98 protein-coding genes and 6 tRNA genes (1 of these 104 running past the window's edge) are annotated in these 115,343 nt (G+C 42.1%); 39 read left to right on the forward strand and 65 right to left on the reverse strand.

Annotated elements, in window-relative coordinates; genetic code table 11:
- The 5 genes from KDJ85_RS06650 to KDJ85_RS06670 all read right to left on the reverse strand — a co-directional run.
- A partial coding sequence (locus KDJ85_RS06650) for a helix-turn-helix domain-containing protein (RefSeq protein ID WP_225818984.1) occupies positions 1 to 311 on the reverse strand: 311 nt, incomplete at its 3' end.
- A gap of 1,293 nt (positions 312 to 1,604) precedes the next feature.
- Positions 1,605 to 1,680 (reverse strand) — tRNA-Lys (locus KDJ85_RS06655).
- A 37-nt stretch (positions 1,681 to 1,717) separates the two neighbouring features.
- Positions 1,718 to 1,793: transfer RNA gene (locus tag KDJ85_RS06660), tRNA-Val, on the reverse strand.
- 31 nt (positions 1,794 to 1,824) lie between these two features.
- Positions 1,825 to 1,900, reverse strand: a tRNA-Val gene (locus KDJ85_RS06665).
- A 26-nt stretch (positions 1,901 to 1,926) separates the two neighbouring features.
- Positions 1,927 to 2,002, reverse strand: a tRNA-Val gene (locus KDJ85_RS06670).
- Between the two features lie 438 nt (positions 2,003 to 2,440).
- Between KDJ85_RS06670 and gltX the strand changes: the two genes are divergently transcribed.
- From gltX to KDJ85_RS06685, 3 genes are all read left to right on the forward strand, one after another.
- Positions 2,441 to 3,862 (forward strand): glutamate--tRNA ligase, encoded by a 1,422-nt coding sequence (gltX, locus tag KDJ85_RS06675; protein ID WP_225818985.1) that lies wholly within the window; start codon positions 2,441 to 2,443, stop codon positions 3,860 to 3,862.
- A 172-nt stretch (positions 3,863 to 4,034) separates the two neighbouring features.
- Positions 4,035 to 4,110, forward strand: a tRNA-Ala gene (locus tag KDJ85_RS06680).
- Between the two features lie 51 nt (positions 4,111 to 4,161).
- Positions 4,162 to 4,237 (forward strand) — tRNA-Ala (locus tag KDJ85_RS06685).
- 139 nt (positions 4,238 to 4,376) lie between these two features.
- Here the strand turns inward: KDJ85_RS06685 and KDJ85_RS06690 are convergent.
- Complete coding sequence (locus tag KDJ85_RS06690; RefSeq protein WP_225818986.1) at positions 4,377 to 5,129, reverse strand: SDR family NAD(P)-dependent oxidoreductase; 753 nt, start codon at positions 5,127 to 5,129, stop codon at positions 4,377 to 4,379.
- 122 nt (positions 5,130 to 5,251) lie between these two features.
- Here KDJ85_RS06690 and KDJ85_RS06695 point away from each other — a divergent pair, with 122 nt between their 5' ends.
- A complete protein-coding gene (locus KDJ85_RS06695; protein WP_225818987.1) occupies positions 5,252 to 5,668 on the forward strand; it encodes a MarR family transcriptional regulator in 417 nt (138 codons plus the stop codon).
- Positions 5,669 to 5,673: 5 nt separating this feature from the next.
- Here KDJ85_RS06695 and KDJ85_RS06700 read toward each other — a convergent pair whose 3' ends face one another.
- The 4 genes from KDJ85_RS06700 to zipA form a co-directional block, all read right to left on the reverse strand.
- Entirely contained in the window at positions 5,674 to 5,892 is a 219-nt protein-coding gene (locus KDJ85_RS06700; RefSeq protein ID WP_225818988.1) for a DUF3820 family protein, read from the reverse strand.
- 65 nt (positions 5,893 to 5,957) lie between these two features.
- Entirely contained in the window at positions 5,958 to 7,142 is a 1,185-nt protein-coding gene (locus KDJ85_RS06705; RefSeq protein WP_225818989.1) for a NupC/NupG family nucleoside CNT transporter, read from the reverse strand.
- Positions 7,143 to 7,413: 271 nt separating this feature from the next.
- On the reverse strand, positions 7,414 to 9,432 hold the full coding sequence (gene ligA, locus KDJ85_RS06710; protein ID WP_225818990.1) for an NAD-dependent DNA ligase LigA: 2,019 nt from the start codon (positions 9,430 to 9,432) through the stop codon (positions 7,414 to 7,416).
- A gap of 56 nt (positions 9,433 to 9,488) precedes the next feature.
- Complete coding sequence (gene zipA / locus KDJ85_RS06715; protein ID WP_225818991.1) at positions 9,489 to 10,481, reverse strand: cell division protein ZipA; 993 nt, start codon at positions 10,479 to 10,481, stop codon at positions 9,489 to 9,491.
- Positions 10,482 to 10,699: 218 nt separating this feature from the next.
- Here zipA and cysZ point away from each other — a divergent pair, with 218 nt between their 5' ends.
- From cysZ to crr, 5 genes are all read left to right on the forward strand, one after another.
- Entirely contained in the window at positions 10,700 to 11,464 is a 765-nt protein-coding gene (gene cysZ, locus KDJ85_RS06720) for a sulfate transporter CysZ (RefSeq protein ID WP_225818992.1), read from the forward strand.
- A gap of 229 nt (positions 11,465 to 11,693) precedes the next feature.
- A complete protein-coding gene (gene cysK / locus KDJ85_RS06725; RefSeq protein WP_225818993.1) occupies positions 11,694 to 12,647 on the forward strand; it encodes a cysteine synthase A in 954 nt (317 codons plus the stop codon).
- A gap of 353 nt (positions 12,648 to 13,000) precedes the next feature.
- A complete protein-coding gene (gene ptsH, locus KDJ85_RS06730) occupies positions 13,001 to 13,258 on the forward strand; it encodes a phosphocarrier protein Hpr (RefSeq protein ID WP_047756382.1) in 258 nt (85 codons plus the stop codon).
- A 144-nt stretch (positions 13,259 to 13,402) separates the two neighbouring features.
- The gene (gene ptsI, locus KDJ85_RS06735; protein ID WP_225818994.1) at positions 13,403 to 15,130 is read left to right on the forward strand and encodes a phosphoenolpyruvate-protein phosphotransferase PtsI; all 1,728 of its coding nucleotides are present in this window, start codon (positions 13,403 to 13,405) and stop codon (positions 15,128 to 15,130) included.
- A 48-nt stretch (positions 15,131 to 15,178) separates the two neighbouring features.
- Complete coding sequence (crr, locus tag KDJ85_RS06740; RefSeq protein WP_206082435.1) at positions 15,179 to 15,688, forward strand: PTS glucose transporter subunit IIA; 510 nt, start codon at positions 15,179 to 15,181, stop codon at positions 15,686 to 15,688.
- A gap of 103 nt (positions 15,689 to 15,791) precedes the next feature.
- On the opposite strand, the gene cysM is transcribed toward crr, so the two are convergent.
- The 5 genes from cysM to KDJ85_RS06765 all read right to left on the reverse strand — a co-directional run bounded on the left by cysM (position 15,792) and on the right by KDJ85_RS06765 (position 20,855).
- The gene (gene cysM, locus KDJ85_RS06745) at positions 15,792 to 16,676 is read right to left on the reverse strand and encodes a cysteine synthase CysM (RefSeq protein WP_225818995.1); all 885 of its coding nucleotides are present in this window, start codon (positions 16,674 to 16,676) and stop codon (positions 15,792 to 15,794) included.
- A gap of 375 nt (positions 16,677 to 17,051) precedes the next feature.
- Entirely contained in the window at positions 17,052 to 18,140 is a 1,089-nt protein-coding gene (gene cysA / locus KDJ85_RS06750) for a sulfate/thiosulfate ABC transporter ATP-binding protein CysA (protein ID WP_225818996.1), read from the reverse strand.
- Between the two features lie 2 nt (positions 18,141 to 18,142).
- Positions 18,143 to 19,003: a sulfate/thiosulfate ABC transporter permease CysW gene (gene cysW, locus KDJ85_RS06755; RefSeq protein WP_225818997.1), complete on the reverse strand. Its 861-nt coding sequence runs from the start codon at positions 19,001 to 19,003 to the stop codon at positions 18,143 to 18,145.
- Positions 19,003 to 19,833 (reverse strand): sulfate/thiosulfate ABC transporter permease CysT, encoded by an 831-nt coding sequence (gene cysT / locus KDJ85_RS06760; RefSeq protein WP_225818998.1) that lies wholly within the window; start codon positions 19,831 to 19,833, stop codon positions 19,003 to 19,005. Before cysT ends, cysW begins: the two co-directional genes overlap by 1 nt.
- On the reverse strand, positions 19,833 to 20,855 hold the full coding sequence (locus KDJ85_RS06765) for a sulfate ABC transporter substrate-binding protein (RefSeq protein ID WP_225818999.1): 1,023 nt from the start codon (positions 20,853 to 20,855) through the stop codon (positions 19,833 to 19,835). Before KDJ85_RS06765 ends, cysT begins: the two co-directional genes overlap by 1 nt.
- A gap of 307 nt (positions 20,856 to 21,162) precedes the next feature.
- Between KDJ85_RS06765 and KDJ85_RS06770 the strand changes: the two genes are divergently transcribed.
- Both KDJ85_RS06770 and KDJ85_RS06775 read left to right on the forward strand, forming a co-directional pair.
- A complete protein-coding gene (locus tag KDJ85_RS06770; RefSeq protein WP_225819000.1) occupies positions 21,163 to 21,348 on the forward strand; it encodes a type II toxin-antitoxin system HicA family toxin in 186 nt (61 codons plus the stop codon).
- Between the two features lie 48 nt (positions 21,349 to 21,396).
- Positions 21,397 to 21,825, forward strand: a complete 429-nt coding sequence (locus tag KDJ85_RS06775) for a type II toxin-antitoxin system HicB family antitoxin (RefSeq protein WP_225819001.1) — start codon at positions 21,397 to 21,399, stop codon at positions 21,823 to 21,825.
- A gap of 60 nt (positions 21,826 to 21,885) precedes the next feature.
- Here KDJ85_RS06775 and KDJ85_RS06780 read toward each other — a convergent pair whose 3' ends face one another.
- The 3 genes from KDJ85_RS06780 to KDJ85_RS06790 all read right to left on the reverse strand — a co-directional run bounded on the left by KDJ85_RS06780 (position 21,886) and on the right by KDJ85_RS06790 (position 24,161).
- The gene (locus tag KDJ85_RS06780) at positions 21,886 to 22,785 is read right to left on the reverse strand and encodes a Dyp-type peroxidase (protein ID WP_225819002.1); all 900 of its coding nucleotides are present in this window, start codon (positions 22,783 to 22,785) and stop codon (positions 21,886 to 21,888) included.
- A gap of 248 nt (positions 22,786 to 23,033) precedes the next feature.
- Positions 23,034 to 23,639, reverse strand: coding sequence for an RpoE-regulated lipoprotein (locus KDJ85_RS06785; RefSeq protein ID WP_225819003.1), 606 nt, complete (start codon positions 23,637 to 23,639; stop codon positions 23,034 to 23,036).
- A 90-nt stretch (positions 23,640 to 23,729) separates the two neighbouring features.
- On the reverse strand, positions 23,730 to 24,161 hold the full coding sequence (locus KDJ85_RS06790; protein ID WP_047756418.1) for a GNAT family acetyltransferase: 432 nt from the start codon (positions 24,159 to 24,161) through the stop codon (positions 23,730 to 23,732).
- A 136-nt stretch (positions 24,162 to 24,297) separates the two neighbouring features.
- Here KDJ85_RS06790 and hemF point away from each other — a divergent pair, with 136 nt between their 5' ends.
- Together hemF and KDJ85_RS06800 are read left to right on the forward strand one after the other, a co-directional pair.
- Positions 24,298 to 25,215: an oxygen-dependent coproporphyrinogen oxidase gene (gene hemF / locus KDJ85_RS06795; RefSeq protein WP_225819004.1), complete on the forward strand. Its 918-nt coding sequence runs from the start codon at positions 24,298 to 24,300 to the stop codon at positions 25,213 to 25,215.
- 158 nt (positions 25,216 to 25,373) lie between these two features.
- Positions 25,374 to 26,528 carry a M4 family metallopeptidase gene (locus KDJ85_RS06800; RefSeq protein WP_225819005.1) on the forward strand — a complete coding sequence of 385 codons (1,155 nt, stop codon included), beginning with the start codon at positions 25,374 to 25,376 and terminating at the stop codon, positions 26,526 to 26,528.
- A gap of 126 nt (positions 26,529 to 26,654) precedes the next feature.
- Here the strand turns inward: KDJ85_RS06800 and rluF are convergent, their stop codons facing one another.
- The 22 genes from rluF to trmJ form a co-directional block, all read right to left on the reverse strand.
- Positions 26,655 to 27,530, reverse strand: a complete 876-nt coding sequence (gene rluF, locus KDJ85_RS06805) for a 23S rRNA pseudouridine(2604) synthase RluF (RefSeq protein ID WP_225819006.1) — start codon at positions 27,528 to 27,530, stop codon at positions 26,655 to 26,657.
- A 171-nt stretch (positions 27,531 to 27,701) separates the two neighbouring features.
- Entirely contained in the window at positions 27,702 to 29,180 is a 1,479-nt protein-coding gene (gene der, locus KDJ85_RS06810; RefSeq protein ID WP_047756428.1) for a ribosome biogenesis GTPase Der, read from the reverse strand.
- 129 nt (positions 29,181 to 29,309) lie between these two features.
- On the reverse strand, positions 29,310 to 30,482 hold the full coding sequence (gene bamB, locus KDJ85_RS06815) for an outer membrane protein assembly factor BamB (protein WP_225819007.1): 1,173 nt from the start codon (positions 30,480 to 30,482) through the stop codon (positions 29,310 to 29,312).
- A gap of 20 nt (positions 30,483 to 30,502) precedes the next feature.
- Complete coding sequence (locus KDJ85_RS06820) at positions 30,503 to 31,126, reverse strand: YfgM family protein (RefSeq protein WP_225819008.1); 624 nt, start codon at positions 31,124 to 31,126, stop codon at positions 30,503 to 30,505.
- Between the two features lie 10 nt (positions 31,127 to 31,136).
- Positions 31,137 to 32,414, reverse strand: coding sequence for a histidine--tRNA ligase (gene hisS / locus KDJ85_RS06825; RefSeq protein WP_225819009.1), 1,278 nt, complete (start codon positions 32,412 to 32,414; stop codon positions 31,137 to 31,139).
- Positions 32,415 to 32,637: 223 nt separating this feature from the next.
- Complete coding sequence (gene ispG / locus KDJ85_RS06830) at positions 32,638 to 33,756, reverse strand: flavodoxin-dependent (E)-4-hydroxy-3-methylbut-2-enyl-diphosphate synthase (protein WP_206082450.1); 1,119 nt, start codon at positions 33,754 to 33,756, stop codon at positions 32,638 to 32,640.
- Positions 33,757 to 33,912: 156 nt separating this feature from the next.
- On the reverse strand, positions 33,913 to 34,860 hold the full coding sequence (gene rodZ / locus KDJ85_RS06835; protein WP_225819010.1) for a cytoskeleton protein RodZ: 948 nt from the start codon (positions 34,858 to 34,860) through the stop codon (positions 33,913 to 33,915).
- Between the two features lie 200 nt (positions 34,861 to 35,060).
- Entirely contained in the window at positions 35,061 to 36,242 is a 1,182-nt protein-coding gene (gene rlmN, locus KDJ85_RS06840; RefSeq protein WP_206082452.1) for a dual-specificity RNA methyltransferase RlmN, read from the reverse strand.
- Positions 36,243 to 36,400: 158 nt separating this feature from the next.
- Positions 36,401 to 36,826 carry a nucleoside-diphosphate kinase gene (gene ndk, locus KDJ85_RS06845; RefSeq protein WP_206082453.1) on the reverse strand — a complete coding sequence of 142 codons (426 nt, stop codon included), beginning with the start codon at positions 36,824 to 36,826 and terminating at the stop codon, positions 36,401 to 36,403.
- Between the two features lie 279 nt (positions 36,827 to 37,105).
- The gene (gene pbpC / locus KDJ85_RS06850; RefSeq protein ID WP_225819011.1) at positions 37,106 to 39,427 is read right to left on the reverse strand and encodes a peptidoglycan glycosyltransferase PbpC; all 2,322 of its coding nucleotides are present in this window, start codon (positions 39,425 to 39,427) and stop codon (positions 37,106 to 37,108) included.
- A gap of 239 nt (positions 39,428 to 39,666) precedes the next feature.
- Complete coding sequence (locus KDJ85_RS06855) at positions 39,667 to 44,706, reverse strand: alpha-2-macroglobulin family protein (protein ID WP_225819012.1); 5,040 nt, start codon at positions 44,704 to 44,706, stop codon at positions 39,667 to 39,669.
- A gap of 318 nt (positions 44,707 to 45,024) precedes the next feature.
- Positions 45,025 to 45,477, reverse strand: coding sequence for an enhanced serine sensitivity protein SseB C-terminal domain-containing protein (locus tag KDJ85_RS06860; RefSeq protein WP_225819013.1), 453 nt, complete (start codon positions 45,475 to 45,477; stop codon positions 45,025 to 45,027).
- A 125-nt stretch (positions 45,478 to 45,602) separates the two neighbouring features.
- Positions 45,603 to 46,898 (reverse strand): aminopeptidase PepB, encoded by a 1,296-nt coding sequence (gene pepB, locus KDJ85_RS06865; protein WP_225819014.1) that lies wholly within the window; start codon positions 46,896 to 46,898, stop codon positions 45,603 to 45,605.
- 178 nt (positions 46,899 to 47,076) lie between these two features.
- Positions 47,077 to 47,277, reverse strand: a complete 201-nt coding sequence (gene iscX / locus KDJ85_RS06870) for a Fe-S cluster assembly protein IscX (RefSeq protein WP_004912658.1) — start codon at positions 47,275 to 47,277, stop codon at positions 47,077 to 47,079.
- Between the two features lie 349 nt (positions 47,278 to 47,626).
- Positions 47,627 to 47,962 carry an ISC system 2Fe-2S type ferredoxin gene (gene fdx / locus KDJ85_RS06875; RefSeq protein WP_225819015.1) on the reverse strand — a complete coding sequence of 112 codons (336 nt, stop codon included), beginning with the start codon at positions 47,960 to 47,962 and terminating at the stop codon, positions 47,627 to 47,629.
- A gap of 2 nt (positions 47,963 to 47,964) precedes the next feature.
- Positions 47,965 to 49,815 carry a Fe-S protein assembly chaperone HscA gene (hscA, locus tag KDJ85_RS06880; RefSeq protein WP_225819016.1) on the reverse strand — a complete coding sequence of 617 codons (1,851 nt, stop codon included), beginning with the start codon at positions 49,813 to 49,815 and terminating at the stop codon, positions 47,965 to 47,967.
- 12 nt (positions 49,816 to 49,827) lie between these two features.
- Complete coding sequence (gene hscB, locus KDJ85_RS06885) at positions 49,828 to 50,349, reverse strand: co-chaperone HscB (RefSeq protein WP_225819017.1); 522 nt, start codon at positions 50,347 to 50,349, stop codon at positions 49,828 to 49,830.
- Positions 50,350 to 50,444: 95 nt separating this feature from the next.
- Positions 50,445 to 50,768: an iron-sulfur cluster assembly protein IscA gene (gene iscA, locus KDJ85_RS06890; protein WP_047756461.1), complete on the reverse strand. Its 324-nt coding sequence runs from the start codon at positions 50,766 to 50,768 to the stop codon at positions 50,445 to 50,447.
- Positions 50,769 to 50,978: 210 nt separating this feature from the next.
- A complete protein-coding gene (iscU, locus tag KDJ85_RS06895; protein ID WP_206082463.1) occupies positions 50,979 to 51,365 on the reverse strand; it encodes a Fe-S cluster assembly scaffold IscU in 387 nt (128 codons plus the stop codon).
- 24 nt (positions 51,366 to 51,389) lie between these two features.
- A complete protein-coding gene (locus tag KDJ85_RS06900) occupies positions 51,390 to 52,604 on the reverse strand; it encodes an IscS subfamily cysteine desulfurase (protein WP_225819018.1) in 1,215 nt (404 codons plus the stop codon).
- 124 nt (positions 52,605 to 52,728) lie between these two features.
- On the reverse strand, positions 52,729 to 53,226 hold the full coding sequence (iscR, locus tag KDJ85_RS06905; protein ID WP_206082465.1) for a Fe-S cluster assembly transcriptional regulator IscR: 498 nt from the start codon (positions 53,224 to 53,226) through the stop codon (positions 52,729 to 52,731).
- A 119-nt stretch (positions 53,227 to 53,345) separates the two neighbouring features.
- Positions 53,346 to 54,077 (reverse strand): tRNA (cytosine(32)/uridine(32)-2'-O)-methyltransferase TrmJ, encoded by a 732-nt coding sequence (trmJ, locus tag KDJ85_RS06910; protein ID WP_206082466.1) that lies wholly within the window; start codon positions 54,075 to 54,077, stop codon positions 53,346 to 53,348.
- A gap of 123 nt (positions 54,078 to 54,200) precedes the next feature.
- Between trmJ and suhB the strand changes: the two genes are divergently transcribed.
- From suhB to KDJ85_RS06940, 6 genes are all read left to right on the forward strand, one after another.
- On the forward strand, positions 54,201 to 55,004 hold the full coding sequence (gene suhB, locus KDJ85_RS06915) for an inositol-1-monophosphatase (RefSeq protein WP_225819019.1): 804 nt from the start codon (positions 54,201 to 54,203) through the stop codon (positions 55,002 to 55,004).
- 577 nt (positions 55,005 to 55,581) lie between these two features.
- On the forward strand, positions 55,582 to 56,172 hold the full coding sequence (locus KDJ85_RS06920; protein ID WP_225819020.1) for a fimbrial protein: 591 nt from the start codon (positions 55,582 to 55,584) through the stop codon (positions 56,170 to 56,172).
- A gap of 47 nt (positions 56,173 to 56,219) precedes the next feature.
- A complete protein-coding gene (locus KDJ85_RS06925) occupies positions 56,220 to 56,912 on the forward strand; it encodes a fimbrial biogenesis chaperone (RefSeq protein ID WP_225819021.1) in 693 nt (230 codons plus the stop codon).
- Between the two features lie 14 nt (positions 56,913 to 56,926).
- Positions 56,927 to 59,437, forward strand: a complete 2,511-nt coding sequence (locus tag KDJ85_RS06930) for a fimbria/pilus outer membrane usher protein (RefSeq protein ID WP_225819022.1) — start codon at positions 56,927 to 56,929, stop codon at positions 59,435 to 59,437.
- Positions 59,438 to 59,448: 11 nt separating this feature from the next.
- Entirely contained in the window at positions 59,449 to 60,528 is a 1,080-nt protein-coding gene (locus KDJ85_RS06935; protein ID WP_225819023.1) for a fimbrial protein, read from the forward strand.
- Positions 60,529 to 60,542: 14 nt separating this feature from the next.
- Complete coding sequence (locus KDJ85_RS06940) at positions 60,543 to 61,235, forward strand: fimbrial biogenesis chaperone (RefSeq protein WP_225819024.1); 693 nt, start codon at positions 60,543 to 60,545, stop codon at positions 61,233 to 61,235.
- A 42-nt stretch (positions 61,236 to 61,277) separates the two neighbouring features.
- Here the strand turns inward: KDJ85_RS06940 and KDJ85_RS06945 are convergent, their stop codons facing one another.
- Positions 61,278 to 62,429, reverse strand: a complete 1,152-nt coding sequence (locus KDJ85_RS06945) for a 3-phenylpropionate MFS transporter (RefSeq protein WP_225819025.1) — start codon at positions 62,427 to 62,429, stop codon at positions 61,278 to 61,280.
- 79 nt (positions 62,430 to 62,508) lie between these two features.
- Complete coding sequence (gene glyA / locus KDJ85_RS06950) at positions 62,509 to 63,762, reverse strand: serine hydroxymethyltransferase (protein WP_225819026.1); 1,254 nt, start codon at positions 63,760 to 63,762, stop codon at positions 62,509 to 62,511.
- 461 nt (positions 63,763 to 64,223) lie between these two features.
- Between glyA and hmpA the strand changes: the two genes are divergently transcribed.
- On the forward strand, positions 64,224 to 65,423 hold the full coding sequence (hmpA, locus tag KDJ85_RS06955; protein ID WP_225819027.1) for an NO-inducible flavohemoprotein: 1,200 nt from the start codon (positions 64,224 to 64,226) through the stop codon (positions 65,421 to 65,423).
- 183 nt (positions 65,424 to 65,606) lie between these two features.
- Here the strand turns inward: hmpA and glnB are convergent, their stop codons facing one another.
- From glnB to KDJ85_RS06980, 5 genes are all read right to left on the reverse strand, one after another.
- Complete coding sequence (glnB, locus tag KDJ85_RS06960) at positions 65,607 to 65,945, reverse strand: nitrogen regulatory protein P-II (protein ID WP_004912721.1); 339 nt, start codon at positions 65,943 to 65,945, stop codon at positions 65,607 to 65,609.
- Positions 65,946 to 65,957: 12 nt separating this feature from the next.
- Positions 65,958 to 67,580 (reverse strand): NAD+ synthase, encoded by a 1,623-nt coding sequence (locus KDJ85_RS06965; protein WP_225819028.1) that lies wholly within the window; start codon positions 67,578 to 67,580, stop codon positions 65,958 to 65,960.
- A gap of 74 nt (positions 67,581 to 67,654) precedes the next feature.
- On the reverse strand, positions 67,655 to 68,995 hold the full coding sequence (gene glrR / locus KDJ85_RS06970) for a two-component system response regulator GlrR (RefSeq protein WP_206082483.1): 1,341 nt from the start codon (positions 68,993 to 68,995) through the stop codon (positions 67,655 to 67,657).
- Positions 68,995 to 69,813, reverse strand: a complete 819-nt coding sequence (gene qseG / locus KDJ85_RS06975; RefSeq protein WP_225819029.1) for a two-component system QseEF-associated lipoprotein QseG — start codon at positions 69,811 to 69,813, stop codon at positions 68,995 to 68,997. Before qseG ends, glrR begins: the two co-directional genes overlap by 1 nt.
- Positions 69,813 to 71,252, reverse strand: coding sequence for a sensor histidine kinase (locus tag KDJ85_RS06980; RefSeq protein ID WP_225819030.1), 1,440 nt, complete (start codon positions 71,250 to 71,252; stop codon positions 69,813 to 69,815). Before KDJ85_RS06980 ends, qseG begins: the two co-directional genes overlap by 1 nt.
- A 1,050-nt stretch (positions 71,253 to 72,302) precedes the next feature.
- Between KDJ85_RS06980 and KDJ85_RS06985 the strand changes: the two genes are divergently transcribed.
- The 7 genes from KDJ85_RS06985 (at position 72,303) to fbpC (ending at position 81,638) form a co-directional block, all read left to right on the forward strand.
- Positions 72,303 to 73,334: a methyltransferase gene (locus KDJ85_RS06985; RefSeq protein ID WP_225819031.1), complete on the forward strand. Its 1,032-nt coding sequence runs from the start codon at positions 72,303 to 72,305 to the stop codon at positions 73,332 to 73,334.
- 181 nt (positions 73,335 to 73,515) lie between these two features.
- Complete coding sequence (locus tag KDJ85_RS06990) at positions 73,516 to 74,145, forward strand: response regulator transcription factor (RefSeq protein ID WP_225819032.1); 630 nt, start codon at positions 73,516 to 73,518, stop codon at positions 74,143 to 74,145.
- 4 nt (positions 74,146 to 74,149) lie between these two features.
- The gene (locus tag KDJ85_RS06995) at positions 74,150 to 75,676 is read left to right on the forward strand and encodes an MASE1 domain-containing sensor histidine kinase (RefSeq protein WP_225819033.1); all 1,527 of its coding nucleotides are present in this window, start codon (positions 74,150 to 74,152) and stop codon (positions 75,674 to 75,676) included.
- A gap of 106 nt (positions 75,677 to 75,782) precedes the next feature.
- A complete protein-coding gene (gene uhpC / locus KDJ85_RS07000; RefSeq protein ID WP_225819034.1) occupies positions 75,783 to 77,102 on the forward strand; it encodes an MFS transporter family glucose-6-phosphate receptor UhpC in 1,320 nt (439 codons plus the stop codon).
- Positions 77,103 to 77,122: 20 nt separating this feature from the next.
- The gene (locus KDJ85_RS07005) at positions 77,123 to 78,154 is read left to right on the forward strand and encodes an ABC transporter substrate-binding protein (RefSeq protein WP_206082490.1); all 1,032 of its coding nucleotides are present in this window, start codon (positions 77,123 to 77,125) and stop codon (positions 78,152 to 78,154) included.
- 348 nt (positions 78,155 to 78,502) lie between these two features.
- Positions 78,503 to 80,581 (forward strand): ABC transporter permease, encoded by a 2,079-nt coding sequence (locus KDJ85_RS07010; protein ID WP_225819035.1) that lies wholly within the window; start codon positions 78,503 to 78,505, stop codon positions 80,579 to 80,581.
- Positions 80,582 to 80,597: 16 nt separating this feature from the next.
- Entirely contained in the window at positions 80,598 to 81,638 is a 1,041-nt protein-coding gene (gene fbpC / locus KDJ85_RS07015; protein ID WP_225819036.1) for a ferric ABC transporter ATP-binding protein, read from the forward strand.
- Between the two features lie 280 nt (positions 81,639 to 81,918).
- On the opposite strand, the gene ulaG is transcribed toward fbpC, so the two are convergent.
- Both ulaG and ulaR read right to left on the reverse strand, forming a co-directional pair.
- A complete protein-coding gene (gene ulaG / locus KDJ85_RS07020; RefSeq protein WP_225819037.1) occupies positions 81,919 to 82,986 on the reverse strand; it encodes an L-ascorbate 6-phosphate lactonase in 1,068 nt (355 codons plus the stop codon).
- Positions 82,987 to 83,100: 114 nt separating this feature from the next.
- Positions 83,101 to 83,856: an HTH-type transcriptional regulator UlaR gene (gene ulaR / locus KDJ85_RS07025; protein ID WP_047756519.1), complete on the reverse strand. Its 756-nt coding sequence runs from the start codon at positions 83,854 to 83,856 to the stop codon at positions 83,101 to 83,103.
- A gap of 402 nt (positions 83,857 to 84,258) precedes the next feature.
- Between ulaR and KDJ85_RS07030 the strand changes: the two genes are divergently transcribed.
- The 5 genes from KDJ85_RS07030 to KDJ85_RS07050 all read left to right on the forward strand — a co-directional run bounded on the left by KDJ85_RS07030 (position 84,259) and on the right by KDJ85_RS07050 (position 88,615).
- A complete protein-coding gene (locus KDJ85_RS07030) occupies positions 84,259 to 86,013 on the forward strand; it encodes a PTS ascorbate-specific subunit IIBC (RefSeq protein ID WP_225819038.1) in 1,755 nt (584 codons plus the stop codon).
- Between the two features lie 68 nt (positions 86,014 to 86,081).
- Positions 86,082 to 86,558: a PTS sugar transporter subunit IIA gene (locus KDJ85_RS07035; RefSeq protein ID WP_206082498.1), complete on the forward strand. Its 477-nt coding sequence runs from the start codon at positions 86,082 to 86,084 to the stop codon at positions 86,556 to 86,558.
- Between the two features lie 14 nt (positions 86,559 to 86,572).
- On the forward strand, positions 86,573 to 87,394 hold the full coding sequence (locus tag KDJ85_RS07040; RefSeq protein ID WP_225819039.1) for a Cof-type HAD-IIB family hydrolase: 822 nt from the start codon (positions 86,573 to 86,575) through the stop codon (positions 87,392 to 87,394).
- Between the two features lie 4 nt (positions 87,395 to 87,398).
- Entirely contained in the window at positions 87,399 to 88,046 is a 648-nt protein-coding gene (locus KDJ85_RS07045) for a 3-keto-L-gulonate-6-phosphate decarboxylase UlaD (protein ID WP_225819040.1), read from the forward strand.
- A gap of 152 nt (positions 88,047 to 88,198) precedes the next feature.
- Positions 88,199 to 88,615, forward strand: coding sequence for a hypothetical protein (locus tag KDJ85_RS07050; RefSeq protein WP_225819041.1), 417 nt, complete (start codon positions 88,199 to 88,201; stop codon positions 88,613 to 88,615).
- 81 nt (positions 88,616 to 88,696) lie between these two features.
- Here the strand turns inward: KDJ85_RS07050 and purL are convergent, their stop codons facing one another.
- Positions 88,697 to 92,584: a phosphoribosylformylglycinamidine synthase gene (purL, locus tag KDJ85_RS07055; protein WP_225819042.1), complete on the reverse strand. Its 3,888-nt coding sequence runs from the start codon at positions 92,582 to 92,584 to the stop codon at positions 88,697 to 88,699.
- 329 nt (positions 92,585 to 92,913) lie between these two features.
- Here purL and mltF point away from each other — a divergent pair, with 329 nt between their 5' ends.
- Entirely contained in the window at positions 92,914 to 94,524 is a 1,611-nt protein-coding gene (mltF, locus tag KDJ85_RS07060) for a membrane-bound lytic murein transglycosylase MltF (RefSeq protein ID WP_377210612.1), read from the forward strand.
- A 29-nt stretch (positions 94,525 to 94,553) separates the two neighbouring features.
- Here the strand turns inward: mltF and tadA are convergent, their stop codons facing one another.
- Together tadA and leuE are read right to left on the reverse strand one after the other, a co-directional pair.
- A complete protein-coding gene (tadA, locus tag KDJ85_RS07065) occupies positions 94,554 to 95,045 on the reverse strand; it encodes a tRNA adenosine(34) deaminase TadA (protein ID WP_225819044.1) in 492 nt (163 codons plus the stop codon).
- Between the two features lie 97 nt (positions 95,046 to 95,142).
- Complete coding sequence (leuE, locus tag KDJ85_RS07070; protein ID WP_225819045.1) at positions 95,143 to 95,787, reverse strand: leucine efflux protein LeuE; 645 nt, start codon at positions 95,785 to 95,787, stop codon at positions 95,143 to 95,145.
- A 533-nt stretch (positions 95,788 to 96,320) separates the two neighbouring features.
- Here leuE and KDJ85_RS07075 point away from each other — a divergent pair.
- A complete protein-coding gene (locus KDJ85_RS07075; protein WP_225819046.1) occupies positions 96,321 to 96,581 on the forward strand; it encodes a YfhL family 4Fe-4S dicluster ferredoxin in 261 nt (86 codons plus the stop codon).
- A gap of 83 nt (positions 96,582 to 96,664) precedes the next feature.
- On the opposite strand, the gene acpS is transcribed toward KDJ85_RS07075, so the two are convergent.
- The 11 genes from acpS to rpoE form a co-directional block, all read right to left on the reverse strand.
- Positions 96,665 to 97,054 carry a holo-ACP synthase gene (gene acpS, locus KDJ85_RS07080; RefSeq protein ID WP_225819047.1) on the reverse strand — a complete coding sequence of 130 codons (390 nt, stop codon included), beginning with the start codon at positions 97,052 to 97,054 and terminating at the stop codon, positions 96,665 to 96,667.
- Positions 97,054 to 97,785, reverse strand: a complete 732-nt coding sequence (gene pdxJ, locus KDJ85_RS07085) for a pyridoxine 5'-phosphate synthase (RefSeq protein ID WP_225819048.1) — start codon at positions 97,783 to 97,785, stop codon at positions 97,054 to 97,056. Before pdxJ ends, acpS begins: the two co-directional genes overlap by 1 nt.
- Positions 97,786 to 98,095: 310 nt before the next feature.
- Positions 98,096 to 98,824, reverse strand: coding sequence for a DNA repair protein RecO (gene recO / locus KDJ85_RS07090; RefSeq protein WP_225819049.1), 729 nt, complete (start codon positions 98,822 to 98,824; stop codon positions 98,096 to 98,098).
- An 11-nt stretch (positions 98,825 to 98,835) separates the two neighbouring features.
- Positions 98,836 to 99,744, reverse strand: a complete 909-nt coding sequence (era, locus tag KDJ85_RS07095) for a GTPase Era (RefSeq protein ID WP_225819050.1) — start codon at positions 99,742 to 99,744, stop codon at positions 98,836 to 98,838.
- A complete protein-coding gene (gene rnc / locus KDJ85_RS07100; protein ID WP_206082511.1) occupies positions 99,741 to 100,421 on the reverse strand; it encodes a ribonuclease III in 681 nt (226 codons plus the stop codon). Before rnc ends, era begins: the two co-directional genes overlap by 4 nt.
- 304 nt (positions 100,422 to 100,725) lie before the next feature.
- A complete protein-coding gene (gene lepB / locus KDJ85_RS07105; RefSeq protein WP_206082512.1) occupies positions 100,726 to 101,691 on the reverse strand; it encodes a signal peptidase I in 966 nt (321 codons plus the stop codon).
- Between the two features lie 17 nt (positions 101,692 to 101,708).
- The gene (lepA, locus tag KDJ85_RS07110; protein ID WP_225819241.1) at positions 101,709 to 103,505 is read right to left on the reverse strand and encodes a translation elongation factor 4; all 1,797 of its coding nucleotides are present in this window, start codon (positions 103,503 to 103,505) and stop codon (positions 101,709 to 101,711) included.
- 386 nt (positions 103,506 to 103,891) lie between these two features.
- A complete protein-coding gene (gene rseC / locus KDJ85_RS07115; protein ID WP_225819051.1) occupies positions 103,892 to 104,356 on the reverse strand; it encodes a SoxR-reducing system protein RseC in 465 nt (154 codons plus the stop codon).
- A 3-nt stretch (positions 104,357 to 104,359) separates the two neighbouring features.
- Entirely contained in the window at positions 104,360 to 105,310 is a 951-nt protein-coding gene (gene rseB, locus KDJ85_RS07120; protein WP_225819052.1) for a sigma-E factor regulatory protein RseB, read from the reverse strand.
- On the reverse strand, positions 105,310 to 105,933 hold the full coding sequence (rseA, locus tag KDJ85_RS07125; protein WP_225819053.1) for an anti-sigma-E factor RseA: 624 nt from the start codon (positions 105,931 to 105,933) through the stop codon (positions 105,310 to 105,312). Before rseA ends, rseB begins: the two co-directional genes overlap by 1 nt.
- Before the next feature lie 59 nt (positions 105,934 to 105,992).
- A complete protein-coding gene (rpoE, locus tag KDJ85_RS07130) occupies positions 105,993 to 106,571 on the reverse strand; it encodes an RNA polymerase sigma factor RpoE (protein WP_206082517.1) in 579 nt (192 codons plus the stop codon).
- Between the two features lie 394 nt (positions 106,572 to 106,965).
- Here rpoE and nadB point away from each other — a divergent pair, with 394 nt between their 5' ends.
- Positions 106,966 to 108,561, forward strand: a complete 1,596-nt coding sequence (gene nadB, locus KDJ85_RS07135) for an L-aspartate oxidase (RefSeq protein ID WP_225819054.1) — start codon at positions 106,966 to 106,968, stop codon at positions 108,559 to 108,561.
- 36 nt (positions 108,562 to 108,597) lie between these two features.
- Here the strand turns inward: nadB and trmN are convergent, their stop codons facing one another.
- The gene (gene trmN / locus KDJ85_RS07140; protein WP_225819055.1) at positions 108,598 to 109,332 is read right to left on the reverse strand and encodes a tRNA(1)(Val) (adenine(37)-N(6))-methyltransferase TrmN; all 735 of its coding nucleotides are present in this window, start codon (positions 109,330 to 109,332) and stop codon (positions 108,598 to 108,600) included.
- A 155-nt stretch (positions 109,333 to 109,487) separates the two neighbouring features.
- Here trmN and KDJ85_RS07145 point away from each other — a divergent pair, with 155 nt between their 5' ends.
- The 4 genes from KDJ85_RS07145 (at position 109,488) to srmB (ending at position 114,165) form a co-directional block, all read left to right on the forward strand.
- Positions 109,488 to 110,219, forward strand: coding sequence for an IclR family transcriptional regulator (locus KDJ85_RS07145; protein WP_225819056.1), 732 nt, complete (start codon positions 109,488 to 109,490; stop codon positions 110,217 to 110,219).
- 2 nt (positions 110,220 to 110,221) lie between these two features.
- Positions 110,222 to 111,139: a formimidoylglutamase gene (hutG, locus tag KDJ85_RS07150; protein WP_225819057.1), complete on the forward strand. Its 918-nt coding sequence runs from the start codon at positions 110,222 to 110,224 to the stop codon at positions 111,137 to 111,139.
- 302 nt (positions 111,140 to 111,441) lie between these two features.
- The gene (gene gltS / locus KDJ85_RS07155; protein WP_225819058.1) at positions 111,442 to 112,647 is read left to right on the forward strand and encodes a sodium/glutamate symporter; all 1,206 of its coding nucleotides are present in this window, start codon (positions 111,442 to 111,444) and stop codon (positions 112,645 to 112,647) included.
- A gap of 180 nt (positions 112,648 to 112,827) precedes the next feature.
- A complete protein-coding gene (srmB, locus tag KDJ85_RS07160; RefSeq protein WP_225819059.1) occupies positions 112,828 to 114,165 on the forward strand; it encodes an ATP-dependent RNA helicase SrmB in 1,338 nt (445 codons plus the stop codon).
- A 33-nt stretch (positions 114,166 to 114,198) separates the two neighbouring features.
- Here srmB and KDJ85_RS07165 read toward each other — a convergent pair whose 3' ends face one another.
- Positions 114,199 to 115,343, reverse strand: the 3' portion of a protein-coding gene (locus KDJ85_RS07165) for a Tle-like phospholipase domain-containing protein (protein WP_225819060.1). 301 nt of this gene lie beyond the right edge of the window; only the last 1,145 of its 1,446 coding nucleotides appear in the window; its start codon lies off the right edge, out of view — the gene reads right to left on this strand; it ends in the stop codon at positions 114,199 to 114,201.

Below are 115,343 nucleotides of genomic sequence, written 5' to 3' on the forward strand. Positions count from 1 at the left end.
AGATGTGTATAAGAGACAGATACTAAAGAATAAATAGAATCATCGATCCCTTTAGTATCTCTTCTTTCTTCTGGTTGGGTATCATCTTGCAGCACTTCACTAAAAAACTCACCCATATTAACGCCTAAGACTTTTAATACGCGAACTAAACAATCAATATCAATGCGATTTACACCGCGCTCATAACGAAATAATTGTTGTTCACTAATATCTATCTCTTTAGCTAACTGAAACACAGTATAGCCTTGAGCTTTTCTTAGCGTTTTAATTTTTTGTCCAACTGCACAAGCGACAGGATATTTTGTATTCATAAACATTCTCGCTTCAATTTATATTAATGAAATAAAAATTAGCAGATAAGTAACTGCCATTTTTTTATTTTTTATGTTTTATATAATAAGTAGAACTTTGATAGTACTGCTGACGATTCAGCATATATCGATGGGAATGATATACTAGCAATCTAATTAGTTTCAACCAATCTTAAAATGATGTTACATTTGTGTAACGAGATGTTACGAGGCATTTACCCTATGAAAAAACAATAATTATTCTATAAATATCATATCATTATGATTAATTAGGCAACTCCCACCCTTACCCATATTACTTGTATCACAATGAACGCAATAGAACATTACACTAAAATAGTAGCTTTTATCCGATGCATCACCTAAAAATAAAGGAAATAAATAGAATAATTTAACACTGTAACAATATTAATGATTTTAAGAGTGAATAATCATTTAACGAATAAAAAACAATCAGATATCATTTATATCTGTAAACAATGGTAAAAATAATAAGTTTTACCTCTAAAAATCTTTGTAAACATTAAATATCAATAACATATAGGAACAAATATTCTGTTACAATTAATGAAACGCTAAATTTTTAAAGTAGCATGGTAAATATTTACCAAATAACAGTGCTCAACATAACAAAACCATAACGTTAAGGAAGTTTATTATTCACTTTACTTGATGAACATCACAAAAATATGACAAACTAATACTATTAGATTATCTTATTTTAATATTGATAATTTTATCATTTGAATGAATATAGCGATACTAAACCCTTTAAACTCATGAGTTGTCAAAATTTAACACCAAAAACACTCCCCCTCCCTTTTTAACGTCAAACATCCATATTTATTATAAACACATTTTAATCTAACGTTATATTTCATTAACGTATCATAGCAGCAGTCAGGGAAAGGTATCGCTTATATTGATTTTCGATGAGTAGATGGCCTTTCAGAACATGAAATCTATAGAAACAGCCCTTAAACTTTTAAGCACTATGTTCTGTAGATGCTGAGATGATGGCTTGAGATGGTGGGTCGTGCAGGATTTAAATCCTTCGGATTTAGCCTTCGGCCTGAACCTGCAACCAGCTTGTCGAGGTATGGCTAACCGATTGAATATTAACTTGAATACGTACAGGAATATTGGGACTGAACTTGAGATGGTGGGTCGTGCAGGATTTAAATCCTTAGGATTTAACCTTCGGCCTGAACCTGCAACCAGCTTGTCGAGGTATGGCTAACCGATTGAATATTAACTTGAATATGCACGGGAATATTGGGACTGAGCTTGAGATGGTGGGTCGTGCAGGATTCGAACCTGCGACCAATTGATTAAAAGTCAACTGCTCTACCGACTGAGCTAACGACCCATCTAGATTTGTGTTTTAATGTGAATAGTAAATGAAGTGGTGGGCGATAGCGGGCTCGAACCACTGACCCCCTCCTTGTAAGGGAGGTGCTCTACCAACTGAGCTAATCGCCCACTTCATAACTTGTATCACATTATAAATGATTGGTGGGCGATAGCGGGCTCGAACCACTGACCCCCTCCTTGTAAGGGAGGTGCTCTACCAACTGAGCTAATCGCCCAATCATTTATTTTTCATCGTCAACGGTGGTGGGCGATAGCGGGCTCGAACCACTGACCCCCTCCTTGTAAGGGAGGTGCTCTACCAACTGAGCTAATCGCCCCGTCGTCGATGGAGGTGCATTATAGGGATACAGAGTTCAGAGTCAACGCTTTTTCGATAGATTTTTTTCGTTCGTTGCAAAAATAATCAAGATGTTTCAATATTCGCCAGAAAAGCTGCCTTTTTAATCAATTACCTATATAATTTAGCGTTTTTATTCTTTCATGAAGTGAAAATATATTTGCATCCTCTCCATAATTTCATTTTTTTGCCTTACTTTTCCATTTTCTTTTCTTGTATCTTCATAACTTGATTGAGGAATCACCACAGGATGATAGAATAGAGGCACAGTTTAGCAATGCTGACGGACTTCACGCGTTTAAAGCTTCATACGGCACTATTATCTATTATAATGTGTTGCATACATTAGCCTTCTATTTATTCAACCGTGAACTCTTAAGCGCTTCAAAAACAATGTTTTGCAATTAAGGCAATCTCGATGAGTAAAATCAAAACCCGTTTTGCACCAAGCCCAACTGGCTATTTACATGTTGGTGGTGCGCGTACCGCTCTTTATTCCTGGTTATTTAGTCGCCACAACCAGGGCGAATTTGTCCTGCGCATTGAAGATACCGACTTAGAACGTTCAACTCAGGAAGCTATCGATGCCATTATGGACGGTATGAACTGGTTGAATTTAAATTGGGATGAAGGCCCTTATTATCAGACCAAGCGTTTTGATCGTTATAACGCAGTGATTGACCAAATGTTAGAAGCTGGCACCGCTTATCGTTGTTTCTGCTCGAAAGAACGTTTGGAAGCTCTGCGTGAAGAGCAAATGGCGAACAATGAAAAACCTCGCTATGACGGTTGCTGCCGCGACCATGCGCATAACCACACCGCTGATGAGCCGCATGTTGTTCGTTTCCGTAACCCACAAGACGGTTCTGTGATTTTTGACGATAAAATTCGCGGCCCAATTGAATTTAGTAACCAAGAGTTAGACGATTTAATTATTCGTCGCACTGATGGCTCACCAACTTATAACTTCTGTGTTGTTATTGATGACTGGGATATGGAAATTACTCACGTTATTCGCGGTGAAGACCATATCAACAATACACCTCGTCAAATCAACATTCTAAAAGCATTAGGCGCACCAGTACCCGTGTATGCTCACGTTTCCATGATTTTAGGTGATGACGGTAAAAAGCTGTCTAAACGCCATGGTGCTGTTAGTGTCATGCAATACCGTGATGATGGTTATTTGCCACAAGCGCTACTGAACTATTTAGTCCGTCTAGGTTGGTCTCACGGTGACCAAGAAATTTTCACCGTTGACGAAATGAAAGAATTTTTCAGCCTTGATGCAATCAGCAAATCAGCAAGTGCATTTAACACTGAAAAACTGCAATGGCTAAACCACCATTATATCAATGCGTTGCCTGCTGAAGAAGTGGCTGTGTACCTCGCATGGCATATTGAGCAACAACATATTGATACCCGCAATGGCCCTCAATTAGTTGAGCTAATTAAGCTACTTGGCGAACGTTGTAAAACGCTGAAAGAAATGGCTGAATCTTGTCATTATTTCTATCAAGACTTTGAAGAGTTCGATGCAGACGCAGCGAAAAAACACCTGCGCCCTGTGGCTCGCCAACCATTAGAAGTGGTTAAAGATAAATTAGCGTCGATTACTGACTGGACAGCAGAAAACGTTCATCAAGCCATTGAAGCCACCGCCGCTGAATTAGAAGTGGGGATGGGGAAAGTGGGCATGCCGTTACGTGTTGCTGTAACTGGCGCTGGCCAATCTCCAGGCCTCGATGTGACCGTCCACGCCATTGGTCAAGCACGCTCTATTGCACGCATTGAAAAAGCCTTAGCATTTATTGCTGAACGCGAAGCTTCTGCGCAATAATTTATGCCGTTTCTGCCCTCATTTCTTGGGGGCAGTTTTCCCTCTCTTATTCCTATCCTTGTATTGATTGCAAAATGCTCTATATTTCAGCAATTAAACGGAAAAACCGATTATTTTATTGACACTCCTACCGAGCTTGAATATGATGCCTCCCGTCCAAAAGATTTTGATTGGGGCTATAGCTCAGCTGGGAGAGCGCTTGCATGGCATGCAAGAGGTCAGCGGTTCGATCCCGCTTAGCTCCACCATCTAATTCCCTGTTAGATGGCGTTTTTTTGAATAACAAAGTCTTTCGATTTGGGGCTATAGCTCAGCTGGGAGAGCGCTTGCATGGCATGCAAGAGGTCAGCGGTTCGATCCCGCTTAGCTCCACCATAATTTCCTTCTACTTTATCTTTCATAAAGTTAATATTTCTAGCCCCAAGATATCCCCTATTGTGTTCGGCAATATTCGGCCGTATCCAACCTCAAATACTTCTCAAGGAAAGCCTGTAAGCTCGCGTCTTATCATCTATTACTGTGCTGTATAGCCACCATCAATAGGAATAAACGCCCCCGTTATAAAACTGCTGTCTGTTGATAATAAAAAAGCCACCACATTGGCGATTTCCTCTGTTTTTGCCATCCTCCCCATCGGGTGCGTTGATGCCATCCAATTTTGAATATCCAGCGGTAATATCGCAATATTCGGTGTTTCAACATAGCCTGGCCCTACAGCATTAATCCGTATACCTTTTTGGGCATTCTCTAATGCCGCTGAACGAGTAAGGCCTAACACCGCGTGTTTCGCTGCGGTATAAGGGGCTATTCCTGCTATCCCTGTTACACCATTGCAAGCGGATAAGTTTACTATTGCCCCACCGCCACTGCGATGAATTGCAGGTATAGCATATTTCAAGCCATGAAATGTCCCTGTGATGTCTGTTTCAATCACGTTATGCCAGGCCTCTAATGGATAATCTTCGATATTCACACCATGTGGCCCTGTCACCCCCGCGTTGTTGACTAAAAAATGCAGTGCGCCATATTTTATTTCTACCTGCTCAATCGTTGATTGAAAATCCTTTGCGCTTGCCACATCCATTTTTATTACACTAATACGCTCCCCTGTTGGTGTAATTTCGTGGGCTGCCTGCGCTAATGCCTCTTCATGGCGTCCAGTCATAATTACTGTCGCCCCCAATGAGTGTAGCTTTTGTGCGATCCCAAAACCGACACCTGTGGATGCCCCTGTTACCAATGCGATTTGGTTTGTAAACTGTTGCATAGCCGCCTCAATAATAATTAACTTTAGTTAACTATAATTAATTAACTTTGGTTAATCAATGTCTCGTTTTCTTCCTAGCGCCAAGGTATACTTCAACTGTTGAATATTAAGGAAGAATTTTTATGCCTAGTTCCTTTGAAGACGCATTATCGTTATTACAATGTACACTTGTTGCTCGCCGTGTCAGTTTTACACCAGAGCAAATTACATGGGGACAATACGATGTACTGGAGATATTGAGGCTTAAAGGTGACTTAACACCAAGCCAGCTAAGTCAATCACTGGGAATTTCACGGCAAAATTTATCGAAGTTTTTGCGGGTATTAAAATCTTTTGAGTTTGTCGAACAATATCAGTCTGAAGAAGATAAGCGGGAATTGATCACCCACTTAACAGAAAAAGGAACCCATTTTTTACAGCGTGCAGCAACAGGGCGAGCAGAAAATGCATTAAAAGTTAAAGCCGCATTAACGCAGCAAGAGCAAGATATCTTTATTCAGTTGAGCAAAAAAATTACTGCCGCGTTAGGGCATGAATGATCTGCTCACTTAGCCCGTTTTAATGGCTTTACAAGCCCTTCTAACCCTTCAATTTTTAAACCAAGAGTCATTTCCATTAATTGGCCAAGACGCCCTGGTGGGAACTCTCCTTTCTTATAAAACCAAAGAAGATATTCCTCAGGCAAATCAATCAAGATACAGCCTTTATATTTACCAAATGGCATATAGGTATTTGCCATATCGATAAGATCTTGCTTTTCCATTCTTGCTCCCATAAAAAAACGGCGTCCTAATGAACGCCGCTCTTAATTTAACACTTTTTTGCGAATTACAATACTAATCCGACAACCGCAGCGGATAAGAAGCTGACTAAAGTTGAACCGTACAGTAATTTCAGGCCGAAACGTGCTACTGTGTTACCTTGTTTTTCATCTAACCCTTTGATAGCACCAGCGATGATACCAATTGAAGAGAAGTTAGCAAATGATACTAAGAACACAGATAAGATGCCGACAGAACGCTCAGATAAACCACCTGCAATAGCTTGTAAGCCATCCATCGCAACGAATTCATTCGTTACCATTTTAACTGCCATGATACCACCCACTTGCAGGGCTTCATCCGCTGGGATACCTAAGATCCAAGCAAATGGATAGAATACATAGCCCAACATAGTTTGGAAATCGATACCGAAAATCGCAGAGAAAATACCATTAATCATAGCAATCAGAGCGATAAAACCAATCAGCATGGCTGAAACAATAATCGCAACTTTAAACCCTGCAAGAATATATTCACCTAACATTTCAAAGAAGCTTTGGCCTTCATGCAGGTTGCTCATTTGAATGTCTTCTTCACCTTCTGGTGGGTACGGGTTGATTAAAGACAGCACCACGAAAGTACCAAACATATTCAGAACTAATGCAGCAACCACAAAACGCGGTTCCAGCATCGTCATATATGCCCCCACGATTGACATGGAAACAGTCGACATAGCTGTCGCAGCCATGGTGTACATTCTGCGATCAGACATGCGGTTAAGCTGGTCTTTATAAGCGATAAAGTTTTCAGACTGACCTAGCAGCAATGAGCTTACTGCGTTGAATGATTCCAGTTTACCCATTCCGTTAACTTTAGATAACACCGTACCGATGATACGAATAACGATCGGTAGAATTTTAACGTGCTGTAAAATACCAATTAACGCAGAAATAAAGATGATTGGGCACAGAACTTGTAAGAAGAAGAACGCTAAATTCCCTTCAATCATGCCACCGAAGATAAATTTTGTCCCTTCTGCTGCGTAACCGAGTAAGTGAGTAAACACCCCCGCCACACCGAGAACAAAAGATTCACCGATATTCGATTTTAAGAACAGATATGCTAATGCAATTTGGATAACAAGTAGTTGAACAACATAGCGAGGACGGATCCCCTTACGGTTACTACTTGCTAAAATAGCAAGAGCGGCGATTACTACTAAAGATAAAACGAAATGCAGGATCGAGGTCATATGCGACTCCAACAAATTTAAGAATCAGTCTATGTGCATATTCTATGTAATAGGTAACATTTAAATGAGACACGAGTCACATTAATATGAAAACAGAGTGGGTGTATTTTGTAGAAAGAAGAAGAGGATCACGTTTTAAATGTCAGAAAAGGGACAGATGACCTTTTTTGCATAGAAATTAAATTCAAAATTTAATTTAGGTCTAATAACCTATCAGTGACTTAGTCACCTCACCTAAGTGAAATAACTAAGCCAAATAGAATATAGTTCACTATTTAATATTCAGCAAACGAATCAACTCATCTTCATCAATAACTGGAATACCTAATTCATTCGCTTTTGCTAATTTCGAACCCGCAGCTTCACCCGCAATCACCATATCGGTTTTCTTCGAAACACTACCTGCAACTTTTGCCCCTAGAGCCACCAACTTATCTTTCGCCTCATCACGGGTTAAAATACTCATCGAACCTGTTAAAACCACAGTTTTACCTGCAAATGGGCTATCGATTTCTGCACTATTAATCACTTTGACTTCTGGCCAATGAATATTCGCTTTCGTGATTAAATCGTTAATAACTGCCTGGTTATGCGCTTCGTGGAAGAAATTTACCACATGTTTCGCAACCACATGGCCGATATCTTGCACCGTTTTTAAAGACTCTTCATCCGCAGCCATGACTGCATCTAGCGTTGCATAATGTGCCGCTAAATTAGCCGCAGTTGCTTCGCCAACTTCACGGATCCCTAATGCATAAATAAAGCGCGCTAACGTAGTTTGTTTAGACTTTTCAAGCGCATCAATCAGATTTTGCGCAGATTTTGGCCCCATTCTATCCAACCCCGTCAATTTACCTGCGCTTAATTGATAAAGATCGGCTGGCGTTTGCACATATTCTTTTTCGACAAGTTGATCGATAATTTTATCGCCCATACCATCAACATCCATTGCACGGCGAGACACAAAATGTTTGAGTGCTTCTTTACGTTGCGCACCGCAGATTAACCCGCCAGTACAACGGGCAACGGCTTCACCTTCAATACGTTCAATGTCTGAACCACAAACAGGGCACTGGGTTGGAAAGACAATTTCACGACTATTCGCAGGACGTTTATCCGCCACCACACTGACAATCTGCGGGATGACATCCCCAGCACGACGAATAATCACCGTATCGCCAATATGCACGCCAAGACGCTCAATTTCATCTGCATTATGCAATGTCGCATTACTGACCATAACCCCCGCCACTTGGACAGGCTCAAGACGTGCTACGGGGGTAATCGCCCCTGTTCTCCCAACTTGGAACTCAACGTCTTTCAATAGCGTAATTTGCTCCTGTGCTGGGAATTTGAAGGCTGTAGCCCAACGCGGTGCGCGGGAAACAAAGCCTAATTCCTCTTGAATCGCAATTGAATTCACCTTGATCACCACCCCATCGATATCAAACCCTAATTCTGGACGAATTTGTTCGATTTGGTGATAAAAATCCAGTACAGCTTGGTGGCCTTGGCGCAGTTGTACATAATCACTAACAGGGAGTCCCCACGCTTTAAACTGCTGTAAACGTTCATAATGTGTATCTGGCAATGTACCGTCTTCAACTAGCCCAACGCCATAACAATAGAATGTCAGTGGCCTTTTAGCGGTAATACGCGGGTCAAGCTGTCTCAAAGAGCCCGCAGCAGCGTTACGTGGGTTAGCAAAAACTTTACCATCCGTTCTGCGCGCTTCTTCATTTAGTGCTTCAAACCCTTTTTGTGGCATAAACACTTCGCCACGAATTTCCACACGAGCAGGGATGTTATCCCCCATTAAACGCAATGGAATTGCACGAATAGTACGTACATTTGCGGTGATATTTTCCCCCACGGTTCCATCACCACGAGTAGCCGCTTGCACAAATTCACCATTCTCATACAACAAACTAACCGCTAAACCATCAAGCTTCAATTCACAGCAAAATGTGAGTTCATTATGGTTTTTTAAGCGATCCCTAACCCGCTTATCAAAAGCCAAGTAACTCTCTTCATCAAAAACGTTATCTAAAGACAGCATCGGAATTTCATGGCGCACCGTTTCAAATGCTGACAAAGGTGCAGCACCGACACGCTGAGTGGGGGAATCGCTGGTGATAAGCTCTGGGTTCATTTCTTCCAGTGCCTTCAAGCGTTGCATTAATTTGTCATATTCCGCATCAGGAATTTCAGGGGCATCCAATACATGGTATTGATATTCGTGATGACGCAGCTGTTTTTTTAATTGGTCGATTTCGTTTTTGGTAGTCATGATCCACTCGTAAAGATAAAAAACCCCCAATCAAGGGGGCTTTGTAAAACGCTTGTTTAATTTAGTGTGTTTCTGATCCGCGCATGATACACCTCTATTTTTTGCGGTGTTAGCATCTTACGCTCATCATCTAGCACCACCCCGCCTGCATCGGATGCAATGCGCTGCGCCGCTTGTAACATCAGTTTAAAGTTTTGGCTCGCATCACCGTAGGATGGCACCATCATAAACATGGAAACACCTGGTGTAGAAAAATCAGCCATGGTTTCAGGGTCAAAAGAACCTGGTTTTACCATATTCGCTAGACTAAACAGCACAGGCCCAGTACCTGACGGGTTCACGTGGCGGTGGAATATTTTCATTTCACCAAATTGGAAACCCGCTTGAAGAATACTTTGCAGCAAGACCTCACCTTGTAATTCTTGCCCCTGATGTGCCGCTACATGAAGTACCAGGACTGTCTCCTTGCTAGTTGTTGTAGCAGAATTTTTCTGTGGCTCAGTTTTCGTCTCAGCGTGCGGTGGCGTCTGTTCATGATGTATCGGTTGTGTCTCTTCTTGTAGATTATGGGTGTCAATATGGGGTTCCGATGCATTATGGTGCACGGGTTGAGTATCTATTTCAGGCTCTGCCACAACATCATCATTCATATTGATGGTGAGCTGCTCTGGCACATGCTGCTCTTGAACACGCTGAACAACAGGCTCATCATGAACAGGCTGCTCTGGCGTAGCACTCATTTTAATTTCAGGTTCAACCGACGGTAATGGCTGTATATTAGGTTCAACTTGAGACTCATTTTTTACCGGATATACAGGCTCAGTCGCAGCGGGCTGAACAGGTACCTGCTGAGTTGATTGATTTTCAGTAAATAATGCAGAATCATCATAATTCGATGAATTCTCCTGCGTATCATTTTTTCTACGTTTTACAGGTCTATCGCGAAACAACTTTGAGCGCTCTTTACGGCTGGTCCATAAACCATGCAGTAATAAAGCGACAATCGCTATCGCACCTACGACCACTAATATTAGACGCAAATCCTGCATCGCTGCTATCTCTAGTTGATGAATGAAAGTGCCATCACGGCGGAAACTACCTTAAGATTATTTCTCAATTGCTCTAAGTGCAACCCTCAGAACGATTTTCTTACAAGAAAGAGAATATTCCGCTTTCGTTTGCTGCTTTTTTAAGCGAATAATGGCTAGTCAGCCTAAATTCATATCTATATGATACAAGGTCAACCGAAAAGGAGAGAACAAGAAGTATGACCCAATCGACATTTTCGCCACAAAAAGACCACTCTGGTTTTTATTATTTTACACAAGGGTGGCGACTCGTTACACGTCCTGGCATTAAACGTTTTGTGATTTTGCCCCTATTAGCAAACATTCTTTTCTTAGGAGGCGCATTTTGGTGGTTATACAGTAAGCTTGGTGGCTGGATTGACCAAGTAATGAGCTACATTCCTGATTGGTTACAATGGCTTAATTATCTTATTTGGCCGGTTGCTTTGATTTCTATTTTATTGGTATTCACCTATTTTTTTAGCACCATTGCCAATATCATTGCAGCGCCATTTAATGGCTGGCTATCCGAAAAACTCGAGGCTGAACTTACGGGGAAACCTGCGCCAGACACTGGCATGGCTGAGTTATTAAAAGATGTTCCGCGGATGATTAAACGTGAGTTTGTGCGTATTGGTTACTATTTACCGCGGGCAATTGGCTTATTAATTTTATTTTTAATACCGGGTATTGGCCAAACTGTTGCCCCCGTCTTATGGTTCCTATTTGGTGCATGGATGATGTCAATCCAGTACTGCGACTACCCTTTTGATAACCACCGTGTTGGTTTTAGCGAAATGAAGCAAGCTCTTGCTAAAGATCGCATGAAAAACATTCAATTCGGTGGCGTAGTCAGCTTGTTAATGATGGTACCGTTTGTCAACTTAGTCATCATGCCTGTTGCGGTTTGTGGTGCAACATTAATGTGGGTTGACCGCTATCGTAGCCGCTACGCACGTTATTAGCCCCTCCTTGCGCAGGTTTCATTACCTGCGCATTAACCTATTTTTTTGTCCTATTATTTCGTGTTATCCATTCTTTAGAACAATTGGATCTAAAATAGCCTTTTGTTATAAGCTTAGACCTAAATCATATTTGCATTAATCTGTTCTTCACGTATGTTGAATCCATACCCTATTTTATAGTGAACGCCAAATACTGTTTACTGGCTAACCGATTTTTAAAGGATACCCCATGAGCAAAATTTATGAAGATAATTCGTTGACCATTGGCCACACCCCACTTGTTCGTTTAAAACATTTTGGTAATGGCAATATTTTGGCAAAAGTGGAATCTCGTAACCCAAGTTTCAGCGTTAAGTGCCGTATCGGGGCAAACATGATTTGGGATGCAGAGAAAAAAGGTATCCTGAATAAAGACAAAGAGCTAGTAGAGCCAACCAGTGGTAACACAGGGATTGCCCTCGCTTATGTCGCAGCAGCGAGAGGTTACAAATTAACCTTAACGATGCCTGAAACAATGAGTATCGAGCGCCGTAAGCTATTAAAAGCATTAGGCGCTAACCTCGTGCTGACCGAAGGCGCTAAAGGGATGAAAGGCGCGATTGCTAAAGCAGAAGAAATCGTCAATAGCAATCCCAAAAAATACCTTCTGTTACAACAATTTAATAACCCTGCCAACCCTGAAATCCATGAAAAAACCACGGGTCCAGAAATTTGGGAAGACACGGATGGCAATGTCGATGTCATCATCGCAGGCGTTGGTACAGGCGGAACCATCACAGGTATTGCGCGCTATCTGAAAAAAACCAAGGGTAAAGATGTGACCATCATTGCCGTTGAGCCTGAAACATCTCCAGTGATTACTCAAGCGCTGGCAGGTGAAGAAATCAAACCAGGTCCACACAAAATTCAAGGTATCGGCGCAGGTTTTATCCCTGGTAACTTAGACCTAACATTGCTAGATAAAGTCATTCAAATCAGCGATGATGAAGCAATTAAAACCGCACGTGAGTTAATGGAAAAAGAAGGTATTCTCGCAGGGATTTCTTCAGGCGCAGCAATTGCAGCAGCAACAAAGGTTGCCGCAGACCCTGCTTACACAAACAAAAATATTGTCGTGATTTTACCGTCTTCTGGTGAGCGTTATCTCTCTACTGTCTTGTTCGCGGATATCTCTGCCGAGTAGCATACTTTCGTTACATAATCGTTAAAAAAGCACCTCAAAGGTGCTTTTTTTGTGGCGCGGATCAAAGTTTAGCACGGATAGGGATGATTTCTAATCTGGGGTTTAGTATTAAACATAGTAATTATTTCGCACCTCGAAATTAATCAAATTTTAGTCAAATGAATGTGCCTATTCAGATGTTTCTCGACTAACCTAGTCATCATTATTTTGAGGATGAAAAGTAAAAAGGATTGATACCGCACAAAGTAGGAAACCTTTTTACAAGTTAATAATCTAACTTATACGCAAACCTAGTCTATTTCATCTACAATTGGCTGGGTAATTAAAAAAACTAAAGTTATTGAGGAAATACTATGTTCCAGCAAGAAGTCACTATTACAGCACCAAACGGTTTACATACACGTCCTGCCGCGCAATTTGTGAAAGAAGCAAAAGCATTCACTTCTGATATTTCTTTGATTTCTGGCGGGAAATCTGCGAGTGCAAAAAGCCTGTTCAAATTACAAACCTTAGGTTTAACACAAGGTACTGTTGTGACCATCTCCGCAGAAGGCGAAGATGAAAAAGAAGCGGTTGAATATTTAGTTAAACTGATGGGCGAACTGGAATAACTTCGCACGCAAGAGAACGCGTTTCATCGATCTCATTCGCTGTCCCTGAATGATTTCATTCGGGGATATTTGCATAATCAATAAAACGCACCGTAGTCTCTACAACATCAGAACTCCCAGCACTAACAGCAGTAAGGTAATATTATGATTTCAGGAATTTTAGTATCCCCAGGTTTTGCTTTTGGTCAGGCTTTGATCCTCAAAGAAGACCCTATCGTTGTTAGCACAAAAAAAATTGCAGACGATCAGGTCGAAAAAGAAATTCAACGCTTCATTGAGGGGCGTAATAAATCCGCCGAACAACTGAGTCTCATTAAAGAAAAAGCCGAAAAAAATCTAGGAGCCGAAAAAGCTGAGATTTTTGAAGGTCATATCATGCTGCTGGAAGATGAAGAACTCGAGCAAGAAATTGTCTCTTTAATCAAAGGCGATAAAAAAACAGCGGATGCCGCTGCTTATTCAGTGATTGAAGATCAAGCTCAAGCGCTTGAATCCCTTGATGATGAATACCTTAAAGAGCGTGCAGCTGACGTACGTGACATCGGCAAACGCTTATTAAAGAATATTTTAAATATTCCTATTGTTGATTTAAGCGCTATCAACCAAGAAGTTATTTTAGTTGCCGCTGACTTAACCCCATCAGAAACCGCACAATTAAACTTAGATAAAGTCTTAGGCTTTATTACCGATTTAGGTGGCCGTACCTCCCATACGTCCATCATGGCTCGCTCATTAGAGTTACCTGCGATTGTCGGAACTAGCGATGCCACCAGCAAAATTAAAAATGGCGATTTCATCGTCTTAGATGGCGTGAATAATACCATTCACCTGAACCCATCTGATGCAGAAATTGATAAACTCAAAGCATTCCGTGATGACTATCTGCAAGAAAAAGAAGAACTGGCTAAATTAAAAGATTTACCCGCAGTGACTCTTGATGGCCATCAAGTTGAAGTGTGTGCCAATATCGGAACGGTACGTGATGTCGCTGGTGCCGAACGTAATGGCGCAGAGGGTGTGGGTCTCTATCGTACCGAGTTTTTATTTATGGATAGAGACGCCTTCCCTACCGAAGAAGAACAATTCCAAGCTTACAAAGCGGTTGCCGAAGCAATGGGCAGCCAAGCCGTTATCGTCCGTACTATGGATATCGGTGGCGATAAAGACCTGCCTTATATGAATTTACCGAAAGAAGAGAACCCATTCCTCGGTTGGCGTGCCATTCGTATTTGTCTTGATCGCAAAGAAATCTTACACTCACAGTTAAGGGCTATTTTAAGAGCGTCAAATTTTGGTAAACTGCGTATTATGTTCCCGATGGTTATTTCCGTTGAAGAAGTTCGTGAACTAAAAGCAGAGCTAGAAATGCTAAAAGCTCAGTTATGTGAAGAAGGTAAAGCCTTTGACGAAACAATCGAAGTCGGTGTGATGGTAGAAACCCCAGCTGCCGCTGTGATTGCGCGCCATTTGGCAAAAGAAGTTGATTTCTTTAGTATTGGGACGAACGATCTCACTCAATACACTTTAGCGGTTGACCGTGGTAATGAACTGATTTCTCACCTTTATAACCCAATGTCACCAGCTGTTCTAAACCTTATCAAACAAGTGATCGATGCATCACATGCGGAAGGGAAATGGACAGGTATGTGTGGCGAGTTAGCGGGTGATGAACGTGCAACCTTATTGCTACTAGGCATGGGGCTGGATGAATTTAGTATGAGCGCAATCTCAATTCCGCGTATCAAAAAATTAATTCGCAATGCGAACTTTGCTGATACCCAAGCTTTGGCTGAACAAGCACTTGCTCAACCAACCGCAGATGAATTGATGAAACTTGTAGATACCTTTATCCAAGAAAAAACGTTATGCTAAGAACAGCACATTAGTTCGGTCCCATATAAAACGATTAGGAGAAGGTCCATGGGTCTGTTTGACAAACTGAAATCACTAGTTTCGGAAGACAAAAGTAGCAGTGGCAGTATTGAAATTATCGCTCCATTATCAGGCGAAATCGTCAATATTGAAGATGTTCCAGACGTTGTGTTTGCAGAGAAAATTGTCGGTGACGGTATCGCCATCAAACCTGCTGGCAATAAAATTGTTGCTCCAGTAGACGGTACAATCGGTAAAATATTTGAAACCAACCATGCGTTTTCTATTGAGTCAGACGATGGTATTGAACTGTTTGTTCACTTCGGTATTGATACCGTTGAGCTCAAAGGTGAAGGTTTCAAACGTATCGCTGAAGAAGGCCAAGCTGTCAAAAAAGGCGATTTAGTCATTGAATTTGATTTAGCTTTGTTAGAAGAAAAAGCGAAATCCGTTCTGACCCCCGTTGTGATTTCGAACATGGACGAAATCAAAGAGTTAAATAAACTCACAGGGTCAGTGACAGTGGGTGAAACTGTCATTATGCGTATCAAGAAATAATTACTACGCATAATAACTAAAAAACCATCAGGTTGATAACCTGATGGTTTAATTCATTCTATTATTTCCTTGTGATAGCCTGACTGTCACCTAAAACAATGTGTTAAGAATCAAAAACCCCTGTTGATAAATAACGGTCACCTCTGTCACAAATAATGGCCACGATCACCGCACCTGGGTTTTCTTTCGCCACGCGTAAAGCCCCTGATACCGCACCTCCTGAGCTCACGCCACAGAAAATACCTTCAAGCCTTGCTAGCGCTTTCATAGTCTCTTCTGCATCTTGCTGATTAACATCCAGTACGCTATCCACTAATTCACCATCAAAAATTCCAGGAAGATAACCAGGTGACCAGCGGCGAATGCCTGGTATTTGGCTTTTTTCGGCAGGCTGTAAGCCGACAATATGTACGTCTTTTGATTGTGATTTCAAATAGCGGCTCACACCTGTAATCGTACCCGTTGTCCCCATACTTGACACAAAATGGGTAATTTTACCGTGTGTTTGCTGCCAAATTTCAGGGCCCGTTGTTTTAAAATGAGCAAGTGGGTTATCTGGGTTATTAAATTGGTCTAATACCTTCCCTTCCCCGTTTTTTTCCATCTCTTTCGCAAGATCTCGCGCCCCTTCCATTCCAATGGTGGTGCTGACCAAAATTAGTTCCGCGCCGTAAGCTTGCATTGATGCTTGGCGCTCTTTACTCATATTTTCAGGCATTAACAGCTTTAATTTATACCCCTTTACCGCAGCAATCATTGCCAATGCAATACCTGTATTGCCACTTGTGGCTTCAATTAATGTATCACCTGGCTTAATTTCACCACGTTTTTCAGCTTCGCTAATCATAGAAAAAGCCGCTCTGTCTTTTACAGAGCCAGCAGGGTTGTTGCCTTCGAGTTTTACCCAAATTTCAGCATCAATCCCTTGCGTCAAACGCTGAAGTTTTACTAATGGGGTGTGGCCAATAAATTGTTCCAGAGTTGACACTTTCGTATCCTTATAATTTTTATTTATCATTTAGAATTAATAGAAATAAGATATTACCCCAATAAGCCTATGAGTGGACATGAATTCTCTTCATATTATTATTAGAAAAATAGATTATCTTTATTACCCATAATGATATGGCTAATTGATATATTATATTACAATAAGTTTATAGAATTACCAGCTATATCTCTTGTTTTAATGATAAATAAAACACTTATATATCAGTTAATTAAAAGAAAAATGCAACAACTGAAACCCATTACTAATAATCAAAGAATGGGCTAGTGGAGGGCGATATACATGGCAAGAATAATAGAAAATAACACCAATAATGTTTAACTTATTGGCGTTATAAATAATGGAAAGTTATATTCACGCGCTTTTCGCTAATTGTGGAAAAACTAATTCAGTATCACCTTGATATATTTTCGCTTCTTGGCTGCCAAGAAAATAGTGTTCACCACGCTTAGGAATTGTCGAATTGGATTGCCAAATCACAGATAATGGGCCATTCCCCCACCCTATCGGTTGCACCGTCAATTGCCAAAAGTGCCCTCTTGGACCTGATTCGGTCACCCTAACTGGCAAACGATGCTGTACATCCACTTCAGGTCTCAATGAAACATCCCATGGACGCAAAAAGACATCCACCTCACCTTGATGGGCGCTAGTATGATTTAGCGAAAATTCGTAACCATCAATCGCTAAAACCGAGCCTTTTATCTGTGCAGAAATCTGATTAACTTCCCCCATAAACTCCAGTACAAAGCGGGTTTCTGGGCGCTGCCAAATATCATTTGGTGTGCCGACCTGCTCAATGTGCCCTTGACTCATGACCACAATTCTATCCGCAACTTCCATTGCTTCTTCTTGGTCATGCGTCACAAACACACTGGTAAATTTAAGCTCATCATGTAATTGACGTAACCAGCGTCGCAGTTCAATACGCACCTGTGCATCTAACGCGCCAAAAGGCTCGTCTAATAGTAAAATTTGCGGGTCAACCGCTAATGCACGCGCTAACGCAACACGCTGTTTTTGCCCCCCAGAAAGTTGCGCAGGATAACGCGAAGCTAGATGGGCTAATTGCACCATCTCCAGTAATTGCATCACTTTTTGCTTAATCGCTTGGGATGAGGGTCTTTGCTTGCGTGGCAACACCGTTAAACCGAATGCCACATTGTCGAATACGGTCATATGGCGAAATAACGCGTAGTGTTGAAAAACAAAGCCAACATGCCTGTCTTTCGCATGAATTTGACTCACATCTTGCCCGTGAAAACGTAGTACGCCCCCACTTTGCTGTTCAAGCCCAGCAATAATTCGCAGTAAGGTGGTTTTTCCTGAACCTGAAGGGCCTAATAAGGCCACCATTTCACCCGATGCAATATCCAGTGAAATATCGTTGAGTACTTGGGTTTTCCCAAAGAACTTGCCGATTTTTTCAATTTCAATACTCATGTTTAATGGACTCCTGATTCAGACTGCTGACGACTTAAATGCCACTGTAATGCGCTTTTAAGAATTAGCGTGATAATGGCCATAAGCGCAAGAATAGCCGCAGCGGTAAATGCACCGACCGTGTTATAGTCCTGATGCAATAATTCAACTTGTAACGGTAATGTGTAAGTTTCACCGCGAATAGCACCTGAAACAACGGATACCGCACCAAACTCACCAATCGCCCTCGCGTTGGTTAACACAACACCGTATAACAGCGCCCAGCGAATATTTGGTAAGGTGACGCGCCAAAACATTTTCCAACCTGATGCACCAAGCAATACCGCAGCTTCATCTTCTTGGCTGCCTTGGCTTAGCATCAATGGGACCAACTCTCTCACCACAAATGGACAAGTCACAAATATGGTGACTAATGCCATACCTGGCCATGAAAACATCACTTGAATATCAAAACCTTCAAGCCATCCACCAAGCCAACTGTTTGAACCATAAAACAGTAGATATAATAGCCCCGCCACTACGGGTGAAACCGCAAAAGGGATATCCACCAGTGTGAGTAATAATTGCCGCCCTGGAAATTGAAAGCGTGTCACTAACCACGCCATCATAGTGCCAAAAATCAAATTAACAGGAACCGTGATCAACGCAATTAATACAGTTAATCCAATCGCATGAAGCATATCTGGGTTAGATAAATTAAGCAGAACTTCACTAACCCCTTTTTGAAATGCTGTAATAAAAATCCAAATAATGGGGATCACCAGCAATAAGATGGCAAAGAAAACACCAGCAGCGATGAGAAACCATTTACCCCAATTAACGGGTGACCGTTGGGCGGTTTGTAGCGGAGTGATTTGCGCCATTATTTCCCCCCCAGTCGCTTACCAAAACGACTTTGTACTAAATTAACACTGAATAACAAGAGTAGCGAAACTGCTAAAATAACCGACGCAACCGCACTTGCCGCAGGGTAATCAAATTGCTGTAATTGGCTGAAAATCATTAAAGAAACCACTTCTGTTTGCCAAGCAATATTTCCTGCGATAAAGATAATTGCACCAAATTCACCAAGGCTACGTGTGAATGACAAAACGGTTCCTGCAAGCAATGCAGGGGAAAGTTCTGGCATGATCACACGACGGAAGGTTTGCCAGCGACTAGCTCCCAGTGTTTGTGCTGCCTCTTCATATTCTGGCCCTAGTTCTTCCAATACAGGCTGAACGGTACGCACAACAAAAGGGATACTGGTAAATGCCATAGCAACAGCAATCCCCAGCCAAGTATTCACGACTTTGATATCAAACTGGTGGAGGTATTGCCCATACCAACCTGATGTCGCAAACAAGGTAGCCAATGTTAACCCTGCTACTGCAGTTGGCAATGCAAAGGGTAAGTCGACTAAACCGTCTAATAATGTTCTGCCTGGAAAGCGATAGCGCGTTAAAATCCATGCCAATAACAGGCCAAATACCGCATTAAATATGCTTGCCACTAAAGCAGACAATAATGTCACTTTATAAGCTGCAACCACTTGTGGGTAGCTAATCACCGACCAATATTGTTGCCATGTCATCTCCGACAGTTGGATCACTAACGCACTCATGGGTAGCAGCAAAATCAAACAGGTATAAAATAAGCTGCTACCTAGCGTCAGGCCAAAGCCTGGCAAAAATCGCTTTCCAGATTGATTCATTAACGGCGCCCTTGTGCCATTAGTTCGTCAAACTCTCCTCCCGTTGAGAAATGTATATCCATGACTTTTGGCCAGCTCTCAAATTGGGATTCAACGGTAAATAATTTTGTTTCTGGGAATTTGCTTTTGTTCGCTTCCATCACCGCTTTGTCATTCACACGGTAATTAAAGTTAGTAATAATTTCCTGCGCTTGCGGGCTGTATAAATAATTCAAATAGGCTTTAGCGACATCTTCAGTGCCATTTTTTTGCACATTTTTATCCACCCAAGCCACTGGGAACTCCGCCAGAATATCCACTGGTGGCACAATAACTTCATAATCGGATTCACCGTATTGTGAACGGATATTGTTAACTTCGGATTCAAAACTTATCAGCACATCCCCAAGACCACGCTCAATAAATGAGGTTGTCGCCCCACGACCGCCTGTATCAAATACTTCCACATTTTTGAGGAACTGTTTCATCTGTTCGCGTGTTTTTGCTGTATCCCCTTTATTTTCTTGGTTAAATGCGCCCCATGCTGCAAGGTAGGTGTAACGGCCATTTCCCGATGTTTTAGGATTTGGAAAAATTAATTTCACATCACTGCGGACCAGGTCATCCCACGTTTTAATCCCTTTCGGGTTATCCTTACGCACTAAAAAAGCCATTGTGGAATAGTAGGGTGAGCTGTTATTTGGTAAGCGAGACTGCCAATCTGCAGGGATCAAATTCCCTTTATCATGCAAAATTTGTACATCAGTCACTTGGTTATAGGTCACCACATCTGCTCTTAACCCTTGCAAAATCGCCAGGGCTTGTTTTGATGAACCAGCATGTGACTGCTTGATAGTTAATTTGTCATCGGGGTGAGCCTCATTCCATTGTTTTTCAAACGTTGGATTCAACGCTACAAACAATTCACGAGCAATATCATATGAACTGTTAAGAAGTTCAGCAGCGAATAGGTGCGGACTTCCTAACAAAGATACGGTCGCTAAGCTGGCTAAAGCCGTTTTCTTAAAAAAAGTTGTTTTCATGTCATTCCCATTCGTCACTAAACCAAAATATCTGTATGACTCCACTGTAGCGGTTTTGGTTATAACTGGGTAGCTATCAATCAAGTTTTTATATATCAAATTGGAATAACAAAGAAACAGAGGAAATAAGCACTAAAATATTATTAAGTATTAGTAAGTTAAGTACGTGAATACTGTTCAGTTATAGAATTAAGCTTGATGATACGTTGATAAATTGTCCCAAAAAACACATGACATACACCTTATACTTGAGCAGTCACAACGAAGTGTGTATTGTGTGTATATCAGTTGACGAGATGGAGGGACCGTGAAAAGTTCGGAACTGATAAATTTATTACAGAAAAATGGTTGGAAACTTGAGCGTATAAAAGGAAGCCATCATCAATTTTCCCATCCACATTTTTCAATTATCATTACAGTTCCGCATCCACAAAAAGATTTGAAAATAGGCACATTAAATCAAATTATTAAGTCCGCGAAACTGAAACACTAATTGAAAGAAGCGTTCGACACTGGGCGCTATCTTTATGGAGATGAACTCATGCTTTATCCCGCCTTTATAGAGATTGATCAGGATGGCAGTGCAAGTGGCTGGTTCCCTGATATTGCAGGATGCACATTTGCTGGTGATAATATCGAGCAGGCTTACACAGAAGCAAAATCAGCAATTGATGCGCATTTTGAATTATTATGTGAAAAAGGATTCGGTATTCCATTACCTCAATCACAGCAATACCATGTTACAACAAACGCAGGTGACTACCAGCAGGGTGTCTGGGTATTTGTAGATATTGAGATGGATAAATATGACGGGCGAGCAGAGCGAATTAATATCACTTTGCCACACCGATTATTATATCGTATTGATAGCTTAGTAAAAATGACCCCTGAGTACGATAGTCGAAGTGCTTTTCTCGCCGAGGCAGCGCGTAAAGAGTTACAAAAAGCCATGAAAGATCACGAAAAATAGCAACTTAGCAAGGCATTTTAACGAAAAGGAAATCGCCGCATCCGTGCGGCAAGGAGTCATCTATAACGCAAGCAATGTTTCAATTGAAGGCGCGTAGTAATAGCTGCCAGAAACCGCTTTAGTCATACGTAAAAGATCATCGTATTTACCGTCTTTTTCACCGAACATACTTAACAGTTGCTGTTCAATATTGTGTAATTTTGCACAATAGGCGATAAAAAATAGCCCGTGCTTACCACTTGCTGTACCATATGGCAAGCTATGGCGCATCACTTCAAGCTCTTCACCGTCTTCTTCAATCACTACACGAGAAACGTGGGAAGTGATGTTTCGTGCGTCTTCATCCAGTTCGACGCTATCTTTCTTCGTGCGGCCAATCATTTTTTCTTGTTCATGTTCAGAAAAACGATCCCACTTTCTTAAATCGTGCTCATAACGTTGAACTAAAACGTAGCTTCCGCCTTTATCATTACCTTCATCAATAAGAGTAACTTCGGCAATCTCTTCACCTTGTGGATTTTCAGTACCATCAATAAAGCCACTTAAATCACGATCGTCAACCCAACGGAAACCATGAATTTCTTCAACTACGTTGATGGACTTACCAAATGCTTTCAATGCCGCTTGCGCTAAAGAAAAGTTAATGTCATGACGCAGGGATTGAATATGAATGAACATATCTCGCTGAGTTGCAGGTGCTAAACCTTTACCTAAAGGCCGAAATGGCTTTAATTCAGGTGCACTATCTGCACGCCCCATTTGCTTCCACGTATCAGAGCCGAATGCAATCACTGCACCAAGGCGATCATCTGGGTATTGTGCTTGTAATTTTGTTAAAGCATCGATAAAGTTTTTGCAACCCGTTTTAACTTCATCCAGCGAACCTTCTTGCACCAATGCTTCAATAAAAATACCGAAACGACTATGTTCTTTCAAAATACCACTTTGAGAATGAGACATACGGTAAACCTCGTAAAATGAATATGTTATCTAACCTATCTGTTATCTAGGACGATATCTCTATCCTACCTTATCGTCATGTTCTTCACCTTGTTTTAACGCAAGGCTTTATAGGTTTAGTTCTCTATTATAAGAAAGATAATTTAACAAAGGGGAAATTTCTTTAAGAAACTTAGTAGAAAAAATACCTGAGAGATAAAAAAATACCGTAAATGATTTAGCCACTTACGGTATTTTTAGAAAAAAGATTATTTATGCCAAAGGATTTGAGAGATTTCCCACTCTTTTAGGTCGTTATCTGATGGCATTAAATCTTCAGGGCCCTGCCATTTACCAGTGAAACGATACACCACTTGGCTAGATTGTGGCGAGTTACATTCCACGGTAGGGACGTTGTCTATGCGCTCACCTAACCCACAGACACCAAAGGCTTTTTCATAAATATCGCTAAATGGTGTACCAATTTTTGGCCCCCATTCCGTCACCACATTCGGATCACTCACCACAATCCGTGAAACATAACCATGCTCAGGGCCAATAATTTCAACTTTGACTTTATCGTCATCAATACCTTGAAAAACCGTGACGACCTCACCATTTTCCATTTGCATCCCATTACGGATGGAATAACGGTCATTCAGTTGTTTTTTAATAGTATCAGCCTGCATAGGGCTAAAATTAGTCACTTGGCCAAGACCAGAACTGGACACCATTAGTGGACTACTAAACCATGTTGAGGGCGAAAAAACTTTGAACCCCGCACAGCCAGATAACACTAATACCGTACCTAAAAGGGAAGCTTTTAATACTGGGGCAAGCCATGTCTGGCTATTTAGATTTGCATGTTGGGACATATCATCCTCTTTAATTCGTCGCATAATGCATATTGTGACAATCTATTTGCCGAAACATTCAAGTCAATGAACCAACAAATAGCAATTAACTTAGAAATCCGTTTCGTGGGTTAATTTTTTCGAGTAAATCAGGCGCTCGGGTTGTTCTTCTTCATACTGCATTTTTTCAAACATATAGATAGCAGCATCAGATTCTTCACTCACTAATAATTCTATTCTACCGCATCCACGGGCAATCAGTTTCTTTTCGAGACGACTCACTAACGCATTTGCAATGCCTCGACCACGGTAATCAGGGTGTACCGCAAGATAAACGGCCGTGCCACGAATACCATCATAACCGCCCATAATCGTGCCGACCACTTCCCCAGTTACTTCCGCAACTAAAAACAAGTCTGCACCACATTGTAATTTACGTTCGATGTCGAGTTCAGGATCACCTGAAAATTCATTAAGAGAACAACGCTCCCATAATGTCAGCACCTCTTCATAATCACCTTGGCGGAAGATCCGTATTTCCATAACATTTGCCCGTTTAAACTAATCTTCCTGCCATTATCACTGGTTTTACAACACAATCAATATTCAATATGCCTTTTTTAGCTTAAAGGGGTATACTTTAGGCATTATTTTTTCCCTTTGGTTTTATTAAAAAACAATGAATTACCCTGATATTGATCGTGTAAAAGCCTATTTGCAAAACTTACAAGAGACTATTTGCAAAAAAATCACTGAGCTAGATGGTAAGGAAACCTTTCTAGAACAAACATGGGAGCGCGCTGAAGGCGGTGGTGGTCGTAGCCGTGTTTTAACAAATGGCGCCCTCTTCGAACAAGCTGGTGTAAACTTTTCGCACATAAAAGGTGCGCAACTTCCAACCTCAGCATCAGCACACCGTCCTGAACTTGCTGGTCGTAGCTACCAAGCCATGGGCGTTTCGCTGGTTATTCACCCATTAAACCCGTATATACCAACTACTCACGCCAATGTGCGCTTTTTTATAGCGGAAAAAGAGGGAGAAGCCCCTGTTTGGTGGTTTGGTGGCGGGTTTGATTTAACGCCGTATTATGGTTTTACTGAGGATGTTGTTCATTGGCATACTGTTGCACGCGACTTATGTCTCCCCTTTGGTGACGATGTTTATCCAAAATACAAGCATTGGTGCGATGAATATTTCTTTTTAAAGCATAGAAATGAGCCTAGAGGTGTTGGCGGTTTATTCTATGACGATCTCAATCAAGGTGGTTTTGAGCACTGTTTCAACTTTACCCAAGCTGTTGGCGATGGTTTTTTACACGCTTATGTGCCAATTGTTGAAAAACGAAGAAATTATTCATGGGGTGAACGAGAAAGGCAGTTTCAGTTATATCGTCGTGGCCGCTATGTAGAATTTAACCTTGTTTGGGATAGAGGTACATTATTTGGTTTACAAAGTGGTGGTCGAACTGAATCAATTTTAATGTCAATGCCTCCTCTTGTTCGCTGGGAGTATGACTATCATCCTGAACCAAATAGTCCTGAAGAAAAACTCTATACTGACTTTTTAATTTCAGGTAAAGAGTGGTTATCACCATAATTAATAGTATTCGCTTATAGAGAAAGGTAGAAAAATTATATTTTACCTTTCTAACAAAATGCAGCAGTTATTAACTTAGTTCCTTAGATATCATATAGTTACAATCAAAACATAACCGATTATGATTCCATCTCACCCAATTGAAATGGAGTTATATCATGAGTCATATCCTTGCCCGTTCATTATTATCCCCATGCTTAGTTTCTAATCTCATCACTGAAAATGATTCGGCTGAGCTGAAATCTACACTGACACATATCAATGATATGATGACCCGTGTCTATACCGATGAAGAAGTCCAGCGCCAACGTAACTTGCTAGCCCATTGTGAAACGAGCGCTGATAGTCACTATAAGCGTGTTATTCGCGATGCCCAGCAACTTGTCGCACACAGCAGCCACACACACTCTGATCTCCCAATTTGCCAACTAGATGAACTGTCCGATGATGAGCACATGCTCTATGACGACTATAAAGTTGTCATGAGCGAAGGGGATGCAAAAGCGCCATCAAAACCTGCTGGACATGTTTTTGATTCAATCGGGACTATTCGTACATTTTTTAAGGAGAAATTAAATATTGGTCAAATGTTTGGCTGTGCTGCTAATATCAATGCGATTATTCATTTTGGAACAAACTACGCCAATGCTTTCTGGGATTCTCAAGCTATTTTCTTTGGGGATGGAGATGGAAAAACTTTTGGCCCATTCTACAATGACATTGACATAATCGCACACGAACTGGCTCATGGCTACATTAGCTCAGAAGCTAACTTTAACTATATTTTTCAATCAGGTGCACTTAATGAATCTGTCGCTGACGTTATTGGTATCATGGTCAAACAATACGTCAACAATGAAAGTGCCACCACATCCAACTGGCGACTCGGAGAAAATCTTTTCATTGATAAAGTGAAAGCGCCTGCCCTTCGTTCTATGTCTGAACCTGGCACTGCCTATTATTTTTCAAAATACAATAGAGACCCACAAGTTGCTCATATGCAAGATTATAAGGACTTACCTTATACTGTTGATAACGGAGGAGTACATATCAATTCAGGTATTCCAAATCGTGCATTCTATTTATTAGCTACTGAGTTAGGTGGGAATACTTGGGATGTTGCAGGGAAAATATGGATAGCTGCCGTTTCTGATCCTGTGATTACAGCAAAGTCTAACTTCAAACAGTTTGCAACAGCCACAGTGAATAATGCACGTAAGCTATTTGGCGAAAAAGTTGCCTTACAAACACAAAAGAGCTGGGAAGATGTTGGTTTGATACTCGATAATAATGAATCGCTCACAGCACAGTAACGCATGAAAATACTGTTAGTTACCCATTTGTTTTAGGTTATTTACATAAAAAGGCCGATGTTTAAGCGAATTCAATGCCCAATCTTCAGCCTTATTTTGCAATGTATTTTTAACTAAGCCCACACGTTAACGTTTTTTCTTTTTACGACCTGGTTGTGTAAATTTTTTACGTGTAGGGTTTTCTGGTTTTGCCTTGGGTTTACTCCCTACGTTTTGCTTTGCCCCATTATTACTCTTACTACTTGCTTGTGCTTTTTGTGTTTTTTTGGGCTTAATATCTGATTCGGATTTCTCCATCATATCAAATAGTTCAATAAGCTCATCATCGGTTAAATCCCGCCATTCACCTACAGGTATTCCTGCTAGTCCCACATTCATAATACGAATGCGTTCAAGCTTAGTCACTTCAAAACCAAAGTGCTCACACATACGGCGAATTTGACGGTTAAGCCCTTGCACAAGGGTAATACGAAAAACAAATGGTGCTTCTTTTTTGACCTTACACTTTTTGGTCATTGTCCCTAAGATAGGAACACCTGCCCCCATACCACGGATAAACTCATCGGTAACAGGTTTGTTGACCGTCACAAGGTACTCTTTCTCATGGGAGTTACCCGCACGCAAAATTTTATTAACCAAGTCCCCATGGTTGGTCAAAAAAATCAACCCTTGAGAATCTTTATCTAATCGCCCAATCGGGAAAATACGCGTACTGTGATTCACATAATCAACAATATTATCTTTCTCACCACTTTCTGTGGTACTGACGATCCCCACGGGTTTATTGAGAGCAATAAGAATTAAGTCATCTTCATTACGCGGCTCAATCAATTGACCATTCACCTTGACCACATCACCTGCAAAAACTTGGTCACCAATACCTGCGCGTTTTCCATTAATAAATACATTACCTTGCTCAATATAACGGTCAGCTTCACGCCTTGAGCAAATACCACTTTCGCTAATATATTTGTTTAGACGCGTAGAAGAACGAGTATCCATAAATTCCCTCAATCATTTATGCCCCGCCGACGCCATGATTATGCGTTATTGGCCACACGGGTTTGCGCTTTAATCGCTAAATTTGTCAAAAAGTCATATAACAAAAAGCCGTAACAGGTTGATGTGTTACGGCTTTAACGTCCATTAAGGCTAAAATACCTTAATGACAGACTAACGTTTTTTCAAATGCTGCATCAAACGCTTACGCTTACGTAATTGTGTTGCTGTCAGCTTGTTTTTCTTATCCGCATAAGGGTTTTCACCCTCTTTAAACAGAATACGGATTGGTGTTCCCATTACCTGTAATGAACGGCGGAAATAGTTCATCAAATAACGTTTATAGCTGTCTGGCAAATCAGATACTTGGTTTCCGTGGATCACGACAATTGGTGGGTTATGCCCCCCTGCATGAGCATATTTCATTTTCACACGGCGGCCACGGATCAACGGCGGTTGATGCTCATCTTCTGCCATTTTCATGATACGGGTCAGTAGCGCGGTACCAACACGACGAGTTGCGGATTCATACGCTTCTTGAACAGACTCAAATAGATTACCCACACCACTGCCATGTAGCGCAGAAATAAAGTGAATGCGCGCAAAATCAACAAAACCAAGACGCAGTTCAAGCATATCTTTTACATGTTCACGATCTTCAGGCTTCATGCCATCCCATTTGTTGACCGCAATCACCAATGAACGCCCTGCATTCAAGATAAAGCCTAGTAAAGACAAATCTTGGTCAGAAATACCTTCACGTGCATCGATGACTAATAAAACAACGTTAGCATCTTCAATGGCCTGCAAGGTTTTGATGACAGAGAATTTTTCAACTGTTTCCGTCACTTTTCCGCGCTTACGTACACCAGCCGTATCAATGAGAATATATTCACGCTCATCACGTTCCATTGGGATATAGATACTATCACGCGTAGTGCCTGGCATATCAAATACAACCACACGTTCTTCACCTAAAATACGGTTTGTTAACGTGGATTTACCAACATTTGGGCGCCCAACAATTGCTAATTTAATGGGTAACGTTGTTGGGTCAAAATCATCTTCTTCGTCTTCAGCGAGCTCACCTTCTGCTTCTAATGCCGCCCAATAAGCCGCATTTTCCTCTTCTTCCGTTAACTCAACATCTTCTTCATCTTCACCAATAAACGGTTTCAATGATTGTTCGATTAATTGAGTGACACCACGTCCATGGGATGCCGCAATGGGATGGATTTCACCTAAGCCAAGAGAATAAAAATCACCAATTGCCGTGGTAACATCAATACCATCCGTTTTATTGGCAACTAAATAGGTTTTTTTCTTACGGCTACGTAAGTGTTTAGCGATGCCTTCATCCGCAGGCATTAAGCCTGAGCGAGCATCTACCATAAAGAGTACGATGTCTGCTTCTTCAATGGCTTGCAAGGACTGCGCTGCCATGTGTGTTTCCACACCTTCTTCAGTCCCATCGATACCACCCGTGTCGATAATAATGAATTCGTGCCCTTCAACTTCAGCACGCCCATATTTACGGTCACGAGTCAGACCAGGAAAGTCCGCTACTAATGCGTCACGGGTACGGGTTAAACGGTTAAATAACGTGGATTTTCCTACGTTTGGACGCCCTACCAGCGCTACGACGGGTATCATTCTTAGATGCCTCACAACTTTAATTAACTAAGGAATTCTGAGGCTTAAACTCAGAAAACAAAAAAACGAAACGGCTCCTGTTATCAGGAACCGTTTATTTTATCGGTAAAATGGCGGTTTGTCAGGAAATTAACGCGTTAACAGATAAACTGTTCCGTTTTTCGCCTGAACCATCAGCTTATCGCTTGCCACAACAGGGCGAGCATGAATACCAGAGCTATTCAATTTGTTTTGTGCAACAAAGCCGCCAGTGTTCATATCTAACCAGTGTAAATAACCTTCTTTATCACCAACAACGAGGTAGCCATTATACATTTCTGGTGCAGATAACCCACGGTTTAGCAGCTCTTCTTGCGTCCACAGAGTCACGCCATCACTTTTACGCACAGATAATACGCGATCATTTTGGTCTACCAGGTATAAGTTTTCACCCGATAAAACCATGTTGTTCACAGAACCTAATTCGCGTTTCCACAGAATTTGGCCAGAGCGCATATCTAACGCAGCTAATGTGCCGTTATAAGCAATTGCATACACTTTACCATCATCAATGATTGGTGACATATCCACATCATTCAAACGGCCAATTTCGGTTGAGCTGGTCACTTGTGAAATACGTTGCTGCCAAATCAGCTGGCCTTGAGATAATAACACCGCGCTGACACGACCATTATCCCCCCCCACAATTGCGGCGCCAAAGGCCACCGCTGGCGCTGACTCACCACGTAAAGACAGTGATGGCGTATCCATATTCACTGTCCATTTAATTTCACCGCTGTTTACATCTAACGCCTGCAACTGGCCATTACTGGTGTGAATCATCACTAAGTCGTTGCTAACCGTTGGTTTAGATAGCGCTTCACCAGCAACTTCTACATCCCAAACAACTTGGCCATCTTCTTTGTTCAACGCAATCACAGTACCACGTTCAGTACCAATAAAGATTTTGTCACCATCGATAGTTAAACCACCAGACAGCAGCGCAGACAAATTAGCAGAAAGGAAGCCTGTACGCTTTGAGAGATCAACAGACCAAATTTCTTTGCCGCTATCGAGCTCAAATGCTTTTACTAAACCTTTACGATCAGCCGCGTAGACGGCTGATCCATCCCAAGCTGGCGCTAATTCAGAGTAAAATTGTTCAACACCATTACCAACAGATTTATCCCAAACAATTGATGGAGTGAATTGATTCTCAACCTGTGGAAGTGGCGCCATAATGATAGAATCAGTTTCGCTGGAACAACCGGCAAGTAAAGCTGAAGCGACTAGGCCTATCAAAAGAGTTTTGCGCAACTGCATGTTTGTCGTTTCCTTTCTTCTTATGAATTAGATACGTTGTTCAATTTTAGAGTCAAAATACCTCTAAGAGATTGAGAACCTTCACTTTCTAACCCCTGTGCGTAAGCAGCTTTCGCGCCTGCTTTATCGCCCTTATGGAGTAGAGCATCACCACGGACATCCTGTGCCGTTGCTTGCCATGACTTACCTTTAATATTTGCGACAGAAGCGATAGCGGCATCAGCATTACCTTGTGCAAGCTGTACACGCGCTAAGCGCAAGTTGATAAGATCTTGCATTTCAACCGTTTTCGCTTTAGCCAGTGCATTGCTTAGTGCCGTTTGCGCATTCGCTAAATCACCTTTATCGACAGCGATTTGTGCGAGTTCCAGCCCCATCATGGCACTGTAAACGTCATCCGTTTCAGCTGCAAATTTTTGTGCAGCAATCACACCTTGCTCTGAACCTGAACGTAATTGGGTGTTGATGGTTTCATATTTCTGCGCGCTTTCTTGCAGGACATTGACTTTATGAGACTGCCAATAGTTCCAACCGAAGACCCCACCCACACCAATGACGAGACCAATGACTAATGGCGCGCCATAATTCGCGAAAAAGCGTTTAATCGCGTCAACTTGATCATTTTCGTTTGTATAGACTTCCACTTGTCTCTCCTTAACCTAATAGCTCAGTGATACGTGATGCCATTAGTTGCTGTGAAATAGTTTCTTGCGCGCCAGTCCGTAAATCTTTTAGGGTAACTTGGCTATGATTAATTTCATCTTCCCCCAAGATCAGAGCAATTTTTGCGCCTTGTTTGTCGGCTCTTGCTAACTGTTTCTTGAAGTTTCCACCACCATGGTTAGTCATTAACCGCAATGTAGGTAATTCGTCACGTACTTTTTCTGCAACCAGCAGCGCAGCTTGTTGGCTGTTATCGCCAAAAGAGGCCAAATAGACATCAGCAACTGAAGTGTCTGCCGTAAATTCAGGGTTCACTTCCTGAACTAATAACACCATGCGCTCCATGCCCATCGCAAAGCCAACCGCAGGTGTTCCACGACCACCCAGTTGTTCAACTAAGCCATCATAACGACCACCCGCACACACAGTACCTTGTGAGCCTAACGCTGTCGTTACCCACTCGAAAACGGTGCGATTATAGTAGTCAAGACCACGGACTAAACGCTGGTTAACGCGATATTTAACCCCCGCATTATCCAATAATTTGCATAAGCCATCAAAGTGCTCACGTGATTCGACATCAAGGTAGTCAAACAGTTCCGGTGCATCATTCAATAAAGCTTGAATATCTTGATTTTTGGAATCTAAAACGCGTAATGGATTGGTATACATACGGCGTTTACAATCTTCATCCAATTTCTCTTTATGCTGTTCTAAGAATGCGACTAGTGCTTCGCGGTAATTGGCACGGGCCTCTAAAGAACCAATAGAGTTCAGTTCTAGGGTGACGTGCTCGTTAATCCCGAGAGCTTTCCACCAGCGCGCGGTCATTAAAATGACTTCAGCATCGATATCTGGCCCTGCTAAGCCAAACACTTCTGCACCTAATTGGTGAAATTGGCGGTAACGACCTTTTTGTGGGCGCTCATAGCGAAACATTGGCCCTAAATACCATAAACGCTGTTCCTGATTGTACAGCAGGCCATGCTCAATACCTGCACGGACGCAGCCAGCGGTATTTTCAGGGCGTAATGTCAGACTTTCTTCGTTACGGTCATTGAAGGTATACATTTCTTTTTCAACAACATCCGTCACTTCACCAATCGCTCTACGAAATAGCGGGGTCTGCTCTACAATCGGGGTACGTATTTCACTAAAACCATAACCCTGTAAAATATTTTTTAATGTTGCTTCGATTTTCTGCCATACACGTGTATCAGCTGGCAAGTAATCATTCATGCCTCGAATGGCTTGGATATTTTTTCCCACTTTCTTTCTCTATTTTTAGAATGACATTAGTTTGATTATAAGAGCGAAATATCATCAGGTTCAATCAACAAACAGCAAATCCTGATACGAATCGAGATTTATCCGTGGATTTGCACAGTACTTGACCAATTTCAACCGCAAACACAGATAATAATTTGAATTGTGCACTAAAAATTTCAAGCTACAACAGATAACTGTGCAGCTTGAAATGACATGAGCAAATTTAGCTTTTTAAATTAATCTCAATTCGGTTACTTTCGTCCATCATGGCAGCTTTAGCTCGAATCTTCGCTTCTAACTGGTCGATAATTTTATCATTATCAAAGCGTTCTTTTTGGCGCTTGCCATCTTCATAAAAACCGCTTTTGGTTTTTGCGCCTGCTACGCCTAACGTTGACACTTCAGCCTCACCTGGACCATTAACTACACAGCCAATAATCGAGACATCCATCGGTGTAATCAGGTCTTCTAAACGCTGCTCAAGTTCATTCACCGTACCAATCACGTCAAATTCTTGGCGTGAACAGGTTGGACAAGCAATAAAGTTTATGCCCCGGGAACGAATACGCAGTGATTTTAGGATATCAAACCCAACTTTGATTTCTTCGACAGGGTCAGCCGCTAACGAGATACGCAGGGTATCACCAATACCTTCAGACAGTAACATGCCAAGGCCAATCGCTGATTTAACTGATCCTGCACGCGCGCCGCCCGCTTCGGTGATCCCTAAATGCAGCGGCTGGTCGATTTTATTTGCCAGCAAGCGGTATGAGCCAACGGCCAAAAATACGTCAGAGGCTTTAACGCTGACTTTAAACTGATCGAAATTCAGTCTATCCAAGATATCAACATGACGCATCGCGGATTCGACTAATGCTTCAGGCGTTGGCTCACGATATTTTTCTTGAATATCTTTTTCCAATGAGCCGCCATTCACACCAATACGAATAGGAATGCCATAATGACGTGCACAATCAACAACTTGGCGAATACGTTCTTCACTACCGATGTTGCCAGGGTTAATCCGTAAGCAATCCACGCCATATTCAGCGACTTTCAACGCGATGCGATAATCAAAGTGAATATCTGCCACTAATGGCAAGTTAACTTGCTGTTTAATCAGTTTAAAGGCTTCCGCAGCATCCATCGTCGGAACAGAAACACGCACAATATCAGCGCCTACACGTTCGAGGGCTTTAATTTGGCGGACAGTGGCTTCGACATCAGTAGTGCGGGTGTTCGTCATAGACTGAACAGCGATAGGGGCACCGTCGCCTATTGGCACGCTACCTACATTGATACGGGTGGATTTGCGTCTTTTTATCGGTGATTCGTTATGCATTTTTCTTTAATTCTCCGAACGTCCATGTGCTCTTTGTTACCGTGGTATAGTGTTAACTATTGCTTCTATACGTTCCACTATACACAAGAAAGCAAACTATAACCTATCAAAAAAGATGTTTTCGGATATAGTTTGCTTCTTCTTTACAATATTTTTTTAAGCTTCTGGCAGCTTGAATTTCGCAGGACGCTTCGCTTTGATAAAACGGCTTAAATCAACGGTATTACCTTGGAATTGAACGGTGACATTAGCAGGCGCACCGATATTCAAGCGGTAAGGCGCTGTGCCATCCAGTTCCAGTTTATCACCATTATTCTTAGCGCCACTGAATAAAATTTTATTATTCGCATCACGAACTTCTAACCAGCACTGCCCTGTAAAATTCAGGACTAATGCACTGCCACTAACAGGTGCAGGATCTTCCGTTTGCGTATTTTGTGTTCTGTCTTGTGAAACAGTTGATTGAGGTGCATTCGGTAATGGAATGGTTCTAACGTTTGCTTGTTCAGAAGCACTATTTGATACAGCGCCTTCTGGAGTCAATGTTTCTGACGTATTTTCCAACACCGCTGTTCCCACTGTAATGGAGGAATCATCGATTGGATTCGGTAATTCAACGGGGGTGGTGTTGTTGTCTTGTTGAGACAAAACCAAATCACTTTGATTTGCCATCGAAACTAATTCATCTTTTTGCGCGTTATGGTCTTGCCACCACCAAATGCCTACCATGGCTATCAAGATAATCACAATCAACCACGTCAGTTTCATTAACCAACCTTCGCGTTTTTTGTGTTTTTTACCCAACGAGTAGCTTTGCATTGGCGATACTTTCGCCAGAGGAACAGGCTCTTCCACTTTCATGAACGCCTTAATGTCACTTTCTGGTACACCAACCATCCGCGCATATAAACGAATATAACCACGTAAAAAGGTGGGTTCAACACCAGCAGGAGCAATGTCTTCTTCTATCTCTTTTACCGTACTGGTTTTAAGGCATAATCGTTCTGCAACAACATCTTGCGTTAGCCCCATGCGCTGACGTGCCTGCGCTAATAATTGTCCTACAGTGACTGCAGTTTGTTCGGTATTATTTTCGATAGTCATTTGCTGGCAACACTATTTCCAAGTTAAAAAAATATAAAGCAAATATTTATAAGCTCTATTCGTCAGAATTTATCATAGTTCTGAAACAACAATTAAATTTATCTTATTGCTTCACTATTGTAGGTGAACAAAGGCGTTTTGCCTAACTTAAAAACGCCTTGAAACATTACCTAACTCACTTATTGGATAATATCTATAAATCAGACTGATTTTACTTGGATAGGTTCCCCTGCTAAACGTTTTTTCAACGTTCGCTTGGTTCTATCGATCACATCGCCAGCTAATTGACCGCAAGCTGCGTCGATATCATCACCACGAGTCTTACGAACTATAGTCGTAAACCCGTATTCCATCAATACTTTAGAAAAACGATCGATACGACTGTTTGAACTTCGACCATATGGTGCTCCAGGGAATGGGTTCCATGGGATCAAGTTAATTTTGCTTGGTGTATTTTTTAAACATTCAGCTAACTGGTGCGCCTGTTCTACGCTATCATTCACGTGGTCAAGCATCACATACTCAACAGTGACACGGCCTGCATTCGCATTCGATTTTGTCAGATAGCGATTCACACTATTGAGGAAGGTTTCGATATTGTATTTTTTATTAATTGGAACAATGTCATCACGAATATCATCAGTTGGTGCATGCAGTGAAATCGCCAATGCCACATCAATCATATCACCGAGTTTATCCAGCGCAGGAACGACACCTGACGTTGAAATCGTGACTCGGCGCTTTGATAAACCAAAGCCAAAATCGTCCAACATGATTTCCATCGCAGGAACAACATTGTTTAAATTAAGTAATGGTTCACCCATTCCCATCATCACAACGTTAGTAATTGGGCGGCGTCCACTGGATTTTAGTGAACCAATAATTTTTGCGGCACGCCAAACTTGACCAATAATTTCGGAAACACGCAGATTACGGTTGAAACCTTGTTGCGCTGTGGAACAAAATTTACACTCCAGCGCACAACCCACTTGGGATGAGACACACAATGTTGCGCGGTCAGCCTCTGGAATGTATACCGTTTCAACCAGTTGATCGCCAACTTTAATCGCCCATTTAATGGTACCATCCGATGAACGTTGTTCATCTGCCACTTCAGGAGCGCGAATTTCAGCCACTTCTTGTAACTTAGCACGAAGGACTTTGTTGATATCCGTCATTTGCTCGAAATCATCGTAGCAGTAGTGGTAAATCCATTTCATCACCTGATCGGCACGGAACGGTTTCTCGCCCATTTGTGCGAAAAACTCACGCATTTGCTTGCGATTTAAATCGAGTAAGTTAACTTTTTGATTCGTTTTTTCTGGTGTGACAGAAATAGCGGAAGATGTTGCACATTGTGCATCAGTCGTCATATCGGACATGTGTATTGCCTCGTTGTTACACTTTCGGCAGTGCTGGTTTCAGCACGACGTAGATTTTGAGTAGTCTTAAAAATATAAGCGCCCTGCTAATTATAGCAGGGCGTGGCATTGTACAAACTTTACAACAATAATGCTAATGCACTTTGCTGTTTAGTTTATTAGCGTGGGCAGATTTCGTCAGCAGTGAAGAAATACGCGATTTCGCGTGCAGCAGACTCTTCAGAATCTGAACCGTGAGTTGCGTTCTCTGTGAAGCTGTCTGCGTAGTCAGCGCGTAAAGTACCCGCTAATGCGTTGTCTGGGTTAGTTGCGCCCATCAGGTCACGGTGACGTTGAATTGCATTTTCACCTTCTAACACTTGCAGCATGATTGGGCCAGATGTCATGAATTCAACCAAACCATCAAAGAAAGGACGGCCTTTGTGTTCAGCGTAGAAGCCTTCAGCTTGTTCACGCGTTAAATGCATCATTTTAGCAGCAATGATTTTGAAACCCGCGCTTTCGAAACGGTTGTAGATAGCACCAATCACGTTTTTCTTCACAGCGTTTGGTTTGATAATAGAAAATGTACGTTGAACAGTCATAAATAACCTCTTAGCGATTTATTAGGCCTTTATTCTTTGCTCTTCCCTGTAAGTTAGGATGCAAGAACGTAAAATAGGGGCATGTTGTAGTTTTTTATATTATTTCTAATTCGGATATTAGGGTTTTTGCCTCTAAAAATCAGCACACCTAGGAAAAAGAAAAATAAGGCGTTGATTATAGGGGCTCTGATTACAATTTCCTACAGTCACAACAACATTTTGTTAAAGTTTTTATAGCAAAAAACACTATTTTTTCGGGTAAGTCACGTTTTTCCTCTGTTACTTAACTCTAAAGTTTAGCGCAGTGACTTGCCCGCTTAAATCTAAAACAGATATTTGGTAGTTTCCGCTTTTTTCAAGCGTAAGCAAAATAGAGCCATTTTGCTCAGTGGAGTTCACTTGTTCACCATTTAAGAACCACCATTTCTGCCCTTGCCCACCTTGTGTGACTAAGCGTAAATCCAAGCTAGTTTTCCCTGGTAAGCGCTGTAAAACTTCCCCATCACGCACACCCGAAATCAATAACGGTGGCATTTCTAATTTCAATGGCGGGCAGCTTAAATCGGCTTTTGGTAGACGATTTTCACGTTTTTCACTTGAAGGCAACCAAGACTCAACCGTAATTGGCCACAAATGCACCTCTTTTTCTTGGGCCTTTGGGCAATCAGCCGCTACCTGTAAACCTTGGTCATTGACCCAAATTTTTTGCCTTAGCCCTAATAATGACTCTTGATCGCGCGCCATTAATGTTGGCGGGATGGTGTTATCCAAAACCCAACTTAAACGCCGCTGACGGCAGTTGTTATCGTCTTTTAGTAACGCCGTCCCCCCTGGCCAACAAATCACCGCTTGGCTAACACTTGCGGGCTTAGTATCTTTTGGTAGCGTCTCATGAGAGAGGTAAATTCGGCTCAATAACATGCCATTGACTTGGTTCATAATTGGGATGGCTGTTGCAACGCCTAATTGCCCAGCGACAGGTGTGGCATCAGGTCTTCCAACCCAAACCCCGATGGTATATCGCGGATTGACACCAATCGCCCATGCATCTCGGTAACCGTAACTTGTCCCCGTTTTCCAAGCCAAGTTCAGTTGCCCTGATAAATTAGCCTCTGGAACTGGACGTGCTTCTCCGCCCATAATACGACGGACAATCCATGCTGCACCCGGTGACATCAATGCCCTATCGCGAATTTCATCCGTCGGTTTAAAACGCAGCGGCGACACGTTGCCTTTGCGTGCAAACGCACTATAAGCTGACACCAAGTCTTCCATCCGCGTTGCTGTACCGCCTAAGATCAACGACAAATTTGGCTCACTGCCCACAGGGAAACGTAATTCAGTCCCCACGTTACGCAGTTGTGCGGTAAATCGCTTACTGCCATACACATCTAATAGTTGCACTACGGGCAAGTTTAATGAGCGCACCAGCGCATCACTCACGCTCACAGGGCCGTTAAAACCACTATCAAAGTTACCTGGTCGATAATCATTAAAACGCCTAGGCACGTCCTGTAGCAATGATTCAGCGTGGATCAAGCCATCATCCATCGCTAATGCATATAAAAACGGTTTTAATGTCGAGCCTGGAGAACGCCAAGCGCTGACCATATCTACATGGCCAAAACGGCTATTATCCTGGAAGTCTATCGAACCAATATAGGCTTTCACCGCCATATCCGTGTGATCGACCACTAAAATCCCCAAGGAAGTTTGCTTGGGAAGTTGGTTTTTCCAGTTCATAGCCATGTCTTCCAGTTGACTTTGCAAACTGGCATCAATGGTTGTTTCAATGATCGACTCTTGAGTGTCTTTGGTCACTCGTCGAGCCAACAGAGGGGCAGAATGTGGATTTTTACGTGGTGCGAGCCAAATTTGCTCTTGCTTAATATCTGCCACTTTTTCGTGGCTCCAGACTTGGTATTCTTCAAGTCTATCCAGCACTTTATCTCGCGCCGCTTGTGCCCTTTCTGGATAACGGTCTGGTCGTAAGCGGCTTGGTGCTTGTGGTAACACTGCAAATAACGCTGCTTCACTGGCAGTAAGCTTGGCAGGGGATTTATTCAAATACACCCAGCTTGCCGCTCCAATACCTTCTATCGTGCCCCCGTAAGGCGCACGGTTTAAATACATTTCGAGAATATCATCTTTTGAATAATGATATTCCAGTTGAGCTGTTCGCCACAATTGCTTTAATTTTCCACCCAGAGTACGTTCATGGGGGTCGATAAGCCGTGCCACTTGCATGGAAATGGTACTGCCACCAGATACAATTCGCCCTGAGCTAACAAACTGCCCTGCCGCGCGCACTAATGAAAAAGGGTTCACGCCAGGGTGACGATAAAAATGACGGTCTTCGTAGGTTAATAGCGCTTCGATAAAATCAGGAGAAACCTCATCAATTTTGACAGGAAAACGCCAAATTCCATCTTTATCCGCAAAACGCCACAGTGGCGTGCCATCGGCAGCCACAACAGTTCGTGCCATTTCAACCTGTTTGATTGGCAAAGGCCAAATTTTATCTGCGGCTAAAAATAATAACGGCAGCAAAATGACCAAAGACACGAACGTAATGCCTGTGCGACGTAACCATTTTTTCATTGATGGGTGTACCGAAAAAGAAGTAAAGAAAAGCCCTTATATTCCACAACATGAGGGCTCAGATAGCTGAAAAACCGATTAGGTTTGTCAGCCGTCTGAATTGGTTTTGTAAACAAACTAGGAAAATCAATTCATTGATTTTCGACTGATAACACAAAGCGGGAAAAACCACGCTTTTATCCCGCTTTGTCAACAAACTTAGCCCTTATATTACACAATATAAGGGCTTAAAGTGATAATTAGCGAACGATTTCGACTTGGCCTTCTGAATAGCCAGTTGCACGCCAATCAGGGACATACATTGACTCAACTTGTGGGACAGGGATGCTATACACACCCGGTGTCACGGCACGCGCTAAGTAAACCAAGGTTGTTGGGCGATACTGCTGAACCTCAACGGCAGCCACAAAGCGATCGTCACGGTATTCCATATGACGAATTTGCGATTGTTGCATGTCATCAATCAGTTCTTGCAAGTTCGGTGCTGATTCACTTAAGTTCGCGCTGCTATTAGCTAAGTTTTGGTTTTCCAACTCTAAGCCCGCAGGCAGCAAATCTACAACTAAAGCATCTGGCACGCTTTGCGATGCTTGAACTTCCAGTTTCACCACCACCATTTCACCACTTCTTAATCTATCCAGTGAAATACGGTTACCTTTCATATCAAAGTAACTGCGTTGAATCCCCAGTACGTTCGACATTGGTTTCGGTGAACGTTGTGGATAACCCACCACATTCAGACGCGTATACAATGTGTTTGTGCCGCTGTTTTCAATGCTATAGCCGTTTTGAATTTGGCCTTTACTTAAGAACTCACTGACAGGTTTGTCCGAAATCATCGGCGGTTCTTGGCCGTTAATTAACGCTTTCCACGGTGCTTCAGACTCATTCAAGTAGAAACGACCCGCCAAGAACAATGCATTGCTTTCTTGAGTTGAGAAATAACGCTTTGAGGTCAGGTTATTTGACAACGTTTGCAGTTTTTGGTCACGGGATTTCGGCATTAAATTGTATTCATTTAATAACGCAATAATCATTGCATCATCACGAATTACTGAGCCGTAGTCACCAACATAGTTATAACCAGTACGTTGTTTTTTCAAGCCCTCAATAATCGCACTTTCACCACGGGATTTATCCCCCATCAGATTTAATGCTACCCCTAACTGAACCAATGGTAATCCGCTGATTGCATTGTTACTTTGGCTGTATAGCTGGCGTAATGCCCCTAATGGCGCTTTTTGCTGTGATGCTAACACTAAACCTGCATACGCCTGTGTCGCAAAGCGCGCTGCTGGCAGGTTGTCAGTGTATGGGTAATTGATTTGATTACCATCTTGCAAGTAACTTAACAGACGCGTATTGGCGTTGCTCAGTGCATCTTGCGGAACAGTGAAGCCACGTTGGTTCGCTTTGTTTAAGAAATCTGCGGCATAAGCCGTTAACCAGTATTCTTCACGGCCGTTTCTATCCCATAAAGAGAAGCCACCGTCGCCGCGTTGCATGCTTAACAAGTGTGGAATACCAATTTCAATCGCTTTATGGCGATCCGCATCTGTTTGCGTTTTAATGCCTAATTTGTTTAGCTCCGCTTGTGTGGAGAACAACGACGGATACAAACCACTGATGGTTTGCTCAAGACAACCGTACGGATACGCAAATAGCTCGCGAATATAACGCGAAATATCTAACGGTGGACGGCTAGTTAACAGCACTTGCCCTTCTAGAGTTTCAGGGTTCAATGCCGCGATTTGATTCGTTGGTAATGACCACACTGTACCTGGTTCAATTGCGGTTGCAAACGCGACAGTTTCCGCAGGTTGAGCAGGACGCACGCCCACTTTCCAGCTGTTGCTGTAATCTTTGTTCGCTTCCCCGTCAATCTTCATACCATTAATGGTCATCGACACTTCACCTTGACCAAAGCCATAGTCAGCTGTGACAGGTAAATTGATTGTCGTGCGTTTACCTTTTGGCAGCGCTAATTCACGGCTCGTCACACCATCCAACTTCACCATGCCTGACGCTTTGAAATTCACGGTCAGGTTTTGCGTGTTGTCTGTCATATTAGTCAGGTCGAGGGCGAAATAGGACTTATCACCACCCGCCATAAAACGTGGCATCGACATTTGCGTCACTAACGGTGCGGCAACAATCACTTTGCTATCTGCATGGCCGAAATCTTTTTCATTCCACGCCTGTGCCATCACACGCAGTTCACCATTAAAATCAGGGATTGCGAGGGAAACTTCCCCTTCCCCATTTTTATCCAATGTGACAGGCTTAGCTTGTTCAGCAATAATTTGCACTTCCGTCAGTGGTTTCATGCCGCCCCGTTCCAGCGCAGCCTCTTCACTATCACCACCAAAACGCAGGTTCGCAACTTTACCTTGCCCTTCAATCAGATGACCATAAACGTCATATTGGTCAACACTGTAACGCTTACGACCAAAGAATGCGTCGTATGGGTCTGGCGTTTTGAAATCGGTGATATTCAGTACACCCGTATCCACCGCAGATAACAGCACATTCACTTTTTCAGGAAGTGGCTTGCCATCTTGCGCTGTCGCTTTAATCTTCACGGTTAAGTCTTGGTTCGGGCGCATTTTATCTGGCGACGTTAACGCTAAAGCAATTTTACGGTTTTCATCCGCAATCGGCAGATGCAGCACACCTACCGCACGTTTAACGGTGGCTTCTTTCGAGTCATCACCCGGACGAACGACAACTGCTGAGATATATAAATCATGACGTGCCCACTCTTTATTCACAGGCACTTCAATGTCTAAACCTTTTTCAGGCACATCTATCTCTTCCCACCACAGTGGGCCATTGCTCGATTCAAGTAGAACATAGCCTTTACCTGCTTTTGGTGATTCAATGCGAACTTTCGCCTTTTCACCGGGTAAATAAGCAGGTTTGTTCAGGCTCAATTTCACTTGGTCAGGGCGCACAGAACCGCTTCCGCCAGTGTTATCTTGCCATGAATAGCCCGCCCAGAATTGCAGACTAGAGACTAACTGGTTTTCTGGGTTCAGCACTTCAATGCGGAACGCGCCCCAATCCACAGGGAACGAGACTTTGGCAGTACCGTCTTTTGCAATCGCGATATTTTCATTCGCCATCACTAAATCTTTTTGGTCATAATTGGATGACCAGCCACCACTTTCAGACCAGCTCCAGTAATAATCACGGCGCTCATACACTAAACGCACAGTTAAGTTGTCAGCAGCGAGTTTATTACCCGCCGCATCCGCCATGACTAATTCGAACTCCGCCAGTGAATTTTCGTCCACATTATGGCGTTTTACATAACGGTCAGTGCGATAATCATAGATTTCTTTTTTCGCAAATAATGGGCGAATACCCACCAGTTTTTCCGCTGGCCAAATCGCTTGTTCCGCGCGGCGCGTCACAGGGCGACCACCCGCTTCTAATAAGCTGGCCTGTAAAACCGCAGAAATTGGTGAACGAGTCGAACTCCAATTGCTATTTGGGATAGAAATAACCGTTTCACCATTGCTATCGAGTGTCAGGTCAAATTCATCCAACTTACGTGGTAAGCCTTCTTCATTAACGGCACCAAATTCAAAGCCTGGCAATTTTGCGACAGCTTCACGGTTCGCTTTTAGGAGTATTTGCCCTTGCAGCTCATTGCTCGCCGCTGGTGCACCATACAAATAACGACCTTGAATATCAAAATCAACGGATTGACTGGTTAAACGCGGCACATCACTGCCAACGATTTCTAATGCCATGCGCTCTGGCATAAAATCTTCAACATTGAACTTATAGTAACGCTGAGGTGAGCCATCCCCTAAATCAAAGCGTAATGACCAGCCTCCAGTTTCGGCATTTTTTGGAATTTCAAATTGGTATTGATATAACCCATTTTGGTTTTCCTCAGGTTGCCAAACAAAGCTGCGCACCACTTGCCCATCGGTTTTTAAGATGTCAACTTTAACAGGCTGAGATTTAACGGGGTTACCATCACCATCACGCAGTAAACCATTGACCAGCAATAATTCACCAGGACGATACAAATCACGCGGGCCAAAGGTAAAGAATTGTTTTGCAAAGCCTTCTGGCCCTGAAATATCGAATTCAGAAAGGTCTAACGCAGGTTGTGTCAAATCGATCATACTGGTCTGCCCATCATGGGTTGCCAGTAATAACTTGCCGCCAGCCAATTTATCTAATTGTGCATGCCCGTCACCATCAGTGGTGCCTTTGGTCACTAATTGGCCTTTTTCATCCAAAATACGCAGTTCCACGCCTTTAATTGCAGAACCTTTGGCTAATGACTGAGTGAAAATATCCACACGGTCTTGGTAGCTGTGCAGCGATACGCCAATATCACTTAAAGTGAATACTGTCGCAGGGAATTGATAGCTGTATGAACCCGCTTTTTGCATGATTGCAAGGTATACGCCATCTTGCTGAAGTTCTTTGATGTCTTTCAACGGCAATAAAATGGTCTGGCGGGTATTTTTATCTGGGTTTAAATCAAAACGCCCTGTATAGGCCAGTTCAACCTTATCAAGAAATTCTTCGGAGTACCAATACTCGTAATTACTGCGGTATTGCCACTGAGCTAAAAATTGCGGTAACTGTTTTTCATCCACACGGAAGAAATTCACATCCACTTTATCGACATTCAACGCAATAACAGGCAAGCCTTGTGCCACTTTACTTGGTAATAAAGAACCTTTACTAGCAAAGCCAACGGTAGGAATGATTTGCGCCGTGGTGAACTTTTTATCGAACGTTTCAGAAATAGTGCGCTCATTAACCGCTTTAATACCTGGATTAATAGTAAGGTTTAATTCTTTTGACGGCGGTAAATGGCGAAAACGCAGTTCCATTTGATTATCAGACAGTTCCCAAGCCCCATCTAATTTCCCTGACTTCACATCAATCAGGTTCACAAACTGCCCGAAATCTTGATTTGCTTGTAGCGGAACAGAGAAGGTAATGACCATCGCACTTGCACCATCAAGCTGCAATTCAGACGCATCCAGTACTGTTAAATCTTTCCCTGCATATTTTTTAACTAACTCTTCAGTGGAGAGTTTTGGTGCTGCTTTTTTTTGCTCCGCAACGGGGGCCGTTTTGGTTTGATTTTCTGTCGACGATGCAACATTGTTTTCTTTTGTGGTTGGCTCTTTCGCGGTGTCATCACAACCAGATAATGCCACGACTGATGCTAATGCGATTGCAATATAGTGTTTTTTCGTTTTTAGACCCGCCAATGAAGCCCAACTAGATTGTTGTTTCATTACCGCCCGCCCTTTAATTAGTGAGAAATATTCTGTTTTTTTAAGGTTTTAACAGGAGGTTAAAACCCATTATGCATTTAGAATGGCTTTAAATTATGCATAAATGAAAACGATAGATATTTGTTTCATTCATCAACATAATTTAACAGAATGTGATAAAAAGACCTATCAGACAAAACGGAAAAAACTATCAGAGGCTAAAACAGTGGGAATGCGGGATATTTTATAAATAGGCAGTGAAATATACGTAATAATTAATTATCAACAATCTGTTTATGAGTGAGAAAATACAGTTTCCCCACTCAATACGTGATTTTATCAGGTGTTTTTTACAGGGATAGTGTCACGTAAAAAACTGCCTAAACGGCGCTGATAAAACGGCTGAACATGTTGAGTAATAAAATGACTAATGCCTTTTTCATGTTCATTGACCACACAAAAATCAATCGATTCGTCATCATTTAAATACTCACAAGCTAATGTGCCCGCTTCATGAATAATCGTATCGATATTCTCTGCACCCGTGGTAAATTCCAATGCGATCATTAAGATAGGGTTTTCGTCACCCTCTTCATCTTCAAGCGCTGACACCATAAAAGCCCGTCTGACGACCTTATGTTGCTTAAAGAACTCAGTCAGCGCATCGACAATCGCTTGTGGCTCTTCATCTAACACACTTAATTTCAACGAGGAACCTTTCGGCACCGTTAACTCTGTAAATTGGATCTCAGTTTCTTGGTTCGCATTATGGTTGTTCGATTGCTGCGACATGCTTATCCCCTACCATGAAAAATAATCGCTTATTATACGCGTACTTTTGTTGAGGTAAAAAATTGTTGAGATAAAAAATAGGCACGAAAAGTTTCCCCTTCGTGCCTGATATCAATAACCGCGATTTATTTTGCTTTACTGATTAATAAATTCGCTAATGTTCTCACACCTATACCTGTTGCGCCCTCAGCCCATAGGCTGACTGGCGATTTACGGTACGTTGCAGAACAGTCAATATGTACCCAATTTTGACGGTAGTTTTCGACAAAGTGGGATAAAAATGCCGCTGCGGTGCTCGCACCTGCGGTGTGTGAAGGTGCTGCAATATTATTTAAATCGGCAAAGCCTGATGGCAACTGCTGGCGGTGGAATTCCGCTAATGGCAAGCGCCAAAATAGTTCAAACTCTGCATCAGAAGCACTCATTAAATCGGCAACTAATTTATCATCAAAGCTTAAAACGCTGTGGTAATCGCCACCTACAGCTGTTTTTGCTGCGCCCGTTAAGGTTGCTGCATCAATGATAAATGCTGGTTTTTCTTTGCTTGCATCAATCAAACCGTCCGCAAGGACTAAACGACCTTCCGCATCCGTGTTCATGATTTCAACAGACTTACCATTACGGTAGCGAATAATATCGCCTAATTTAAATGCATTGCCGCTGACCATGTTGTCTGCTAAGCACAAGAACATTTTGACACGTTTTTTCAAGCCGCGTGAAATGGCTAATGCTAATGCGCCAGCCAGTGTTGCTGCCCCGCCCATATCCGCTTTCATAGAGTTCATAGAAGAGGATGGCTTGATGCTATAACCGCCTGAATCGAATGTAATTCCTTTGCCCACTAATGCCGCAAATACGGGCGCATCAGGGTTAGCACCTGGGTTATAATCGAGTGCTAAGAATACAGGTGGGCGGCTAGAGCCACGACCGACGGTATGAATACCTGCATAACCTTGCTCTAATAAATCGTCACCTTTTACAATACGGTAGCTAATATCTTGCGCACCAACGGTACAGAGTAAATCGATAGCACGTTGAGCCAATTGTTCTGGGCCAAGTTCTTCTGCAGGCGCATTAATCACATCGCGCACCCAATCCACTGTGCGAATGCGGTTTTCTAATTCTTTACGGTCATCCTCTGGCAATACCGGCCATTCAATGGTTCTTGCCCCTTTTGGTGCACGAAAACCTTGCCAAAAGGCCCAACTTTTTTCTAAATCCCAACCTTCGCCAGTCAGTGCAACATTACGGATACCCTGGCCGTCTAATTTGCGCCCCGCACTTTGCACCGCACAAAGTTTACCCGCATGTTTCAGGTGGATTGTCATCCCTTTATCGCCAGAGCTTAACAATGCGCCTTCACCCCAACACGGTGCAGCTGGCTCACAAGAAATCAATACTGGCATAATTTGTTTTGTCATCGTTTCTCTCACTCTCACTTTGTCTATTTTTGCAGACAGCAAAAGCCCTATACTCTGTCGGCAGATGTTATTACCTTAACTGATTAATAGCGCTAGGGATATCATTATAGTGCTGATATAAAATAAAAAACCGAGCACTATTTCTAATAGCCACTCGGTTTTTAGTGTTTATTGCTAATTATTCGAACTCATCCAGCCAAACCAATAAGATAGCTTCTAGAATTTTTTCATTCGATTTTTGCGGGTCATCATCAAATTCTTCTAAATCACAAATCCACTGGTGCATATCTGTAAAACGCACCGTTTTTGGATCCACATCAGGAAATGCATCGTACAACGCTTCACCGATTTCACGGCTATTTGACCATTTTAAGCTCATGTTTTCTCACCAATTTAATTATCAAGCTTTCATCAGCACTTCAATGCGCGAATTATGATAAACCATACAATGCGCTAAATATAACAAACCATACAATGCTCTAAATAGTTCGCGTTGTCGCTAGGCGGCAATTGAAAGTATTTCGGGGAGCATACATAAAGTATGTGACCCGAATACTTGAAAGAAGCCAACACCTCAACAGCGCGAAATATAACAAACCATACAATGCTCTAAATAGTTCGCGTTGTCGCTAGGCGGCAATTGAAAGTATTTCGGGGAGCATACATAAGTATGTGACCCGAATACTTGAAAGAAGCCAACACCGCGACAGCGCGAAATATGACGAGCATTAGTGTTCGCGGGCGTGGTTGATCGTATATTTCGGTAATTCGACGACTAAGTCCTCATCTGTCACCAACGCTTGGCAACTCAGTCGGCTTTCAGGTTCTAGTCCCCATGCTTTATCCAGCATGTCGTCTTCTAATTCGCTGCTTTCCTCTAGAGAATCAAAGCCTTCGCGAACTATGCAGTGGCAGGTTGTGCAGGCACAGGATTTCTCGCAGGCATGTTCCAGTTCGATACCGCTACGCAGTGCCACGTTTAAAATCGACTCGCCCTCTTGTGCTTCGACAACGGCACCGTCTGGACATAAATCACTGTGAGGTAAAAAAACTATTTTAGGCATAATTATATCTCATCCACAGAATGGCCTGACAACGCTTGGCGAATAGATGCATCCATTCGACGCGCAGCAAAATCCTGCGATTGCTTATCCAGTTGTTTAATGGCATTTTCAATTGCGACTGGGTCAGTACCCTCAACCGCTTTAATTAACTCATTGACCGCATTATCAATTTCTGACTCTTCGTTTGGCGTCAGTAAATTTGCATCTTGGGCTAATGCGCTCGTTAAACTTTCAAGCACTCTTGCCGCTTCAACTTTTTGCTCCGCTAGGCGGCGCGCAGTTAAATCATCCTGCGCGTTAGTCATTGAATCTTTAATCATGTTTGAAATTTCATTGTCCGTTAAACCATAGGATGGCTTAACTTGAATTGAGGCTTCCACTCCCGTGGATTTTTCCATGGCGCTCACGCTGAGCAGGCCATCGGCGTCCACTTGGAATGTGACACGAATATGCGCACCACCTGCCGCCATAGCGGGGATATCACGCAGCGTAAAACGCGCTAAAGAACGGCAATCTGCCACCAGTTCACGCTCACCTTGTACCACATGAACACTCATTGCGGTTTGACCATCTTTGAATGTTGTGAACTCTTGTGCGCGGGCAACTGGAATAGTGGTATTGCGTGGTATCACTTTTTCCACTAACCCTCCCATGGTTTCTAAACCAAGGGAAAGCGGGATCACATCCAGAAGCAGCATGTCACTGTCGGGCTTATTACCCACTAAAATATCTGCTTGGATAGCCGCGCCAATGGCGACAACTTTATCAGGGTCGATGGAGGTCAGTGGTGTTTTACCAAAAAATGCCCCCACTTTTTGACGCACAAGTGGCACACGCGTCGAACCACCGACCATCACGACATTTAGCACTTCATCCGCTTCTACGCCCGCGTCTTTTAATGCACGGCGGCATGCCATTAACGTGCGCTTAATATGCGTTTCAATCAATGCTTCAAATTGTTCGCGATGAATTTCCCCCTGCCAACTAGCCAGCTCAATAGCAGCAGTGTCTGCATCACTCAATGCAATTTTTACGTCAGTGGCAATGTTCAATAACTGGCGATTTAAATGGTGGTCACCTTGCAAAGAGACACCCGCCTGATCCGCAATCCACTGAGCAAGAGCGTGGTCAAAATCATCACCACCAAGCGCCGTATCGCCTCCCGTGGCTAATACTTCAAACACACCACGACTTAAACGTAAGATAGACACGTCAAACGTGCCACCACCGAGATCATAAACTGCGATGACCCCTTCTTGCCCTGAATCTAAACCATAGGCAATTGCAGCGGCGGTCGGCTCATTAAGCAAACGCAGCACATGCAGCCCCGCAAGGCGAGCCGCATCTTTGGTACCTTGACGCTGTGCATCATCAAAATAGGCAGGCACCGTAATCACCACGCCATCCATTTCTCCGCCAAGGGTGTTTTCTGCGCGTTTTGCCAGTGTTTTTAAGATATCGGACGACACTTGAATAGGGTCAACTTGCCCTGTCGCTGTATGGATGAACGGTAATCCGTTTTCACTAGCGGTCAGTTGATAAGGCAAATCAGGGTAACGTTTTTGAATATCAGTCAATGAACGTCCCATCATTCTTTTTACGGAAATAATGGTATTCACGGGGTCTTGTTCTGCAAGTTGCTTAGCATCCCAACCTACACGCTTATCCGTAGTTTGGTAATTGACGATAGAGGGCAGCAAAACACGCCCTTGGCTATCTGGTAGCGCGGCTGCTTCACCACTACGAACCGTAGCGATCAACGAGTGAGTCGTACCTAAATCGATACCCGCCGCCAATTTGCGTTGGTGCGGTGCAGCGGTCATACCTGGTTCACTGATTTGTAATAAGGCCATAATCGTTTTCTCTTAAAATTCGTCCAGTAACCGTTCTTCGAGCTGCTCAGCTTGTTGCTGCAACTTATCGAGAAAACGCAGCTTGCGTACAGTATCAGCGGCTTTTTCCCACTGCATCGCATCCAATTCATTGACCATTAGCAGGTTTCTATCTTGCTGCATTTTTTTGACGTTTTTCATAAACACTGCCAATAAGTCAAGCGCATTTGCACTGTTTTCGATATTGTCGAGCTCTTCACGTAGCTCAAGTTGTTCCATCAAAAAGACAGTATCATGCATAGTATGTTGTTCATTATTAATATCGAAACCATGCAATGAAAGCAGGTATTCCGCGCGTTTTAGCGGATGACGTAAAAACTGGTAAGCCGTGTTGATCGTGGCGGCTTTTTGAAGGGCTTGCATTTTTTCCTGCTCAGAGGAGGCAGCAAAACGATCAGGGTGGTATTGACGCTGTAAATCTTGAAAGCGTAGTGTAAGCTGTTCGCTATCAATTGCGTAATTTTGGGTTAACCCAAAGAGAGTAAAATAATCCATAAGTGCTTAGTGTCTCGAACCGGTTACCAATGCAGCAAATAGGCTGTTTAGCTCTATTATCTACATTGGTCGAAAATCATGCGTTTATGAAGGCATTATACGTGAAAACTTTCACCGCATCCGCATTCGCTATTGACGTTAGGGTTATTGAATTTAAACCCTTCGTTTAAGCCTTCTTTGACGAAATCCAGCTCGGTACCATCCAGATAAACGATGCTTTTGCCATCGACAATGACTTTTACACCTTTATCTTCGAAAACTGTGTCTTCTTCATTGATTATATCAGCGAACTCAAGAACATATGCCATTCCTGAACAACCTGAAGTTCTTACACCTAAACGCAAACCTTCACCTTTACCGCGATTTTGCAGGAAAGATTGAATACGCAGCGCTGCACTTTCTGTAAGAGAAATAGACATTGCAAACCTCACTTTAGAAACAAACAAGGCAGATGCTACACAATCGTCGCATCCGCCTTCAAATTATTTTTTATCTCTTTCACCCCGTTGATAAGTAATCAATTACTTAGCGATATTCAACATGTTGGATGAGCGATATTTTGACCAGATATAGGGCGATAACTTTTTGTTATTTATTAATATACGTTGCCCTATAAACTGATTTAAACCTTATTTGCTTTGGCGTTTGCTTTTATAATCTGCAATAGCAGCTTTAATTGCATCTTCAGCCAAAATTGAACAGTGAATTTTCACTGGCGGCAATTCTAACTCTTCTGCAATCGCTGTATTTTTGATTGACTCCGCTTCGTCTAAGCTTTTACCTTTCATCCACTCAGTCACTAGTGAACTTGATGCAATTGCTGAGCCGCAACCGTAAGTTTTAAAGCGTGCATCTTCAATAATGCCGTCATCGCTAACTTTGATTTGCAGCTTCATGACGTCACCACAAGCAGGTGCACCTACCATCCCACTGCCGACGCTTGGGTCGCTGTTGTCGAATGAACCAACGTTGCGTGGGTTTTCATAATGATCGATAACTTTTTCACTGTAAGCCATTTTTAAACTCCTGAAACCGTCTGATTAATGGTGAGACCATTCGATGCTGTTAAGATCTACGCCGTCTTTGAACATTTCCCATAAAGGAGACAGCTCGCGTAAGTGGCCAATTGCGCCATGAATCATTTTGATTGCATAGTCAATTTCTTCTTCTGTCGTGAAACGACCTAAAGAGAAACGGATTGAGCTATGTGCTAACTCATCATTCATCCCTAAAGCGCGCAGTACATAAGAAGGTTCTAGGCTTGCAGAAGTACATGCAGAGCCTGAAGATACAGCCAAATCTTTTAATGACATCATCAGTGATTCACCTTCAACATAGTTGAAGCTGACGTTCAGAATGTGCGGCGCACCGTGTTCCAAATCACCATTGAGGTAAACTTCTTCGATATCTTTAATGCCATTCCACAAACGTAAACGCAGGCCACGCAGACGTTCAGATTCCGCTGCCATTTCTTCTTTAGCGATACGGTAAGCTTCACCCATGCCCACGATTTGATGCACTGGTAATGTCCCTGAACGCATACCGCGCTCATGACCGCCACCATGTTGTTGTGCTTCAAGGCGAATACGCGGTTTACGGCGAACATACAGCGCACCGATACCCATAGGGCCATACAATTTGTGTGCAGAGAATGACATTAAATCCACTTTTAATGCACTTAAGTCGATAGGTAATTTACCCACGCTTTGTGTTGCATCTACGTGGAAAACAATGCCTTTGCTACGGCATAATTCACCGATAGCTTCGATATCCTGAACCACACCGATTTCGTTGTTCACATGCATGATAGAAATCAGAATGGTTTCTTCGCGAATAGCGTCAATTAGGTCTTGCATCGCAATTAAGCCATTGCTTTGTGGTGACAAATAGGTCACTTCAAAGCCTTCGCGTTCTAATTGGCGGCAAGTGTCTAAAACGGCTTTATGCTCCGTTTTACAGGTAATAATGTGGTTGCCTTTCTTTTTATAGAAATTCGCTGCGCCTTTAATGGCTAAGTTATCAGACTCCGTTGCGCCTGACGTAAAAACGATTTCACGCGGGTCAGCACCCACTAATTCAGCGATTTGGTTGCGTGCAATATCAACCGCTTCTTCGGCTTGCCAGCCAAAGCGGTGAGAACGGGATGCAGGGTTACCGAAGTTCCCATCCATTGTTAAGCATTGCATCATTTTTTCAGCCACACGCGGGTCAACCGGTGTTGTTGCTGAATAATCAAGATAGATTGGTAATTTCATTGCTCACATACTCCAAAGGACAAGCTAACTTGCCTTTAATTTTTTAAAGACACCGATAGCGGAACTTAGCTCTTCGTCTAGGCACTCACTACTCGGTATCGACTGCAATTTTTAATATAATATTTTAAGCACGTACATTGATAATGGATTCAGGCGTGATGCCGTTTGGCATGCTTTTACGCTGTTCATTATCTTGTCTATCAGCCACAACCATCACTTCTTGATTTTTCACGAGCTCATCAAGACTGATGCTGCTGAGGAAACTGGTGATTCTGTCACTTAAGTCGCGCCATAATGCATGCGTTAAACAGCGGTCGCCATTTTGACAACCTTCTTTATTACCTTGGCAACGGGTTGCATCAACCGATTCATCAACCGCAGCGATTACCTCAGCAACAAAAATTTGATCCGCGTCTCTACCAAGCAAATAACCACCGCCCGGACCGCGGACGCTAGAAACTAGCTCGTTTTTACGTAAACGAGAGAAAAGTTGCTCAAGATAAGAGAGGGAAATTCCCTGACGTTCAGAAATATCAGCTAAAGGTACTGGACCTGACTGAGAGTGTAACGCGACATCTAACATCGCAGTTACTGCGTAACGTCCTTTGGAAGTGAGTCTCATAACATATTACTCCGTGGTAAAATATGGCTGAATTGTGACATTCCTGAGTAATTTAGTCAACTATTTACCTGACTATTTTACTCAAGTATTATTCACTGACTTTCACCACGGATTTCGCCTCACTTTTTCGCCCATTTTTCCATCGACGTTAAGATACCGCGCAGAATGTGTAGCTCTTGGGTTTCAATGTGCGCACGAGTAAATAAACGACGTAACTTATTCATAATTAAGCCTGGATGTGCTTTGCGAATGAAGCCCGATTCATTTAATACGCTTTCAAGGTGCACATAAAAACGTTCAACATCTTCAGAGGGGGGATATTCTACCTCATCATCATTTGAGGTCACGGGATTTTTTTCATCCATGGCTAAATACGCCATACGGATCTCATAACTTACCAATTGTACCGCCATCGCAAGGTTTAAAGAACCATACTCAGGGTTAGTTGGGATATACAAATGATACTGGCATTTTTGCAATTCTTCGTTGGTCAAACCAACACGTTCACGACCAAAAACAATCGCGACTGGCGATTCTTTTGATTGCTCAACAGATTTTACACCACATTCCCGTGGCTCAACCATCGGCCAAGACAATGTCCGCGAACGTGCGCTGGTACCAATCACCAACTTACATCCTTCAAGGGCTTCATCTAACGTTTTGACGATGGTCGCGTTACCAATAACATCGCTCGCCCCTGCAGAAAGTGCGATTGAATGTGAGTCAGGTTCAACAAGAGGATTGACGAGATACAGATTTGAAAGCCCCATGGTTTTCATTGCACGGGCGGTGGAACCCATATTGCCTGTGTGTGAGGTCTCAACAAGAACGATACGAATATTTTCTAGCATGGTTTATACATTTAATGAAAAAATTATCGGCATAGCTTAACACAAAATTGCTTATTGTGACGAACATCTATATACTTCTGCTCTCAAGTTTTTTGTTCTTTAACATTCCAGTGGAAAAAGCCCATGCATCCGATGCTTAACATCGCCATACGTGCCGCACGTAAGGCCGGTAATCACATAGCTAAAAACTATGAAATGCCTAGCAATATTAAAGTCACTCAGAAAGGAACGAACGATTTCGTCACTAACGTTGACCAAGAATCTGAGCAATTAATTATTGAAATCATCCGTAAGTCTTATCCAGACCACACAATTATCACTGAAGAAAGTGGTGAATTATTAGGTAAAGATGATGATGTTCAATGGGTAATCGATCCACTGGATGGCACTACTAACTTCACAAAACGTCTCCCTCACTTCTCTGTTTCTATCGCTGTACGCGTTAAAGGCCGTACTGAAGTTGCTGTGGTTTACGATCCAATGCGCAATGAATTATTCAGTGCAGTTCGTGGACAAGGCGCACAATTGAACGGTTACCGCGTCCGTATTGATGAGAAACGTGACCTTGATGGTGCTATCGTTGCAACGGGCTTCCCATTCAAACAAAAACAACACGCACCTGTATTTATGAACATCATGACAGCGATGTTTGATAAATGTGCAGATTTCCGTCGTACAGGTTCTGCAGCATTAGACTTATGCTATGTGGCTGCTGGCCGTGTCGATGCTTATTTTGAAATCGGTTTAAAACCATGGGATTTTTTAGGCGGCGAGCTCATCATGCGTGAAGCTGGCGGGATCATGACTGACTTTATCGGTGGCCATAACTATTTAGCGTCTGGCAACTTAGTTGCAGGTAGCCCGCGCGTTGTTCGCGATATGCTGTCCACTATGAAAGATGAATTATCTGAAGCGTTAAAACGTTAATTTCTTTTTTCGTTAAAGCCCACTTCATATGTGGGCTTTTTTATCTCTATTAACCCGCTCTAAATAAAATCACATCTATTATTAATTCTCGGTTATTAATAATATTATCTTACTAATGTTCGCCAAGCTTATAACTAGACGTTCTAATTCAAATTGCTTACCCTAAAAAATTATCTTTTTCCTCTTTAACCACTTTTAAACTCAACCGATATCTACCAATCCAGTTTATTCCAATCAATAACTATTTCACTTTGAAAAAGAAACTTATGTTTATCAACATGAGATTTTTTAACCGTTAATAATAATCACTCTAATGACAAAAACATCAGAAATATTCACATTAATATCTTAATATTCAAAATACACTTATTGAGTGTATTTTTTATTTAAAATGAAAAATACATTTTCATTACTTTCATTAATATACAAAAGACGACAATCTCATTTTTTATTTTTTTAATTTTATATTTGAAAAATATAAAAACCATATCTAGCATGAAATAAGGCAGCTAATTATTAACAGGCGGCCATTCAAAGTTATATAACTTTATTCTACTTGACCTTAATGGGGTTAACTATGTCTAGATATATACTACCTCTGTCTTTACTTTCTTTATCTATTATATCGAGCTCGGCACTAGCAGTAACAAATAGTGCCGGAGGAATTCTGTCTATATCAGGTGCGATTAGTGATACGACTTGCACCATTAATGGTGGAAATAGCGCAGATATGACTGTGGTGCTTGACCCAATTACAATCACAGATGCTGGTACTGCTGCAAATACTGTTATTCAAAAAAACCAAAAACAATTTTCATTAACCTTTTCTGACTGTGCTCCCGCAGGCGTACCTGTCAGTAACTTAAAACTGCATTTCTATTCATCAAGCAATATTTCAGCTAATGGTTTGTATTTAACCAATACATCCGTTAATGAAAATGATGCTACTGTTGCAAAAAACGTCGGTTTTAGTTTATCGAAAACAACGACACCAACCGTTGCCATTCCACTAAATACAACCTTTGATACAGGACTTCTTGGTGCAGATACGGGAAGCGCTACAGGTGCAACTCTTAACTTAATAGCCAGTTACTATAAAACAAACGCAACTGCCGCAAAAGTCGGTCTTTTACAATCAAACGTAATCTATACTGTTTCCTACTTATAAATAGCGTCTAAGCCAGGCTTTTATTAGCCTGGCTTTACAGGGATATTATGATGAAAAAAGCACTCCTATTATTCGTTATTTTATTTTCCAATACTTTATTTGCCAATGTCATTATTACGGGAACTCGAATTATCTATCCGTCAGATGCTGAGAGTATGTCAGTACAATTATCAAACAATAGTAAAACAGCTTCTCTTGTTCAGTCATGGATTGATAGTGGAGATGAGAATTCGACCCCCGAGAATTCAGATGCACCCTTTTATCTCTCTCCACCTATTGTGAAAATAGAAGGCTCACAAGGACAGCAACTTAAAATAAAAAAAATAGATAAAACTCTACCTAACCATATTGAAAGTGTATTTTATTTAAATGTACTGGATATTCCTAAAACACCTGATACCGCTAAAGGTAAAAATACGATTCAGTTAGCCACGCGATCTCGAATAAAAATTTTTTATCGTCCTGTGGAATTAACCGAATCACCTGACGATGTTATTAATAAAATTAATTACCAATTAAACAATAACACCCTATTAATAAAAAATAATTCGCAATATCACTTTACAGTTGCTGCATTGACAACAAAAAATGATAAAAAAAACTCACTAATTGATTCGGGAATGATATCCCCAATGTCTTCTCTTGAGTTTCCGTTAAAACATGCATTAAAAAATCGTGACCTTGTTTTAGTTTATGTCGATGATTATGGCGTTTTCAAATCTCACAATATTAAACTTTAAAAGAAGATATCATCGTGAAAAAAGAAAACTATCTCTATTTCCTAATTTTATTAGGACTGCAAAGCTGTCTCAAAAACGCAATAGCAGATGAATTTGAGACATCCCTATTAGTCGGTAAATCCGCACAGGGCGATATTTCACGATTTTATACAGACAGTAAAATTCCTTCAGGCAAACAACTAGCAGATCTTTATGTAAATAATAACTGGAAAGGCCAATTTGAAATTGAGATTGATCATGACGGTAAAGTCATCAGCCTTTCCTCTAACGATGTTGGAAAATTAAATTTAAACTTATCACCGAGTGTGATTGAAAAAATTCAACAGCAAGATGTTATCCCTATTGATTCTTTAGTGCCAAATGTTCATTACAAATTCAATATCAATGAATTACGGCTCGACATGACAGTGCCCCAAGTGGCATTAAAACAATCCGAAGCTAACTATGTCGACCCAAGCTTATGGAACTACGGTGAACCTGCTATTATTTTTTCTTATAATACAAATTATTACAGCTATAAAGAAAAGAAAAATGCCAAAACCAGTAGCGATAATTTTTATGCAACACTCAATTCGGGTGTTAATTTAGGGGCGTGGCAATTTAGGGATGAATCAAGTTATCGCAACAGTTCCCATGGTTCATCAAAATGGAAAAATAATACGCGTTATGCCTATCGCCCTATTAGCCAAATAAAATCGGGGATTAAAATCGGTGATTTTTACACCCCTGCGGCACTCTTTAACAGTGTTCGTATTCGCGGGATTGCGCTGGCGACCGAAATGGGGATGTACCCCAATTCGAGCCAAAATTTTGTTCCTATAATTCGCGGCGTAGCTCAGACCAACGCATTGGTCAGCGTCTATCAAAATAATAACTTGGTTTATCAAGAAAACGTCCCACCAGGTGAGTTCTCCTTTAGCGATCTTCAACCCAGTGCAGGCGGAGGGGACTTATTTGTTGTTGTGCAAGAGGCGGATGGTCGCAAAGAAACCTTCACCGTCCCCTATTCTGCGGTTCCTGATATGCTTAAAGAAGGCATTTATACCTACAGCCTTCTTGCAGGGAAAACAAAAATTGAAAGCACGCACTACCAACCTAATTTTACACAAGGTGAAATACACTACGGTCTGAATAACCTCGTCACACTCTATGCGGGTATGTTGTTCAGTGAGAAATATTACTCTGGCGTTGTGGGGAGTGGTTGGAATTTTAGTTTTGGTGCAATTTCCGCTGATGTGACACACGCGAATGCAAAACTAGACGCTGGCTCTCAGAGTGGGCAAAGTTACCGACTGACTTACAGCAAATACATTAATTCAACCTCAACCAATTTAACGTTGGCGTCTTACCGTTACTCAACGAGCGGTTATTATAGCTTTATGGATACTATCTACGCCCAAGATAACTATCGCGCGTGGAAATCCTATCAAGATAACCTTTCCCAACAACTGGGAAATGATGCACCTTCCGACTTATCATTAACTAATTTTGATGCCCTGCGCGGGTCTCGTGCAAAAAATACCTTTACATTGAATTTGAATCAACAACTCGCCGATGGTTACGGTTCGCTCTTTGTTTCTGGCACCCATCGCGATTATTGGAATACCCATGGCAGCAGCCGTGAATACCAAGCGGGCTATGCCAATAACTACAATGATGTGTCCTACAGCGTATCGGTTTCTCGTATTCGTAATTATGATAATAAAGAAGAAACACGGGTGTATGCGAATGTCAGCGTGCCATTCTCTTTGTTTGAAAAACGCGCCAATATTAATCTCGGCAGTTACTTTACCGATTCGCATTACCAACAAACGGCGTTGAGTGTTAGTGGCATTGCGGGTAAAAATGATCAAGTCAATTACACAGTGACAGCGACCAACCAAAGTGGCGGGAATAATTTAGTGGGGGCAAATGCCAGCTATCAACTGCCATCGACGACCCTGTCAGGTTCATATACCGAAGCCAATAACTACCGCCAAGCGGGTTTAGGAGCCAGAGGAACGGTGGTCGCCATCCCTGAACATATCGTTTTTTCAGGGGAAACAGGCCAAACCTATACCATTATTGAAGCGCCAATGGCGAATAATATGATGGTCAATTCAGATAAAACTACCCTTACCAATCAGCAAGGTGTCGTATTGGTTGCGAATTCAACACCTTATCGAACAAATAGCTATACCCTTTCTGATACTGACAAAACGTCAGGCGCGGAAGTCCTCGGCAATATGGCCAATGTGAGCCCATATCAAGGTGCCGTGAATTATATCAAACTCGAAACAGACACGCGTCAAACTTACATATTTAGAGCCTCACTGGCCAATGGGGAAAGTCTGCCATTTGGTACTGAGGTGAATAATGAACAAAAACAAAACATTGGTTATGTGGGGCAATCTGGAGTGATCTACATCAAGAGCGATCAATGGCCTTCTATCTTGTATATCAAGCTCAATTCTAAGGAAAAACCAGAGTGCGTGATTAAAGACCCCGTTAATACCATGGATAAAAACCATAATTTTTGTCGATAAAGGACGTTATGATGAAAAAGACGCTATTGGCACTCCTCTTACCCACATTATTCTTCGCAAGCGATGATGTTGCTGCCAGTTGCAGCAATGCGGGAGAAAAAAATGCACCGCCACTTAATTTTGATATATCCACGGAACTGACGAGTACATCAACCACAGTGAACAAATCAACCCGAACAAAATTTACAGGTCAATATACCTGCACAGCGCCCATTATACTTCAACCAAATAAGGTGGGTATTGATAGCCCATTTCGCCAATCGACAATCGCTATAGGGTTTAATGGCGGGAAACAAGTTGTTTCCATCTCAGTCAGCAATATTAGTCAATCCAGTGTTGATAATATTGCTCAAGGTACCTATCCCGCATCTAATCTAGATACAGACTTTACCATTCAATTTAAATTACTCAGCAGCCCACCCGCAAATAACTATAAAGAAGTTGCAGGCAATAGCGTGTTAATCAGTCCAGTGATGATGGCCTCGGATGTGACTGCATTAGGTCTTGTTCCTTGGTTAGTGCGCCTTCTCTCAGACTTAGTCACGTTTCTGTTAACCCTGCAATGGCCAACCCATGCTGAGGATATGTTTTATCAACCAATGCAGTTAACCTATAACCCTATATTGACGACGTGCAATTTTACTAACCAAGGCCTTGTCGTTTCGCTTCCACCTGTCAGTATTAACACCGTCAAAAATGTGACTCGGGCTGGCTACACCCCCTTTACGCTGAATTTCACCTGCCAAGATTTTCTCGCAGGTAGTACTGCTTCTCGCGATGTGTCTATCTTTTTATCCAGTAGTAGTTTACTGGCAAATGATAAAACCACCATCAACAATACTCACTCTCAAGGTGCTAAAGGTGTCGGTTTTCGACTCGTCAAAACGGATAACCTCACCACACCTTTAACCCTTTCAGACAGTGTCACGGCACAAAATACCGCCACAAGTATTTTTTCTGTCCTAAAGGGCAGCCCCATTTCACCGTCCTTTTCCGTCAATTTAGGGGCTTATTATTATCCCCATAACCCCAGTATTGTCACTCAAGGGGCGGTATCTGGTACGGCAACCGTGGTGATGTCTTACAACTAAAAAAGGGAGCAATGATGAAATACTTAGGAGGAATTGCCTTATTACTGATAAGTTTGCAAACACAAGCAAGCCTTGTTTTACAAGGAACTCGGGTTATTTTTCCCAGTGATAAAAAAATGGTTAGCATTCAGATGACTAATTACAGTGAACAGCCGACGTTAATCCAAAGTTGGATAGATGAAGGAAATATTAATTCGACACCCGAAACAACCAATGCGCCATTTATTGTCACGCCGCCTATCAACAAAATAGCCGCAAATGAGGGCGTTCAGCTCCGTATTCGTTTTCTTGGCAATAATTTGCCCATGGATAGAGAGTCTGTTTATTATTTAAATGTTTTGGATATCGCACCCAAGCCTAAAAACGCTAATGGTATGAATACACTCCAGTTTGCCATCCAAACTCGGATCAAAGTGTTTTACCGTCCTATTTCGCTGTTGCCCCTTCCAGATACATTATTGGATAGCGCTAAGTTTTATGTCGATAACGGGCTATTAACCGTGAATAACCCAACCCCTTATTTTCTCAGCATTGCCAGTATCTACACTGCAAATAACGCCAATGAACTTATTGCTAAAAGTTTAATGGTCGCACCATTTTCGACACAGACAATCACCTCTGGGAAAAAAGCAATTAGCGGTGAGAATATTACGGTAGTTTATATTGATGATACTGGGCAGCAAATTGAGCATCAAACCAAGCTATAAATGAAGGTATTTCACTGCATTTATAGCGTCTTGATAGGAAGATTATGACTGTGCGGTCACTTTAGGACGAATAAATAACGCAGGTACAGCAAGTAGCGCCATCAAATAAAAGACCACGCCATGATGAGCAGGAACACGCTCATAAACATAACCGACAATAATCGTTAATACCGCTAACCCCCCCCCCGTAGCCAGTGCTGAATAAACGCCCTGCAATGGGATAATTTCACTTTCTTTACGCGCACTGATAAAACGCATCGCGGCAAGATGGCAGATCGTAAACGTACCACTGTGTAAGATTTGTACAATAATAAGCACAGGTAATGCAGTAAATGCCCCCATCATTCCCCAGCGGATAATCCCACAAACAGCAGACAGTAATAGTAAGTTACGTGCACTCCAACGCCTAAACAAGCGGTGACTCAACATAAAGACGATAACTTCTGCGACAACACCCAATGACCATAAGTTACCAATCACTAAGTCTGAATATCCCGCTTCCTTCCAGAACAGCGAGGCAAAACCATAGTAAGCTGCGTGAGCACCTTGCAATAAAGTCACACAAATCAGAAATCTGACCACATTTTTATCAGCAATCAGTTGTTTAAAGGTAACTTTATTGCCATTGTCCGCTTTTGCCGCCCCCGCAGGCATGATTGTAGGCCTCAACATCGCCCCCAACAATAAAGCTAAGCAGCTGATAATTAAAGCAACCATAATTGATTTATGGCCCCAAACCCCAGCTAGGTAACCCATTAATGAAGAACCAATAATAAAGGCTATCGAACCCCAAACACGGATTTTGCCGTAATCGAACGTGAATTGCTTCTGCCATGTTCCTGCTAATGAATCCCCTAATGGAACCATTGGAGCGAAAAATAAGTTAAAACCAATCATCACAAAAAGCAGCCATGCCCAATGGGAACCAAAAGCAAAGCCAATAGAAAAAATTAAGGATGATGCAGCCAACAACCGCAATGCAGTAATTAATTTTGACGGCTCTTTGACTAATGGTGTGATAAACATCGCCCCAAGAAAACGAGCAGCAAGGCCTACCCCAAGCAAAACACCGATCATTTCGGCATCAATGCCCTCTCCCTGTAGCCAAACAGACCAAAACGGTAAGAAAATACTGTATGCAAAAAAGTAGGTAAAATAATCAATTGCTAGCCAACGCGTTGATGGAATGACCATCATCCCTCCATTTTTCAATGCAAAAAACCCGCTCATACTTAACAGTAGAAGCGGGTTTAGGTAACTAAAAGTCGTTATATTATGCGTAAACTGGGTATTTTTTGCAGATAGCTAATACTTTTTGTTTCACGCTCTCAATGGTCGCTTCGTCATTGAGGTTGTCTAGAATATCACACATCCAGCCCGCTAGCTCGCGCGCTTCAGCTTCTTTAAAGCCACGACGCGTAATTGCTGGAGAACCAATACGCACACCAGAAGTGACAAATGGGCTCTTCGGATCGTTTGGCACACTGTTTTTGTTCACGGTGATATTCGCACGGCCTAATGCAGCATCAGCATCTTTACCTGTGATATCTTTGTCAACTAAATCAACTAAGAACAGGTGGTTTTCAGTTCCACCAGAAACAACTTTATAGCCGCGTTGTTGGAAAACCTCGACCATTGCTTTCGCATTTTTCGCAACTTGTTGTTGGTAGACTTTGAACTCAGGTTCCATGGCTTCTTTAAGCGCTACTGCTTTACCTGCAATAACATGCATTAAAGGACCGCCTTGCGAACCAGGGAATACGGCTGAGTTGATTTTTTTGTACAGCTCTTCATCACCGCCTTTCGCGAGGATCAAACCACCACGAGGACCCGCTAATGTTTTGTGAGTTGTGGTTGTTACAACGTGAGCATGTGGAACTGGGTTTGGGTAAACACCTGCCGCAATCAGACCCGCAACGTGTGCCATATCAACGAATAAGTAAGCATTGATAGCATCTGCGATTTCACGCATTTTAGCCCAATCAACCACGCCTGAATACGCAGAGAAACCACCGATAATCATTTTTGGTTTATGTTTTTCAGCTTGCGCTTTGATATCGTCGTAGTCAATTTTACCGCTTTCATCAATACCGTAAGGAACGATATTGTATAATTTACCAGAGAAGTTAACTGGAGAACCGTGAGTTAAGTGACCACCGTGCGCCAAATTCATACCCAGCACAGTATCACCCGGTTGAAGCAATGCCATGTAAACTGCCGCATTCGCTTGTGAACCAGAGTGTGGCTGCACGTTTGCGTAGTCTGCACCAAATAATTCTTTTGCGCGGTCAATCGCTAATTGCTCAACAACATCAACATACTCACAACCGCCGTAATAGCGTTTGCCTGGATACCCTTCTGCATATTTATTGGTTAGCTGAGAACCTTGAGCCTGCATGACTCGTGGACTGGTATAGTTTTCAGAAGCAATTAATTCAATGTGTTCTTCTTGACGTTGTACTTCTTGCTCCATTGCTTCCCATAATTTTGGATCATAGTCTGCAATATTCATTTCACGCTTTAACATTCGCTTCTCCTGCCTCAGCAATTCAATAGGTTGACAATCAATTCATCGCAATAGCACACAGTGTAAACTCTTTTTCGTTCTTGAGATAGCCCTAAAGAAAAAATATACGCAAACGATTGCATTAATTTTTTTCACGTCATTTACCACTCTCAGCCTCATTATAAAATAGCTCAAATTTTAAATTTTGACGGAGGAATATCTGGTATTGCGAGTCCCTTCTCATTATGTGCCTATTTTTGCCCTATTTTGTCTATTTGCATCTTTACAGATACCCTTAAATATTATAAGTTGTATTTAAAATGCATGTTTATAAATAAACTTTATGTCTCTCATAAAAGTGAAGATTATCGGTACGCAATTCAGCTATCCCACTGAAAATTAAGTGTTCTATTTTTGGATAGTTCAGAAAAATGCCAAACTCTTCCTAACAGAGAACATGAAAAAAATTCAGGAGCACCTGTATGTTAGACAGCCAAACTATCGCTATCGTTAAATCAACCATTCCTGCTATCGCAGCCACTGGGCCAAAACTTACCGCACATTTCTATGACAGAATGTTCAATCAACATCCTGAATTAAAAGATATTTTCAATATGACTCACCAAGCTAATGGTGCCCAACGCGAAGCATTATTTAATGCAATCTGCGCTTATGCTGTTCATATTGAAACCCCTGAAGCATTAATTTCTGCCGTTGAAAAGATTGCGCAAAAACACGTTAGTTTAAATATTAAACCTGAACATTACCCTATCGTCGGCGAAAACCTACTGGCTGCCATTGATGAGCTCCTCAATCCTGGTCAAGAAGTGCTTGATGCATGGGGCAAAGCCTACGGGGTATTAGCCGATATTTTTATTGGTCGTGAAGCCTCAATTTACCAAGAAAATGCTGATAAAAATGGGGGTTGGGAAGGTTTACGTGAATTTAAACTGAAACAAAAACAGCCACAAAGCGATGTAATCACCAGCTTTGAGTTCGTCCCTGTTGATGGAAAACCCGTCGCAGACTATCGCCCAGGTCAATACATCACAATTTATATTAATCATGATGGATTCGAGAACCAAGAGATCCGCCAATACTCTTTAACGACAGCACCTAATGGCCAAAGTTACCGTATCGCAGTAAAACGTGAAGACCAAGGCGCCGTGTCTAATTTCTTGCATCAACAGATCAATGAAGGGGATAGTGTTTATTTAGCACCTCCATGTGGTGATTTCTTTATCGATGTTGATAACCAAACGCCCGTCACACTCATCTCCGCAGGTGTTGGCCTGACGCCAATGTTAAGCATGCTAAACCACCTGACGCAACAAGGCCATGAAGCAACGATCAACTGGCTACATGCGGCTGAAAATGGTGCTGTTCATGCATTTAACCACGAAATTCAGCAATTGATGGCCAAACAAAAAACGGGGCATTCTGCCATTTGGTTTAACCAACCGCGAGTCCATGACCGCCTCGGCTTTGATTACCAATATGAAGGATTAATGGATTTACAAAAAGTACGCGAATGGATTGATCAACCGAATATGCAATTCTATTTCTGTGGCCCAGTAGGCTTTATGCAGTATATTGGACAGCAATTAATTGCCATGGGCGTTAATGCTGAAGCTATCCACTACGAGTGCTTTGGCCCTCATAAGGTACTGTCCCTGAATTAATAAATAAAAAATGCTCTTCCGCTTAGAAGAGCATTTCCTGAAACGTATCAGCCAAAAGAAACTGTTCTAATGGCTTGGTGTTTGAAGTTTTTTCACAGCTTAGCGGTAACGGGCTCGCATAAAAAATACACTGTTTTAATCCCATTCCTGTGTATTTACCGTTACCGCCTTTTAACCCTAAAGTTAAATTGCTTCCTCATCTTGCTCACCCGTACGGATACGGATCACACGTGCAACATCATAAACGAAGATTTTGCCGTCACCAATTTTACCTGTTTGCGCTGTTTGCATAATAGTTTCAACGCAGTTTTCTACGATATCGTCAGGCACGACAATTTCAATTTTAACTTTTGGTAAAAAGTCCACCATATATTCCGCACCGCGGTACAGTTCGGTGTGCCCTTTTTGACGACCAAACCCTTTCACTTCAGTAACCGTCATCCCTGTGATCCCGACTTCCGCCAGCGCCTCACGAACATCATCAAGTTTAAACGGCTTTATAATTGCATCAATTTTTTTCATAAATAGTTCCTGTTATGACCAGTTTTTACGGCCAAAACCTGAGGTGATCGGATAACGGCGGTCTTTACCAAAATTCCGCATGGTAATACGCGGCCCAACAGGTGCTTGTCGGCGTTTATATTCATTCAGATCAACCAAGCGCACCACTTTACGGACAACGTCTTTATCAAAACCTAGCTTGATAAGGTCATTCACGGATAAGTCTTTTTCAACATAACCTTCTAAGATAGCATCTAATATCTCATAAGGCGGCAAACTATCTTGGTCTAACTGCCCCGGGGCCAGTTCTGCTGATGGCGGCCTATCAATCACACGCTGTGGAATAGCCGGTGAAAGCGTATTGCGGTATTTAGCCAGTTCAAAAACCAATGTTTTTGGCACATCTTTTAACACATCAAAGCCGCCAGCCATATCACCATACAGTGTTGAGTAACCCACTGCAGACTCACTCTTATTACTGGTCGTCAAGACTAAACGGCGGCGTTTATTGGACATCGCCATTAAAATAACAGCACGGCAGCGAGCTTGTAAGTTTTCTTCGGTGGTATCAACCGCAGTTCCTTCAAACATTGGACTTAATTGTGCCATGAATGAATCAAACATCGGTTCGATAGAGACAATATCAAATTCCACACCTAATAACTCAGCTTGTTCTTTGGCATCATGAATACTCATTTCTGAGGTATAACGGAACGGCATCATCACCGCTTGCACGCGTTCTTTACCGATAGCATCAACCGCAATAGCCACTGTTAAACCAGAGTCGATCCCGCCTGATAACCCAAGGATTGCACCATTGAAACCGTTTTTATTGATATAATCGCGAGTCGACATCACTAAGGCTTGATATACCTGCGCGACGGGGTCATTTTCAATAAACACACTACCTTCACTTACCAATTCCAGCTCATCAAATTTTACCGTAACAACTTGTTCTTTGAATTCGGGCAGTTTAAAGGTTTGTTTGCCTTTATTTGCAATGACTTTCGAACCACCATCAAACACCAACTCGTCTTGTCCACCCACTTGGTTGAGGTAAACGATAGGCATGTGAGTACGTTGGCAATGATCAACCAGTAAGTCGCTACGGATATGTTCCTTATGAATATCATACGGTGATGCATTGATAGTTAGTAATAACTCGGCTCCAGCACCTTTCACCGCATCAACAGGCTCGTCATACCAAATGTCTTCACAAATCAATAAGCCTAATTGATAGCCTTTGAATTCTACCACGCAGGTTTTTTCAGCTGCGCTGAAATAGCGCGGTTCATCAAAAACACCGTAGTTTGGTAGCTCTTGCTTAAAATAGCGAGCATGCAATTTCCCTTGATAGAAGAAAGAAAGTGCATTGAAGATTTCGTCCCCTTCATAGCAAGGGTGGCCAACAATAATTGCCGTTTCTGTACTCGCCTTTTGCAAACGTTCAAGTTGAGCCTCACATCTGTCTTCAAAATCTGCACGGAAAATTAAATCCTCAGGCGGGTAGCCCGTCAGAGACAGTTCTGAAAACATCACAATATCGGTTTGTGAGGCTTGTTCACTCACGACTTGTAACATGCGATCGCAGTTACCTTCGATGTCACCGACTAACCAGTTGAGTTGTGCGAGTGAAATATTAAGCTTACGGCTCATAACGTGTTTCTTCTCCCGAAGCGTGAATACAGTTTATCTTGTCCACGTGGATTATATAGGTGAATAATAGTTAATTATTCTTTAAAGTCATTAGCTTCCAAATCGTGGCGGCCAAGTAATTTATAAAATTCTGTGCGATTTCGCCCAGCCATGCGTGCCGCTTGAGTAACATTACCTTTCGTCATCTGTAATAACTTGCGTAAATAATTTAATTCAAATTGATTACGTGCTTCCACAAAGGTTGGCAAGGCAGTATTTTCACCTTGTAACGCTTGGCTGACAAGGGCTTCACTAATAACAGGAGATGTTGTTAACGCTACACATTGTTCAATCACGTTAACCAATTGGCGTACATTGCCTGGCCAAGTTGCTGTCATCAGGCATTTCATCGCATCACTTGAAAAACTGCGAACAAAGGGCTTATGCCGAGACGCAGATTCTCTCAATAAATGATTTGCTAATAATGGAATATCTTCTGCACGTTCATTTAGCGCAGGAATACGTAAATTAACCACATTCAGGCGATAATAAAGATCTTCACGAAACTCGTTTTTTTCCATCGCTTTAGGTAAATTACGGTGTGTTGCAGATAAAATACGCACATCGATGTCTAAGTCGCGATTGCTTCCTAATGGGCGAACTTTGCGTTCTTGTAACACCCGCAATAATTTTACCTGTAAGGGCATTGGCATATCGCCAATTTCATCAAGAAACAGAGTGCCACCACTTGCGGCAAAAAACAGCCCCTCGCGGTTACTCACCGCCCCCGTAAAGGCACCTTTTGCATGACCAAATAGTTCAGATTCTAAAAGTTGTTCTGGCAATGCGCCGCAATTGATAGCAATAAAGGGTTTACGGGCGCGCGGACTTGCTTTGTGAATGGCCTGCGCTAACACTTCTTTACCCGTTCCACTTTGGCCGTTGATCAGTACGCTAACGTCTGATTGTGCCACCATATGGGCTTGTTCAAGAAGACGTATCATTAAAGGGCTGCGGGTGACTATCCCCGAGCTCCACTCTTCATCACTCATCGGTGAAGAAGATAAAGCGAGTGCTTCATCAATAGCTTTATATAAAGCGTCTTTATCAACAGGTTTCGTTAAAAAGCTGAACACGCCACGTTGTGTCGCAGCAACGGCATCAGGGATTGAACCATGTGCCGTTAAGATGATAACTGGCATATTAGGATGCGCTTTTTGAATTTCATCAAACAGCGCCATTCCATCCATCTCATCCATGCGTAAGTCACTTATCACCAAATCTAACTTTTCTTTCTGTAAGATTTTAAGTGCTTCAGGGCCACTTTCCGCGGTGGTTACTTTAAACCCTTCGCTACTTAACCGCATCCCAAGTAATTTAAGTAAACTAGGGTCGTCATCAACGAGCAGTAAACTTGCCGACTTACGGTTTGTCATTATTTCGCGTTCTCCGATGAAGGTTGTTCTACAGGAGGCTCAGCGGGTTTTGCTGCGTCAGATGAGGTTTCTTTCTCGCCTTCAACAACGCTTTCGACTTCTTTTTCCGTTTCATTAGTGCTTTTTTTCCGTGAGGAAAGTTGGCGCTCAATGTCCGTTAAGTTTTCGAGTTTACGCGATGTTGTGTTCAGTTCAAAAGCCAACTTAGCGTTGTCTTCTTTTAAGCGATCAAGCTTAGTATCCATTTCTTGCTGTAGGCGTTTATAACGTGCCCCTGCATCCGAAAGGTTAATAATTTGCACTTGTTGCTCACGCCATAACTGTAATAAAGGGCGTACCGCAGTGGGAAAACTGAGACTATATGTATTAATGCTGTCGAGCATTTTTCGCCGCTCGGCAATCGTTGGGTCAGCTGAATTTAACAGTATATTTTGTTGAAATGCATTTGACCAATCTGTAACCTCTATTTTGCTTGCATTTTCACGCGCTTGTGAAGTTTCTGTGCGATCTGCACAGTCCATCATACGCAACCAAAATAGCGCATTTTCACGAGCAGCAGGCTGATCATTTTCCCAAATCGTGTCGCATGATGCATAACGATAATCAGTCACTTTCACTTCAGGCACAACCACTTGTGCCAGCGTTTCCAGTGGTGATTGACCATTTTTTACTACACACCCGTTTAGGATAAGGGTAAAGAATACCGCCCCAAAGCTAACCCCTGTTCGTCTCATCACGAATGGGTTTATCTGATTAAGTTTATTTGGCAGAGCTTTACGATAAAGCACCGCTAAAAAATCTGTAGACCGATTGACCATTATTCATTCTCTGCTGTTAGAGGCAGTTCAATTCTAAAACAGACATCTGCTGATTTATATGGGACTAGTGAGAGTTCTCCGCCCATTTGTTTTATACAATCTTGTGCAATACTTAACCCCAACCCACTCCCTTTAACCGCACCTTTTCTTTGCAAGGACCCTTGGAAAAAAGGCTCAAAAATCATGCTTTGCTCAGATTCGGGAATTGGCGTACCTGTATTTGCAACTTCAATCAGCAGTTTGTTGCCTGTTTGACGACTCGTGATCCAAATATTACCTGATTCGCCACCATAGTGCACCGCATTGGAGTAGATATTATCAATAACTCGCCCAAGCAAAGTGGGTTCCGCTAAACAGCTTTCGACTTTTAAACGGACTTCCGTTTTTATATTTTTGGCTCTAGCCGGTAAATTATGTGCATTAACAATATCTTCAATCAATTTATTTAGGTCAACTAATTGCGCTTCTGGTGGGTCATCAACCAATTTACGATTATAATCGAGTAACTGCTCAATAAGTTGCTGAAGATGCTTACTGCTATGATCAAGAATTTCAACAACCTCCCTTTGAGAGTCGGTTAATGGCCCTGCGACTTCATCAGCAAGTAATTCCGTGCCTTCTCGCATACTGGCGAGTGGTGTTTTTAACTCATGGGAAATATGGCGTAAAAACTCATGGCGCTGAGACTCAAGCCAAGCCAAGCGCTCACTTAGCCAAATAATACGCTGAGCGATTGTACGAAGTTCTCTTGGCCCTTTAAAACGTTCAATGTTACTGGCTAGAGTTCGACCTGTACCAAGGCGATTGATCATTCGCTCGATAACTTTCACTGGACCAATAATCATTCGAGTAAATAAAGTCACTAATAATGCGCTGAGCAAGAACAAGATCAAACTTTGCCAACCGAATAGTTGCCCTTTATTTGCAATTGCTTTTTGCAACTGTTCTCCGCGGCTAAAAATCACATCGCGAGTTTCCTGTACAAGAGCGGCATTCTCTGCTGAAAATTGCTCTAAGGCTTGAGTGACTTTCGCGGTGGGTTCATTATTTTCACATGTCACTATTTTAAGTTGTGCTAATGTTGCCGTGAGCTTTGAGGTGTCAGATGTTTGAGGCAAAATGGTTTTTTGCCGTTCAAACATTTGTTCATAATCGGCAAATTGTTTTTGGTATTGGGTTTGCAAAGCTGCGTCTTGTAATACGCAATATTGCCGATAGCTACGCTCCATTTCCAATGCGAGGCTACTCATCACCTCACTGCGCCTTGCATCTAATAAGGTGGTTTTATTGATATTTGCGGCTTGGTTACTCAGTTGTTCTAAACTTTGATACGCCTGATATGCTAAGACCAATAAAGGCAGCAAGACGAGCCAAAATGCCATCACAACTAGTTGCCGCAAGGAACGCGGGAAAAAACGCCATTTGCTCAATACATTCATCTCATACCCATTAAACGTATTTCAATGGTAACAGAACTCTCTCTCTCACGAAAAGGTGAATTAGGGTTCTGAGTGTCATAGCATAAAAATCAGACTAACTATGACCGAATGACTGCAATCTGCGTGCCAGTTTATTAAATAAAAATGAGTATTTTCAGTGGGGTATGCCCTAACAGTGAATATTTTATTTTAGAGTATTTATTAATATTCCCTAAATAATTCGGATTGCAGTTAGGCACAGGTAACAACGCTGTGGTTCAAAGTATGACAGGCGTAGGAAGGCGGAGATAAGGATCGACCTTAACTCCGCCAGCGATGATTTACTGCTTTTATAGGATTATGTCTTTACATTAAAGATAATCATATAGGTGGTGCCTCACTCCACGTGTCGCCCTGTGTTTGATAAGGCCCGAAGGCGAGTATCTGTGCTGTTGGACGGTAGGCACCTTACTTTGGCGTCATTCTGGCTTTATGTGGTATGTTCCCAACTATTTATGGACCGACATAATAAATTGAATGAGCAACTGCATATTATTATGCACAACTCATGCCAACTTTTCAAGTTAATACCTAACCCATTAAAAAATAAGCAAATTAAATTTATTACTTCTTTTGACTCTTTCTTAATACGCTGAAACGGTTTATCCGAACCTTAAGTTTGTCGCTAATTTAAGACACTCAAAAGCTCAACTTATAAAAACCTTATTTATCATATAGATAAATGTCTCCTTTTGGCGACAGTGCATATAGGGTGTTGTCGCTAATTTTAGACAACGAGGAAAAAACACTAACTCTACGCTGCTTATCTTATCTTTCCACCATGAAATAATTAACAATGTTTATATTTCCAAAAAAAAACAGTTCCCACCCCAATCTTGATAATTACACCAAAAAAAACATAAAAACTCAAATAATACATTGCGTTAATTAATTAAATTCAAATAAAAAAATTCACTAACTATTTACCTGTACACTTTAACCAATTTAAACAATACTTAATATTGATAATCGATGCATGTTCTCACTTTGAAATTAATAATTGGAGATTGTATGAATCCTACTTCAGAAACTTCAAACAAAGCAGAAAATATTGACATTGCCGTCCGAGTCATTGAAAAAGTGACGGGTTACATGTTTCAAGCAGCATTACGGGCAGCAGTCAAATTAAACATTGCAGAATATTTAAAAGATGGGCCTAAAACGTCACAAGAGTTAGCAGAAATTATTAATGGCAAGCCAAAGGTTATCCATAAAACACTACGTATATTAACAACTCAAGGTATTTTTAAAATACAGGATGATTTGCACTTTGCCTTAACCCCCGAAGCTGAGTTTTTACTTCCTGACCATCCTTATTCATTACGTCAAGCGATACTCATGCTAACAGATAAGACTTTCTGGATGCCTATACATAATCTTGATGAAATTATCCTTGGCAAACCTGTATTTAAAAATATGTTTGGGGGGACATTCTTTGAATACTGGCAGCAAAATGTTCACTTACCTGACAACTTTGATGTTGGCATGTCATCTATGTCACGCATTGAAAATGAATACGTTATTAGTGCATATCAATTCCCAGAAAATATTGTGATTGCAGATATTGCAGGAGGCTTAGGAGCATTACTTCTTGAGGTATTAAAAAGAAACCCCACCACTAAAGGCATTCTATTTGATCAGCCTCATGTATTAAAACAAACAATATTACCTCTACTCGGTGACGATTCGCGCTGGACCACCTACCCTGGTTCATTCTTCGAAAAATGCCCTGAAGCTGATATTTATTTACTCAAATACATTACTCATGACTGGCCAGAAGACAGTGTAATTAATATTTTAAAAACCATTCGTCGTGCGATGAAAGCAACATCAAAACTCTTGCTCATTGATTGCATCGTCGCTGATGATAACAAAGTAAATATTGGTAACGATATAGACTTAATTTGTTTAAGCCTTTCACCCGAAGGTGGCGAACATACTATCAGTGAGTTTGAGACATTATTAAGCAATGCGGATCTTAAACTTAACAGAATAATCGATACCCATTCTCATATTCATATTCTTGAAGCTCTACCTGTATAATTTGATTAAACCAATGAATGCCGACCTTAGGGCACTAGTGATAGGTAGGCATTCTATCCATTGAATAAAAACCACCGACATTTCTGATACACATCAGAATTTTCAACCTTCTTCCTAGCTTATCCTTTCTCATCTTGATATAAGATTTCTCAATACCCTACTCATCACAGAATATAACAACATGATAAAAATCGCCTTAGTTGATGACCACGTCGTTGTGCGCTCTGGTTTCGCACAATTGCTGACCCTAGAACCCGATATTTCCGTTGTCGGGCAATATGCTAGCGCCCAAGAAGCATTGCCAAATCTTCTTAATTTAGAGATTGATGTCGCGATTATGGATATCTCCATGCCAGATGAAAATGGTTTGCAATTATTATCACGACTTCGTCAAAAAAAACCAGACTTCAAAACCATTATTCTCAGTATTTACGATACCCCTGCTTTTGTACAAAGTGCCTTAGACGCAGGGGCCAGTGCTTATTTAACCAAACGCTGCGGGCCTGAAGAGCTGGTACAAGCAGTGCGCTCAGTCCACCAAGGGGGCTGCTATTTATGCGCAGACGCCATGCGAGCCCTACGCCATTCACCGCAACAACATCAAGGGATGCAAGAATTAACGCCTCGGGAGCGGGAGATTTTTGATTTACTCATAGCAGGCCTCAGCGTTAAAGTAATTGCAGAACAACTCGAGCTTAGCCATAAAACAGTGCATGTCCATCGCGCTAATGTACTCGGTAAATTGCAATGCGAAAACACCATTGACCTCGTACACTACGCACTAGAGCATAATCTTATTTCAAGGTCTTAATGGCATGAGTAAAAGCCTGCGTCTAACACTTCAATCTATTTTTCTACTCTTTACCTACTCATTGCTGTGGATTGGGTTGTGGATCATTGGTTTTTATTTAAGCGAGAATAGCTTTCAGGCAACCTTATTTTTACCGCAAGGGCTGCGCCTTGCCTTAATGATCATTCTCTGGCGGCGTTATTGGCCTACTTTGCTACTTAGCGAAAGTGTTTTGAATTTTTGGCTATCTGGGGAGCAACTGCTTTTCCAACCGATTTTGCTGCTATCCCCACTATTAAGTCTCGGTGTGGCTTTTGTTATTCAAGATATTTGGTGGCGCTACACTTTATATTGGCAGCGCTTATTATTATTGCTGGCTGGCGTCGCTGCAAACAGTGTACTGCACGCATTACTATTTGGCTGGCTATCTTCCTATTCCATTAGCCAGCTCTTTTTAACGACATTCACTGGGGGAATATTACTCTCCCCATTTGTTTACCTTATCTATGAATACCTGCATGAGCAGCACTACCAAATGTTGCTTGATTATGGAACTCCCGACAAACAACTACGTACCTCTTTGATTGTTTGGTGTTTTTTATTTTGTGTAGTGGGATTAAGTGCCCAAGTCTTTTTCGCACCTGAAATCGAACGTTTGATTGTTTTACTGGTGTTTATTCCGAATGTGTTTATGGCTTACCGCTATGGCTGGCAAGGGGGAGTACTTTCCGCATTATTAGGCAGTTTAATTATTACTTTTGCGCGGCAATTTCACGGTGCTTTTGCAGACTTAGAAGAACTGGAAATGTTTCTCAGCACTCAAGCCTTAATTGGTATTGGGCTGGGGATCGCCATTAGCCGCCAAAAACAGCTCGCCAATAACCTACAACGTTATCGACAACGCTTAGAGCAAGAACTAAAAGCACGACGTGATCTGATGCGCCAATTAGTTCATACTGAAGAAGATATCAAAAAAGCCATCGCCCGCGAATTGCATGATGAAATTGGGCAAAATATTACCGCCATTCAGATTCAATCCATGTTAGTCAAAAAAACAGCGCCAGACTCCTTAAGCCACCAAGCAGCAAGCCAAATTAATGAGCTTGCTCAGCAAATTCACCAATCGACTCGGCAACTGTTGCGCCAATTGCGTCCGCCTGTATTGGATGAGATGTCCCTTGAGAATGCGCTCACCCATTTAATCGCAGAATTTTCCTTTCCTGAAAATAATATTCAATGCCATTTTCGCTATGCGCTAAAAGAAACCCCTGTCAATGAAACCGTTCTATTTACGTTGTACCGCCTTGTTCAGGAATTACTTAACAATATCAGCAAACACGCAAAAGCCACACAAATCCACATTTCACTAGTACAAATAGGTGACTCGATCCAGCTTGTTGTTAATGATAATGGCGTGGGCATTCCTTTTAGCAAACGCACGAGTGGCTTTGGTTTACGCGGTATTGAAGAGCGCGTTAGGGCTTTAGGGGGAGATTGGACACTCACCACACAAAACGGTACGCAAATAATTGTTAACTTGCCCACATTTTAAGATAAAACATCACAAAACTAGGAATTATTCCTAGTCCTCTAATACCTTCTCTCATCCCTTTTGTTAAAAACTTGATTACATTTTGCCAAACACGAGAAATACCATCATGACAGGTCAACATACATTGGATTTGGATAGCACTTATCGCTTTTGGCGCCGCCGACTGATGTTATTCATGATAGTGGGTTATGCCACCTTTTATCTGACGCGAAAAAGCTTCAATTTTGTCATGCCTGTCATGCAAAGCGAATTGCTGCTCGACAAAAGTGATATTGGCTGGATTGCCACGGCGTTTTACCTGACTTACGGCATTTCCAAGTTTTTATCGGGTATTTTCCACGATATCACAGGCTACCGCTGGTTTATGGGGGCAGGTCTTGTGATGACGGGGCTACTGAATATCATTTTTGCCTATTGTTTATCGTTCCCTGCCCTTTTGTTGGTTTGGACGTTAAACGGATTTTTCCAAGGTTGGGGATGGCCACCTTGTGCACGAATTCTCACTCACTGGTACTCACGTAATGAACGAGGGTTCTGGTGGGGGTTGTGGAATATCTCCATCAATCTCGGCGGCATGCTGCTGCCTTTGCTCACTGCGCTGTTAGCAACGCAATACAGTTGGCAGATGGCATTGATAGTGCCTGGGTTGATAGGTGTGGTCGTTGGGCTTTGGTTATGTCGCCAGCTACGGGGAACACCACAAGAAGAGCAACTACCCAGTGTTGGGCAATGGCGCCAAGATGTGCTGGAGCTACGCCAAGAGCGTTTATCACCCCCGATGCCCATGTGGGTGATTTTAAAAGACGCGATTGTTTTCAACCGCATGATTTGGTTATTAGGTTTCTCCTATATTTTAGTTTATCTCATTCGTATGGCGATAAACGACTGGGGAAATCTCTGGTTAACAGAAAAACACGGCACCAATTTACTTAGTGCCAACGCAACATTGTCGTTATTTGAATTAGGTGGACTACTTGGCGCACTGTGCTCAGGATGGGGCTCTGATATTTTGTTTCGCGGGCAGCGGGCACCAATGATTTTGCTGTTCTCATTGGGGTTATGTATCTCAGTCAGTGCTTTGTGGCTTACCCCTATTCATCATTACGCTTTACTCGCCGTGTGTTTTTTTGCTATCGGCTTTTTTGTTTTTGGACCACAAATGTTAATCGGTCTCGCTGCAACAGAATATTGTCATAAAAAAGCAGCGGGCGCGGTAACGGGTTACCTTGGGTTGTATGCCTATCTAGGGGCTGCAATTGCAGGGTGGCCGCTCTCTCAAGTCATCGCACATTACGGTTGGTCAGGGATGTTTACCTTACTAGCCAGTGCCGCTGCCTTGATGGGGCTACTGCTTATGCCGCTTTTGATTGCGAACGTCAGCAAACGAGAGCACATGGCAGGATCTGTTTCACCCTCTGATAATTAAAATCTGATAAAGGATTGAAAATGAAACTGAAAACTCTCTCTACTCTAATCGCAGCAGGCTTATCCCTCGCCGCAATTTCGACCACTGCAAGTGCGGCGGGTCGCCTTGTGGTTTACTGTAGTGCAACCAACGCGATGTGCGAAACAGAAACCCAAGCATTCGCTAAAAAATATGATGTGAAAACCACTTTTGTACGTAACGGTTCAGGCAGTACTTTAGCTAAAATCGAAGCTGAAAAACGTAACCCACAAGCAGACGTGTGGTATGGCGGTACATTAGACCCACATTCACAAGCAGGAGAAATGGATTTACTTGAGCCATACAAATCACCAAAACTCGCTGAAATTATGCCTCAATTCCAAGACCCAGCAAAACGCAAAGGTAATTATTCCTCTGCGGTTTACATCGGAATCTTAGGCTTTGGTGTGAATAAAGATCGCTTAAAAGAAAAAGGCTTACCGATCCCAACCTGCTGGAAAGATTTAACCAAGCCTGAGTATAAAGGTGAAATTCAAATCGCTGACCCACAAAGCTCAGGAACTGCGTATACTGCATTAGCAACATTTGACCAACTGTGGGGTAACGAGCAAGCCTTTGATTACCTGAAAAAATTAAACTCTAACATCTCTCAATACACGAAATCAGGTATTGCCCCAGCACGTAATGCCGCACGTGGTGAGTCTGCCATTGGTATCGGCTTCTTACATGATTATTCATTAGAAGTGGAAAATGGTGCGCCATTAGAGTTAATCGCACCATGTGAAGGTACTGGCTATGAAATCGGCGGGATCAGTATTCTGAAAAACGCCCGTAACATGGATAACGCTAAACTGTTCGTTGATTTCGTGCTATCTAAAGAAGCCCAAGAACTGAGCTGGAAAGAAGGTAAATCTTACCAAATCCTCACCAATACTACGGCAGAATCTTCCCCAATTTCGTTAAAATTGAACGACCTGAACCTGATTAATTACGATATGGACAAATACGGTGATGCCGATGTCCGTAAGAATTTAATCAACAAGTGGGTTACTGAAGTCAAAATGAGTAAATAACCACCCTGTGCGGCGTGAACGCGCCGCACTGAGCACTTACTTAACTAAAATAAAAATTAATTTAATTAAGCTCTAAATAGTTTGGGTTGTCACAAGACGGCAAGTGACGTTATTCCTAGGAACATACACAAGTATGTGATTAGGATAACAGAGCGCAGCCAACACAGTGACAGCACAAAATATAACTAGATAAAAATTCTAACTATTATCATTAAGCTCTAAATAGTTTGGGTTGTCACAAGGCGGCAAGTGACGTTATTCCTAGGAGCATACGCAAGTATGTGACTAGGATAACAGAGCGCAGCCAACACCGTGACAGCGCAAAATATGACGAGCTTAGGGGGATCTATGTCTCAAACCCTAGCTCTGACACCACCTAAAAAGCGAGATAGCACCTTTTTTTGGCTGCTATTGGCGTGGGTTGGTTTCGCCTTGTTACCGTCTTGGAGCCTTGATTATGGCTTACTTGACTCAACACAAGATGAAATCCTCGCCGCTTATGGTTGGAGCAGCCTAAACATTAGTTGGCTTTGGTATCTCTTGCCATCTGTACTGTTTATTCGCCCGTTAACACCAGCGGATCGTTACCATAAAACACGCCATTACTTTGATATTGCTGTCGCGGCTATCACTGCCGTTGTCGTGATCGTCACGGCTTACTTTGATGGTAAGGGCCTTGGTTATTCCGCCATTGTGCTGTTTATTGCCTTAGGTATGGTGATGACGCACGCGTTAACCCGCCTTGAGTGGCTGGGTGGCGACCAATTCGTCATTGGGTCGCTTATCACCGTTGTCGCACTGATTACGTTGTTTATCGTCTTCCCAAGTGTAGCGATTTTTATCCCCATGTTTACCGATGGTAATGGGGATTTCGCGCCACTCGCTTTTGTGGCAATTTTAACGCAATCCCATATTGTTCAGGTTATCATTAACTCGGTATTTCTCTCTTTAGCTGTAGGAGCTGGCTGTACCTTCTTTGGGTTAATTTTAGCTATCTACACCACACGTATTGCGAAACGTTCTGCCATTATTGGCCGCGTATTTTCTATCTTACCGATTGTGACACCGCCATTTGTTGTCGGTCTTGGCGTAACCTTAATGATGGGCCGCTCAGGTTATATTACTGAATTTTTGGCGACTTACATGGGGTTAGAAAATACCAACTGGCTGTATGGCTTTACGGGGATTTGGCTCGCACAGGTTCTGGCCTTTACCCCAATGTCATTTATGATTTTGGATGGTGCGATTAAAACCATTCACCCTTCATTGGAAGAAGCCTCTTATACCCTGCGCGCTAATCGTTACCAAACCTTCTTTAATGTGTTTATGCCATTATTGAAACCTGCATTAGCTAACGCATTTTTAATTGTTATTGTTCAGTCACTGGCCGACTTTAGTAACCCATTAGTGTTAGGCGGTAACTTTGACGTATTAGCCACACAAATTTACTTCTATATCACAGGTTCACAGTTAGATTACCAAGCAGCCAGTACCTTGGGCGCTTCCTTGTTGGTCTTCTCGCTGTTGGTATTCTGTGTGCAATATATGTGGATTGGTAAACGTTCGTACGTCACGGTTTCGGGTAAATCTTACCGTGGTGACGTCCAACCATTGCCATCGTCTTTAATTGCCACAGTAACGACTTTCTTAGCAATTTGGGTCGCCTTTAACGTTCTGTTATACGGCAGCATTTTCTACGGTAGCTTTACGGTGAACTGGGGTGTGGATTACACCTTAACGTTAGATAACTTTATTAAGCTATTCGGTCAAGGTATGAGTGACGGCGCATGGCCTTCATTACTCGATACCCTTCTGTATGCAGGAATTGCCGCACCGATCACCGCAATTCTGGGTCTATTAATTGCCTATATTGTCGTGCGCCAAGATTTCCGTGGTAAGAAAACTATCGAATTTACCACTATGTTATGTTTCGCCGTACCAGGCACCGTTGCGGGTGTGTCATACATTTTAGCCTTTAACGACACACCGTTCTATTTAACAGGTACAGCGGCCATCGTAATTATTTCGATGACTATGCGTAACGTTCCTGTGGGGATCCGTGCTGGTATCGCAGGCTTGGGGCAAATTGATAAATCGCTAGATGAGGCATCATTAAGCTTACGAGCAGGCTCCATGCGCACCATTTTCTTTATCTTGCTGCCGCTCTTGCGCCCTGCGATTTTATCCGCGCTGATTTACAGTTTTGTACGAGCGATTACCACTGTTAGTGCAATTGTGTTCTTGGTTACCCCTGATACACGCGTTGCCACCGCTTACATTCTTAACCGTGTTGAGGATGGTGAGTATGGCGTTGCGATTGCTTATGGCTCCATTTTGATTGTGGTCATGCTCGCAATTATCTTCTTATTTGACTATTTGATTGGCGAAGCCCGTGTTTCACGTTCCAAAGCCAAAAATGCACAGTGATCAGGGAGTAACTGACATGACACAACATAATTTTGTTGAATTAAAAAATGTGACTAAACGCTTTGGTAGCAACACGGTTATCGATGATTTAAGTCTTTCCATCCCCCAAGGCAGCATGGTGACCTTATTAGGGCCATCGGGTTGTGGAAAAACCACTGTTTTACGTTTAGTCGCAGGGCTCGAAAAACCGACCGAAGGCCGTATGTTTATTGATGGGGAAGATGTAACCGACCGCTCAATACAACAGCGTGATATTTGTATGGTGTTCCAGTCCTACGCTTTGTTCCCACATATGTCTTTAGGGGATAACGTGGGCTACGGCTTGAAAATGTTAGGCTTACCGAAAGCTGAGATCAAAAAACGCGTTGATGAGGCATTAGAGCTGGTCGATTTAGCAGGCTTTGCCGACCGCTTTGTTGACCAAATTTCGGGAGGACAACAGCAGCGTGTCGCCTTAGCTCGAGCGTTGATCCTCAAGCCAAAAGTGCTGTTATTTGATGAGCCGTTAAGTAACTTGGATGCCAACTTACGCCGTAGCATGCGTGAGAAAATTCGTGAGCTACAACAGCAATTTAACATCACCTCCTTGTACGTTACCCATGACCAAAGTGAGGCCTTCGCGGTATCGGACATGGTACTGGTCATGAACAAAGGGAAAATCATGCAATTGGGCTCACCACAAGAGCTCTACCGCCAGCCCGCATCGAAATTTATGGCGAGCTTTATGGGGGATGCCAATATTTTCCCTGCAACATTGACTGCGGATTCTGTGGATATCTTTAATTATCGCTTGCCTCGTCCTGCGCAAATTACCTCAACACAAACGCAAGTCACTGTGGGTGTTCGCCCTGAAGCCATTACCCTAAATACACAAGGTGATGATAGCCAACGTTGTACGATCACCCACGTTGCTTATATGGGGCCTCAATATGAAGTAACAGTTGATTGGCATGGCCAGTCCATGTTACTGCAAATTAATGCGACCCAATTACAACCCAGTGTCGGGGAAAATCTGTACCTACAAATTCACCCTTATGGCATGTTTGTGCTTGAATAACCAAACATTGCATTGAAGACCAAACCGCCACATTCTATTGGCGGTTGAGGTTGTTGACAAAGCAGGATAAAAGCGTGGTTTTTCCTGCTTTGTGTTATCAGCCGAAAATCAATAAATTGATTTTCCTTGTTTATTTTCAAAACCAATCCAACCTGCCGTCAAACCTAGTCGGTTTGTCAGCAGTCTGAACCGCCACATTCTATTGGCGGTTTTTTTTCGCCTTAAAATAAAAAAGCAGAAGCGTTTTCGCCTCTGCTATGAATGAATTTATCAATGATAACTATAAAAATGCTTTATATGGTAGCTCTGGCTCATTTTTAAAGATGTCGTTAAAGCCACGGAAATGCTGATAATGCATACGGTCTTTATCCGTTGGGTAAGTATATTTACCCCCCACTTGCCAGAAGAACGGGGCAAAGGTGTATTGTAAGCGCTCTTTTTTCATGTTCCACAGCACTTCAATTTCCCGCGGGTCATTTTGGAAGTTAGCCCAAATATCGTGGTGGAATGGAATAACGCGTTCGCAATCTAATGACTCTGCAGCACGTAAAATATCCGAAGAGGTCATTTTATCTGTCACCCCGCGTGGGTTTTCGCCGTAAGAAAGCAATGCAACGTCGATATTGTAACGGTTGCCGTGCGCCGCATAATAGTTTGAATAGTGGGAATCACCTGAGTGATAAATAGAACCACCCGTGGTTTCAATTAAGTAATTCACCGCGCGGGAGTCCATACCATCCAAAATAGCTTTATCATAGGAAGAGACACCTTGTGGTAGCGTTACTAACGCTGTGCGGTCGAAGGAGTCTAGCACACGAATTTTCATATCCCCGACGTCAAGCACATCCCCCACTTTCGCCACCACACAACGCTCAGCAGGTACGCCCCATTTAGTCCATAAATCCACACACGCTTGTGGGCCAATAAACTTAACATGGTCACCGCAGTTTTGCAGTACGGCCGCCGCCACGTTCACATCGATATGATCAGCATGGTCATGGGACGCTAAAATGGCATCGACTTCTTTAATCGCAAATGGGTCAAGAGGGAAAATTGCTGTACGTAAGTTGGGTTGTAATGCTTCTACGCCTCCCATACGCATCATTTGATGCTGCTTGTTCATGAGTGGATTTTTTTGCGTTTTTTTCCCTGTTCCACACCAAAAATCAATGGAAATATTCGTATTACCTGCGCTTTTCAACCAAATACCTGTGCAACCTAACCACCACATTGAAAATGTATTCGGCTCAACAACCGTTTTTTCAATTTCTTCATTTAACCAAGTTCCCCACTCAGGAAATGTGCTTAAAATCCAAGATTCACGTGTAATTTCATTGACTTTGCTCATAGTGATAATACCTTTTTCCAGAATTTTAGATGTCGGGAGCCCGATGCCTTAATGAGATAATTAAGGCATGAAGGCAAATTAGTTTAAATTCAATAAATCAGGTAGTGGATGGGATTAAACGAGTATCACTCGCGTCCCTTGCGCTTGAATTCCTTTAATCACCTCAGGATTAGCATTTCTTCCCGTGATAAGAACATCAATCTTATTAGCTGGGCAAAATAACATTCCCGTTCGATGCCCCACTTTGGAACTGTCAACAACCACCACTAACTTGTCGATTTGATCTAGCATCTGTTGCTCTGCCACAGCGGTTAACATATCAGCTTTATATAAACCCGCTTCTGTTAGCCCCTTCCCTGACGTGAACATCCAGTTACCTGCGTAGCCCATCAGCGTATTGAGGGCCGGATTTAAAAAGATGTTTTGTGCCTTATTATACTGCCCACCAATTAAAATGACGTCTTCATGGTCTTCATCAATCAAATAACTGGCCAGTGGAAAATAATTGGTCACAATCTGTACGTTTTTACCGCAAAGCTGCTGCCCTAACATAAAGGCGGTCGAACCACAGTTAATCACTGCACTTTCCCCTGGTCGGCAAAGTTCAGCCGCTTTAATCGCGATTTCTGATTTTTCCTCGTAATGATCAGCACTATTAATATTGAGCGGTGTCCACTTACGCTTTTTCGTTTCAATTCGTTCTGCACCATTACGGACTTTCCGTAACTTACCCTGCTCGTCAAGTTTTGAAATATCACGACGTGCAGTAGCAGGAGACACATTAAACTGTTCGGTAATATGAGAAACGTTAATCACCCGCTGCGTTTCTAATAACGACAAGATTTCATTGTGTCTTTGCACTTCATTCATAACTATCGCCTTATTAAGAAATAATCACATCAATGACAACTTATGATTGAAAATGATTATTGGTGATTAGTTTTGATTCTATTTATCTCATCCAATATTGTCAACCTTTGCCTGAGCAAAAAATTGATATTTGATATAAATAAAATTATCATATTGATTTAAAACATTATTTTAAATTTTACGTGATCAAGTCGCCATTTATTTATTTTTTTACTGGTAAAAAAACAGACAAATGCAAACAATCATAAAAGAGCAATTCGTGATTACATTTGATCATAATTGATTTTTGCGCGACCGTTTATCCATTTTAAATGATTATATCGCAATAACACCAGATACGATCAATATGATTAATCTCTGACCCCTATAAATTACAAATACAATTTGATTAGAGGTAAAAATATGGATTTTTTATACGACGCTTTCTATATTTTTTACAGCCAAGTAATGACTAAAGCGCCTCTGTTACTCGGCTTAGTCACTTTCATTGGTTACTGGTTGCTAAAGCGCGATGGAACGACAATTCTCAAGGGAACAATCAAAACGATTGTTGGCTTTATGTTAGTGGGTGTCGGAGCCAGCACCTTGGTATCTAGCTTTAAACCTGTTATTGAAAAAATGTCTGAATATCATGGCCTCACAGGTTCAGTTATCGACCCATACACCTCAATGATGGCAACCATGGAAACCATGGGTGATAACTATTCGTGGGTCGGCTATACCGTGTTGTTAGCCCTCGCGATTAATATTCTTTTAGTGCTTTTTCGCCGCATCACAGGTATTCGTACCATCATGTTGACAGGCCATATCATGTTCCAGCAAGCTGGCTTGATTGCTGTTTTCTATTTTGTGCTGGGTTCAAGCATGTGGGAAACTATTTTGTATTCCGCAGTCTTGATGGCGCTGTACTGGGGGATCTCCTCCAATATTATGTTTAAACCAACGCAAGAAGTGACTGGCGGTGCTGGTTTTTCTATCGGCCACCAGCAGCAGTTTGCCTCCTGGATAGCCACCAAGGTTGCCCCAAAACTTGGCGATAAAAAAGACAGTGTTGATAACTTAAAATTGCCAAAATGGCTGCATATTTTCCACGATAGCATCTCCGCGACGGCCATTGTGATGACGCTCTTTTTTGGCGTTATTTTGATTTCTTTTGGTCTAACTAACCTGCAAACCATGGCAGGTACCACGCATTGGACTATCTACATTATTGAAACAGGACTGAAATTTGCCGTTGCCATTCAAATTATCGTGACGGGTGTGCGGATGTTTGTTGCAGAGCTTTCTGAAGCATTTAAAGGCATTTCCGAACGCGTTATTCCTAATGCCGTGCTCGCCATCGACTGTGCCGCTATCTATGCGTTCTCGCCAAATGCGATGGTCTTCGGCTTTATGTGGGGTGCAATCGGTCAATTTGCTGCTGTATTAGGCATGTTGGCCTTCAACTCACCCATTATGATCATCCCTGGCTTTATTCCGATGTTCTTCTCCAATGCGACCATCGGTATTTTCGCTAATCACTTTGGTGGCTGGAAAGCCGTGATGAAAGTCTGTTTTGTAATGGGCGTCATCGAAATTTTAGGATCTGCATGGGCGATTGACTTAATCAACCGCCAAGGCACGGATTTTAGTGGCTGGATGGGTATGGCTGACTGGGCATTAGCGTTCCCAGTGATTATGCAAGGCTTGTCATTCTCAAAAATGTTCTTCTTTGTGATCGTCGCTCTTGCCCTTGTCTACATGTACTTTGCCGCGAAAAAACTGCGAGCAGAAGAGGATGCCGAAGGTGCCCTTGAAGCGGCCATTGAAACAGTAGAAGAAGACGTTGAATCTACCCCACTTGAACACAGTGGTGCCAAACCTGTGCGCATCCTAGCGGTATGTGGTAATGGGCAAGGTTCCTCCATGATGATGAAAATGAAAATTGGCCAATACCTTGAGAAAAAAGGCATCCCACACGTTATGGATTCCTGTGCGGTATCCGACTATAAATCGAAATTAACAGCAACAGACATTATCGTCTCGTCAAAACATTTAAGTTCAGAAATGGACCCAGGTGAAGGTAAGTTCGTCCTTGGCGTACAAAACATGCTCAATCCTAATTCATTCGGTGATGAGTTGCTAAATATCATTCACACCAATTTTATTCGTAATTAATCATGTTGATGCCTCGATAAACGTCCCCTATAGCTATCGAGGCAATTATCACCCAAGAGGAAGTCATAATGGGATTCAAACAATCATTAATCGACAATAATTCTATTCAACTCCATGCCAATGCAGCCCATTGGCGCGATGCTGTTAAAATTGGCACAGATATGCTGGTTGCCTCTGGTGCAATCAAACCGACTTACCATGACGCCATTATCAGCAGTGTTGAAAAACTGGGTCCGTATATCTGCATCGCCCCGCATTTAGCCCTGCCCCACGCGCGGCCTGAAGATGGCGTTATTCGCACTGCTTTTGCCTTAGTCACCTTAGAAAAACCCGTTATTTTTGATGGGGAAGATGAGCCTGTCGACGTTTTAATTACACTTGCGGGTAGCTCTTCGGACGAACATATGGAAGGATTGATGGAGGTCACCCAAGTTCTTGACGATGAAGACAGTGAAACGGGTGTCGATCTTAACAAACTACGCCAATGCCACACAGCCGACGATGTATATCGCGTGATTGATGAGGCACTCGCGAAAAACGCTTAAAAGGAGTCTTTGATATGTATAAAGTGCTCGCATTAGATTTAGATGGGACGGTTCTGACAGCTCAACACACTATCCACCCAGAAGTGAGGTCTGCTATTCAACATGCGGCGAAACACTGCCACGTGATAATTGTCACGGGACGTCACCACACCGCTGCGCGCCCTTATTACGATGAACTGGGGTTAACCACGCCAGTTATTTGCTGTAATGGTACCTATATCTATGATTATCAGAACGAAAAGGTGCTCACACAAACATCAATTGCCAAAAAAGATGCCTTAGCCTTTATTGAATTGGCGCAAAAAAACCAATTTAAACTCGTGCTGTATACCACCAATGAAATGACCTATTCAAAATCACAACCGATTGACTATATGAAAGATATGGAACAGTGGGCAGCGGATCCAAGCCTTGCTCATCCCCCTAAAATCTACCGTATTGATTCATTTGAAGAGCAGGTTCGTGATACCGATTATGTTTGGAAATTTGTTGTTGAGGGTGACCCTAATGCCATTGAACAATTAATGAATGTCTCGTGGGTGAATGACAAATTCACTGCCGAACGTTCATGGGTCAACCGCATTGATATCGCCTGTAAAGGCAATAACAAAGGCATGCGCTTAGCGCAATACGTTAACCAACTCGGCCTCAAGCCTGAGCAAGTGATTGCCGTCGGCGATAACCATAATGATATTTCCATGATCCAATACGCAGGGTTGGGTGTTGCGATGCCTCACGCTGATGACGCAGTCAAAGCACAAGCTAATGCTATCTGCGCTACTGATAACAATCATGACGGACTTGCCCGTTTGATACGAGAAAAAATTCAAGGATAAAACCATGACTAAACCGTTGATCCAAATTGCGTTAGACCAAACAAACTTACCTGCAGCACTGGACGTTGCTGAAAATGTACACACTTTTGTTGACATCATTGAAGTGGGTACAATTTTAGCGTTTGCCGATGGCATGAATGCAGTGTCGACGCTACGCCAAAAATACCCAAACCACATTCTGGTTTGCGATATGAAAACCACTGACGGTGGCGCTATTTTGTCAAAAATGGCATTTGAGGCAGGTGCAGATTGGATCACGGTGTCAGCAGCGGCGCATATTGCCACCATTGCAGCCTGTAAGAAAGTGGCTGACGAATTTAAGCGTGAAATTCAAATTGAAATTTACGGCAATTGGACATTTGAAGATGCAAAAAATTGGGTGGATTTAGGTATTACTCAAGCTATCTACCATCGTTCTCGTGATGCTGAACTTGCTGGTATTGGCTGGACCAATGAAGATATCGAAAAAATGCGCAAATTGTCTGATTTAGGCTTAGCACTATCAATTACTGGCGGCATCGTACCTGAAGATATTCACTTATTTAATGGTATTAAAGCCAAAGCCTTTATTGCAGGACGTGCCTTAGTGGGTGAAAAAGGCAAGCAAACCGCAGAAGCATTGCGCGAACAAATTAATCGTTTCTGGAAATAATACCCAGCTATACGCCCTATCCGCTTTGCAGATAGGGCGTCATTCATTTAACCCCCCAATATCCCGCTCTTTACCCTGCTATTTTTTGCCTTTATCTTTTATCCTCAATGGTAAAATTAAAGCCATACCTCCTTTTAATAAGACATAACCTGATGAAAAAATTATTAATTACAGCTCTCGCCGTTTCTGCCTTAACTTGGCAAATGTCCGCTGCCGCGCGTACCGACCAAGTTAAAATTCATGATGGTGGTGAAGTATCCTGTGAGCAATGTGGCAAAGGCGCTGCTGTTAGCTGGATTAGTGTGGGTGATGCGTACTTTGGTATTGGGTCACAAGTCCATGAAACTGACCGTTGGGCGCTTTTGCGTGAAGATGCGGGTATTTCTTGCCCCGCAGGTAAATGGTATTTTATTGATAAGAAAAATAAGCGCTTAGAGTTAGAGGAAGCCACTGCCGTCGGTGCTGATTGCAATGAAATTGAAGCAGTTAAACTCACTGAAGTAGATGATGGGCTAAAAGTCAGCGTGAAAACTTACAATGGATTAAACCAAGAATTTATCTTGAACTAATCATTATATTCTTAAGAGATAAAAAACAGGCCAGTGAACAAATCAACTGGCCTGATATTTATTCAATTAGCTTACTGATTATTAGCCTAATTGCTTACGTGCATTACGGAAAATACGCATCCATGGACTATCCTCGCCCCATGTTTCTGGGTGCCAAGAGTTGCTCACTGTACGGAAAACACGCTCTGGGTGCGGCATCATAATCGTTGCACGGCCATCTTTTGATGTCACTGACGTAATACCGTTAACTGAACCGTTCGGGTTCGCTGGGTATTGTTCCGTCACTTGACCATAGTTGTTCACAAAACGCATAGCCACCAAGCCATTATCTTCTAATTGCTGAAGATGTGCTGCAGCACGAGTTTCCACTTGTCCCTCACCATGAGAAACCGCGATCGCCATACGAGAACCCGCCATGTCCTGCAGTAACAATGATGGGCTATTGGCGATTTCTACTAGGCTAAAGCGAGCTTCAAAACGCTCTGAACGGTTACGAACGAAACGCGGCCAGAACTCTGCACCAGGGATCAGCTCATGTAGGTTGGACATCATTTGACAACCATTACATACACCCAAAGATAAGGTGTCTGGGCGATTAAAGAACGCGGCAAACTCGTCACGCACTTGGTTGTTGAACAAGATAGATTTCGCCCAACCTTCCCCTGCACCCAATACGTCACCATAAGAGAAACCACCACACGCCACCAGCGTTTGGAATTGCTCAAGAGATACGTTACCCGCCAGTAAATCGCTCATATGCACATCAACTGCATCAAAACCTGCACGGTCAAAGGCTGCTGCCATCTCAACGTGGGAGTTAACCCCTTGCTCACGCAGCACGGCAACTTTCGGGCGCACACCCGATAAGATAAACGGTGCCGCGATATCGTCTTCGATATCGTAAGTTAGTTTGGCATTTAAGCCGGGGTCTTGGTTATCTTGCTTCAGCGCATGCTCTTCATCTGCACACACTTCGTTATCGCGCAGGCGCTGCATCTGCCATGTGGTTTCTGCCCACCATTGACGCAGTAAACTGCGTGACTCGCGGTAAACTACGGTATCACGGCTATTGATGATCACGATATCGTCATGAATTGCAGAGCCTAAATAATGCACACAATTCGCTAAACCCGCCTCTGCAAAGCACGCTTCAACGTAATCTTTATCAGCGCCATTGATTTGAATGACTGCACCTAATTCTTCGTTGAACAATGCAGCTAAGGTGTCTTCATCAAATGAGCTGATATCGACATTAATTCCACAATGACCTGCAAATGCCATCTCCGCTAAGGTAACGAATAAACCACCGTCTGAGCGGTCGTGGTAAGCCAGCAATTTTTGCTCTGATAACAGTTTTTGAATGGTATTGAAGAAACCGAGTAAATGCTCAGGGTTATGGACATCTGGCGCTTTATTACCGAGTTGACGATAAACCTGTGCAAGCGCTGAACCGCCTAACGCGTTTTGGCCTTCGCCCAAGTCAATTAATAACAATGCGTTATCTTCTACCGTTTTTAATTCAGGCGTTACGGTTAAACGAACATCTTCAACGCGACCAAACGCTGTTATCACCAATGACAATGGTGATGTCATTTCACGATCTTCACCATTTTGCTGCCAGCGGGTTTTCATCGACATGGAGTCTTTGCCCACTGGGATAGTTAAGCCCAGTGCAGGACAAAGTTCTTCACCGACAGCTTTTACTGCTTCATATAGCCCAGCATCTTCCCCTGGGTGACCTGCTGCTGCCATCCAGTTTGCAGATAATTTCACACGTTTAAGGTCTTGCACATAAGAACAAGCAAGGTTAGTGAGTGCTTCCCCTACCGCCATACGCGCAGAAGCAGCGAAATCCACTAATGCCACTGGCGTTCTTTCACCAATTGACATGGACTCACCGTAGTAACTGTCTAAGCTCGCCGTTGTGACCGCGCAATCAGCCACTGGGATTTGCCAAGGCCCCACCATTTGATCACGAGCAACCATTCCCGTTACCGTACGGTCACCTATCGTAATCAAGAAGGTTTTTTCTGCAACCGCAGGTAAGTGTAAAACACGTTTGACGGCTTCATTTAAATTAATCGCGGTTCTATCTAATGCATCAGGCACTGCTTTGAGCGTTTTTACATCACGCAGCATTTTTGGCGTTTTGCCCAGTAAAACATCCAGTGGCATATCAATCGGTTGATTATCAAAATGCGCATCATTTAAGGTTAAATGGCGTTCTTCTGTCGCTTCACCAATCACCGCAAATGGCGCACGTTCACGCTCACAAATCGCTGTAAACTCAGCCAGCTTCTCAGGTGCCACTGCCATCACATAGCGTTCTTGAGATTCGTTACACCACACCTCTAATGGGCTCATACCTGGTTCGTCGTTCAAAATCTTACGTAATTCAAAACGGCCACCACGACCGCCATCACTGACGAGTTCTGGCATGGCATTGGATAATCCCCCCGCGCCTACATCGTGAATAAATAAAATTGGGTTATCATCACCAAGCTGCCAACATCTGTCGATCACTTCTTGGCAACGTCGCTCCATTTCGGCGTTATCCCGCTGAACTGACGCAAAATCTAAGTCGGCATCTGATTGACCTGATGCCATCGATGACGCCGCACCACCGCCTAAACCGATATTCATTGATGGGCCACCTAGCACGATCAGTTTCGCGCCGACGGTGATCTCACCTTTTTGCACGTGATCCGCGCGAATATTACCAATACCACCCGCTAACATAATTGGCTTGTGGTAGCCACGCAATTCTTCACCATTGTGGCTGTTTACTTTCTCTTCATATGTGCGAAAGTAGCCTAATAATGCAGGGCGACCAAATTCGTTATTGAACGCAGCCCCTCCAAGCGGGCCTTCCATCATGATATCCAGTGCGTTCACAATGCGTTCTGGCTTACCAAAATCCTCTTCCCAAGGCTGTTCAAACCCAGGGATACGTAAATTAGACACTGAAAAGCCCACTAAGCCCGCTTTGGGCTTTGCCCCGCGACCTGTCGCGCCTTCATCACGAATTTCCCCACCAGAACCTGTTGCTGCACCGGGCCATGGTGAAATAGCCGTTGGGTGGTTATGGGTTTCCACTTTCATTAAAATGTGGGTGTCTTCTTGGTGATAACGATACGTGCGGCCTTCTGGTTCTGGGAAGAAACGCCCAACGACAGAGCCTTCCATTACCGCAGCATTGTCTTTATAAGCAGATAGCACGTGATCAGGCGTTTTTTCGAACGTATTTTTGATCATCTTAAACAGCGATTTAGGCTGTTCTTGGCCATCAATGACCCAATCCGCATTAAAAATCTTATGGCGGCAATGTTCTGAGTTCGCTTGCGCAAACATATATAACTCAACGTCTGTTGGGTTGCGTTTTAACCCAGTGAAAGCCGCTTGCAGATAATCAATCTCGTCATCCGCCAATGCTAAACCCATTTCTATATTTGCTGTTGCCAGTGCTTGGCGTCCACCTTTGATAATATCGATGGTTTTCATTGGCGCAGGCTGTTGGTGTGCAAACAAAGCACCTGCTTGTTCAAAAGAAGAAAAAATTGTTTCCATCATACGGTCATGTAACAGTGCAATCACTTCATGCCACTGTGCTTGCGTTAATGCATTTCCCTGAACGTAGTAGGCAATACCGCGTTCAATGCGTTTAACTTGGGTAAGACCACAGTTGTGAGCAATATCCGTTGCTTTAGATGACCAAGGAGAAATTGTACCTGGGCGTGGAGTAACTAAAATCAATTTACCGAATGGGTCGTGCTCAGTTAGGGAAGGACCATATTTTAACAAACTGCTCAGTTTGCCTTGCTCACTATCACTTAACGGCGCTGATAAATCAGCAAAGTGCATATATTCAGCATAGATATCTGTTACAGGCAATTGTTTTTCTGCAAACAACGCCAAAAGGCGGGTAATACGAAATGCTGATAGAGCAGGTGAACCACGCAAAATTTCCATAGTCTTAATTTCTCTCTTTTAAACGCCGGCCCTGAACATGAATGCAGGGAAATTGGAACCCATTATAGAGCAATGTTCATCAATACGAAACCGTTTGCGTGATTAAAAATAAAGCGATTAGTTAAATATTATTATGTGCTAAATACGATAATATAGGTTGCACCGATCATAATTGTTGAGCAAAATACCCAACCACTGGAATTATAACCATTACTTAACCATACTCTTTTTAGACACCACACAACACCAGTGACTGCACGAGAAATTATTATTTGAATAACATAAAAGTTAACTACTTAATCATCGTGGTTATCGCGCTACTGGCTTCAATGGTCATCGGCTTTAATATCCGCTGGCCCAATACGCAAGATTCACAAATTAATAAAATACTGTCACAAGGTGAATTACGTATTAGTGCCGTCAGCTCGCCACTTATCTATATAGATGAGCAAAAACAGCTTCGTGGTTTTGACTACGAGCTTGCTCAAGGCTTTGCTTCGTACCTAGGAGTCAAACTTAAAATTACTATCCGCCCGACATTCGAGCAAATTTTTGTCGACCTCGAAAATGGTGATGCTGATATCGCCGTTGCTGGGCTACTCTATAATAAAGACCGATTAACTAAGACCAAAACTGGCCCAAGCTATCTAACTGTGACTCAGCAATTGGTCTATCGTAAAGGTTCAACACGCCCTAAATCGTTTAATGACATCAACGGTAAGCTGCTTGTCACTTCTGGCACTGCCCATGCAAGCACCTTAAAAGAGCTTGCCAAAGAATACCCAAACTTAAAATGGGAAGAGACCTCTAAATACAATACAAATCAGATCCTTGAAATGCTTGCTGATGGTGAAATCGACTATACCCTAGAGGACTCTATCGCCGTTGCATTACAACAGCGCATTCACCCACAGATAGCCGTCGCCTTTGATTTACTCGATGATCATGCTGTTACTTGGTATATGCGCCGTGGTGAAGAAAATAGTTTAGATGCTGCCCTACTTGATTTTTTCAACCAAGGCAATGAAACGGAGCTTTTGGCTCGCTTGAATGAGAAATATTTTAGCCATGTGGAATCGTTCGATTATTTCGACACAATGGCATTTATTAAAGCAATCGATAATAAACTACCTGAATATCAGCCATTATTTGAAAAATATGCTGAAGTGATTGATTGGAAACTCCTCGCCGCAATTGCGTGGCAAGAGTCTCATTGGAACCCCCTTGCGACTTCACCAACAGGTGTACGCGGTTTAATGATGTTAACTAAACCTACAGCTGCGACGATGGGTATCTCAGACAGGTTAGATGCAGAAGAAAGCATTAAAGGTGGCGCAGCCTATATTGCTTATATAATGGAAAGGTTGCCAGAAACTATTGCGGAAGATGACCGTATTTGGTTTGCACTTTCTGCCTATAATATGGGTTATGGGCATATGTTAGATGTACGAAAATTAACTCAGATGCTTGGTGGTGACCCAGATAGATGGCTCGATGTTAAAGCGCGGCTTCCACTGTTAACCCAGAAGAAATATTACTCACAGCTTACTTATGGTTATGCACGTGGGCATGAAGCTTATCGTTATGTGGAAAATATCCGCCGATACCATCAAAGCTTAGTGGGATACCTTCAAACACAAGAGCGTAAACAGCATGCTTTGGATATTGCCCAACAGTCTTTAACCTATTTAATTTTGCCTGAAAACTTAAAAACGAAAGAGACTAAAGCTATTGAAAACCAATCACCCATCCCTGAAAATGGTCATCTTCCCTATTTAGGGGGATTGAACTCATCAAAGTTGTCTCAAGATAGCAATGAAAACGCGAAAACATCACTCGGCCAATACCTCATTTCATTGCATCCTGAACCCAAAGAAGCTGAATCTGAACAAAGTCCTGCGTTCATTTCCCCTCTTAAAACACCTAATTCAACACCTTAATCGGCTTTTTTGCATCAATTCACAAAGCGTTAATTCTGTTGGCGCTTTTGTTCTTTTTTCTGTGTTCTACGCATTTTAAAAAAAGCACTCAGCATTGAGGAGCATTCTTCTGCTAAAACTCCCCCTGTGACTTCCACATAATGGTTTAGCCCTGCTTGTTCCATGATGTTGATATAAGAACCACAGGCGCCTGTTTTAAAATCTTTCGCACCATAAACAACGCGCCTAATACGGCTATGGATCATCGCACCTGCACACATTATGCAAGGTTCTAAAGTAACGTATAACGTGGTATCAAGCAGACGATAATTACTCAGTGTTTGCCCTGCTTGTTGCAAAGCCATAATTTCAGCATGGGCGGTCGGGTTATGGTCGAGAATCGAACGATTCCAACCAGAGGCGATTAACTGATTATCTTTAACTAATAATGCACCTACTGGGATTTCACCCACATCTTGTGCTTTTAAAGCAAGTTCAAGGGCTTGCTTCATCCAATATTCATCAATTTCTATTTGTGTCACTCTTACCTCTGGGCACTTAACTTGAAAGCTAATTATTACCAAATGTCAGAGTGACTGCAATTTTAAATCTTAATCTTGAGATTCTTCAGCCAACAAACTAATTACTCAATGCCAGCTTTGCTGCAAAGCCCATAAAGAAGGCCCCAACGGTACAATTACCCAATTTTGCGAGAATTTTTTTCTCACGTAAAAATTTAGCAATCAAATAGCCACTAAAAATCAGTATGCTTAAATATAAAAAACTGACTAACTCTAAGATTGTCGCCAAAACAAGGTATGGTACCCACGCATTCGCGTAGTTAAAATCAACAAATTGAATAAAAAACGAAATATAAAATAAAATCGCTTTTGGATTCGTAAGACTTAACGCTAAAGCGCGAACAAAATGGTTTTCTGACCTGACTGTCACTGCAACCTCTTCGCCCTCAACCTGTGGCTTGCGCTTTAAAGTACCGTATAAAATTTTACAACCGAGATATAAAAGGTAAGCCGCGCCAAGATAGCGAACAATCATAAAAAGGGTTGGAGATGCTTTAATCACAGATGCTACGCCGATAAAAGATAAAAAAACCAATATGGCATCACCTGTAAAAACGCCTAGTGCAGCTCGATAGCCATACCGAGCACCACTGGAAGTACTCGTTTTGAGTACATAAATCGAATTAGGCCCTGGTACAATAATAATGAAGACTAATCCAGCAAGATAAGTCCAGAAGTTAAGAACCCCGAGAGTTTCAAACATGTTTGCATTCCTTTATATTTTTTATTATTACTACCATATATTTCGTTATTTGTGAATACTACCATCAATTTGGTTTAACCTTTAAAAACAACAGGTTAGACCATCCCCAAAAGGATAAGACTTGAATTCCCTTAATCACAGAGTTTATAAAATGAAATTTCTCTCAAAATAGATAATTATACAAAAAATTTTTTAATCGTTTTATTAACCTCAGAAACAAGATTAGTGCAATGCTTTATAGCATCACTCTATCTGTAGTCTCTTGTTATCATGATATTAATCATGGATAAAAAAGAGTACTGGTGTAATTTATTCGACTCCACAGCTCAGGGCGTTTAAAATAGTTTTATGGCGACAGAATCTAGATACACTCACTGATACATGTATTATATGTAAAATGCAGTGCTTCTATATTACAACCTTTTGTTTTTCAATACGAAATATAGCTTAAGTAAAACCCAAACTGGAAGTAACGAATAGGTGCAAGATATAAGTTACTGATTTTTAACTTAATTGAATGCAAGTTATTATAAATGGCACTGTTAATTACCAAAAAATGTATCAATTGCGATATGTGTGAACCCGAATGCCCTAATGATGCAATTTTTATGGGCGCTGAAATTTATGAAATTGACTCAAGCTTATGCACAGAGTGCGTTGGCCACTATGACAAACCGACTTGCCAGTCCGTTTGCCCTATTACTAACACCATTATTACTGACCCTCAGCACATAGAAACTGAAGAACAGTTGTGGGACAAATTTGTCGCTATCCATCACGCAGATAAAATCTAACGTTAATCCCACTCACTATAACTTTATTTGTAAAGCCGCCAGATGCCTCTGGCAGCTTTACATTCAGCCTATCAGAAGAAAATTCAATCACTAATGCGTTCAATAATCACAGTAGCTGACGCATAATGCCGTTCATCCGTTATTGATACGTGGAAATGGGTTGCGCTTAAGCTTTCCGCCAACTTTAATGCTTCACCCTTTAAATTCAGCAATGGTTTACCCAACTCATCATTCGTCACTTCAAACTGATTAAATGCTAGACCATTACGGATGCCCGTTCCCAACGCTTTAGCTGCTGCTTCTTTCACTGCGAATCGTTTCGCCAAAAAACGAGCAGGCTTTGCTTGCTGCTGGTATTGCAAAAATTCTTTCTCAGTCAGAATTCGCTTGGCTAAGCTGTCGCCTGTACGTTCAATAACAGATTCAATACGCGTTATTTCAACGATATCTGTTCCTAGCCCAACAATTGCCATTATTTACGCGCTTCTAATAAGATTTTTTTCATATCAGCAACCGCTTGTGCGAGCCCGCTAAACAATGCTCGACCAATAATTGCATGACCAATGTTTAACTCATAAATTTCAGGTAATTGTGCGATACGTTGAACATTATGATAAGTCAAACCATGCCCTGCATTCACCTTGATAACTTTGCCTGCCGCGTAAGTGACGCCATCACGAATACGGCGGAACTCTAACTCTTGCTCTTGTTCCGTTTTTGCATCTGCATATGCACCAGTGTGAATCTCAATAAATGGTGCTCCGCATTCCTGAGCGGCATCAATTTGTGCATGGTCAGCATCAATAAATAGAGACACTAAAATACCTGCGTCAGTTAAGCGCTTCACTGCATCTGCCACTTTTTGCTTTTGACCTGCAACATCCAAACCACCTTCAGTGGTCACTTCTTCACGCTTTTCAGGAACAAGACAACAAAAGGCAGGTTTAATACGGCAAGCAATATCAACCATTTCATCCGTTACTGCCATTTCAAGGTTCATACGCGTTTGTATTGTTTTGTTGAGTAGCGCAACATCCCTATCCGTAATATGACGGCGGTCTTCACGTAAATGTACTGTGATACCGTCTGCACCTGCTTGTTCAGCAACAAATGCGGCCTGCACAGGGTCAGGGTATTGCGTCCCTCGTGCATTTCTGACTGTCGCAATGTGGTCAATATTAACGCCTAATAAAAGCTCTGCCATTTTATACTCCCTTCAATAAACGGTAACGGATACTTCAATGCCACTATCCTACTGTAATTTTCAAAGTTCGGGGAATAAATCTTGTATCATTCGAGGCAAATTCCAAAACAACAACGCGATTACATGTGAAGGGTAAAATTTTTGCGAAGCGCTTCGTAAACTTTAAGATGAAGCCCCAAACTTAGTGGTTTAACACCATAAAATGAGATACAACAAATACAGAGCTGAACACGATAAGTTAGAAAGAGATAAAAAGAGAAATAAAACAAAGCATAGCAGTTAATACATAAATAAAATCAATAATGAACTATTAACTTGATTTGTTCGCAGGGGTAGGTGAAACGACAAATTGCCTAAACAACTCTCTACTTTTTAATGGTTTGCCACCTAAATAAGGTTTTAACGCCATGCGAGTGAAACGTTTTGCGGCCTTTAGGGTGTCAGCATCAGGGAAATCACGGCTTGCAAGTGCTTTTAATTGTTTACCCGTAAAACTAAGTTGGTCAACAATCAAACTGCCTATAAAACCTTTTTCCTCACGGTAGCGATAAGTCATTGTGTCAGAAACAGGCTCCCCACTGCCTGCGCAATGTAAAAAATCCACGCCATAGCCAAGGTAGGATAATAGTGCTAATTCAAACTGGCGCAAGGCAAATTCAGGGGTACGCTCACTTGCGGCAAGGACTTGTAAACAAGAAAGATAATCAAAAAATAACGCGGAATAAGGCGTTCCAAACTCAAGCACTCGTGCGGTTAATTCATTAAGATAAAGACCGCTATAAAGGACAGTTCCACTCAGGGGAAGCGCCAACGAAACAGGGTCTGCATTAATTAAGGTTTTGATTTCACCTTTGCCACTCCAACGGATTAACAAAGGTGTGAAAGGCTGTAAACAGCCTCTTAAAGGGGAGCGATTTCGGCGAGCGCCTTTAGCCAGTAAGCGAATTTTCCCTTCACCTTCAGTAAAGAAGTCAAGTAACAAACTTGTTTCACTGTAAGGCCTTGAATGGAGCACAAATGCGCGTTGCCAACCACTCACTCCGCCACCTACTATTTTAGATCGTCAACATAACCCAGACTGCGTAATGCTCTTTCATCATCCGCCCAGCCTGATTTAACTTTGACCCAAAGCTCAAGGTGAACTTTGTTATCAAACATGCGTTCCATGTCGATACGCGCTTCCGTACCAATAGTTTTCAGTTTGCTACCTTTGTTACCAATGACCATTTTTTTCTGGCCTTCACGTTCCACAAGAATTAAACCATTAATATGGTAAATACCTGTTTCGGTGACTTTAAATTGTTCAATTTCAACGGTAACGGAATAAGGTAATTCATCACCCAGAAAGCGCATCAGCTTTTCACGGATCATTTCTGACGCCATAAAACGTTGAGAACGATCTGTAATATAATCTTCTGGGAAATGATGTGTTGCTTCAGGGATATGTTGCTTCACAATTTTAGCGATTGTATCCACGCCTGTGCCTTTTTCAGCACTGATTGGTACAACATCTAAAAAATTCATTTTTTGGCTGATCATGCCAATATGTGGCAATAAAACCGTCTTATCAATCACGTTATCAATCTTGTTGATTGCTAAAATGACAGGGCAACGTAAGCTTGATAGCTTGGTCAGAACCATTTCATCATCAGCGGTCCAGTTGGTACCTTCAACGACAAAAATGACCAGCTCAACATCACCAATAGAACTTGATGCTGCACGGTTCATTAAACGGTTAATCGCACGTTTTTCTTCAATATGTAACCCTGGGGTATCAACATAGATAATTTGATAATTATCTTCTGTGTGGATCCCCATAATACGATGGCGAGTCGTCTGTGGCTTTCTCGAGGTGATCGAGACTTTTTGCCCCAGTAATTGATTTAATAATGTCGATTTACCGACATTCGGCCGTCCAACTATGGCAACGAAACCACAGTGGGATTGTAATTCACTCATTCAAGCTCCAAAATTTTCAATGCTTGCTCTGCTGCGGCTTGCTCTGCTTTACGACGACTTGAACCAACACCATGGATGGGTTGTTCGATACCACTTACTTGGCAGTGGATCGTAAACTCCTGATCATGAGCCTCACCTTTTACTTGAACTACTAAATAGTTCGGTAATGGTAAATGACGCCCTTGCAGATATTCTTGTAACCGTGTTTTCGGGTCTTTTTGTTTATCACCCGGACTAATTTCAATTAATCGGCTTTGATACCAATCTAAAATAATTCTTTCAATCGTTTGGATATCGCTGTCTAAGAAAATACCACCTATCAGTGCTTCCACTGTATCTGCAAGAATTGACTCTCGACGAAATCCACCGCTTTTTAACTCACCTGGACCTAAGCGTAAGCACTCACCCAGTTCAAACTCACGGGCAATTTCTGCCAATGTGTTTCCACGAACAAGTGTTGCCCGCATCCGGCTCATATCTCCCTCATCCACTTTAGGAAAACGGTGATACAGGTCATTTGCAATCACAAAACTTAAGATTGAATCCCCTAAAAACTCTAGGCGTTCATTATGTTTACTGCTTGCACTTCTGTGAGTTAAAGCTTGAATCAACAAATCATGTTGTTTGAATTGATAACCAAGCTTACGTTGTAATCTTTCTACTAAAGAGGGGTTCATGTGCGCCCAACCATTTTTATTTGATAAAAAAAGCACACGCAACAGACCTGTAAAATAATGTATTTTACAAAACTGTTGCGTTTGCACTGACTCCTTACCTACCCACATTTTTTGTAGCTCAGTAGAACTAATGAGATAAATTTTATTAGTTACAATGAGTTACAAAAGAAAGGAGTTATAATTGGGGAGCCAATAATATTAATTAAATTATATTGTACACTGGGTAAAATAATAATGCTTCGGTTAATGCGGATTTTCAAATGAAAACCCGCACCTTCACTGTTGGCATATCCAATCAATGAAATTATAGTGGACCAATTCGACTAAAGCGAATGCCTGTTGGCCATTCGTTTTCTTGCTTATCGAGACTTAACCAAATAAACACGGCGCGGCCCACTAAGTTTTGCTCAGGAACAAAACCCCACATACGGCTGTCAGAGCTGTTGTCCCGATTATCACCCATCATAAAATATTGTTTTTCAGGAACAATCCACTCGTTTAATGGCATTCCTGGTTGTAAATATTTTGCTTCAGTGACGGCTTGGCGAATAATTAGAATTTGATGTTCAACTGTATCGAGTTTTTCGCTACGCTCATATTGACGCAGTGCATTACGTGGCAGCTCTTGATCTAGTGGAACTTCATAATTCCCTTTTTGACTATCAACAACAGAGGCTACATCAAAAAACATTGTCCATTCACTTGGGGCTAATGGCCCATAAGTAATCGGCAAATTTTCTGTGCATTTATTATCCGCACAATTTGGATAAATCGTCAGTTCCTTGGCATCTGGATTATAAACAATTTTATCACCTGGCAAACCGATTACACGTTTAACAAAATCGACATTTGTATCACGAGGGTATTTAAATACTGCAATATCTCCGCGTTTTGGTTTACCTGTTTCGATCAGTGTCGTTTGTGTAATAGGGTCTTTTAAGCCGTATGCAAATTTCTCAACCAACATGAAGTCACCAACTAATAACGTTGGCATCATTGACCCTGATGGAATTTGAAACGGCTCATAAATAAATGACCGTACAATCAGTACAATAGCTAACACAGGGAAAATTGATGTCCCTGTTTCTAGCCATGAAGGGCGGCGGACAGCATTCGCCACATCCGCTTCGCTCACTGCACCATTTGTTGCATCCTGTAACTGCTTCAGTTTTGCTTTACGCGCAGGCGCAAATTTAAACTTATCTAAACACCATATAATCCCAGTGATTAAGGTTGCCAGTGTTAGGATCAAGGCAAAGGTGTTAGCCATTGAGACTCCTTGTAAACTTAGTTGTCTTTACCAACATGCAATATAGCAAGGAACGCTTCTTGTGGTAGCTCAACGTTACCCACTTGTTTCATACGTTTCTTACCATCCTTTTGCTTCTGCAACAGTTTCTTCTTACGGCTAACGTCACCGCCATAACATTTGGCAAGTACGTTTTTACGCAACTGTTTAACTGTAGAACGAGCAATAATATGGTTACCAATCGCGGCCTGGATAGCAATATCAAACTGCTGGCGAGGGATCAGTTCTTTCATTTTCTCGACCAATTCACGACCACGATATTGTGAGTTTGCGCGGTGTGTAATCAATGCTAATGCATCAACACGTTCGTTGTTGATAAGCACATCAACCCTAACCATATCTGATGGCTGAAAACGCTTAAATGCATAATCCAATGACGCATAACCACGAGATGTTGATTTCAAACGGTCGAAGAAATCCAGTACGACTTCAGACATAGGAATGTCATATGTCAAGGAAACTTGATTACCATGATAGACCATATTGGTTTGAACGCCACGTTTCTCAATACAAAGTGTAATCACGTTACCTAAGTATTCTTTAGGCATTAACATGTGACATTCTGCAATTGGCTCACGCAGTTCTTCAATATTGTTTAATGCTGGTAGCTTTGATGGGCTATCCACATAAACAATCTCACCGTTGGTTTGTTGAACTTCATATACAACCGTTGGTGCCGTAGTGATCAGGTCAAGATCGTATTCACGTTCTAAACGTTCTTGAATGATTTCCATATGCAATAAGCCAAGGAAACCACAACGGAAACCGAAACCTAAAGCAGTCGATGTTTCAGGCTCATAGAATAAAGAGGCATCATTTAAGCTAAGCTTACCTAGCGCATCACGGAAACCTTCATAATCATCAGAACTAACAGGGAATAGACCTGCATAAACCTGTGGTTTTACTTTTTTAAAGCCTGGTAGTGCTTTTTCCGCAGGATTACGAGCGCCCGTTAAGGTATCCCCTACTGGCGCACCAGTGATGTCTTTAATTGCGCAGACTAACCAGCCTACTTCGCCACAACTAAGTACATCACGGTCGATTTGTTTAGGTGTGAAAATACCAAGGCGATCAGCGTTATAGACCTGTCCTGTACTCATGACTTTAATTTTATCGCCTTTTTTCAGTGACCCGTTTTTAATACGAATCAACGAAACAACGCCTAAATAGTTATCAAACCAAGAGTCAATAATCAGTGCTTGTAGTGGGGCATCCGCATCGCCAACTGGGGGTGGGATCTCCTTAACAAGGCGTTCAATCACATCTTGAACACCAATACCCGTTTTTGCAGAACAGCGAACGGCATCGTGGGCATCAAGGCCTACAATGTCTTCAATTTCATCAGCAACGCGCTCTGGGTCTGCCGCTGGCAAGTCAATCTTGTTTAAAACAGGAACGACTTCTAAATCCATTTCAATCGCTGTATAGCAGTTAGCTAATGTTTGCGCTTCAACACCTTGCCCTGCATCGACAACTAACAATGCCCCTTCACACGCCGCAAGAGAACGCGAAACTTCATAAGAGAAGTCAACGTGGCCTGGTGTGTCGATAAAGTTTAATTGGTAGGTTTCACCGTCAGAGGCTTTATAATCGAGCGTAACGCTCTGTGCTTTGATGGTAATTCCACGCTCACGTTCCAGATCCATTGAATCTAAAACCTGCGCTGCCATTTCGCGATCCGTTAAACCACCACAAATCTGAATAATACGATCAGATAACGTGGATTTGCCATGGTCGATATGAGCAATGATAGAAAAGTTTCTTATATTATTGATTTTCAAGGTAATATCTTCTTTTAAATTGCCTTACAAAATCAGTTTTGTGCAAATATCGCGACAAAACTAAAATGCTATGATTATCACAAGATTGTTAATTAGCAGCATTTTACATATAAGACCCCGCTAACACAAAGATTCAATGTAAAACAACTGTAAACTTGCCAAAGGTTAATGAGTTAGAGCACTAATTTAGCGCTAATTTAACCCTCTAAATACTCATTTATTACGAATAATAACAAGCCTATTTTGATTTTTATCTCAAAAGAGGCTGAAAAATCAATTAATTGATTATTTAAACCAATAAACTACAAAAGGAAAACATCACGTTTTCCCCCTTTTTTATCATGGTATCAAATAATGAATTGAATACAATCTATTGATATTTAGCAGTTAACCTGTACTGAAAGCTCGGAAGGTGGTAAACCTATTTGCAAGACGACAGGCTGAAATGCGTCATCATCACGCCAATGAGAAGCTAATTTCCGTGCAGTATAAAAACCAACCACACCACCTACTACACCAGAAGTCGCTACCAAAAATTGGCTAAAATCAAACGATTGAGCTAACCCAGCAAAAATAAACAATCCTAAAATTGGCGTTAAGTACACCAGCATCGCCGAACGAATTAAACTCCCTTCGGGAATACCAACCTCGATTTTTTGTCCTACGACTAAAGGCTGCTCAATAGCAATTTCTAATTCATGTTCCGTGTTCGGCCCTATTTTGCTGAGCGCATAAGAGCCACACGTTTTACGAGCACCGCAACTTCCACATCCTGATGAAGAGCCATAACGCAGCAGTGCCCTTCCGTTTTGCCAACGAATGACAGTTGCCCACTCTTTTACCATAACCTACTCCCGAAACTGAACACTACCTGCGATAACTTGTGCCGTTGGTAAAGGTAATTCGCCAATTACTGTAATGACATTTTGCTTTTGTGTCATAGTATAAATTGAACGACGCCCATTTTGCATTGGTTGATCTAACAACGGGCCTTTCACCGATTTTGTCACATTCACAGAGAAGGTAAATAACCCATCGCTGAACATTGCACTTTCCACAACGTCATCTTCACTTAATTTACGTACAGAACGCGATGTTTCTTCAAAGCCTGGAGGAAGCATCCCCACTTGCCATTTGAAGGATGGTGCCGTATTTTTCGGATATACCAATAACGGCGGCATGTTCACCTTACTCAATGCAAGTAGTGAATCATTCACTGTTTTACTATCTAGCACTGTAGAGATAACCCGAAATTGCTCTAACGTTTGGCTGTTATTATCTAACAAATCAATACGTAGCGGCAGTTTCGTTTCCTCATCGATTAATAGTACATAATTAAATCGGGAATTGTCTTTCGATATTATGCGGATCACCAAAGCAGGTCGATCACCAATATGTGTGCGCCCCGCATCAATAAAATTGTAGTAAGGCTTTATCTGTTCATAATTTGTAAATAAAACAGACGGTAAATTATCAACGATATTTTGACCATTCAAACTAAACGCATCGAAGCCTGGCTCAAAGTAACTAATCCTATTACCTTTTTGAACAATCTCTCGGCGTGATGAATCCATCTGGATCATTTGTGAAACAGGAATACCGTCAATAATTGCATGGCGATATCTTACAGGTGTAATTGTTTGCGGGCTGAATGTCATAAATGACATTTCATAAGAAAGGTTTTGGGCAGCATTCCCCATTTCTTTAAAAAGAACATCGGCACCCTGTTCAGATGCCGAAGCTTGATTAGAAATAATCAGGCTGCCCGTCAGGCAGATGACGGATAACCATTTTTTCATTATTTCAGCTTAACTCCTGCCGCAGATGCAGGTTGTTCAGACTGTTGATATTGCTGATTCAGCATCGAGCGTCTTTCAATTTCATATTGTTGCAGCATCGAATTAATACGTTGATTTTGTTGTTCAACCTGTTGCAGTTGTTGTTCATTACCAAATAATTGGTTATCTGAAATATTCAGGCTTACAGGCGCACCACTTCCAACAGGAATGGTATTGAACATTGGCTCATCAACGGTGGAATCAACAGCATTACTTTGGTTGTACTGTTGTACCCCCACAATAACAGCTAATGAAACACATGCTGCAACACCAATTTGAGTTATTTGGCTCGCCCAAGGACGGATTTTACCCCAGAACGGGAAAGCCCCCCAAGTCGCAGGTTCAGGCTGCGATTCGACAACTACCTGAGGATTAATACGCACAGCTTCATTCTCTAATGCCGCCGCAACGTTACTTGCAATATCAAAATGTATGACATCGCCAGTATCATTACGTAGAGTATCACGAATAAGATGATAGCTCTCCCAACGTTGTTTTAACGTTGAATCACATGAAATGGCGTTTACAAGCTCTAAATCTAGAGCTTCGCCATCCATCATTGCGGAAAGTTTCTCTCTTTGCATGCCCAATTACCTTCAGTTAATTGCATCACAATTATAATTAATCTACTGATTTAATAGCGTTAGTGCTGTTGAATCAGAGGTTGTACTTTATTATCAATCGCTTCCCTTGCCCTAAAAATACGGGAACGTACAGTACCTACTGGGCAATCCATAATTTCAGCGATTTCTTCATAGCTCAAACCATCAAGTTCACGAAGTGTGATTGCCATTCGTAAGTCTTCAGGCAAGGATTCAATGGTTTTGAAAACAACTTTCTTTAATTCTTCAGACAACATTAAGTTCTCTGGGTTCGAAATTTCTTTTAAAGCACCGGCGGTTTCAAAGTTTTCAGCATCACTCGCTTCAAGATCTGACGCGGGAGGGCGTCTGTCTTGTGCGACTAAATAATTTTTAGCCGTATTGACCGCAATACGATAAAGCCAAGTATAAAATGCGCTGTCACCACGAAACGATCCAATAGCACGATACGCTTTTATAAATGATTCTTGTGCTACATCAGGCACATCCGCTTGCGGTACATAACGGGATACTAAACTTGCAACTTTGTGCTGGTATTTAATTACCAGTAAGTTGAAAGCTTGTTGATCGCCTTTTTGTACCTTTTCAACCAATAATTGGTCTGTTAATTGCTCGCTCATTTCGGGAAGCATCTCCCGAACTCAGGCTGATAATATGTTGACTTGTTCATGTTCTCCCATCCTAAAGCAAGCACTACTTTGAGTTATAGAAACCATTGAAGTTCAATTTAATCTAAAAAAATAGTCAAAAATTTACAAAAGTGCTGGATTTCCATTTTCGAAGATCCCAAAGATCCTTATTAAAACAGTTGTATACAAATACCTTGTAGGTCAAGAACACAGCATACGGATTTTGCAAATGAATGCTATAGCTATCACATTTATTCGATATGAATAAGTAAATAGACCTAGCTCAAGATAGTGACTGTAAACATCTATCCAGCAATAGTAATCGACAATCTGATAGGCTAACATAAAAAAACACACTACATACTATTATATACAGCAAACACTCATGAACGGATCCACACAGCATTACACTGATATTTTAATCATTGGCAGTGGTGTCGCAGGGCTATCCGCCGCCTTACGTCTTGCACCTTTCCACCAAGTGACTATTTTGAGTAAAAGCAGCTTGAGTGAAGGCGCTTCTTATTATGCCCAAGGTGGTATTGCCGCCGTATTTGATGATACCGACAGCATCGAATCCCATGTTGAAGATACCCTCATTGCAGGAGCAGGCATTTGTCATAGAGGTGCAGTTGAATTTATCGCCTCCAATGCAAAAGAATGCGTGCAGTGGCTTATTGACCAAGGTGTTTTATTCGATACTGAAATCACAGAAAGTGGCGAGACTCAGTACCACTTAACGCGAGAAGGTGGTCACAGCCATCGTCGCATACTTCACCATGCTGATGCGACAGGAAAAGAAGTTGAAACTACGCTTGTTGACCTCGCTTTTGCTCACCCGAATATCCATATAAAAGAACGCTATAATGCTGTTGATTTAATTCTATCCGAAGACAAGGCACCCTCACGTATTTTGGGGGCTTACGTTTGGAATCGGAAACAAGAGCAAGTTGAAACGATCCGCGCCAAAACCGTTATTTTAGCCACAGGTGGCGCGGCAAAAGTCTATCAATACACCACTAACCCCGATATTTCGTCAGGGGATGGCATTGCAATGGCATGGCGGGCAGGTTGCCGTGTTGCTAACTTAGAGTTCAACCAATTTCATCCCACTTGCCTATTCCACCCACAAGCACGAAACTTTTTACTTACCGAAGCATTACGGGGTGAAGGCGCGTATTTAAAACGCCCTGATGGCAGCCGCTTTATGCCTGATTATGACGAACGAGAAGAACTTGCACCTCGTGATATTGTTGCACGAGCCATTGACCACGAAATGAAACGTCTTGGCGCAGACTGTATGTATCTTGATATCAGCCATAAGCCAACCGATTTTGTGCAACATCATTTCCCAACTATTTATGCCAAATTAATGACGCTAGGGTTAGATATCACCAAAGAACCTATTCCTATCGTGCCCGCGGCACATTATACCTGTGGCGGAGTGATAGTCGATCACACGGGTATGACTGATATTGCCCACTTATATGCTATTGGTGAGGTTAGTTATACTGGCCTACACGGAGCGAACCGCATGGCATCTAATTCATTGTTAGAATGCCTTGTATATGGCTGGTCAGCCGCAGAAAACATCAAATCGACACTGCAAAATATTGCTGAAGTCCCACATTTACCTGAATGGGATGAAAGCCGAGTACATAACTCCGATGAACAAGTTGTAATCCAACATAACTGGCATGAATTACGTTTATTTATGTGGGACTACATGGGGATTGTGAGAACCACTAAGCGCCTCGAACGGGCGCTCAGACGTATTCATTTATTACAGCAAGAAATTCATGACTATTATGCTAACTTCCGTATTTCCAATAACTTACTAGAGTTACGAAACCTTGTACAAGTCGCGGAGCTAATGGTGCGATGCGCTTTAGCGCGCAAAGAAAGTCGTGGGCTACACTACACATTAGACTATCCAGATATGTTAGAAAATTCAGGTCCAACTGTCCTGAAACCTGAATAAAGCCACGAAACCAACGGAATAACTGTTCCGTTGGTTTTAATATTTAAGGTAAAACGGCTGAATCAATGCGCGAAAATCCTCAGTATACTCACCGCTCTGTGCTTTTAGTGCTAAATTGCTTACCTGAGTGTGTGAATTAACTAACCGCAAACCCAATAACATACGGTGAAATGGTGTTGTTGGTTTGTCACTAACATTGACTCTCAACGCCGTAAACCACCCCCTACTTTCAGCCATTGCTTGCACTTTCTCACCAACTTCATACGGTAGCACTAAACAAAATAACCCATTTTCCGTTAAACAACGCTGTGCACATTCTAATAGTACGTCATGGGTTAGTGCGCCTGTATAGCGCGCTTGGTCACGTTGTTCATCTCGACACGCCACCGCGGGCTCAAAATAAGGCGGATTGCTTACAATCAAATCATATTGAGTGAGTGAATGCTGACTATAGTGAATAATATCCTGATTGATGATCTGTAACTGTTTCGCCCAAGGTGACGCCACAAAATTACATTGAGCTTGCTGCGCAGCTTGAACATCCAATTCAACAGCATCAATTTGTGCACTTTGTTGTCGCTGTGCCAACATTAGCGCGACTAACCCACTCCCACTACCGATATCCAATGCAAATTGAACATGACCAATAGGTGCCCATGCCCCTAATAATACGCCGTCAGTGCCCACTTTCATTGCACATTGGTCATGGGCCACAAAAAACTGTTTAAATGTAAACCCACCTTTTCGGTAGTTTTTTTTCTGATTGCTCATCCACACACTCTACTTACCTGGAACTGACCATTTTCTCATATTGAGCAAATAAAAGTCATCATTTAACCTATTCGTTACAATATAATTCTTATAATATGAGAATTATATTTGAGGCACAAAAAGTTTACTGCTAAGTTCGAAAAAAAGGAGATGCGATGAACAGCATTAATAGAACCCTAGATGTCTTGTCCTACATCACGAGTTGCGCATCCCCAGTGACGCCACAGGTTATTTCAACTGCGCTGGACATTCCATTATCAACAGTTTATCGCTTACTGACAATTCTCATAGATTGGGAATTTGTGTCTCATGCAAAGCAATATGGTACTTATTGTGTCGGCTCGCAGAGTATCAAAAATCACGAAAAATACTATCACCACAGCTTATTGATGGAAGCCACAAAATCAGAACTTCAATCATTAGCGAAAAAAACACGAGAAACCGCAGCGATTATCACCTCAAATCTGCGAGAAACGATTTGTGTAGACATGATAGAAAGCGAACAAGCCTTACGTTGCTCATTTATCATTGGTCGCGGTAATACCCTAATCAAAGGGGCCAGTGCCAAAACATTGTTAGCTTTTCATCAAACACAGTACCAAGAATACGTGTTTGAGATACATGCAAAACAGCTTGTTTCTGACGTCGATAAGCTGAAATTACAACAAGACTTACAGCAGATCCGCAAACAAGGCTACGGCACATCAACCAGTGAGATCGATGAGGGGGTCTTTGGCGTTTCCGCCCCGATTTTTAAAGGAAATGATGTACTGGCCGTCGTCTCTGTTATGGCTCCTGAATTTCGCTCAACTCACCGTGTTGACGAGTTAATTATGCATACACGTCAAGCGGCAGATAACATCACTAAATTGATTAATTTGGAGTAACTATGACACAACCTTTCCAATGGCAAGGGCGCACGGATGGTGAAACACAAGAACATTTGCGTATTCATCAAGTGATTAACAAAGTATCACCCGCACAATTTACGTTGATAGGCTTTGCCTCTGATGAGGGCGTAAGACGCAATAAAGGCCGACAAGGGGCTAAAGCAGGGCCTGATGCTATTCGTCGCCAACTTGCTGGGTTACCTATCCACCAGCCGCTAGCCATGAAAGATCTGGGAACCGTGAGTTGTGATGATGGCGATCTTGAATCTGCACAACGCCGCTTATCTGACAAAATTATTGAAAGTTTAACTGCAAATGAGCACCCTATTATATTAGGTGGTGGCCATGAAGTGGCCTTTGCTAGCTTCCAAGGGTTATTTGATTATGTCGAACAAAATCAATCAGGCAAAACGATTGGGATCATCAATTTTGATGCCCATTTTGATTTACGTGAAGCCCCTGAAGCAACTTCTGGCACGCCTTTTTTACAATCTGCGCAATTATGTCAGAAACACCAGCGCCCTTTCCACTACCTGTGTTTAGGCATCGCTGATCATGGCAACACCAAGGTATTATTCGATACTGCAGACCGTTTAGGCTGCCAATACCTTCGTGATAAACAGCTAAGCTTTTCGCAACTTCCACAAGCTGTTAAACAACTTCAAGCATTCATCGATGGCGTTGATTATTTGTATATCACTGTGGATTTAGATGTATTCTCTGCCGCTATTGCCCCAGGTGTCAGCGCCCCTGCACCTAAAGGTATCTCTACCGAAACGTTTGATGAACTTTTTGCCGTTATTAAAGGCAGCAAAAAAATCGCCCTCTTCGATATTGCGGAGTGCAACCCTGAATTTGATATTGACAACCATACCGCCAAGCTTGCGGCTTATTTGATTTACCAATATTTATTCTAATAAAACAACACAACAATTCGACTGATAAATACAAATGCCTTTATAGCAACTCAGTAACAATGCCATAAAAATAATACATTGATGAGTTGTAGGTGACATGAAATTTATATGTCACCACTAGTTTATACAGTAATGCTGAACTTTGATTTCAAAGTCTTTTTTATGCCTTTAGATTTCAAGTTACAGCTAGGCGGCAAACTGGGTTATCCCTAGGAGCATACTGGAGTATGTGACTAGGGTGAGCCAGTGAAGCCAACAACGCTGTAGCTAGCAAGATAAAGGTATAACACAAAGGGAAACTTATGATTCTACACCTAGACACACTATCCACCTTATTCCTTACCGTCATCTGCCTCCTCATGGGCATCCACTTAAAAAAACGCATTGAGTGGTTACAACGATTTTGTATTCCATCTCCTGTCATTGGCGGATTTTTAGTGAGTTTAATCATTTGGGGACTGAAATCGTTCAACCTCGCTGAAATAAATTTTGATACCAGTTTACAAACCTTCTTGATGGTCGCATTTTTCACCACAATCGGTATTGATGGCAGTTTCCGAATTCTCAAAACAGGTGGTCGCTTATTATTTATGTACCTGTTTATTTGCTGGTTTGTGGTCATTTTCCAAGATACCTTTGGGGCAGGGTTAGCGCATCTATTAGGTATCGAACCTGTCATTGGTATTATGGCTGGCGGTGTTTCACTCACGGGTGGCCATGGTGGCGCTGCTGCCTTTGGCGGCATGGCCGAAGGACTTGGCGTACAATCAGCAACAGTTGCCGCGATAGCTGCCGCGACCTTTGGGTTAATTACGGGAAGCTTATTGGGGGGGCCAATCGCTACCTATTTGATTAAAAAATTCAATGTCCGTATTCAAGCAGACGAAAAAGTCGAAAAAATTCAAGTTCCTGAAACTATTGCAGGGAAAATTGAGTCTATCGATGCACATGCTTTCTTAAAAATGCTTGCCTTGATCTTAGGGATCATGGTCATTGGTCAATTTGCCTCTGCGCAATTCACTAAAGCCACTGGTTTTTCACTACCGAGCTACGTTGGCGCGATGATCATTGCAATTGTCATCCGTAATATTAATGATCAGGTTGAATTATTCCGTATCAACCAAAAATCTATCGATCTTATTTCTGAAGTGTCCCTCGGTCTTTTCTTAACTATGGCCATGATGTCACTGAAGATTTGGGAATTAAAAGCTGTGGCTCTCCCACTCTTTACCATTCTATTCGCACAAGTTGTCGTTTTAATTTTGCTCGTCATATTTGTTATTTTTAGGTTGTTAGGGAAAAACTACGATGCCGCAGTAATGTGTGCAGGTCTGATGGGGCATGGCTTAGGTGCAACACCAAATGCGATGGCGAACATGTCATCCGTTTGTGAACGTTACAAACAAGTTTCCATGAAAGCGTTTATGATTGTGCCATTAAGCGGTGCAGTACTCATCGACTTAGTGGGTATTCCATACCATACTTGGCTGATTAATATGCTTAGCTAACAAATATCTAGTTCAGGAGAGCTTCGGCTCTCCTGATTTCTTTTGTCATTTCGCTAATTTTTCCTCGAGTTATCGCTCCCTGTCTAACCTGAAAACAGTTACACTTGTGAAAAGCGGATTTTTTCAGGTGAACAATTTTGCTAACCTGTTTATAATCAGCGCCCCAAATAGAGGTATATCATGACTGCATCCACTTTTTCTGAACTTGATCTTGATGAAAGCCTAATTGACGCGCTGTCAGATAAAGGCTATCAACGTCCCACTGCTATCCAAGCTGCGGCTATTCCAGCTGCAATGGATGGTCGTGATGTGTTAGGTTCAGCACCAACAGGGACAGGTAAAACAGCGGCATTCCTGCTGCCAGCAATTCAACATTTACTTGATTTCCCAAGAAAAAAATCAGGGCCACCACGCGTTCTGATTGTCACGCCTACCCGTGAATTAGCTATGCAGGTTGCTGACCAAGCAAAAGAATTATGCGCACATAATCACCTAGACATTGCAACAATCACAGGTGGTGTTGCTTATATGAACCACGCTGAAATTTTCAGCGAAAACCAAGATATCGTTGTTGCCACAACAGGTCGCTTATTACAGTACATTAAAGAAGAAAACTTTGACTGCCGCGCGGTTGAGATTTTGATCCTAGATGAAGCTGACCGTATGTTAGATATGGGGTTTGCAAACGATATTGAAACTATTGCAGGCGAAACGCGCTGGCGCAAACAAACCATGCTATTTTCAGCGACGCTTGAAGGTGAAGCCATCCGTGACTTTGCAGAGCGCTTGCTAGAAGATCCCGTTGAAATTGATGCGGACCCATCTCGACGTGAACGTAAAAAAATCCAGCAATTTCATTACCGTGCGGATACCGTTGAACACAAAACTGCATTACTATGCCACTTACTGAAACAAGAAGAAGTGACAAAAGCGATTGTGTTCGTACGCAAACGTGAACGCTTACGCGAGCTTGTTCAGTGGCTACGTGAAGCAGGTATTGAGCCTTGTTATCTGGAAGGTGAAATGCCTCAAGCGAAACGTAACGAAGCGGTACGTCGCCTTGTTGATGGGCAAGTTAAAGTCCTCGTTGCGACGGATGTGGCATCACGGGGTTTAGACATCGATAACGTCAGTCATGTTTTTAATTTCGACTTACCAAGAACTGCTGACGTTTACTTACATCGCATAGGCCGTACTGGCCGTGCCGGTCGCAAAGGTACAGCAATTTCCTTAGTTGAAGCCCATGACTTCCCATTACTGGGTAAAATTACACGCTACATTGAAGACCCGATCAAAGTGCGTGTTATAGATGCCTTGCGCCCAACAACAAAAGCGCCATCTGAAGCGATGTTAAATAAGCCAAAACCATCAAAGAAAGTGCTGGCAAAGCGCAAAGAGAAAAAGAAAGAAGAACAAGCGAAGAAAAAAGAAAAAGTACGCCATCGCGATAAGAAGAATATTGGGAAACGTCGTACTCCAGTCAGTCCAGCTGCATCAGCAGTTAGCGATAAAGACTAATAACCAATCAAACGGGTTTCGGCCCGTTTTTATTTAATTCATCATATGAATAATTTTTTCTCGCATTTTTTTCCCTTCTTGCGTTAATGCATCATATTTAATGATGTGATTATTAATAATATCTTTGCAATCAAAACCTTGATTGTTTTTTACCCGCCAATCTGCCCCATTGACTAACAACAATTCAGCAACATCTAAAGCATGACTATTTAAAGCATCATGGAGTGGTGTATTTCCTAAATTATCTTTTATATCAACCAGTAAACCATTATCTAACAATATTTTAGACTGCATCACTCGGCCACTTTGAGCCGCTACATGTAAAATACTTTTTTGCTGGATTAATTGTGTATTTTTAATGGCTTGCCCATACTGTGAATCGAGCAGGATTTGCATAAACTGCCCATTCATAGCCCTTGCTGATTGATTCGCTAAAAAATCAAGGTCACATGCTTTATTATGACATTCTAAAAGATTTGAAAACTCAACAACATTGCCTTTTCTAATGGCACTTTTACAACTTTCTTGCCAATTAATTTTTTGTTGCTCTTCGATGATTGGGAACACTTTTAGCGGGAGCTCGACAGCTTTATCATACTCCCCAGTAATCGCATTCCAATTATTCCACGGTTTATGTTTACACATCACCTTAATAATTTTAACCATCGTATGTGCAATAAAACTTCTTGTTAAGAATCGGTGTGGTAACCAATTTTTCCAAGAACTCTGTTCGCTATAAGCCATTTTAATACGCGTTCCCAGCGCTGAAGGGATAGGTAAAGTATTTTGTAAAGAATCAAGCCAGTCATATTGCACAGTATAAAATCGTATCAGCCCTTCATTCGCCATTCGTTCCGCAGCATCATAATCAAGCCCGATCTTATTTACCGTATTCCTTGCAAGCCCTGCGGGGCTAAACACAACTGCAGGGCTATGGCTCGCCAATGCGGCAATTGACGCAAGGCCACCACCTAATGAATGCCCCGTACAAATCAGATTTCCTCTTACTGCGTTAAATAAAATATTGGTCAAACCAACAGATTGATAATACTGGGGTTCATACTGCCCTAAGCCTTGACGGATGTTGGCATAGAAATCCACAATATCGTTTGTACCAGCAAAACAAAGAATATATAAATTATTAAATCTGCATATATTGGCTTGAAATCCTGAGGATA

The sequence above is a fragment of the Providencia vermicola genome, from assembly GCF_020381325.1.
GTDB classification, from domain to species: Bacteria; Pseudomonadota; Gammaproteobacteria; order Enterobacterales; family Enterobacteriaceae; genus Providencia; species Providencia vermicola.

What these genes read in the sequence shown, in the direction of transcription:
- gltX (WP_225818985.1), top strand. Translation starts at nt 2,441, where the DNA reads ATGAGTAAAATCAAAACCCGTTTTGCACCAAGCCCAACTGGCTATTTA.
- KDJ85_RS06690 (WP_225818986.1), bottom strand. Translation starts at nt 5,129, where the DNA reads ATGCAACAGTTTACAAACCAAATCGCATTGGTAACAGGGGCATCCACA.
- KDJ85_RS06695 (WP_225818987.1), top strand. Translation starts at nt 5,252, where the DNA reads ATGCCTAGTTCCTTTGAAGACGCATTATCGTTATTACAATGTACACTT.
- KDJ85_RS06700 (WP_225818988.1), bottom strand. Translation starts at nt 5,892, where the DNA reads ATGGAAAAGCAAGATCTTATCGATATGGCAAATACCTATATGCCATTT.
- KDJ85_RS06705 (WP_225818989.1), bottom strand. Translation starts at nt 7,142, where the DNA reads ATGACCTCGATCCTGCATTTCGTTTTATCTTTAGTAGTAATCGCCGCT.
- ligA (WP_225818990.1), bottom strand. Translation starts at nt 9,432, where the DNA reads ATGACTACCAAAAACGAAATCGACCAATTAAAAAAACAGCTGCGTCAT.
- zipA (WP_225818991.1), bottom strand. Translation starts at nt 10,481, where the DNA reads ATGCAGGATTTGCGTCTAATATTAGTGGTCGTAGGTGCGATAGCGATT.
- cysZ (WP_225818992.1), top strand. Translation starts at nt 10,700, where the DNA reads ATGACCCAATCGACATTTTCGCCACAAAAAGACCACTCTGGTTTTTAT.
- cysK (WP_225818993.1), top strand. Translation starts at nt 11,694, where the DNA reads ATGAGCAAAATTTATGAAGATAATTCGTTGACCATTGGCCACACCCCA.
- ptsH (WP_047756382.1), top strand. Translation starts at nt 13,001, where the DNA reads ATGTTCCAGCAAGAAGTCACTATTACAGCACCAAACGGTTTACATACA.
- ptsI (WP_225818994.1), top strand. Translation starts at nt 13,403, where the DNA reads ATGATTTCAGGAATTTTAGTATCCCCAGGTTTTGCTTTTGGTCAGGCT.
- crr (WP_206082435.1), top strand. Translation starts at nt 15,179, where the DNA reads ATGGGTCTGTTTGACAAACTGAAATCACTAGTTTCGGAAGACAAAAGT.
- cysA (WP_225818996.1), bottom strand. Translation starts at nt 18,140, where the DNA reads ATGAGTATTGAAATTGAAAAAATCGGCAAGTTCTTTGGGAAAACCCAA.
- cysW (WP_225818997.1), bottom strand. Translation starts at nt 19,003, where the DNA reads ATGGCGCAAATCACTCCGCTACAAACCGCCCAACGGTCACCCGTTAAT.
- cysT (WP_225818998.1), bottom strand. Translation starts at nt 19,833, where the DNA reads ATGAATCAATCTGGAAAGCGATTTTTGCCAGGCTTTGGCCTGACGCTA.
- KDJ85_RS06765 (WP_225818999.1), bottom strand. Translation starts at nt 20,855, where the DNA reads ATGAAAACAACTTTTTTTAAGAAAACGGCTTTAGCCAGCTTAGCGACC.
- KDJ85_RS06775 (WP_225819001.1), top strand. Translation starts at nt 21,397, where the DNA reads ATGCTTTATCCCGCCTTTATAGAGATTGATCAGGATGGCAGTGCAAGT.
- KDJ85_RS06780 (WP_225819002.1), bottom strand. Translation starts at nt 22,785, where the DNA reads ATGTCTCATTCTCAAAGTGGTATTTTGAAAGAACATAGTCGTTTCGGT.
- KDJ85_RS06785 (WP_225819003.1), bottom strand. Translation starts at nt 23,639, where the DNA reads ATGTCCCAACATGCAAATCTAAATAGCCAGACATGGCTTGCCCCAGTA.
- KDJ85_RS06790 (WP_047756418.1), bottom strand. Translation starts at nt 24,161, where the DNA reads ATGGAAATACGGATCTTCCGCCAAGGTGATTATGAAGAGGTGCTGACA.
- hemF (WP_225819004.1), top strand. Translation starts at nt 24,298, where the DNA reads ATGAATTACCCTGATATTGATCGTGTAAAAGCCTATTTGCAAAACTTA.
- KDJ85_RS06800 (WP_225819005.1), top strand. Translation starts at nt 25,374, where the DNA reads ATGAGTCATATCCTTGCCCGTTCATTATTATCCCCATGCTTAGTTTCT.
- rluF (WP_225819006.1), bottom strand. Translation starts at nt 27,530, where the DNA reads ATGGATACTCGTTCTTCTACGCGTCTAAACAAATATATTAGCGAAAGT.
- der (WP_047756428.1), bottom strand. Translation starts at nt 29,180, where the DNA reads ATGATACCCGTCGTAGCGCTGGTAGGGCGTCCAAACGTAGGAAAATCC.
- bamB (WP_225819007.1), bottom strand. Translation starts at nt 30,482, where the DNA reads ATGCAGTTGCGCAAAACTCTTTTGATAGGCCTAGTCGCTTCAGCTTTA.
- ispG (WP_206082450.1), bottom strand. Translation starts at nt 33,756, where the DNA reads ATGCATAACGAATCACCGATAAAAAGACGCAAATCCACCCGTATCAAT.
- rodZ (WP_225819010.1), bottom strand. Translation starts at nt 34,860, where the DNA reads ATGACTATCGAAAATAATACCGAACAAACTGCAGTCACTGTAGGACAA.
- rlmN (WP_206082452.1), bottom strand. Translation starts at nt 36,242, where the DNA reads ATGTCCGATATGACGACTGATGCACAATGTGCAACATCTTCCGCTATT.
- ndk (WP_206082453.1), bottom strand. Translation starts at nt 36,826, where the DNA reads ATGACTGTTCAACGTACATTTTCTATTATCAAACCAAACGCTGTGAAG.
- pbpC (WP_225819011.1), bottom strand. Translation starts at nt 39,427, where the DNA reads ATGAAAAAATGGTTACGTCGCACAGGCATTACGTTCGTGTCTTTGGTC.
- KDJ85_RS06855 (WP_225819012.1), bottom strand. Translation starts at nt 44,706, where the DNA reads ATGAAACAACAATCTAGTTGGGCTTCATTGGCGGGTCTAAAAACGAAA.
- KDJ85_RS06860 (WP_225819013.1), bottom strand. Translation starts at nt 45,477, where the DNA reads ATGTCGCAGCAATCGAACAACCATAATGCGAACCAAGAAACTGAGATC.
- pepB (WP_225819014.1), bottom strand. Translation starts at nt 46,898, where the DNA reads ATGACAAAACAAATTATGCCAGTATTGATTTCTTGTGAGCCAGCTGCA.
- iscX (WP_004912658.1), bottom strand. Translation starts at nt 47,277, where the DNA reads ATGAGCTTAAAATGGTCAAATAGCCGTGAAATCGGTGAAGCGTTGTAC.
- fdx (WP_225819015.1), bottom strand. Translation starts at nt 47,962, where the DNA reads ATGCCTAAAATAGTTTTTTTACCTCACAGTGATTTATGTCCAGACGGT.
- hscA (WP_225819016.1), bottom strand. Translation starts at nt 49,815, where the DNA reads ATGGCCTTATTACAAATCAGTGAACCAGGTATGACCGCTGCACCGCAC.
- hscB (WP_225819017.1), bottom strand. Translation starts at nt 50,349, where the DNA reads ATGGATTATTTTACTCTCTTTGGGTTAACCCAAAATTACGCAATTGAT.
- iscA (WP_047756461.1), bottom strand. Translation starts at nt 50,768, where the DNA reads ATGTCTATTTCTCTTACAGAAAGTGCAGCGCTGCGTATTCAATCTTTC.
- iscU (WP_206082463.1), bottom strand. Translation starts at nt 51,365, where the DNA reads ATGGCTTACAGTGAAAAAGTTATCGATCATTATGAAAACCCACGCAAC.
- KDJ85_RS06900 (WP_225819018.1), bottom strand. Translation starts at nt 52,604, where the DNA reads ATGAAATTACCAATCTATCTTGATTATTCAGCAACAACACCGGTTGAC.
- iscR (WP_206082465.1), bottom strand. Translation starts at nt 53,226, where the DNA reads ATGAGACTCACTTCCAAAGGACGTTACGCAGTAACTGCGATGTTAGAT.
- trmJ (WP_206082466.1), bottom strand. Translation starts at nt 54,077, where the DNA reads ATGCTAGAAAATATTCGTATCGTTCTTGTTGAGACCTCACACACAGGC.
- suhB (WP_225819019.1), top strand. Translation starts at nt 54,201, where the DNA reads ATGCATCCGATGCTTAACATCGCCATACGTGCCGCACGTAAGGCCGGT.
- KDJ85_RS06920 (WP_225819020.1), top strand. Translation starts at nt 55,582, where the DNA reads ATGTCTAGATATATACTACCTCTGTCTTTACTTTCTTTATCTATTATA.
- KDJ85_RS06925 (WP_225819021.1), top strand. Translation starts at nt 56,220, where the DNA reads ATGATGAAAAAAGCACTCCTATTATTCGTTATTTTATTTTCCAATACT.
- KDJ85_RS06935 (WP_225819023.1), top strand. Translation starts at nt 59,449, where the DNA reads ATGAAAAAGACGCTATTGGCACTCCTCTTACCCACATTATTCTTCGCA.
- KDJ85_RS06940 (WP_225819024.1), top strand. Translation starts at nt 60,543, where the DNA reads ATGAAATACTTAGGAGGAATTGCCTTATTACTGATAAGTTTGCAAACA.
- KDJ85_RS06945 (WP_225819025.1), bottom strand. Translation starts at nt 62,429, where the DNA reads ATGGTCATTCCATCAACGCGTTGGCTAGCAATTGATTATTTTACCTAC.
- glyA (WP_225819026.1), bottom strand. Translation starts at nt 63,762, where the DNA reads ATGTTAAAGCGTGAAATGAATATTGCAGACTATGATCCAAAATTATGG.
- hmpA (WP_225819027.1), top strand. Translation starts at nt 64,224, where the DNA reads ATGTTAGACAGCCAAACTATCGCTATCGTTAAATCAACCATTCCTGCT.
- glnB (WP_004912721.1), bottom strand. Translation starts at nt 65,945, where the DNA reads ATGAAAAAAATTGATGCAATTATAAAGCCGTTTAAACTTGATGATGTT.
- KDJ85_RS06965 (WP_225819028.1), bottom strand. Translation starts at nt 67,580, where the DNA reads ATGAGCCGTAAGCTTAATATTTCACTCGCACAACTCAACTGGTTAGTC.
- glrR (WP_206082483.1), bottom strand. Translation starts at nt 68,995, where the DNA reads ATGACAAACCGTAAGTCGGCAAGTTTACTGCTCGTTGATGACGACCCT.
- qseG (WP_225819029.1), bottom strand. Translation starts at nt 69,813, where the DNA reads ATGGTCAATCGGTCTACAGATTTTTTAGCGGTGCTTTATCGTAAAGCT.
- KDJ85_RS06980 (WP_225819030.1), bottom strand. Translation starts at nt 71,252, where the DNA reads ATGAATGTATTGAGCAAATGGCGTTTTTTCCCGCGTTCCTTGCGGCAA.
- KDJ85_RS06985 (WP_225819031.1), top strand. Translation starts at nt 72,303, where the DNA reads ATGAATCCTACTTCAGAAACTTCAAACAAAGCAGAAAATATTGACATT.
- KDJ85_RS06990 (WP_225819032.1), top strand. Translation starts at nt 73,516, where the DNA reads ATGATAAAAATCGCCTTAGTTGATGACCACGTCGTTGTGCGCTCTGGT.
- KDJ85_RS06995 (WP_225819033.1), top strand. Translation starts at nt 74,150, where the DNA reads ATGAGTAAAAGCCTGCGTCTAACACTTCAATCTATTTTTCTACTCTTT.
- uhpC (WP_225819034.1), top strand. Translation starts at nt 75,783, where the DNA reads ATGACAGGTCAACATACATTGGATTTGGATAGCACTTATCGCTTTTGG.
- KDJ85_RS07005 (WP_206082490.1), top strand. Translation starts at nt 77,123, where the DNA reads ATGAAACTGAAAACTCTCTCTACTCTAATCGCAGCAGGCTTATCCCTC.
- KDJ85_RS07010 (WP_225819035.1), top strand. Translation starts at nt 78,503, where the DNA reads ATGTCTCAAACCCTAGCTCTGACACCACCTAAAAAGCGAGATAGCACC.
- fbpC (WP_225819036.1), top strand. Translation starts at nt 80,598, where the DNA reads ATGACACAACATAATTTTGTTGAATTAAAAAATGTGACTAAACGCTTT.
- ulaG (WP_225819037.1), bottom strand. Translation starts at nt 82,986, where the DNA reads ATGAGCAAAGTCAATGAAATTACACGTGAATCTTGGATTTTAAGCACA.
- ulaR (WP_047756519.1), bottom strand. Translation starts at nt 83,856, where the DNA reads ATGAATGAAGTGCAAAGACACAATGAAATCTTGTCGTTATTAGAAACG.
- KDJ85_RS07030 (WP_225819038.1), top strand. Translation starts at nt 84,259, where the DNA reads ATGGATTTTTTATACGACGCTTTCTATATTTTTTACAGCCAAGTAATG.
- KDJ85_RS07035 (WP_206082498.1), top strand. Translation starts at nt 86,082, where the DNA reads ATGGGATTCAAACAATCATTAATCGACAATAATTCTATTCAACTCCAT.
- KDJ85_RS07040 (WP_225819039.1), top strand. Translation starts at nt 86,573, where the DNA reads ATGTATAAAGTGCTCGCATTAGATTTAGATGGGACGGTTCTGACAGCT.
- KDJ85_RS07045 (WP_225819040.1), top strand. Translation starts at nt 87,399, where the DNA reads ATGACTAAACCGTTGATCCAAATTGCGTTAGACCAAACAAACTTACCT.
- KDJ85_RS07050 (WP_225819041.1), top strand. Translation starts at nt 88,199, where the DNA reads ATGAAAAAATTATTAATTACAGCTCTCGCCGTTTCTGCCTTAACTTGG.
- purL (WP_225819042.1), bottom strand. Translation starts at nt 92,584, where the DNA reads ATGGAAATTTTGCGTGGTTCACCTGCTCTATCAGCATTTCGTATTACC.
- mltF (WP_377210612.1), top strand. Translation starts at nt 92,914, where the DNA reads ATGGTCATCGGCTTTAATATCCGCTGGCCCAATACGCAAGATTCACAA.
- leuE (WP_225819045.1), bottom strand. Translation starts at nt 95,787, where the DNA reads ATGTTTGAAACTCTCGGGGTTCTTAACTTCTGGACTTATCTTGCTGGA.
- KDJ85_RS07075 (WP_225819046.1), top strand. Translation starts at nt 96,321, where the DNA reads ATGGCACTGTTAATTACCAAAAAATGTATCAATTGCGATATGTGTGAA.
- acpS (WP_225819047.1), bottom strand. Translation starts at nt 97,054, where the DNA reads ATGGCAATTGTTGGGCTAGGAACAGATATCGTTGAAATAACGCGTATT.
- pdxJ (WP_225819048.1), bottom strand. Translation starts at nt 97,785, where the DNA reads ATGGCAGAGCTTTTATTAGGCGTTAATATTGACCACATTGCGACAGTC.
- era (WP_225819050.1), bottom strand. Translation starts at nt 99,744, where the DNA reads ATGAGTGAATTACAATCCCACTGTGGTTTCGTTGCCATAGTTGGACGG.
- rnc (WP_206082511.1), bottom strand. Translation starts at nt 100,421, where the DNA reads ATGAACCCCTCTTTAGTAGAAAGATTACAACGTAAGCTTGGTTATCAA.
- lepB (WP_206082512.1), bottom strand. Translation starts at nt 101,691, where the DNA reads ATGGCTAACACCTTTGCCTTGATCCTAACACTGGCAACCTTAATCACT.
- rseC (WP_225819051.1), bottom strand. Translation starts at nt 104,356, where the DNA reads ATGGTAAAAGAGTGGGCAACTGTCATTCGTTGGCAAAACGGAAGGGCA.
- rseB (WP_225819052.1), bottom strand. Translation starts at nt 105,310, where the DNA reads ATGAAAAAATGGTTATCCGTCATCTGCCTGACGGGCAGCCTGATTATT.
- rseA (WP_225819053.1), bottom strand. Translation starts at nt 105,933, where the DNA reads ATGCAAAGAGAGAAACTTTCCGCAATGATGGATGGCGAAGCTCTAGAT.
- rpoE (WP_206082517.1), bottom strand. Translation starts at nt 106,571, where the DNA reads ATGAGCGAGCAATTAACAGACCAATTATTGGTTGAAAAGGTACAAAAA.
- nadB (WP_225819054.1), top strand. Translation starts at nt 106,966, where the DNA reads ATGAACGGATCCACACAGCATTACACTGATATTTTAATCATTGGCAGT.
- trmN (WP_225819055.1), bottom strand. Translation starts at nt 109,332, where the DNA reads ATGAGCAATCAGAAAAAAAACTACCGAAAAGGTGGGTTTACATTTAAA.
- KDJ85_RS07145 (WP_225819056.1), top strand. Translation starts at nt 109,488, where the DNA reads ATGAACAGCATTAATAGAACCCTAGATGTCTTGTCCTACATCACGAGT.
- hutG (WP_225819057.1), top strand. Translation starts at nt 110,222, where the DNA reads ATGACACAACCTTTCCAATGGCAAGGGCGCACGGATGGTGAAACACAA.
- gltS (WP_225819058.1), top strand. Translation starts at nt 111,442, where the DNA reads ATGATTCTACACCTAGACACACTATCCACCTTATTCCTTACCGTCATC.
- srmB (WP_225819059.1), top strand. Translation starts at nt 112,828, where the DNA reads ATGACTGCATCCACTTTTTCTGAACTTGATCTTGATGAAAGCCTAATT.